Below are 110946 nucleotides of genomic sequence, written 5' to 3' on the forward strand. Positions count from 1 at the left end.
GCCCGCTCGAAGACGGACTGGAAGGAGTACGACAAGCCGCGGTACTTCCTCTTCCCGGCGACGAACAACGGCCGCGACCTCTCGGCACAGACGCAAGCCGAACTCGACTCCGGACTGGCGAGCGACTGTTCCGGCCTGACAATCACGGACGAACTCATCTCGAATCCCGTGAAGACCGGCGAACCCGGCGAGAAAATCGAGTTCGAGCGCATCCTCCACATGCAACGCCCGGACTTCTCCGGGTTCGAATACTCGACCATCCTCTGTATCGACAACCCCGACCGGGAGTTCCACCCGCAGGGCTGTTCGGTGATTCCCGGGAGTTTCGATCAGATGGCCCCCGACGCCGACCGGGAAGGCGAAGTCGTTTCGCACGACGCCGAACTTCCGGACGACTGGTTCCGCGTCGAGGTGTCCGAGTGGGACACCCTCGACACCGGCGTGGACCTGACCGACCGGGACGTCATCGTCGCGGTCGGCCGCGGTATCGGCGACGACCCCACGGAGGGGATCGAACTCGCGCTCGACCTCGTGGACGCGTTCGAGGACGCGGACCTCGGACTCTCGCGCGGCGTGGTCACGGCCTCCTACAGCGTGGAGGGACACGTCGAGCAGTACGTCTCCGAGGAGCGACAGATCGGCGAGACCGGACAGGTCGTCCAGCCACCGCTGTACATCGCGGCGGGTATCAGCGGCGCGATTCAGCACAAGGTCGGGATGGACGAATCCGAAACCATCATCGCCATCAATACCGACACTGACGCCGACATTCGGGACTTCAGCGATTTCTTCATCGAAGGGGACTTGTTCGAAGTGTTGCCCCGCCTGACGGACGCGGTAGAGGCGGGCGAACTGGACGCGGTCGCAGCGGAGGACGATGACTGAACGATGAGCGAGGAATACGAACACTACGAAGCCGTCGTGGTCGGTGCCGGTCCCGGTGGGGCCGCCGCCGCCGCGACGCTCGCACGCAACGGAATCGAAACGCTCGTCCTCGAACGCGGTGTCGAGGCCGGGTCGAAGAACGTCTCCGGTGGGTTGCTGTACGCCGAGGAGTCGGCTCCCTACACCATCGACTCGCTGTTCCCAGACTTCCGCGAGGAGGCGACCGAACGGCCGATCACGGACTACAACATCCACAACGTGGCCGGGAACAAGGTGAAGTCGTTCGACATCACCCGACTCCACGAACACGACACGGAGTGGTCGGACGCGGTCCTTCGGCGGAAGATGGACTCGTGGCTCGCCGACCAGGTTCACGAGATGACCCACGAGACGGGCGGCGGTCTGCTGACCGGCGTTCACGTCAACGGTCTCCTCCGGGAGAACGGGAAAATCGTGGGCGTCACCAGCGACGAACTCGACCCGATCAAGGCCGACTTCATCGTCGCGGCGGACGGCGTGAACAGCGAACTCGCCCGACAGGCGGGGCTGATGGACTGGGACGAACCGGAGGAGTGGTTCCAAGGCGTCAAAGCGGTCATCGAGATGCCCGAGGACGTCATCCAGGAGCGGTTCGACGTCGGCGAGGGAACGGGTGCGGCCCACCTCTTCTCGGGCAACCTCTTCGACGACGTTCGCGGCGGCGGCTTCCTCTACACGAACGAGGATTCGCTCTCCATCGGGTCGGTCTTCCACCTCGACAGCCTCGTCGAGGAGGAGGCGGAACCCCACGAACTGCTGAACAACCTGCTCACACACCCGCTGCTCGGACAGTGGCTCAACGGCCACTACAACGAGATAGAGTACTCGGCGAAACTCGTTCCCGACTCGAAGAAGGTCGCACACCCGGCACCGCACCGCGGACGCCTCGTCCTCGTCGGCGACGCGGGCGGGCAGATGCAGGCCCAAGGCCCCATCATCAAGGGCATGAACCACGCCGTGAGTGCGGGCGCGCTCGCGGCGGAAGCGTTCGCCGAGGCACGCATGCGCGGCGACCCCGAGGAGGCGGGCCGACTGTACGAAAAGAAGCTCAAGGACGAGGGCGTGATGGGCAAACTCCGCCCCCGTCAGTATCGGGCGACGCGCGGCGTCGCCGAGAACGACCGGATGAGCGAACTCGTAGATGGGGTTCTCTCGTCGTCGCTCGGCCGGGTCGCGCTCCGCTCCGGCCTCCTGTCGGGACAGCTCGAACGGCTGTACGGTTCTCCCCTCCTTTCCACGATGATTCCGGACACGCGGACGCCGTACGTCACGCTGCCGACGGTCATCGCGGAGGAACTCGGCACCGAAATCACGGACACGAACGAGGTCGAACCCAAGAGCCTCGCCGACCGCATCGGCGACCTGACCTACGACACCGACGTCGGCAACCCGCACATCGAACTGCGGGACAACTCCTACGAAGCCAGCGGGGCGGCCGTATCGGCCTGCCCGGTCAGCGCGGAGGGCTTCGGCGGTGGCTGTTATCGTGCGGAGACGGTACAGGAGAACAGCCACGAGGAGGAGATAGTCAGCCTCGACACGCAACCCTGCGTCGAGTGTGGGACGTGTGCTATCGTCGCCGACACGAAGTGGGAGCACCCCCGCGGTGGCAAGGGCGTCGAGTTCCGAGAAGGATAGCGAGCGCATGAGCGAATACCGCGACCGAATCACGTCCCTCGCGGAACGGGCACGGGACGACCGCGAATCGTTCGACCCGCCCGCCGACCCGCCGGACGAGGAACTGGCGGTGGCGTATTTACGAAACGGGGTCGGCGACGTCGTTTCGGTCTACATCGACGGCCGAACGGCCGAACTCGCCCGATTCGACGCGGACGAGATGGCGACGATGGAGCGAGCGCTCAACGAGTGGGTCGCGCTGTACGCCCGCTGTTACGGCTACGACATCGAGACGGAGTTCACGGTGCGGGAGGTCGCCGAGATGGTGTTGAAGACGTACGATCTGCGCGACACGGTGCAGTTGCTGACGCAAATCCCCGACCCGAAAGCGGAACGGGTACGGCGAGGCGAGAATGGAATCGGTGCGGCGAAAGCGGACCGTGCGTAGCTGAAAACGAGGTGGTCGGGGCCTCAGTTGAACGCCTCTTCGTTCCCCACCAATTCGAACAGCGGGTCGTACTCCTCGGGCAGTTGCCCGCGAATCTGTTCGAACTCCCCTTCCGGAACGACCTCCGCGACGAGCGACATCACGCCCTTCGCGTGAAAGAGCGCATCACCGTCGTCGATCCCCTCGCGCTCGGCGACGCGGGAGACGAACTCGTCGAAGTGAAACCGTTCCCCCGACTCGGCGTGGATGAGATACCAGTCGATTTCCATTGGGAGTGGCCCCGCGAGGTCTTTGGCCTCTCCCGCCTGTAAGCGCTCGCCGAGCGTCATCAACGTGGCCCGAATCGCGCGTACCGCTTGACCCTGTTTTCCCAATTTGAGACGATGCTGTACCTGTCCGATGAACTCGCTGTAGTCCATGATACCCCCACGCCCATCACGACGGGGTACTACAAGAATCGAGCGGCGGAGTTCGATGGGGGGATATCGACAGCTTCGAGACCTCTCACCATGGTTTCAGAACCATCGTTAATAATAAGTATAGATAGATGGTAACAGTGTACATGGAGTTCTCCGAGAAACTCGAATTCGGTCACGACGACCGCCGACGAATCTACGAGTACGTCGAACGCCACGGTACGGCGAACGTAAACGACGTACAGGATTCGCTCCGCATCGACCCCAGCGGGTTCCGTCATCACATCGCCATCCTTCGCCGCGACGGCTACCTCACGGAGGAAGACGATGCTCTCTCCGTCGCGCTCGAAACCGGCGCGGAGGAGGAGTTCAACGACGAGGACATCGAGTTCGTCATCCGCCCTGCCCGCCAGGAGGACCTCTCGGGAATCGTCGGCGCGATTCGACAAGTCGCCCAGGAAGGGTCGTACATCGTCGCCGAGACCGTCGCCGACGAGATCGACCATCAGGAAGCCCTGCTCCGGCACAACGACCTCGAATCACGGATGTTCTTCGTCGCGACCGTCGGCGACGAAGTCGTCGGCTGGGTTCACCTCCACGCCCCCGAACTGGACAAACTCAGTCACACCGCCGAACTGACCGTCGGCGTGCTGGACGAGTATCAGGGCCACGGCATCGGAAGCCACCTCCTCGAACGCGGACTGGAGTGGGCGGGTGCCAACGGCTACGAAAAGGTGTACCAGAGCGCCCCCTCGACCAACGAGAACGCCATCGACTTCCTCGAAGCCCACGGCTGGGAGACCGAAGCCGTGCGGAAGAACCACTACAAGATCGACGGCGAGTACGTCGACGAAGTGATGATGGCCGTGAAGTTGTAGGCGAGTCCGACCGGCAACGATCGATCCCGTTTTTGCACTTGCTTACTATTATCGAGCACTCGCGTACGTGTCGAAGCTTCTCACGAACCATGCCGATCAAAAAATCTGTTTCTGATACTCCGCCGACATCCTGACGACGAAAAATCTGAAGACTCATTTCGGTTCGGCCACGACAATTCCCTATGAGCGACGAAAGCCACGACAACGTCGTCCCCGGGAGCGAGGAGGAAATCGCTTCCCCCGACGTTGCAGGCTACGATTTCAAGGGCGAATTCGACTTCTTCGATATGCTGTCGTCGTACGAGACGACCGGATTCCAGGCGAGCCACCTCTACGAGGCGATCGAACTGATTCGAGCGATGCGCGAGGAGGGCGCGGAGATTTATCTCACCTTCACCTCGAACATCGTCTCGTCGGGGCTTCGGGAGGCCGTCGCCTACCTCGCCCGGGAGGACCTCATCGACGTGATGATCACCACTTCGGGGTCGATCACCGAGGACGTCATCAAGACCGAAAAGCCGTTCAAGATGGGCGAGTGGGACGTGGACGAGGCCGAAATGCGCGAGCGGGGTATCAACCGCCTCGGCAACATCTTCGTCCCCTCCGACCGCTACGTCTGGTTGGAGTCCTACCTCAACGACTTCTTCGAGGACTTCTTCGCCGAGGAGAAGGTCCGCACGCCGATGGAGTTCTCCCGCGAACTCGGCGAGACGCTGGACGACGAGGACTCCATCCTCTCGAACGCGGCGGACAACGACATCCCCATCTTCTGTCCCGCTCTGACCGACGCGGAGGTCGGTAACTTCCTCTACTACTACCGACAGGGCTACGACTCGGACGTCGGCATCGAGATTCTGGACGACTACGACAGCCTCATCGAGAAGGGCCTGCTCGCGGACAAGACCGGCCTCATCGTCCTCGGCGGCGGCGTCCCCAAACACCACGCCATCATGACCAACCTCTTCCGCGGCGGCGCGGATTACGCCGTGTACGTTTCGACCGGCATGGAAGGCGACGGGTCGCTCTCCGGTGCCCCACCGCACGAGGCCGTCTCGTGGGGGAAGATCAAGGAGGAAGCGACGAACTACGTGCAGGTCGAAGCCGAGGCGACGCTCGTGGTTCCGATGATGCTCGCTGGCGGGTTCAAAGTCGATTAGAAGGCGAGCAGGTTTTGGAGTCCGTTTTCTAGCGAGAGCGGCCGCGAGCGGGCGGGGGCTTTCGAGGACTGCTTCCCAGTAGTTGCAATCGAAAACCAGCCAAACACGACTCGTAGCGAGCGAACGGGGGATTTCAAGGACTGCGTCTTAGTCGCATTCGGCACAACTCACCCAAACAGCACAGCTTCAAGTTCTTGGCTTAGTATCCGATGAACAGTCACCCACGGCACTGCATGAGCAGACGGGATACAGCATGAGTCGCATCCACGAGGTTGTTGAAGAACTCCGTGAATTTCGAGAAATCGTGCTGAAATGGATCGCTTATAATATCAAACGAACTGTGGTACAGTGAAATCATATGCCGTATGGCGATTCACCACGCCAAAATGGTCTAAACCATATTTTATCTATCGAGTTGCTTAATCCGATGTGATTGGTATAGGATAGTCAGACCAAGAATAACTAACAGTAGTAATAGGAGGGGAATAGGCGATTCAAATCCTACCTCTCGATAGATATTAGACAATTCTGACGAGAACAAAAAAGATACAATTACAACCACTGCCACGATTATAATCGATGATTTGTTGTCCATATTTCTACGATTGACTTGGTCGGTAATAAGGATTTTACCATCGTGGATAGCTTTCTCGGGAACAGACATCAGAATAGAAAAATCACCGAACGCTGCTTCTCCCCACAAAAATCGAAAGACAGTTCCGACCCTCTGTGGTATCACCAAGCATGATTTCTATCGCGCTCGCGGGCAAACCGAACGCCGGGAAGTCCACCTTCTACAAGGCAGCCACGCTGGCCGACGTGGACGTGGCGAACTACCCGTTCACGACTATCGACGCGAATCGCGGGGTGAGCTACGTCCGAACCGACTGCCCCTGTCTCGAACGCGACGAGCGCTGTGGCAACGACAACTGTCACGACGGGAAGCGCTACGTTCCAATCGAACTGCTGGACGTGGCCGGATTGGTTCCGGGGGCACACGAGGGACGCGGACTGGGCAACCAGTTCCTCGACGCACTGACGAACGCTGACGCCATCGTCAACGTCGTGGACGCTTCCGGCGGGACGAACGAGGAGGGCGAACCCGTCGAGGTGGGGAGCTACGACCCCGTCGAGGAGGTCGATTTCATCGAGGAGGAGATGGACCAGTGGCTCACGGGCATCATCGACCGCAACTGGGAGGGCGTGGTGCGTCAATCGCGCTCGCCGGGATTCGACATCGACGAGGCGCTCGCGGACATGCTGACAGGGTTCGGGGCGACGGAACACGATGTGACGACGAGTCTCCGCGGCTTGGAGTATCCCGGCGACCCGCAGAAGTGGACGGACGAACACCGCGTGGCACTGGCCCGCGACATCCGCGCCCGGACGAAGCCCATCATCCTCGTGGCGAACAAGGCCGACATCGCCCCCGAGGAGAACATCGAGCGACTCCGCGAAACGGGCAAGATAGTCATCCCCGCGACCGCCGAGGGTGAACTCGCGCTCAGGCAGGGTGTCGAGGCAGGCGTGGTGGACTACGACCCCGGCGACGAGGATTTCGAGGTGGTCGGCGACCTGAGCGATCAACAGCAAGCCGGACTGGAACAGATTCGCGACGTCATGCACGAGTGGGGCGGGACGGGCGTCCAAGAGAGCCTCGACGCCGCCGTGTACGACCTGCTCGACCGGATCACGGCGTTTCCCGTGCAGAACGATTCGAAGTGGACGGACGGACAGGGTAACGTCCTCCCGGACGCCTTCCTGCTCCCGAGGGGGTCCACGCCGCCGGACCTCGCCTACGCCGTCCACAGCGACATCGGCGACGGCTACCTTCACGCCGTGAACGCCAAGACGAAACGCGACATCAGCGACTCCTACGAACTGGAAGAGGGAGACGTGATAAAAATCGTCAGCACGGCGAAGTAAGCCGCTCGTCCGGTCATCGTTTTCCCGCTCACCGTCTTTCCTGCACCCCGTTTTCCTGTAGCACGTTTCTACAGCAGCACGTTTCAATCACCTTATCGACCCATTGATTGATATTGATTCGACTTCTTTCATAAGACGATTATGGCACGTAATCGCACGAACAACGGAGAGTTCGATGTCTGAATCGGCGGGGGACGACCTCACATCCCTCCTCGACGAACTCCGGATCATGGCACAGGTGGGCCTCGAATACGCCGACGACCCGTACGACGAGGAGCGCTACGAGCGGATTTTGTCCCTCGTAAGCGAGTGGTACGGTCGGTCGTACGACCTGCCGTCGGAGGAAGTTCGACAGCGGTTCGCCGAGGAGGTCGGCTACGTCACGCCGAAGGTGTGTGCGGAGGCCGTCATCTTCGATTCGGACGGACGGCTTCTCCTCCAAAAGCGAACGGATGACGGTACGTGGTGCTTTCCGTGCGGGTACACCGACCCCGACGAATCACCGGCGGAAACCGCCGTGCGGGAAACGCGAGAGGAGACGGGTCTCACGGTCGAGGTGGACGAACTAGCCGGAATTCACACGAGAAAACCCGGAGAGCACGGCCCGCACTGTCTGGTTCGTCACTCCTACCTCTGTTCCGTCACGGGCGGCGAACTCCGGGTCTCCCACGAGGGCGAAGACGTACGGTACTGGCACATCAACGATGTACCGGTTTGGCACAAGGACCACGAGCCATCGGCACGCGCGGCGGCCAGGAAGCGACGGAATTCGGAGTAATCGTCGAAGGTCGGAGTCGAGTCGCCCTATCCGTCGTCCACCAATCTCGCGAAGTTTTCGAGCACCCGTTCCCCGCTCGCGTCCGCAAACGACAACTCGTTCTCCTGCCAGCCGAAGTCCTCCGCGATTCGCGGGAGCAACTCGTCCGTGAACTCCGGGTGGAACTGCGTCGTCCACAGCGGCACGTCCCGATGACGGCTGGCGAAGTACTCGTTGTGCGCCGTCGAGCCGATGGCTTTCATTCCAGCACCCAGTTCGACCACGTGGTCGCCGTGTACCGCCGGAACGACCGACGAAACGCCCTCGAACAGCGGGTCATCCGTCAACTCGGCCCGAACGAGTCGGTTCGTGAGGCCGCGATGTTCGACCGATCCACCGAGGGCGTCGTTCACCAACTGGTGGCCGAAACAGACACCCAGCGTCGGAATTTTCCGTTCGATCAGTTCGCGGACCAGTTCGGCTTCCTCCTCCATCCACGGATACTCGTCGCGCTCGTACACCCCCGCCGTGCTCCCGGCGACGATGACGCCGTCTACGCCCGACAGGGACGGTTGGCCGCCCGCCGCCACGTAGTCGTACACCTCGTGATCCGGCAGCAACGACTCCATCGCGCGGACGAAGTAACGATAGTCCGGGTTCACCTCGTTCTCCAGTACGAGCAGCATGGGTGAGAATCGGATTGAGAGTGATAAAAAGCTACGCGAGGACGATCTTCAGGCTCACTACGGATCGATGTCCATCCCGTCGTACCCGAACCGCAGATTCAGGTCGTCGTACTCGCTCCGGTGCACGATACTCGTCGTCGCTTCGCGAGTCCATCGAATCACTCGTCGGCGAAGTCGAGCGAGACGCTGTTGATGCAGTAGCGTTTGCCGGTCGGTTCCGGGCCGTCGTCGAAGACGTGGCCGAGGTGGCCGCCGCAGTTCGCACAGACGACTTCGGTACGGATCATTCCCTGGCTGGTGTCCTGTCGCGTCTCGACGTTGTCCTTGGGTACGTCGTAGAAACTCGGCCAACCGCAGTGTGAGTCGTACTTCGTGTCCGAATCGAACAACTCCGCGCCGCACCCGGCACAGACGTAGGTACCGTCGTCCGTTCTATCGAGGTGTTCGCCGGTATGGGGGCGTTCGGTACCCTGCTCGCGGAGGACACGGTACTCCTCGTCGGTCAGTCGTTCGCGCCACTCCTCGTCGCTCTCCGGTAGGTCGGTGGACGGTCGTTCGCTCATGCCGTCATCTAGTTCCTGCGGCGGGATAAACTGTCTGCACAGGGGGCCAGTAAATTCATGTTTTGGGCGATTAACAGTGTGGACGATATGAGTCTGACTACTGAGAAAGGCATCATCGGACATCTCGTGGGGGAAAAGTGTCAATGGTGCGACGACGGCACGCTCGTTCACGAGACGTACAAAGGAAACGAAGCGGCGATCTGCGACTGCTGCGAGACGCCTACCGCACAGCTCTGGTAGGGATCCGCGAGCGATCTATCTCCTACCGAATTCACTTTTTTCGTCCCGAACAAGAAGACGAAACTCCGTGAGCGGTGCCAGCGGAACCGTACGCGAACGAGGGCACGGTTTTCGTGCACGGGATTACGGTTTTCGTGGTGTTTTCAGCGAACTGCGTTCCGAAGGTCGTCGTACGACCCCGTCTCGGTCACGTGTTCGACGTTCTCGGCGAGGATGTCCGCGAGGCGGGCGAAGTATTCCGGCGTGTGGCCAGCCATGTGCGGCGTGATGAGCACGTTATCGAAGTTCCACAGCGAATGGTCTTCCGGTAACGGCTCCGGATCGGTGACGTCCAGCGCCGCGCCGCGAATCGCATTGCCGCGAAGCGCCGAAACGAGCGCGTCCGTTTCGACCACTTTTCCGCGTGCGATGTTCACCAGGACGGCGTTCGGCGGGAGGGTGCTGAACTCCGCGGTCCCGATCAACCCGCGCGTCTCGGGCGTCAGCGGACAGGCCAACACGAGATACTCCGTCCGGGCGAGCGCGTCGTGCAGACCGTCGAAGCCCACCACTTCGTCCGTCGGGCCGCCCTTCTCCGGCGAGTACCGAACGCCGATGGTCTCGACGCCGAACCCGTCCAACCGCTCGGCGATGGCCCGTCCGATGGCACCGAGTCCGATGATGGTTACGGTGCTCCCCTGCAGTTCGTGTGCCTGAAAGTGCCGCCATTCGCCGTGTTCCTGTTGCCGTTCCGCGCGGAGGAAGTTCCGGGTGAACGTGAGTATCGCGCCGATGACGTGCTCCGCGATGTTCGGTCCGTGAACACCGGAGGCGTTCGTCACCGCCACGCCCCGTGATTCGAGCGCGTCGAGCGGGAGGTGTCCCGTTCCAGCGGACGCGGCGGCGAACAATTGGAGGTTTTCGGCGCGGGAGATCAGGGCTTCGTCGATTTCGAGGCCGGTCACGATTTCCGCATCGACGATGTACTCGCGCTCCTCTTCCGGGGTTCTCGCGCGAACGATTTCGTGGTTCGGCAGTCGCTCACGAAGTTCGGCAACGTAGTCGGACATCGGCATGCCGTGCGTTCCTCGACTCAGTACGAGCACGGTCGGTTCCTCAGATCCGGTTTCGGCGTCAGTCATACACCCGGCTTCTCGCCGAAAGGAAATAGAAGTAGGTGTCCCGGAACATCCTACCACCGTCCTGTGGGCGTTCGAGCATCACACAACGGTCGAATCATGGATGGACGATCGAATCACGGGCGGACGGTCGAATCATGGATGGATGGTCGAGTTACGATGTGGTGGCGAGAGGTGGTCTGCCAGAAAGTCGTACACTCGCTGTCGGGAATCCCGGGCGAATCGTGATTCGTTGAGTTCGAAGTCGTGGCCGCCGGGAGCGTCGTCGTAACACTCGTATTCGAACTCCGCGCCGACGTCGCGCAGGGATTCGACGAGCGACTCGACTTCGGAGTGATGGACATCGCCGTCGTTGGTCGTCGCGTGGATCCGGAGCGGGGTTCCCGTGGCGATTGCTTGATGGGCGGGCGAGCGCTCGCGGTACCGGTCCGGGTCGGCGTCCGGCGTGGTACCGAGGTGATAGCTCGCCGTGTACAGGCGGTGATATCCCTCGTCCTTGTACTCCCAGCGCTCCAGCAGGTCGGAGACGGGTGCACCAGCGTAGGCGACGGCGTAGGAATCGGGATACCGAAACACGGACAACAGGGCGTGCAACCCGCCGTGGCTCCACCCTACGACCCCGATCCGTTCGTCGTCGACCTCCGCTCGGTCGGCGACCCAGTTGCGGGCGGCGAGCGTGTCGGCGATCTCGTGGCCGCCGTAGTCGATGGCCTCGTAGTGTTCGCGGCCGTATCCGGTGCTTCCACGATACTCGGGAGAAACGACGACGTACCCCTCGTCGAGCAGTTCCCGAACGACGCTCACGTACTTCGTCGAGAAGTTGTCGTGAATTCCACCGTGGACGAGGACGATTGCGGGGCGGGACGAAGCAGTATCGTCGTCCGAGGGGCCACTGACCGGGAAAAACGCGTACGTCGGAATTTCGAGTTCGACATCGGTGTTCGGAATCGAGGGACCGAGCAGGGTGAACTTCCGAACCCGAGCGTCGGGGAGTTCGTGATACCAGCGGTTGTCGTCCGCCTTCCGTTGGAGGATGTCGAGTCGATGGTCGAGTCGGTTATCGAACTCGTTGCCGTCGGTCCCGCCAAGCCATCGATGTACGTCATCGGCGTGGTCGTCCATTATCGATACGATGACCGCACGGATGATAAATACAGGGTAACGACAGGTAGAAATATATATGTTTTCCGGTTGAGGTAATTCATCCCACGAGACCGATCCCTGGTCGCCGCTCACGGGATCGCAGCCGGTTTTATTCTCGTTCGCTTCGCTGTCGCCGTACTTCCCGAGCCAACGCGCCGACCCCGATCGCGAGAACTCCGAGGGCCAACACCCACGGCCCAGTTTGTCGATCTCTCGCTCTCGATTTCTCGGACACGCTATTCTCTAATCGGGCTGTGGGATCCGTTGATGTCCCACTCGTGAATACAGAAGGGTCGTCCCTCATTCCCCGTGATCTTCCAGTTATGGTCTGATTCGTCCCACGAGTCCTCGCGTCCGCACGCCACGCACTGTCGTCGGTTGGGTCGGTTGAGTTCAGCCATCATACCCGAGAAACGACGTGCAGGCACTTAAACAGACGGCAACAGGGCATTTTACCGCGGGCGTCGAACGTCCCATCGATGCTCCGAAGACGAACCTTCCTCGTCGGCGTCGCTGAGGGAGGCGTGGCCCTGTCGGGGTGCACAGGCGTTCGCCACGATGGGAGCGACCGGACGACGCGAACGGAATCGAGGACGAACACCATGACGGAATTCAAAACGACCGCGTTCGAGGACGGCGGCCGCGTGCCGACCGAGTTCACCTGTAGCGGGAAGGACCGCTCGCCACCGCTCGAAATCTCGTCGGTCCCGAACGACACGGAATCGCTCGCCATCATCATCGACGACCCCGACGCACCGAGCAGAACCTTCACCCACTGGTTGCTGTGGAACCTCCCGCCGAACACCCACCGGATCGGGGGCGGCGTTCCGGGAGCGAAGACGGTCGATTCGCTCGGTGGGGCACGACAGGGGACGAACGGATTCGGCGAAATCGGCTATCGCGGTCCCTGCCCGCCGAAGGGCGACGGCCCGCACACCTACCGATTCACGCTGTACCTGCTCGACGAGAAACTCGGACTCGACGCGGGTGCGAAACGCGACGCCCTATTGAACGCGATGGACGGGAAACGACAGGGTAGCACCCGATTCACGGCGAAGTTCGGTCGGGGATAGCGAACTGATTTCGTCCCACGGCGACGACGACCGGTAATGAACGATTTCGACGTACGCCCCGAGAACGAAATCGAGACCGATGAAATCAGCGACGTCGTCGCCGCCGCGTTCGGTCGCCGCGACGAGGCGGACATCGTCGCGGCACTCCGGGAGTCGTCCGCATTTCGTCCTGCGTTGTCGCTCGTCGCCCACCGTGACGACGAAATCGTCGGTCACGTCATGTTCACGGACGCCACGCTCGACGACGACGAAGAACGAGGGGCGCTCGTGCTCGCGCCGCTCGCCGTCGCGCCCGACCACCAGCGTTCGGGCGTCGGGAGCCGACTCGTTCGAGTCGGCCTCGACGCCGCCCGGACGGCGGGTGACGACCTCGTCTTTCTCCACGGCGATCCAAACTACTACGGACGGTTCGGATTCACGGCGGCAATTGCCGCCGGGTTCGAGAATCCGATCGACTTGTCCGACGAAGCGTTTCAGGTGTTCGACCTGACGGGAGATGGGTCGGATGAAACCTCGGGAACGCTCACCTATCCGTCTCCGCTTCGGGAGTGAAATTTCATTTCTCTTCTCGCTTCCCCGTTCCCGGTTTCCGGTTCCCCATTCCCGATTTTCGGCCGCCAGTCGATACAGCGAAGTTACCGGGGAAACGATTTCACATTCCATGATAAAGATGGTCGATTTGCTGGTCCGCAAGGACGGCATGAGCCACGAGGAGTTCGAGGAGTACTGGCTGGACGAACACTCCGAACTGGCGAAGGAACTCCCCAACGTCAAGAAGTACGTTACCTCCGTCTCGAAGGACCCCGAGAAGGCGGGCTACGACGGCGTCCTCGAACTCTACTTCGACTCGACGGCGGACATGAAGGCCGCGTTCGACTCCGAGAAGGGGGAGGAGGTCATGGCCGACGCCGCGGAGTTCATCGACATGGAACAGGGTCCGACGCTCATCCTCGACGAGACGGTGCAGTTGGACGAACTAAACTAGTCGAACCGACGTAGTTCGGGAAAAGGAACACCCTTTTTCGTGTGGTACCGAACCTATGGAGATAGTCAGCCGTCAATCGTTCTCGTGGCGCGACGTGCCTGCCCTGCTCGTGAGCATCGTCGTCTGTGAACTGGCGGGAATCGTTCCGTCGATCCTGACCGCAACCTCGGTGGCGACGTGGTACACGACGCTTCAAAAACCCGGCTTCACGCCGCCGAGTTGGGTGTTCGGGCCGGTGTGGACGACGCTGTATTTCTTGATGGGAATCGCGCTCTATCTCGTCTGGCGACGGGGTGACAACCGATTCGCGCTGGGTATTTTCGCCGTTCAACTCGTCCTGAACGCGAGTTGGACGCTCGTCTTCTTCGGCATGCAGTGGCCAGCGGGCGGGTTGGCCGTCATCCTCGCCCTGCTCGTCGCCATCGTCGCGACGATGGTCGCGTTCGCTCGCATCGACCGGCGGGCGGCCGCACTGCTCGTCCCCTACCTCTGTTGGGTCAGCTTTGCCACCCTGTTGAACTACGAACTCTGGCGGCTGAACTGAGCGAGTAGGGAGAAAACCGGGAACGCCGGGGTTAAAAGTTCTCGGCCGCAAGGGAGGTATAATGAGCGAACAGAGCGGGTACAGCGAGGGAGACCTCCGAAACACCGGGATGGCTCTCAAACACGACCGGGAATGGGATTACGAACTCGAACGCATCATCGAAGCGGTCGACGAGCGCGACGCCGAAAAAGTTGGGCTGCAGTTCCCCGAGGGACTCAAACGCCGCGGCCCGCAGGTGGCCGACGACCTCCGCGAACTGCTCCCCGACGACGTGACGATTCTTCTCTCGGGGCAACCCTGTTACGGAGCCTGTGACCTGGACACCTACCTGATGAAGCGCACCGACGTGTTCGTCCACTTCGGTCACTCGCCGATGAAGAACACGGACAAGGTCATCTACGTCCCGCTGTTCTCGAACGTGGACGTCTTCCCCATCATGGAGGAGTCGCTGGAGGAACTCGAAGTCGGCGACATCGGCCTCGTCACGACCGCTCAGCACATGAACCACTTCGAGCGGATGCGCGAATGGCTCGAAGAGCGCGGCTTCGACGTGCACACCCGGCGCGGAGACGACCGACTCACCCACGAGGGACAGGTTCTCGGCTGCAACTACGCCTCAGCGGACATCGACGCCGACCAAGTGCTGTACGTCGGCGGCGGGAAGTTCCACCCGCTCGGACTGGCGATGGAGCACCCCGACAAGACGGTCGTCATCGCCGACCCCGTGAACAACGTCGTCACCGTGGCGGACACGGAAAAATTCCTCAAACAGCGCTACGGCGCGGTCCACCGCGCGATGGACGCCGAGAAGTGGGGCGTCATCTTCTGCACGAAAATCGGACAGGGTCGCTGGGACGTCGCACAGGACATCCTCGACGAGAACGAGAACGCCTACCTCATCACGATGGACGAGGTGACGCCCGACCGACTGAGAAACTTCGACATGGACGCCTTCGTCAACACCGGATGCCCGCGCATCACGACCGACGACGGCCCGCGGTTCCACAAGCCCATGCTCACGCCCGGCGAGTACGAAATCGCCGTCGGCAACGAACCATTGGATTCCCTCGAATTCGACACCTTCCACGGCACGTGGTAGGAAAATATTTGTAGCGCTTCTCTCTCATTCTCCCTTCTTGCCGTAACCGAATGACCCGTCCAGTGGTGTTTCTCTCTTCGCGTGGAGAGACCCATCAAATCGAAATCAGTCGAAGTCGGCCCCAGTTCGCTCCTTCGTCGCTCACGAGAACCGCGAGAGAGCGAAGCTCTGACTGGTTCTCGTTCGTTCCTTCGTCACTCACGAGAACTCCCCAACAACCGCAGGCATACACCCGTCGCCGGGTTCGTGATACGAGAAGTGGTCGGGGACGTAATCGACGTTGTGATCCTCGTAGTTCCCCGGCGGCGTCCCTTCACAGCCAGATTCTCCGACGGCGGAGTCGAACTCGGCTGTCGAGTACGCCCACGTGAGCACTTGATCGTCGGATTTCCAGAAGTTGTCGAACTCGCCGACGACGTTGGCGATTGCGGGACCGTACTCGCCATCGACGGCGACCGATTCGTTGTCGGCGGCACCGCCGAGCAGGGTCGCCGACTCGACGTAGTCGCTGTAGCCGAGCGAGTCGAGCGCCCCGATGGTCGCCGGAACGACCCGCCCGCCGAGCGAGTGGCCGATGAGGCGGACGCGAGCGCCGGTTCGGGCGCGGTAGTCGGTGATGAAGTTGGCGAGTTTCGCGCCGTTTCGCTCCGCGATGTCCGTCGCGGGCCACCACTGGTCGATGCGGGTGTCCGAGTCGTAACTGAACCCGATGACCGGATGGGTGTAGCCGTTGTTCCGGAGTGAGGTTTTGACCGTCTCGAAGTGGTCGGGTGCTTCGTCCGGCGCGACCAACCACCCGTGAACCGAGATGACGACTTCCTCCGGGTTCGCGCTCCCGTAGCCCGGTATGTCCCCGACGGTGCTGTAATCCCATTTCGTGTGCCCGTCGGTCAACTCCTCTTCGTACAGCCAATCGATGTCGAAATGACCGCGTGTCGTCGCGCGGGGGAAATCCGCGGGTCCGGTGATGTCCCCGTCGTCGCCTTCGAACCCGGCGGCGGTTCCGGTGACGCCGACCAGTCCGACCGCCGCCGCGGCCGTCCCTTTCAGCATGGTCCGACGGGTTATCTCGGTCGTTTCGGTCGCCTCTGAGTTTCTGTCGGTGTCTCGCGGCATGAATTCATAGAGCCCATTCCAGATATTAAATCTGTTGCAAAATTCGTTAGGGTTTCTGTTCGCGAGATCGAATACATCCATCCGCGCGATCTCACGCGTCCTTACGTTCGATTCGATACGTTCGTCCCTCGTATTCGATGACCCGCGACTCCGACACGGAAATCGCCGTTCGGTTCACGTCGAGGTTGACCCGGCGAACGCCCGTTTGACCAACCGAGATTACTACTAGACATACACAAACCTTTTTGTATTCCCAGTAGGTATTGTGTGGTAACCATGAGCGTAACTCGTCCATCCACGATCGAAACCGCGATCGAAGGCTGCCGACCCACCGACAAGACCCCAGTGACCCTCGATGCGGCCGCGCTACCGGCCTCGCGCGACGACCTGCGCGACCTGCAGACGGAACTCGCCGCGAACGATTTCGTCCCGGCCGGAGTGACGGTGCAAGCCTGCTTCGACGCCGACTGCTCCTTCGCCACGCAGGACGAGGCCGACCGGATTCGGGAGTACATCCGGACCGCCGCGTTCATCGGCGCGGGTATCGTCACAGTCGAATTCGATACCGTCGAAGACGAGTCGAAAGTCCGCCCGTCCCTCGCCGCGCTGAAGGAGCGTGCCCGCCGTGAAGGCGTCACGCTCGAACTGGACGGCCCGCTGACGCTGAACGCCTGATCCGATCTAAAACCTGTCTCTTACGTCGTCCCGCCGCGTCCACCCGATCATGGGAAAACGCGCGCTGGAACGACGTCTCTCTGCCGTCTCCACGTTCGACCAGCCACGCGTCGAGTTGGAGCAGTATCCGACACCCGCGGACCTCGCGGCCCACCTCGTCCATCTCGCGGACGTTCACCACGATATCGCGGGGAACATCGTCCTCGACCTCGGAACCGGAACCGGAATGCTCGCCATCGGCGCGGCGACTCGTTCGCCAGCGCGCGTCGTCGGTCTCGACTGTGATTCGGCCGCGTTGGCACAAGCGCGGGAGAACGAGCGTCGGGTCGAACCGTCCGCTTCTATCGACTGGCTACTGGGCGATGCGACCCGTGTACCGCTCTGCACAGTCGATTCGGACTCCCCCGTCACCGTCCTGATGAACCCGCCGTTCGGGGCACAGGAAGGCAACGAACACGCCGACCGGGCATTTCTCGAAGCGACCGCAGACATCGCGGACGTCTCCTATTCGATTCACAACGAGGGAAGTATGGGGTTCGTCGAATCCTTCGCCGACGACGCCGACGCCGAAGTGACACACGCGTTTCGTGCGGAACTGCCGCTCTCGCGGCAGTTCGAGTTCCAGCGCCGGGAGCGGACGGTTCTCGACGCCGAGGTTTTCAGAATCGAGTGGCGTTAGCCGCCGTACTGTTCTTTTTTGGCGACTTCGATACGCGAATCGTTGACGGCGGCGATGATATGGTTGTTCTTCTTCCGGGTGAACCTGATACCGTCGATGGTCACCGTCGAGTTTTTCCCCGGCATCGGCGCTGTGCCGACGGTGGACTTGTTCTTCGACAATCGCAGGACGAACCGTCCCTTTCGTGGGACGATCGACACGTTGTTCCCGGCGAGGACGGGACTCGCCGTCACCGAGTCGGACGAGAAGACGTGCTTCCACCGCCCCTTCGACGACCGAATCCACACCTGATACGCCGCACCGCCGCCGGTGACGGTCCACCCGGTGCGTCGCACCTTCACCGTTTTCGCCCACCCGACGCCGCCGACCCTGACCGTTGCTCCGCCAGCGTACGCGAGTTGCCCCTTCGACACCTCACGGGACCATATCTCCCGATCCGGGTTGATGACGATGACGCCGCTGGTGTTCACGTCGGTCGTCTCGCCGCCGACCGATACGTCGATGACGGACACCTTGCGGTTCGGCACGTTCTCGGCGTACGTCACGGTGTAATCCCCGACCGTCACACCCGTATCGAGGGCGTCCGCCCTGTTCCGATGGACCGTCGTGAGGTTCAACGGGGCGGCGACACCGGCCATGATGATGATCGGTATCAATAGCAGTACCGTTCCGACCTGTCGCGCGCTCGGCGAGAACGTCCGTTGGTCCGTCGTGCGGACCGCGACCGCGAGCAGCGTCGCCAGCGTGAGGACGAACAGGACGCCCAGCGCGCGAAAGAGGACGAACGTCTCCATGCCGCGATACCACCAGAGCGCCCACAGCGACGACGAGACGAGGACGACGAACCCACCCGCCCACACCCGAAGCGCGCTCGGTCGAACGCCGCGCGACCGGAGGAGATAGACGCCCGCGACCGCGCCGAGGAAGAAACCCATCGTGTGACCCTGGATGGCGATGCCGTACCACCACGGCCGGGAGAAACTCGTCGTCGCGTGTGCGATCGTTTGCGGGTCGTGAAACGCGGAGTAGAGGGTCGAAACGACGGTCTGCACCGAGAGTGCGATGACTGTTCCGAGCGGATAGCGAACCAGCGCGAATCCGACGAACGCGAAGAAAACGCCGGAGAAGCCGATGACGGGACCCCACGAGAAGATGCTGGTGAGGAGTCCGATGGCGACGACGCCGAGCGGGAACAGGACGAACGCCCGGACCCACGGGTTCGTCCGCCACGAGGAGAACGACGTTTCGCCGTCGTTCGGCGGATAGTGGCCGAAGTAGTACTCGGCCAGCGGCGCGACGGCCAGCGTGCTCGTCATGTTACCGAGCAGGTGGCTCGGCCCGACGTGTGAAAACGGTCCCGTCAGCATTCCGAGCGGGTAGAGATACGACCACGACGCGAACGCGACGGTTACGGGATTGTACCAGTGGTTCCAGCCGTCCTGTACGAACAGATACACCGCGATGACCCCCGAAACGCTGACGACCGTCCCCCACGGGATTCCGAAGAGAAACCGTTTCCGGAGCGTTCTCCCCCACCGTCCGCGCGGACGGTCCAATCCCCAGACGACGACCATGGAAACCAACAGGCCGAGCAACAGGCCGAGTTGCATCGGCCACCCAGCGAACGGCGACACCATGTTCGGACCGTGTAACCGCGATACCATAAAACGAACACGTCCGCGGTCGCCGCGACTACCGACCGGTCGTGTCCGCGGAAAACGTTAGGTCGGTTCGTGAGAACATCGAGGTATGACAACGACGCCGACGGAGGGCGAGACGAGGTCTTTCTCGCGGACGTTCACGAACGAAGAGGTCGCCGCGTTCGCCGACCTCTCGGGCGACCGGGGACAACATCACGTCGAAGGGGAGACGCCGATGGTTCACGGCCTGCTGACGGCGACGCTACCCACGAAAATCGGCGGCGACATGGACTTCATCGCGCGGGAGATGACGTTCCAGTTTCGACGGCCGGTGTACGTCGGCGAGGAAATCACCTGCGAGACGACGGTCGAAGATATCGTTTCGAGTCCGGAGCGTCACGAGATGGTCGTCTCGTTCGCCTGTGTGAACGAGGACGACGAGGTCGTCCTCGCGGGCGACATCGACGGCGTGATATTCAGGAATTAGAAGTCCGGCAAGTCGTCGGGCGCTTCGAACTCCGCTTCCCAGTCCACGTAGTTCTCCGCGAGGACGTCACAGACGACCTGTCCGAGTTCGGTCAGCGATGCGTTGATAGACGAGACGGCGTTCCACGAGTCGATGTCCGGGTGGATGTCCCTGACCTTCCAGTCCTCGGGGATGCCCGGCGCGTGGTAGCCAACGCGGTTCGCGAAGTCGTCCCAGAAGAAGTCGAACTCCGAAAAGAGGTCCAACTCCAGCGCGGTTTCGAACTCGCGTTCCTCCAGGTCAGTGTGTTCGGCCCACTGGTCGAACGATTCCTCCCACGCACCCTCGCGGAGGAAGTCTTCCAGTTCGTCGCGGTGGTAGTCCCGCTCGCCCGCGACCGACACGTCATCGTACTCCTGAACGTCCATCTCGGCCTGAAGCGTCGGCGGATCAGGGGCAGGTACGTCGAGTCCCATGAATCCGGATAGAACGGGTGCTCGGATAAGCGTTCCTTCAGGGACGGCACGGTAGGTATGGATTTCGACCGCGACGAATCGCCGGAAATCGAAGTTACGTCCCCGAAAACAGCCGTTACACGCGTGGACGGTCTGGGAGATTTATCCACGTTCCTGCCGACGAACGATCCGGAATGAGGGACACGACACGCACACTCGGAGTCACGCTCGTCGCAGCGCTACTCGCTGTCAGTGCCGGGTTCGCCGGTATCGGGGCGATGGCCAGCGGCGGCGGTACGACGACGAGCCAAACGACGATGGGGAATGGAACGACGTACGCGACACCGACAACCAATACGACGACTGCGATGGGCGGGACGGCCACTGCGGCACCGACGTCCACGACGACGGCGAACGAGACGATGACGACTGCCGCGAACCAAACCACGAGTCGGACGACGGCGAACCAAACGACCGCCACGAGTCGAACGACGACGTCGAACGGAACGGGGAACGCACAGGTTCGCGTCGCGCACATGTCGCCGGACGCACCGCCGGTCGATGTCCTCGTGGACAACGAGACGGCCGTCTCCAACCTGTCCTACGGGAACGTCTCGGACTACACGAGTCTCCCGGCAGGCGAGCACAACGTGACGATCACCGCCGCGGGCGACCCGAGCACCGTCGTTTCCTCGGACAACGTGACGTTCGACGCGGGCACGAACTACACCGTCGCGGCGACCGGGTTGCTCTCGGGAAGCGGTGATAACGCGTTCGAGCCGGTCGTGTACGAGGACAACTTCACCGCGCCCGGACAGGGGAACGCCTCCGTCCGCCTCGTCCACGAAGCCATCGGAGCGGGACCGGTGGACGTGACCGTCAAAGGGACCAACACCACGTTGTTCGACAACGTGTCGTTCCGCAACGCGACGGCGTACAAGGAAGTCCCGGCAGGTAACTACACGCTGGAGGTCCGTCCCGCGACCGCGAACGACGACGGAACGGTGCTCAAGACGTTCAACGTCACGCTGAACGAGAGTACCGCCTACTCCGCGTTCGCGGCGGGATACGTCGACCACGACCTCGTCCCGCAGGGGACGCCGGACAGGCCGTTCGACCTCATCCTCGTCACCGACTTTACGGCAGCGGGGAACGTGACGACCACGCCGACGACGGCTACAGCGACGACGACCGCAACGACCACAACAGCCACAACAGCCACATCCACGACGCCACAAACGACGAGTTCGACAGGCACGATGACGACCACGCCGGAAACCACGTCGATGAACACGACGAGTACGACACCGCCTACGAACACGACGACCGCCTCGACGACCACCTCGCAAACGACGACGATGGCGGAGAACACGACCACCACGACCACTACCACGACCACCAGCAAGTAGACCATCCGCCGTTTTTTCGGATTCGTGGGCGTCACACTCGTGGATAAGAATAAATGCGTTGAGTAAGATACTTGATAGATTAGCGGACGTCGAGCTATCGGATACGGCCCGTACGCTGTCGCGGCGGGTATCGCACTGACTGCCGCGCTCGTAACCGGGGTGTTCGACTTCGTTCCCGTCTCGGGACGATTCGTGCATTCGGTCGCATCGGTTCTCCCGCTTTCCGAACCGATCCTATCGCTGTCGTTGTTCGTCGGGCTTCCGCTACTGCTCGCGTTTTTGATCGTCATTCGAGCCGCGTACGTCACCACGCCCGTCAACGTGGTGCTCGCACTGTTCGCCGTCCCCTGTTTGCTCGTCTGCCTGTGGGCGTTCTACTCGGCCGTTTTCACCAGTTCTGGCGTCTATTTCGGAGGTCTCTTCGCCATGGTTGCGGGGACGTCGCTGGCCATCGTCGTACTCGCCGACGGACTCCTCTCACGCGTCGGTGCGTTCCGCTCGGCTCGTCGGCGAACCCAGTTCCCCGACTGAGTCGCCCGTTTCGTTCTCCAGGTTCCGATCACGGCGCTCGACCGAAACCACGCCTCAGTCGATTCGTTCGACGAGTCTTTGGAGTTGTTCGATACGCTCCTCGCGGGCGGTGTCACGAAGCGCCTGCTGGTTTTCGTCGGGGCATTCGAGTTCGGGGACGGGCGTCGGCTTGCCGTCGTCGTCCAGCGCGACGAAGGTGAAATACGACGTCGTCGTTTCGCGGTTGATCCCCTTGCGCGGGTCCTCCGCGTGCACGTCCACCTTCACGTCGATGCTCGTCCGGCCGGTATCGAAGACGAACGCCTCCACGACGGCGACCTCGCCGCGGTCGATGGGCGAGATGAAATCCACGTGGTCCATCGACGCCGTGACACACTGGTTCCCGCAGAATCGCATCGCCGAGATCGCGCCACAGATGTCCATCCAGTGGAGCACCGCTCCCCCGAGTGCCCGGTCGAGGTTGTTGGTATCGTTCGGCAGGAGCAGTTCGGTCATCTCGGTGTACGAATCCATCAACGTCGCCGTGTCTGCCATACGCCCACTTCTCGGGCGTCGTACTTAGTTCGTCCCAGTTTTGCGCGCCAGAGTTATGCGCGTCGCCGACCGCTAGTACCCCAATGAGCCGGGAGCGGACGAAGCCGGAATCGAAACTGTTGGCGACCGAAAAAGTCGTGTCAGCCATCGGCGATGGGATCTATCAACTCGACCCCGACGGTCGCTTCGTCGCGGTCAACGACGCAGTCACCGAAACGACCGGTTACGACCGCGAGGAACTGCTCGGGGAACACGTCTCACTTCTCGTGGACGATGCCGACGTGCGACGCCTCGAAGACGAAATCGCGGATCTGCTGTCGAGCGACCCGGATGGAGTTCGAACGACCGAGTTGTTGCTTCAGGGAGCGAGCGGGGAGGAAGTCCAGTGTGAAATCCGTTTTTCCGTGGTGCTGTCCGATGGGGAGTTCCTCGGCACGGTCGGCGTCACCCGCGACACCTCGTGGAAAAAGCGACGGGACGCCGCGCTGAAGGCACAGCGCGACGAACTGACACAACTCCGCCACATCAACGCCGTCGTTCGAAGCATCGACCGCGCCGTCGTCCGCGCGGACACGGTCGAAGGGATCGAACAAGCCGTGTGTGACCGCATCGCGGCCGCCGAACCGTATCGGTTTGCGCTCATTTCCCGTTTCGACCCCGAACTCGAAACCCTCACGCCCGAAGTATGGGCGGGTATCGACGGGGAGTACGCCGAGAACCTTCGAGAGACCGACTTCATCGATTCCGACAGTGAAGCCGTGGAAGCGACCAGAACGCGCTCGGTGCAGGTCGTACGAGACGCCACGACGGAAGTGCACGACTGGGAGGGTCCCGTTTCGGACACCGGTCGTTGGTCGATGGCGTTCGTTCCGCTGGTCCACGACCGGACCGTTTACGGCGTCCTCGGCGTGTACTCCGACCGCCCGTTCGCGTTCGAGGGTCCGGAGCGTGACGTGTTGGAAGAACTCGGTGAGATGGTCGGCTACGCGCTCTCGGCGGTCAAAACCCGGTTGGCGCTCGTGGGCGACCGAACCATCGAACTGACGTTCCAGTTCTCGGATGACGAATACCTCTTCACCGTTATTTCGGAGGAGTTGGACTGTGTCGCTCGGTTCGAGGACGCGATATTGCATCCCGACGGAGCCATGCTGTTGTACGCCTCGATAGAGGGAGCCGATCCCGAGCGTGTCCTCGACTTCTGTCGGGAGTTCGGCGTCACGCATCTTCGAGGGATCAGCGAGCGGGAGGACGAATGCCTGCTGGAGATACGCTACGACGAGCCGATGGCATTTTCAGTGCTGACGAACCACGGCGGTATCATCCGGTCGGCAACTGCGGAGGACGGGGTCGCACGCGTTACCGTCGACATGCCGGAGACGGGCAACGTCCGCGAAGTCGTCAAAGCCATGACTAGTGTGTTCGAGGATTCCGAACTCATCTCCCGACAGACGATCGAACAGCCGACGGAAACGCGCGCCCGGTTCCGCGACACGCTCGAAGACCGACTCACCGAGCGTCAACGAACGGTCCTCACGACGGCGTATCGAGCCGGGTACTACGACTGGCCACGCGGGAGCACCGGGGAGGAACTCGCAGAATCGCTCGACATCGCTCCGCCCACCTTACACAAACACCTCAGACTCGCCGAGCGAAAGGTACTCTCGGGAATCTTCGACGAGCGGGATCGGGACTAATCGTTTAGCCTTCCCACTCAATGCCGTTCGGTGGTTGATCTCTGGTATGACAATCGATACTCTGCCGAGGAAAAACGACGGTGTACGATTGGACGAGACGTCCCCTTCCTCTCTCGACACGCTCTTCAAGGTGTTCTCGGAACCGACTCGGCGCGAAGCGGTCGTTCTCCTGCGACGTGAAGACGACCCTCTTTCCGTGATGGACCTCGCCGACCGCCTCGACGGCGATGCCGACCACATACACATCGCACTCGTTCACGTTCATCTCCCGTTGCTGGATCGTGTCGGAATCGTCGACTGGGACCAAGTGAGGGAGTCAGTCGAATTCGCGGACTTCCCCGACGAGTACGACGAACTGTTGAACGTCGTCGAACGAGATGTCCAGCAGTAATCTCAATATCAGACCCCTTTTAAAAACTCAACTATTGAACGCATAATCGCATGCGAGTCGATATAATATGTCCATGAGTGAATCAATCCGTGTTGAAAGGAACATCCGATCCAGTCGCGTCGGCCCAGTACTCGTGGGGTGGCGAAATGACACTCGTTCAGACTATCGTCGAGACGATGTCGTCGGTGAGTGGTCGATCACCTGAAGAGCTACCACCGCTTCACCACGTCGTTGATGTCGATGCCCTCGAATCCGTCTTCGGTCCCCGTGGTAACGGCCAGCTTCGGTCCGTCACAGGTGAAATCTCGTTTATGTACGAGGAGTACGAAGTCGTGGTCGAGAGCCAGGGCCGCGTCCTCGTCCACGTCGCCGATTAGTTCGATTCGCCGCCGAGCGCGTAGAAAAATTGCCTTGTCATCGATACTGGTAAAAATAGCGAGAGAGTACGGAGAGTGATGACCGACCAGCGCCCGCCGTCATCCGGAGGCGGCGAGGGAAACATACGAGTAGTCGGAACGGCCCACGTCTCTGAAAAAAGCGTCGAACGAGTCGAAGAAGCCATCGAGGTGGATCAACCGGAGATAGTCGCCGTCGAACTCGACGAGGGACGATACCGGCAGATGCAGGGCGAGGTCGCGGAGGACCTCGACCCATCGGATTTACTCCACGGAAACACCGTCTTTCAGTTTTTGGCGTACTGGATGCTGTCCTACGTGCAGGCGCGGATGGGTGAGGAGTTCGACATCCAACCCGGTGCGGACATGAAGGCCGCTATCGAGGCCGCGGAACGGCACGGTAGCGGCGTTGCACTCGTGGACCGCGACATTCAGATGACGATTCAGCGCTTCTGGGCGCGGATGAGCGTCCGCGAAAAGCTACGAATGGTGGGCAGTCTCGCCCTCGGCGTGACCGACCCGCTCACTATTGGCCTCGTCGGTGGTGCCGTCTTCGGCGTCTTCTTCGCCATGATCTTCGGCGTCTTCCTCTCGCCGCTTCTCGGGTTGAACGGAGCACTGACCTTCGGCGCGGGAACCGGCGCATTCCAACTCGTCGGTGGCCTCGCGGGTGGCGCGTTCGCCGGACTAGTGCTCGGAAGTCTCGCGCTCTCCATGGGGATGACGCGACGAATCGACCTCGCGCTCGGCGGCGGATTGGTGCTCGGAATCGTCGCCGGTGCGGCGGCGGGCGTCGGCGCGATCAGTCTCGTCGGTGCGGGCACGCTCGCCGGAATCGGCGCGGTCGTGCTCCGAATCCTGACGTCGCTCGTCATCGGCGTCGGTATCGGCATGGTCCTCGGGATGCTTGGCGGGTTCTTCCTCGGAAGCGCCCCCGTCGAAGAGGAGGAACTCGACGAGGAGTTCGATATCGAGGATCTGACCGACGGCGACGTGATCACGGCGATGATGGAGGAGTTCCGTCGGTTCTCACCCGGTGGCGCGGAAGCCCTCATCGACGAGCGTGACGCGTTCATCGCACACAAACTCGTCACGCTTCGGGAGGCGGGCCACGACGTCATCGCCGTCGTCGGCGCGGGTCACCGCGCCGGGATTCAGGGATATCTGGACAACCCGAGTACCCTTCCACCGATGGAGTCACTGGTCGGCACCGAGAAAGGCAATCGATTCTCGCTGTTCAAACTGCTCGGCTACTTCATCACGGTCGCGTTCTTCGCCTTCTTCATCCTGCTGGCGATGGCGGGCGTGCGACACACGTTCCTCATCGAGGTGTTCGCGGCGTGGTTCCTGTTCAACGGCATCTTCGCCTTCGGACTGGCGAAACTCGCCGGTGCACACTGGGTCAGCGCACTCGTCGGCGGCGCGATTGCGTGGTTGACCAGCATCAACCCGCTCCTCGCGCCCGGTTGGTTCTCGGGCTACATGGAGCTGAAATACACGCAAGTCAACATCGCCGACATCGCCACACTCAACGAGATCATGAGCGACGAGGAGTTGCCCCTCGGGGACATCATGAACCAGATGCTCGAGGTACCGCTGTTCCGACTCATCGCCATCGTGGCGATGACGAACATCGGGAGTATGATCGCGACGTTCCTCTTCCCGTTCGTCGTCCTGCCGTTCCTCGGGCCGCAAGTCGGTGGCGTCGCGGAAATCACGCGACTGATGGTCCAGGGCGCGCACAACAGCGCCGACATCATCTGGGGTGTGCTGTCGTGAGCAGCGGTGTGAACAGTACCGGCGGGGGCGTCCGGTTCAGCCCGATAGAAATCCGCGACCTGCTGGTCGCGTGGGTTGCGCTCGGCGTCGCGTTCACGCTGTTTCTCGACCCCGAATTCGGGCAGTCGCTGTTGCGTCCCGGCGTGTCCTTTTCGACGTCGGTGTTCGTGAAGGCGTTCGGCGTCTCGCTGCTCACCGCGGGGGTCGGGTTCCTGCTCCACGAGTTGGCACACAAGGTGGTGGCGATTCGATTCGGTCAGTTGGCCGAGTTCCGCGCCGACTACCGAATGTTGGCGTTCGCCATCGTCGGTGCGCTCGCAGGCTTCCTGTTCGCCGCACCCGGCGCGGTGTACCACACCGGCGGGGTCACGGAGCGCGAAAACGGCCTCATCGCGCTGGCCGGACCGATGACGAACATCGTCCTCGGCGTGTGTTTCTTCCCGCTCATCTTCGTCGGGCCGGACATCGTAACGCGCATCGGCTACCGCGGCGCACAGATCAACTTCATCCTCGCGGGCTTCAACATGCTCCCGTGGGGACCGTTGGACGGAAATCAGGTGAAGCGGTGGAGTACGGTCGTCTTCATCGCGGCGCTGATTCCGAGCGTGTTGCTGGCGCTGTTCGGCTTGTTCGTGATGTGACGCGGTTCGTTATGACGGGATGGGCTTGGCGGGTTTGCAATTAGCGAGAATACGACCTTGAACCCCCCCACACACTCACAACGACGTGACTATTCTGGTTTTGCGACCGCAGCGACTACGAAGAAGGCCCAGAAAGCCCCCGCCCGCTCGCAGGGGCTTTCCGGGCGGTCTGTTTTCCAGTAGTTGCCGTAGAAGTAGTTGCAATGTTTTCTCGTAGCGAACGAGCAGGAACGTTCGAAGCGGTGTACCTCTCAGCAACTGCACTCACAAATTATCTGAACACCGCTGTTCGTAGCGACTGGACAGGGGCTTTCGGGATCTGCTTCTCAGTAACTGTACTCACAAAATCATCAAATCCATCTCAAAATGACTAGCTTCATCGAAACCGTCCGTGTGAGCGAACCCGCGAACAGCAAACCTTTACTCACCCGGGACACGCGTTCCACCATGAGCGAGGACGAGGAACTCACCTATTCTGACGCGGGGGTAGACATCGACGCGAGCGAGGCGGCGACGGCGGCCCTCGTCGGCGCGGTTTCGGACATCGACAACACGACCGACTACGCTGGACTGCTCGACATCGGCGACCAGTATCTCGCGCTGGCGACCGACGGCGTCGGGACGAAACTGCTCGTCGCGGAGGCGCTGGGCGACTACTCCACGGTCGGCATCGACTGCATCGCCATGAACGCGAACGACCTCGTGGCCAGCGGCGTCGAACCCGTCGCGTTCGTGGACTACCTCGCCGTGGACGAACCCACGGAGGAGTTCTCCGAACAGGTCGGCAAAGGACTCGCGGCGGGTGCCGAAGAGGCGGGCGTCGCCCTCGTCGGCGGCGAAACCGCCGTCATGCCCGAGGTCATCTCCGGCCTCGATTTGGCGGGTGCCTGTGCCGGACTCGCGCCGAAGGACGCCATCTTCCCCGGCGAGGCCGAGGTCGGCGACGTCGTCGTCGGCTTCGAATCCGACGGCATCCACTCGAACGGCCTGACCTTGGCCCGCAAAGCCGCGACGAAGAATCACGACTACGACGACGAATTCCCGGACGGCGAGGGTACCGTCGGCGAACAGCTTCTCACCCCGACGCGGCTATACACCTACCTGCTTCCCGCACTCCGCGAACGTGACGTGCACGCCGCCGCTCACGTCACCGGCGGCGGATGGACGAACCTCCTGCGGATGGGCGAGCACGAGTACGAAATCACCGATCCGTTCCCGGTCCAGCCGGTTTTCGACTTCGTACAGGAGGAGGGCAACGTCTCCGACGAGGAGATGCACCGCACCTTCAACATGGGAACCGGCTTCGTCGTCGCGCTTCCCGAGGACGACGCCGAATCGCTGGTCGAGGAGACGGACGGCCGGATCATCGGCACCGTCGAAGAGGGCGAGAGCGTCGAGATTCGTGGCCTGAGCCTGAACTGACGTCCGGACGGGTTTCGTTCTGAGGGGATTCGGTCGGGGCAAACTTGCAGGTGGGAGAACCGACACCAGCTGAATCGCTGCCAAGTCGTATCCTCACGGCGTGAAACTGCTACGTCTCCGAAGCGGTATTACCAGAATCTTTATTTAATTTGAGTGTGGGTTTTTGTCATGCCCAACCTGACCCGTCGCGCTCTGCTCGGTTCCGCCGGTATGTTCGCTATTTCGGGGTGTGTGATGGGGTCAGGGGTACAATCGTTCGATTCGGATCACACTATTTGGCTCGAAAACAGGTACGACGAGGAGCGGACGATTCACGTCTGGATCGTCCGGAAGGCGGCCGACGAAACCGTCTTCTCGACCACTCGACAGATCGGGCCGGGGGACACGGCCGCGCTGTACAATCTCGAACAGGCAGAGACGACGAACGTAGAGACGTTCCGCGTCTGTGCCCAAATCCTCGATACCAGTTCGAGCGACACGGGGTACGAACAGTGTACGACGGCCAAGACGAACGCGTGCTACGGGAACGTCGATATACAGGTACAGAAGGACGGGTCGGTCGGAATCACCTACGCCATCTGTTGATTCCGCCGCTCATTGCACTCTCACAACTCCTTCACGTACACGTACCCCGACGTGTCAATGCGCTCGTCGTAGAACTTCTCGTCGCGGCGGTAGCCTGCCGACTCGTAGAACTCGATGGCACGCTCGTTTTCGGCCATGACGCCGAGTTGGATTCGCTCGCCGCCGCACTCCGCGACCATCCGCTCGGCGTGTGAAAGCAGTCGGCCGCCGATTCCCTCGCGCCATCTTCCCGGGAGCACGTAGATGCGCCCCAGATCGAACGTCGCGGAATCGCCGTCGGTTGGACTTGCGCCGACGAACCCGACGACGTCTGCCTCCGTTTTCTCGTCCCCCGTTTTCCCGTCGTCCGCTGCAACGCCGAGGATGGAATCGTCGTCCTCGACCAACGAGCGGAACGTCGCGGCGTCGTAGTAGCGTTCGAGGAACTCGTCGGTCGTCTCGGTCCCGATTATCGGGGCGTGTGCCGAATGCCACGCCTGCTCCGCGACGTGCTGAATTCCGTCGGTGTCCTCCCGCGTCGCCGGACGGACGTCGATGCCCATGCGAAAACGTCAGCGAGACCGATGAAAAAACTGTCGCGGAGTCGGAGTCTCAGTTCGTGCGAAGCCGTCGTTCAACGTGAACGAAGCCGTCGTCGGTCCTCCGAGCGAATCGTCTCGTAGGCGGCGAGGACGACGAGCAGCGCGGTGAGCAGGCCGAGACCGACGAAGGAGGGTACCACCATCATCACCGGAATCAACAGCACCGCGACGATTGCCACGATGGCCCGCGCGACGCTGATGGTGCCGTGGTCGCGGAACCGGTACGCGTTGTGACCACAGAGATAGAGCGTTCCGCCGCCACAGAGCGCGACGGCAGGGATGGCGGAGAGCGGTTGGTTCAGGTGTGCCAGCGTCTGTTCGATGCCGAGCGCGACGAAGATGATGCCGCCCATCATCATGAGGTGGATGTAGCTGTATGAATCGCGCGCCAGTATCGCCCGCTCGCGGTCGGACGCCCGGGCGAATCGCCGTTCGGCGGCGAGCGTGATGTAATCGAAGTAGAGCCACCACAGCGTCGCGATGAGCACGAACCCGAAGAGGACGGCGAGCAGGAGTCGCCGGGTGATCGTCAACCCGGCCATGCCGACGCCGATGGCGACGATGGATTCGCCGAGCGCGATGATGATGATGAGTCGATGGCGTTCGACGAAGTGACTCGCTTGGACGTGAAACCCTTCGACGCCCCGAAATCGTGCGATTCCGTAATCGGCGACGATTGCGGTCGTCCACAGCGCCGCCTGTAGCGTCGTCCCGACGAACCCGGAGACGATGAGCAGGACGGGCGCTCCCAAAAATCCCGGTGCGAGTCGGAGTATCGCCTTCCGGGTCTCCGGCGGCGTCGTCAGTCCGTAGAGGACGACGTGCAACGCGCGAACGACGAAGTACGCGACGGCGAAAAATACCGCGTCCGTGCCGAACGCACGCGGAATCGTCAGCGCGACGACGAGCATGGCCGCCATCGCCAACAGGATGACCAACCGCTCGGGGAGGATCTCCTCGGCCGGGATGGCGTTCGTCAACCACGAATAGCCGACCCACGCCCACCAGACCACGGCGAGTAGGGCGATTCCGCGAACGACGCCCGGCCACGACAGGTGATTCGTCAGAAAGCCCGTGATTTGCGTGACGGCGAACACGAACACCAAATCGAAGAACAACTCCAGTGGCGTGACGTCCCCGTCGTGCTGTACCTCGTCCACGGACTCGACATCACTTGTGCTCATCGTTGACATACTTTTTTTCGTCCCGAACGAGAACCTGCGGGGGCATAATTGCGATGGGAGAAGTGGCAGTTTCGAACTATCGAACCGCGCGACGGACCGTCACGACTAGCTCGCGCAAGACTGGAAAGCCGTCGTACGCCCAGAGCAGCAACGTGCACGCCGAAATCGCTCCGACGAGGACGAAGTACGACGTGAAGTCGTGATGGACGAGGTGGGCCCGATACTCGGCGAGGAGTTGCCCGACCGTCCCGGTGAACCCCGCGTCGTGGTCGGGTGGGAGCACGACTACAGGCCAGAGCATGTGTTCGATACCGTACCGGATTCCCTCGTTCATGTGTTCGAGCGCGTCACCGACGTTGTGCGAGAGGAACCCGATACCGAACGCGAGTCCCAGTCGGGGACGGGTCGTTCGCCGCGCGAGCGCGTGAGCGACGGCGATCACGAGGATGCTGGTGAACAGCGAGTGACCGAACGCATACCCGTTTTGAAAGACGCCGTACTGCCAACTCAACGGCTTGTCGATGAGGTCGGGGACGACCGAGGCGACAGCGGCGACGACGATCGCGGTACCGCCCGGTGGTTCGTGATGACGAACGTGAACGAACGCGGAATAACAGAGATAGGCGAAAATCGCGGATTCCCACGGCCACATGGTTCGCCGTACGTCCGCTTCGAAGATACGTCTATGGTGAGAAACGGTATCGCTCGACACGACCGAAAAAGCGACTGCGACCGGAAGACACCCCAATTCGCGTTAGGACAGTCGAGCCGCGATATCGGCTTCGGTGACGATGCCGATGGTTTCGCCCTCTTCGGTCACCATGACTGCTTTGTAGTGGTCGAGGAGGTTGCTGATTTCGTTGAGCGTGGCCGACTTCGAGACGGTCGGGAAGCTTTCGTCCATGAACTCACGGACGGCCTCGTCGCGGGCGTCCTCGTTGACGTGGACGAGGCTGCTTTCGCTGATCGAACCGACCGGAACGCCCTCCTTGATGACGGGGAGTTGGGAGTAGCCAGCATCCTGCATCTTCTGTACTGCCTCGCTCACCGTGTCGGACGGGCCGACGTTGACGACGGATTTGTGGAGCAGGTCGTTCGCACGAACGATGTCGCCCTCGGATTCCTCCAAAGCGTTGACGATTCGTCGGAGCGTCGAGAGTCGCGGGTCCACGTCGTCGCCCTCGATCCGGGCGATGAGCGGTTGTGAGACACCGGCCCGCTTTGCGAGTTCACTCTGCGTGAGTCCCAAATCGGTTCGGTGTTCCCGAAGATCTTGGGGTGTCGGGAGTTCCATGCCTAGAAATTACCAATGGTTATGGTATAAATCGTTCGGACCGTTTATTCGTCGCCGAAGTCGATATCCTCGTCCTCGCCGAATTCGATGGTTTCGACCACCGACAGCGGGACGTCGCGGAGCGCGCCGCCGACTTCGCTCTTCGCGATTCGCTGGGCGTGTTCCTCGCCTTCGGCGTTGAACACTTTCATTTCGAGGACGAGACCGACGAGCGAGGTGTGGGCCGCGATGAACGCCGAATCGAACGGTTCGCCGCAGGCAGGACACCCCGTCGCGCCGACTTCGACTTCGACGTAGTCCATGTTCTTCTGATTTAGCCGCTTTCCTGCTTCGCTGACGGCGACGCCGATGGCGTCGTCGATGTCGTTGACATCGCGTACCAACCAAGCCGCCTCCATCGCAACGAGGTAATTGCTCATACTCGAACCAAACACCGGAGGGTTTCGTGTCTTTTGGTTTGGCGGTCGGAACCGGGCAGTTCGATGACCAATCGTTTCACAGGTCCCGCCACATCTCGACGCACGCGAGTTCGACGCCACCGAACACCTCGTGTTCGACCGTCTCGATCCGTTCGTACCCGTTCGCCTCGTAGAAGTCGGCCGCGTTCAGCGACGCGTGCAGGGAGAGCGAATCCAACCCCACGTTTCGCGCCACGGATTCGAGATGCGAGAGCAGCGACGACCCGAGACCGTTCCGCGCGTACTCCGGGTGGACGTACACCGCCGAGAGAACGCCGGTATCGAGTTCGAGACGACCGAACCCGGCAACCTCACCGTCCTCCTCCGCGACGATAACGTACTTCGATTCGTCACGGATCGACTCCAGATACGGTGCCACTCCGAGCGGTTGGGCGGCCCACGCGTCCACCTGTTCGTCGTGGTAGCCCTCCGGTCCGAAGGCCCGAATGGACGCCTTCCGGAGGTCGAGAATCGATTTCGCGTCGGCCTCCGTCGCGGAGCGAATCGAAAGCATAGAACAGGTGACAACGGATGGGACCCTAACAGTTCGGATGCAGGCGATAGCCTACTATTCGGAAGCGGGATACGGTCGGTCTCGAATCTCCATCCATCGTCCCCTCGTTCGACTACGACAGGCCGACGATGGCGTAGATGAACAGGAAGCCGAAGTACAGCAGGACGAGCACGCCGAGCGCCTTGAGACGGAAGTGTTTGAGTTCCTCCGTCTCCTCCTCGTAGGTGTCGTAGAATTCCTCGACTTCGCCCTCGGTGAGTTCGTCCCCGTGTTGCAACCCGCGGTGGAGCACCAGATACTCCTCCCTCCGAAACGGGCAACCACAGTAGGCACACTCGTAGGCCGATTCGCCGGACGGAACGTGGTAGTCTGTCGCTATCGTCATGGTCATGGTGGTGTGATCGTCGGTTGCGAAACGACCCACATGCTCGTCATCGTGTACAGGATCATCACGGCGACGAGCGGGTACTGGCTCCGTATCGCCTGCATCCTGCTCGGAAACACGTCGTACGCCGTGGCGTGGGCCACCCACACCGCGAGCAGGTGGCCGATCAGGATGAACGCCATGTTGACCGCACTCCACCACGGCGGAAGGACGATGATGATCGGTTGGGGCGGGTTGATCGGGTTCGACAACATTCCCAAGAGGGTGGGAGAGAGCGAGAGGAAGTAACCCACGTAGTGGGCGAGGTGATACCCGACGGCTATCGGCAGGAGCGACGGCGCGAACTTCCGGGTGATCGCCGAGGTGGTGAGGTAGGTGTCCGCCGTGTTATGGGCCAATCGCGCGGCCAGTCGATACGCGCCGAGGAAGAGCAGGAACCCACCGAGCAGCGCCGCGAGATAGGTGACGTGTCGTGGCACTCCGGCACCGGTCACCGCGCCTTCGATGTCCGCCCAGAGCGGCGTCGAAACGAACCCGTCGTAGGTCGTCACCCACAGGATAGAAATGATGAACGCGACTTCGTCGATCCCCGTCACGTACTTCGTCTCGGTCAACCGCGCACCCGGTAGTTGGAACTCGAACCCTGACTCGGTTCGGCGGAACGGGGCGACCCGCCCGTAGTAGCGAAAGACGCGGGCCACGGGATCGACAGTGCTGAACCACCTTTCGGTGTTAAATACGACGGTTCCCGCGAGCGTGATGAGCGAGTACGCGACGATGATATCGGCCAACATCTTGGGTTCGCTGGCGAGGGGGCTGAGCACTTCGAGCCAGATGAGCGCGAGCAGTCCGACGACGCTCGGCCACGCGCCCAATCGCTCGGGGTAGTGAACGTCGAGGGAGGGGAGGAGGTTTCCGATGGTTCGCCACGGGTTCAGCGCGGGCCACGTGTTGCCGAAGATGTACACCGTCGTGGTGTACGCGGCCCACCACCCGACCCAGACGAAGATGATGGCGATGTTTTCGCGCGACGTGGGCGGACCGTACCATCCGGCGGCGATGATTCCGAGCAGAACGAGGACGCCGATGGCTTTCGTCGCGTGAATGACCGTGTCTGCCGACCACGACGTGAATCGTTGCCAGTCGTGAATCTCACGGATGAAGCTTCTGTCGGTGATGAAACTGGCGAGGAGGAACGACGCGCTCACCACGCCGCCGCTCGTGAGGATGAACAACCAGAGGGGGACGGACAGGGATTTCGATGAACCCTCGATACTCGCCCCGTGTGCCAGCGCGTGACCGGAGAGGGCAATGAAGAGCCACAGCGCGGCGACCGCGCGAGTCGTGTACCGAATCGGTGTTCGGCGATGCATCGATTGAACTAGAGTGCGTCGGTCGATAATAGTTTCCGAAAGCGGACCGCAGGCGTCAAAGAAATGAAAAACGTGTGAGATTCAAACGTGTGAGATACGAACCCGTTCGAATCGCTCCCGAACTCAGTGGTTCGGTTCTTCCGTCGGCGCTTCCATCCCCTCGATCTTCAGGATGAGGATGTTCCGGGTGTCGTCCTTGCCGTCGACGCGTCCCTCCACGACGAGCTTCGAGAGCGGCGTCGGGCCGACCTTCACCGCGTCGCCTTCGTGGAAATCACGGACGGAGCCACGGAGGTGGATCTCCGCGCGGCAGAGTTCGGGGTGGTGCACGCTCGTGAGGTCGATCTCCTCGATGTTGCTCTGCTCGACTTCCTCGCCGTTGTGGGTAAGTGGCACCTCGGCGGCGGAGTCGAGTTCTTGCGTGTCGAGTGCCTCGAAGGCCGTCGCGGTCGGCTTGTAGCCGCCCTTCGGGCCGGGAACACCTTCGACGAGTTGGAGCGCTTTCAGACTCTGCATCTGATTGCGAATCGTTCCTGGGTTGCGGTCGACTTCTTCGGCGATGTCCTCGCCCTTGACCGCATCTTCTGTCTCACGGTGGAGATTTACGAGTGCCGTCAGTATCGTCTCCTGACTAGGCGTCAACTCAATACTAGACATTAGAGGAAACTTGGTAATTGATTTCCTTAAATCCGCCGAATATGCCGGGAGAATCGCTGTCTGTTATCTGTCGAAACTCCAGGTATAAATACCAATCCATCCGCCCGAAATGTTGCCTTTGAAACCCCCCCACCTCGTCCATTCTAGTATGACGAAACCCGTCCAAATCATCGGGGCACCGGTCGACTACGGCGCGAACCGACGTGGCGTGGACATGGGGCCGTCCGCGATTCGCTACGCCGGACTGGCCGAGGAACTCGCCGACGCTGGCGTGACCGCCATCGACACCGGCGACCTGAGCGTCCCGCGCGCGGAGGAGCGCGATCCGGAAACGCACGAGCCGAACGAAGGAAAGGCCAAATTCCTCCGCGAGACGGCGGACGCGTGCGAAGGCCTCGCCGACAGGGTGGCAGGCGCGATCGAAGACGACGCCTTCCCGCTCGTCCTCGGCGGCGACCACTCCATCGCCATGGGAACCCTCGGCGGGTCGGCCCGCGACGCCGAAATCGGTGCCATCTGGTTCGACGCGCACAGCGACTTCAACACCCCGAAGACCTCCCCGAGCGGGAACGTCCACGGCATGCCGCTCGCTGGCGCGCTCGCGGTGGACGACTTCGCGGACACTGACTGGGCGAACGCGCCCGGCCTGCGCGCCGAAAACGTCGTCCTCGTCGGGCTTCGAAGCGTGGACAACACCGAAGTCGATGCAATCCGCGAGAGCGGCGTCACGACCTTCACGATGTCCGACATCGACGAGCACGGAATCACCGAAATCGTGGAGGAAGCAATCGACATCGCCACCGACGGCGTGGACGGCATCCACGTCAGTTTCGACATGGACTGGCTCGACCCCAAGGAAGCCCCCGGCGTCGGGACGCCCGTTCGCGGCGGCGTCAGCTACCGTGAAGCCCATTCCGCCCTCGAAATCGTGGCGACGCGCAACAGGGAGGATGGTATCCTCCGCTCGCTCGAATTCGTGGAAGTGAACCCGATTCTCGACGAGCACAACGAAACCGCCGCGCTCTGCACCGAACTGGCGGCGAGCGCGCTCGGGAAGCGCATTCTCTAGAACCCACCTTTTTATTGCGAGGGTCGCTCCGCGACCCTCGATAAAAATCTGGACCAAAAGCAACGGAAGACGTTCCTGCTCGCTTACGCTGTGCGGGCATGCGACTTCCTGGCCTTCCTTCACTACGTTCAGGAAGACACTCCTCATCCTACTTCGGGGTCGTCGGCCCGGAAAATCGAAGATTTTCCGGTATCTCAAAATCGCGTCGCGATTTTGATGGCTCGAAAGACCGGAGGTCTTTCGGTGGAGTTGCTAGCGACTGGCGGATGTGTCACCGGCTGTTGTCTGTGGATGTGTCAATTTTACAACACAGTGGACTGTGTCGCTTGCTGATCTCGGGCGGTTGTGAAAATTCGAGTTACTGGCAGTCGTGCAGATTTCGTCGCTCCGGTAGTTGTATTGATTGACGGGCGCGATTCGAACGCTCGCGGCGGACGCGTCCGCCGCGAGCGAATGCCAAGAACTGGGTAAACTCCCGGGAATCTACGATTCTTCCAACATTTCGGCGATAAAACGCGCTAATTTATTATCCACCGGAAAAATCGGAAGTCATGCGAGAACGAGTGAATCGATTGGCCGACGAGCTAAAAACCGAACTCGGCGACGACATTCACGGTGTGTTTTACGGCGATTTCGTCCACGCTGACTACTCGGTATCGTATCTTCACGAAGGAGTCCAAGAGAGTTTCACACCGGCGGAAATCCGAACGCTCGTGGACGTCGTCGTGGACGAACAGATCGTTCCCCACGACCACGACGAACTCACACACCTCCTCGGCGACCTCGATTTCACGATTCGCAGTTTCGAGAACTCGACCCACTTTCTGGTGTGGAACTCGATGGAGAACGAGGGCGTCTTCGTCGGGACGAGTTCCGACCCGACGTGTTTCACGCCGACCGTCGCCGCGCTTCACTCGCTGGTTCTGCACGACTGATCCCGAGTCGAAAAATCGTCGTTTCGACTGAAAACGTACCGACCGTTATTCGTCGGCCGCGTCGTCTTCTATCGGTTCCGCGTCGTCCGGAACCGCCGTCGCCGCTTCCGCGGGGATCACGTCCACGCTCGCTACGCGGTCGTCCTCGTCCACGTCCATCACGGTGACGCCCATCGTGTTCCGACCGACTTCCGAGATGTCGGCCGCGCGAATGCGCATGATCTGACCGCGCTCGCTCATCATTACGAGGTGGTCGTCCTCGATGACGGTCTTGATTTCGGTGACCGGCCCGTTTCGCTCGCCGGTCTTGATGTCGATGAGGCCCTTGCCGTTGCGCGACTGGGAGCGGTACTCGTCGAGTTTCGTCCGCTTCCCGTAGCCGCGACGGGTGACGGTGAGCAGGTCGTCCACGTCGCCGTTCGCGGCGACCATCCCGACGACTTCGTCGTCGTCGTCGAGTTTGATGCCGTGAACACCGCGGGCGCTGCGACCCATCTCGCGGGCTTCCGTCTCGTCGAAGCGAATGGTCATCCCGTTCTTCGTGGAAATGAGCAGGTCCTTCGTGCCATCCGTGACTTTCACGTCCATGAGTTTGTCGCCGTCTTCGAGCCGTGCAGCGATTTTTCCGGTCGAGCGGATGTTCTCGAACTCCTTCGCGGTGGTACGTTTGACGTAGCCCTGTTCGGTGACCATACTCAACGACTCGTTCTCCTCGAACTCGTCCGTCGTGATGACGGCGGTGATGTCCTCGTCCCGTCCCAAGTCGAGGATGTTGACGGCGGATTTGCCGCGCGCCGTGCGCGACATCTCCGGTATCTCGTAGGTCTTCAGGCGATAGACCTGCCCGTGATTCGTGAAGCAGAGCAGGTAGTCGTGGGTGTTCGCGCGGAACACCTTCGAAATCTTGTCGTCCTCTTTGAGGTCCGCACCGATGATACCCTTGCCGCCGCGGCCCTGCGCGTCGAACCGCTCGATGGGCATTCGTTTGACGTAATCCTGCTCGGTGACGACGACGAACACGTCCTCCTCGGCGATGAGGTCCTCGCGGGTGACCTCCGACGTGTCCTCCACGATTTTCGTCCGCCGGTCGTCGGCGTACTTCTCCTTCATCTCCAGCAGTTCGTCCTTGATGACGGCGAGTAGCTCCGACTCGTCGCCGAGGATGGTTTCGAGGCGCTCGATGCGCGCCGTCACGTCCTCGTATTCGGCCTCGATCTCCTCGGATTCGAGCGAGGTGAGGCTGCCGAGTTGCATCCGGACGATGTGTTCGGCCTGCTTCTCGGAGAAGTCGAACGTCTCCTGCAAGCCCGACCGCGCGCCGTCGCGGTCCTCGGCGTTGCGGATGAGGTCGACCACATCGTCGATACTTTCGAGCGCTCGAAGCCGACCTTTGAGGATGTGAGCGCGTTCCTCGGCTTCGCCGAGTTCGTGCTTGCTCCGCCGTCGAACCACGTCGCGCCGGTGGTCGAGGTAGTGTTCGAGCAGTTCCTTCAGCGTCAGCACTTTCGGCTGGCCGTCGACCAGCGCCAACGAGATGATGCTGAACGTGCGTTCGAGGCGGTGGTTCAGCAGTTGGTTCTCGACGACCTCCGGGATCGCGTTCTGCTTGAGTTCGACCACGACGCGGATGCCGTCGCGGTCGGACTCGTCGCGCAGGTCGCGGATTCCCTCGATAGTGCCGTCGTTGACGTGGTCGGCGATTCGCTGGATGAGTCGCGCCTTGTTCGTCTGGAACGGCAGTTCCGTGATAACGATTCGGTCGTCCTGTACCTCGTACTCGGCGCGGACGCGGAGGCGTCCCCGTCCGGTCGTGTAGGCCTGGTGGATGTCGTTACGCCCGACGATGTTCGCGCCGGTCGGGAAGTCCGGTCCCTTGACGTGCTCCATCAGGTCCTCTATCGTCGCGTCGGGGTTGTCGATGAGTTCGATCGTCGCGTCGATAACTTCTCCCAGGTTGTGCGGCGGGATGTTCGTGGACATCCCGACCGCGATGCCGGACGAACCGTTGATGAGGAGGTTCGGGACGGCCGACGGGAGGACTTCCGGTTCCTGCAAGCGCCCGTCGTAGTTCGGCTTGAACTCCACCGTGTCCATCTCGATGTCGGCGAGCATCTCCTCAGACAGCGAGTCCATCCGAGCCTCGGTGTACCGCATCGCCGCTGGCGGGTCGCCGTCCACGCTACCGAAGTTCCCCTGCCCGTCGATGAGCGGGTAGCGCATGGAGAACTCCTGTGCCATCCGGGCGAGTGCGTCGTAGATCGACTGGTCGCCGTGCGGGTGGAAGTCACCCATCGTGTCCCCGACGATGTTCGAGCATTTACGGTGACTCGCGCTGCTCGTCACGCCCGACCGGTGCATCGCGTAGAGAATGCGCTTGTGGACGGGCTTCAGCCCGTCACGAACGTCGGGGAGCGCACGACCCGCGATGACGGACATCGCGTAGTCGATGTAGCTCTGTTCCATCTCGTCCTCGACGCGGACGCTCTTTACTTTCTCCGCGACTTCGTCCGGCAGGTCCGGTGTGTCGGAGCTCATATATCCACCCACTCCGCTTCGGTCGCGTGGTCCTGAATGAACTGTTTCCGTGGGCCGACGGAATCACCCATCAGCACCGAGAACATCTTGTCCGCCGCGGCGGCGTCCTCGATGGTTATCTGCTTGAGGATTCGGTTCTCGGGGTTCATCGTGGTCTCCCACAACTGTTCGGGGTTCATCTCGCCCAGTCCCTTGAACCGCTGGACCTGCGACGGGTTCCCGTCGCATTTCTCCTCGATGATGCGGTCGCGTTCCTCCTCGGTCATCGCGTCGTACGTGTTTCCGCGATATCGAACCCGGTACAGCGGCGGTTGGGCGGCGTAGACGTAGCCCGCTTCGAGCAACGGTTGCATGTAGCGGTAGAGGAGCGTCAGGTACAGCGTCCTGATGTGCGCCCCGTCCACGTCCGCGTCCGTCATGATGATGATCTTGTGGTAGCGCGTCTCCTCGATGTCGAACTCCTCGCCGACGCCGGAGCCGATGGCCGTGATGAAGTTCCGGATCTTCTCGTTTTCGAGCACGCGGTCGAGACGGTGTTTCTCGACGTTGAGAACCTTGCCGAACAGCGGCAGGATGGCTTGGAACTCCCGGTCGCGGGCCTGTTTTGCCGACCCGCCCGCGGAGTCACCCTCCACGACGAACAGTTCGGACTTCTTCGGGTCGCGCGACTGGCAGTCCGCGAGTTTGCCGGGGAGCGCGCTCGATTCGAGCGCGCTCTTGCGGCGCGTGAGTTCCTCGGCCTTCTTCGCGGCTTTGCGGGCCTTCGCGGCCTCGACCGCCTTGCGGATGATTGCCTGTGCAGTGTCCGGATGTTCCTCGAAGTAGACCGACAGTCCCTCGTGGACGGCACTCTCGACGATACCGCGGACTTCGCTGTTGCCGAGTTTCGTTTTGGTCTGCCCCTCGAACTGCGGGTCGGGGTGTTTGACGGAGATGACGGCGGTCAACCCTTCGCGGATGTCCTCGCCGCGGAGGTTCTCGTCGATGTCGCCCAGCATGTCGTTATCGTTGGCGTAATCGTTGACGACGCGCGTGAGGGCGGTCTTGAATCCGGTCAGGTGCGAGCCACCTTCGCGGGTGTTGATGTTGTTCGCGAACGCGTGAATCGACCCCTGCAACTCGTCGGTGGCCTGCATCGCCACTTCGACTTGGATGTTGTCCGCTTCGTCCTCGAAGTAGATGACGTCGTTGTGGAGGGCGGTTTTCGTCTCGTTCAGGTACTCAACGAACTCGCGGATACCGCCGTCGTAGCGGAACGTGTCGCGTTTCTCCCCGTCTCGTTCGTCGTCGAGGACGATTTCGACGCCGGAGTTGAGGAACGCGAGTTCTCGCAGGCGGTTTTCGAGCGTCGAGTAGGTGAAATCGGTCGTTTCGAAGATGTCTCGGTCGGGCCAGAACCGCTGGTACGTGCCCGTCTCCTCGTCGTCACGCATGTCGCGGACGCGTTCCATCTCTCCCGCCGGGTCGCCACGCTTGAACGTCTGTCGCCAGACGGCACCGTCGCGCTTCACTTCGACTTCGAACTTCTCCGAGAGGGCGTTCACCACGGAGATGCCGACGCCGTGGAGACCGCCGGACACCTGGTAGGATTTGTTGTCGAACTTCCCGCCAGCGTGGAGGACCGTCAGGATGACCTCCAATGCGGGCATGTCGTACTCCTCGTGGCGGTCCACGGGGATTCCACGTCCGTCGTCCGCGATACTCACCGAATCGTCTTCGTGGATCGTTACGTCGATACTGTCACAGTATCCGGCTAACGCCTCGTCGATGGAGTTGTCCACCACTTCGTAGACGAGGTGATGTAACCCACGGGAGTCGGTAGAACCGATATACATCGCTGGGCGTTTTCGAACGGCTTCGAGCCCTTCGAGAACTTGAATCTGCCCAGCACTATACTCATTTCCGTCGCTCATAAATTCTGATTTTTAGTAGGCAGGCACCACTGATAAAGTTCACGCACGCGCGCGTAGAGCAGAGTAAAATTATCCGACACACCGAATTTATCCCACGCCACTCAGGAGAGAGAAAGTGAGAACCGCCACGTCGATTTAGCGTCGTTTCGCCGGAAGACACGAGCAAACTCGTATGTACCCCGAGGGAGACAGGACGTGTTTTCGGGATGGTTCCACAGATGACACGTTTTGTTCCACGTCTCCCCACCTAGAATCGTGATCGACCGTTCCTGATCGGGAACACCTCGTTCGAGCACGCGTGCGTCGGGTTGCCAACAGCCATCTGTCCGCGTCCACTTCGTCCCCCCGCCGACCAGCAACACCCGAGCAGTTCCCGACGATTTCGTTCCGATAATGAGGTCCAACCCACGCGGCCGATTGTACGAAAGGGTCACGGATTCCGACGACCGATTCCGGAGCGAGAGAACCAGTTCGGCGGTATGCGCGTCGGTGATTTTCGACTTCCGGAGCGAGAGCGACCCGGTGATACCTCCGGTTTCGAACGAACCGGCGTCAGCCACCGCGACGACGCGATCCGTTCCCGATGTGGACGATGTCGTGGTCACACCCTGGTTTCGGGTCGTTTCGGTAGTCGAGTTTGCCGCCGTCGTTCGCGTCCCATCGGTCGCACCAGCGGCGGTCGAACCCGACATGGTCGACGAAGTCGACGTGTCGGGTGACTGGCCGAGACACCCCGCAAACGCACCGGTGTAAGCCACCCCCGCGAGGATGAATCGTCGGCGATGCATACGGAACGTCTCGCATTCCACCGACAAAATCACGGTGATGACTCAAATGCCCCTTTGACCGATGGTCCCCACAATCGAACGACGAAAACCGCATCCGGGCGACTCGAAACATCCCCGTTTCGCACCCGCTGAAATCCCCAACCGTCGAAAATCACGGCGTAACCGCCTCTCCGCGGTCACTTTCACTTTCACTCCGCACCATCGGCGCAGTTTTAACGTTCCCGCGGATAAATACTGGCGAAGAATGCCTTCGATGCAGTCTACGCTCGGCGACGAGGGGATCGCCGAAGAGTTGGCCGAAAGCCAGCGACAGATCTCCATCGCCGAGTTCTTTGAGAAGAACAAGCATATGCTCGGCTTCGACAGCGGTGCCCGGGGGATGGTCACCGCCGTCAAAGAGGCGGTCGACAACGCCCTCGACGCCTCCGAAGAAGCCCGATTGAAGCCGTTCGTCCGCGTGAAAATCGAGGAGGTCGGCGACTACTATCGTCTCATCGTCGAGGATGAGGGTCCGGGGATCACCCGCGAGCAGATCCCGAAAGTGTTCGGGAAACTGCTCTACGGGTCGCGCTTCCACAAGCGCGAGCAGTCCCGTGGCCAGCAGGGTATCGGTATCTCCGCCGCCGTCCTCTACTCCCAATTGACCAGCGGGAAACCCGCGAAGATCACGAGTAAGCCGAAAGGGAGCGACCGACAGCGCTACTTCGAACTCATCATCGACACCGACGAGAACGAACCCGAGATCCAGACCGAATCCGACACGCCGCCGGTCGGCCGCGAACTCGTCGGAACGCACGGCACACGTATCGAACTGGAGATGGAAGCGAACATGCGCGCCCGCCAGCAACTCCTCCGATACATCAAACACACCGCCGTCGTCAACCCGCACGCGAAGATCGTCTTCGAGGAACCCGGGATGGAGAACGGGGAGGAGATGGTGTTCGAACGTGCCGAGGGGGCCAGCCTCCCCACCGAAACCGAGGAGATCCGCCCGCATCCACACGGCGTCGAACTCGGGACGCTCCTGAAGATGCTCAGCGCGACCGACTCCCACAGCATCTCGGGCTTCCTCCAGGAGGAGTTCACCCGTGTCGGAAAGAAGACGGCCGAGAACGTCATCGAGAACTTCCGCGACCTCCACTTTGGCCGCGAGGCGGCATGGCGACCCCCGCAGGCACACGAGGAAGTCGACCTCGAATCGGCCATCGAGGAGGCCGTCGCGAACAAGGGTGCCGACGCCACCGCTTCCTTCGCGGAGAACGTGGTGACGCGAGTCGACGAAAACGACCGTATCTCGCATCACGAACTCCGTGCGGTCATCGCCCTCGTCGCCGACGAAACCGAGGAGGAGTTCGGAACGTCGTTCGGCAAGACGGTCCAGGAAAACGCGCTCGATGCGGCGTGGGACGCGATTTCCGACGACCGCGTCACCGACCTGTACGAACTCGCCGACGACGCGACGAGCGTTCGAAAGGACGACGAGACGGTTCGCGCCCTCGCGGAGCGAATCGCCGCGAAGTTCGAGAGCGAGGACGGTCACGACCGAGCGACGGAAAGCCGCCTCGTCGAATACGTCGGCCGTGCGGCCGACATGACCGAGGAACGTGAAGAGGTGACCATTGGCGAGACGGCCCGCGAGAACGTCGTCGAAGCCATTTGGAACTCGATGGTGACCGTCCCCGACGAGGTACCGAAGGTTCGGACGGTCGCCGACAGCCGCGACACTGCGAGCGAACTCCTCGACGCGATGAAGGAGACGGACATCATCTCGCCGCCGACCAACTGCCTGTCGCCGATCACGGCGGAACTCGTGGAGGCCGGACTCCGCAAGGAGTACGACGCGGACTTCTACGCGGCCGCGACCCGTGACGCCGACGTTCACGGCGGCGACCCGTTCATCGTGGAGGCCGGTATCGCCTACGGTGGCGAACTACAAGCCGAAGGGTCGGCCGAACTGCTCCGCTTCGCGAACCGCGTGCCGCTGGTGTACCAGCGCGGTGCGTGTGCCACGACGGACGTGGTGAAATCCATCGGTTGGCGCAACTACAATCTCGATCAACCCGGCGGCAGCGGCATCCCGAACGGACCGGTCGTCATCATGGTGCACGTGGCGTCCACGAACGTCCCGTTCACGAGCGAGTCGAAGGACGCGATCGCGAACGTCCCCGCCATCGAGGACGAGATCGAGTTGGCGATTCGGGAGGCGGCCCGCGAACTCAAATCGTACCTCAACAAGCGCCAGTCGCTCAAGAAGCGCCAGAAGAAACAGAACGTCATCGCCACCATCCTGCCGGAGATGGCCGAAAAGCTCTCGACCATGACCGGCCAGGAACGGCTCGAAATCGGCGATTCGCTGGCGCGTATCATGAACAACGTGCTGGTCGAACGCGAGGTCGAGGACGACCTCGTCAAACTCGTCGTGGAGAACCACGGTTCGACCAACGAGTCGCCGAAGCTGACCGAAATCGTGGCTGCCGAACCCCAAAACCTCTCGGACGGCGCGACCGCCGTCGAGATGGATGGCGAGTGGTTCGTGACGTGGGAACCCACCGTCGAAAGCGGTGAGGAATCCGTTCTCGAATACAACGTCGCCGATGACGTATCGTTCGACGCCGTCAGGGTCGAAGGAATCGAAGACGAACGATTGACCAACAACACATGAGCACGGACACCAACGAAGAAGCCCAGCAGAAACTCATCGACCTCGCCGCGGAGTTCTACGACCAGTTCGCGGGGGGGAAGATCCCGGAGATGTCCATCCCGACCCGGACGAAGAGCAACATCGAATACGACGAGGACGACCGCGTCTGGGTGTACGGCGACCGGAAGAGCACCCGGAGCGCGAACAGCGTCCGCGGGGCTAGAAAGCTCCTGAAAGCGGTGTACACTATCGACTTCCTCGCGAACCAGTTGGAGGAAGACCGCTCGTCCACCCTCCGTGAGTTGTACTACCTCTCCGAGTCGTGGGACGCCGACGAGGCGCAGTTTTCCAACCAGGACGAGTCGAACCAACTCATCGAGGACCTGGAGATCGTCTCGAACGTCACCCGCGAGGACTTCCACATGCGACCCGAGGAGTCCGGCGCGAAGGTGATGGGACCGCTGCTCCTCCGGGAGCAGACGAATCGAGGCGACCGCGATATTCACTGTCAAGAGGACGTGGGACAGGGCGGCTACCAGATTCCGAACAATCCCGACACCATCGAGTTCCTCGACCACGATGCCGATTTCGTCCTCTGTGTCGAGACCGGTGGGATGCGCGACCGACTCGTCGAGAACGGGTTCGACGAGGAGTACAACACGATAATCGTCCACCTCGGCGGTCAGCCCGCACGGGCGACCCGCCGCCTGACCAAGCGACTTCACCAGGAACTCGATCTACCGGTCACCGTATTTACAGACGGTGACCCGTGGAGTTACCGTATCTACGGTTCGGTCGCCTACGGTTCCATCAAGAGTGCACACCTGAGCGACTACCTCGCCACGCCCGAGGCGAAGTTCATCGGCATCCAACCGAAGGACATCGTGGAGTACGACCTGCCGACCGACCCCTTGAGCGATTCGGACAAGAACGCGCTCGAAAGCGAACTCGAAGACCCGCGCTATCAGACCGACTACTGGCGGGAACAGATCGAACTCCAACTCGACATCGAAAAGAAGTCCGAACAGCAGGCACTCGCCTCCCACGGGCTTGACTTCGTGACCGACACCTATCTCCCGGAACGCCTTTCGGACATGGGAATCATCTGATCGGGACGATTCGCTTTTTCGGACCTCGTTTCCCCAGCGACACGGTCAACCATTCTTGAACGACGGTTGGTTTCATAGGTGGCCGGTACGTACGAATGAGACGATGGGGAACTGGCTCAACCTGAAGCTCACCGGTATCGGCGCGATGATTTTCGCGTTAGTCTGGGCGCTGACCAACTACTCGATACACGTCTCGAACCCGTTTCTGACACAGTTCGCCGGAGTTGCGGCCATCGGTCTCGCCGTGTTCGCAGTGGCCGATGCACTGCACGGCGGATTGTCCGACTGAGCCGAACGAAATCAGACGAACTCTCTCTCTCTCTCTCTCGGTCGTCTCGCCGAATCCGGTTTCGGTGCGATGGTCCACGTCACCGCGAGCGCACGACCGACAGTAGTGGTTTTCTCCCTCGTTCACCGTTTTCACGGGGACGCCTGCGACGTACTTCCGTTCGTGATACTTCCGCTCGACGCCGTTTCCGACCGGTTTGGCGCACACCGAGCATGGCGTGGCCGGTTCGTAGACCGTCTTCTCGTCCGTCGAACGAACCCGACCGAACGTCGTCGGCGACCTGAGTCCGGGAACGTGTTGCGGTGTGAGAACGAGCAAGAACAAGCCGAGCAGGAGGGAAAGAGTGCCGAAGACCAATCCCGCTCCGGCCCAGTTGGTCAGGAGGAGAAACAACCCGAACAGGACGCCGAGGGAACCGAAGACGAGGCTCACGGCGAACGCGAGGGCGCGTTTGACCGTCCAGTCGGTGGAGAATCCCTCGTCCTCGAAGTACTCCTCGGAGCCATCCTCGCGCAGTTCGATTCGCTCCGCGCCCGGCGAGTAGCAGTACCACGCATACAGCAAGTTGCCGATGCCACTGGTGGACATGAGGAGGAGGATGTGGAGCGGAATCGACCCGAACCCGCGATTTATCATCACGACGCGGTCGCCGTAATCCTGTTTTACGTCCCAGCCTTCGACCGTGAGGTCCTCGATTCGGCGGCGAAAACCGTCGTCTCGCGGGTATCGTGAGTTCTGGGTGTGCCGTGAATGCTGTGAGCGAAAGCTATCGCTCCCACCCGAATCGACTGCACTCCCGCACTGGGAGCAGAACGAATCGCTCGAGGAGAGCGACGAACCGCACTGCGAACAGAAGTTGGAGGGACTTCGGGAACGCATGTGTGAACCAACCCCGTCTCGACTCAAGAAGATTGTGTTGTGATGAACGGTTCGGACTGGTGAACGGAACGGGGATCGTTCCGGACGATTCCCTATTCCTCGTCGAGCGCAACCGCGATACCGCGTCCTTCGACGTCCTCGGCGAACGCCGCCGAGTCGGCTTCGAGCGCGGCGAACGTGTTGTAGTGAATCGGGACGACGAGGTCGGGGTCGAGGTCGGCGGCCAACGCGGCCGCCGCGTGTCGGTTCATCGTGAAACTCCTGCCAATGGGCGGCAAGAACAGCGACACGTCGAGTTCACGGTGGCCGTCCAACACGTCGGAGTCCCCGGGCCAGAAGACGGTCGTTCCGGCGAGCGACAGCAGGTAGCCGACGCCGAACCCTTTCGGATGCACTGGCTCACCGTTGTGTTGGACGTGTGGGCCGCCTTCCTCGTTGTACGCCGGAACCGACCACGCACCACAGGGACCGACCGTTACGTGGTCCTCCTCGCCGATTCGAACGACGTCGTAGGGCAGTTCGGAGAGCGGTTTCACGTCACGGTCGATCCCGTCCGGGTTCACGCCGTCGTAGACGACGAGCGTGGCGTCGTCCGCCGCGACGCGCTCGATGCCGTCCGAATCGTAGTGGTGATCGTGCGTGACGAAGACGACGTCCCCGTCCTTCGCTCGATAATCCACCGGTTCAGGGTGGGCGGCGTCGGGGCTGTCCGGTTCCCATTCACCGGTCAGAACCCCGTACCGTCCGGGGTCGATATACGCGACGAACCCGTCGTCGGTTTCGAGACGCACGGTCGCGTAGCCGAACCAGTCCACCGTCAGTCCGTCATGTCGTACAGTCATGGGATTCGGTAGGCGGGGTTCCGAAAAAAGGATTCGGATGGCGGAGATCGTCGGTGGCGGTCCGATCGGCCGAGGGATGCCAGTTAGGCGAGGAAATACCAGAGTAGAACTCCGACGACGACCCAAAACAGCAGGATCGACACGGCAGTGATCCATCCAACCACGCCGTCTTCCGTCTCCCGATCCTTCGATTGCTGGCGCGCGTCGGCCATCACGTCGTCGGGGATGCCCCGCCGAGCGAGGTACACGCCAAGGGGGATGAACACCACGTCGTCCGCGTAGCCGAGGACGGGAATGAAGTCCGGAATCGGGTCGATGGGGCTGACGGCAAGTCCGACCGTCACGAGAACGATAACCTTCGAGTACCACGGCGTCCTGGGGTCACGGCCAGCAATCGCCAGCGCCGTGACTTCGCGTCGGAGGTCACGGGCCCGGTCGCGCCAGTTCGGCATCGTTTGGGTGGTCGTGAGTGACGAAAGTAATCGTTCCGCTCGGGGACGGTGCGCAGGTCGAGCGAAACGTCGCGTCCTCGGAACGCGAGTTCGGCCGTTACTGCATCTCAGCCAGCCGCTCGATTCGTTCCAACGAATCGGCGGACTCGGGCGTCTTGTCGTCACGCACGCCGAGGAACCGCGGGAACCGAAGCGCGAACCCGGACGAGTAGGTCGGAGACTGCTGGATTTCCTCGTAACCCACCTCGAAGACGACTTCCGGGGAGAGGTCAACGACCTGCCCGTCCTGCGTGGCGATGTGCGGTTCGAGCAGTTCGGTCAGTTCGGCTAGTTCCTCGTCCGTGATTCCGGTGGCGACTTTGCCGAGGGTTTCGAATTCATCGTTTTCGGTTCGTGCCGAGAGCAGGAACGTCCCGAGGAAACTCGCCCGGCGACCCTCGCCCCACTCCGCGCCGGTGACGACGAGGTCCACCGTCTCCACGTCGGGCTTTCGTTTCCGCCAGTTCTTCCCGCGACGACCCGGCGAGTACGTCGAATCGGGGTTCTTGAGCATGATGCCCTCGTGACCCGCATCGAGCGCGTTCTCCTCGATGGCCACGATTTCGTCCTCGTCGCCCGTGACGGTGAGCGAAGACACCCCGCCGGAGAGAATCACTTGAAGCCGGTCGTGGCGCTCGGTGAGCGGCGCGGTCAACAGGTCCTCGCCGTCGGCGTGGAGGCAGTCGAACGCCCGGAGTTCGACGGCGACCTCCTCGCGGGCACGCGCCACGTCGTGCTTGCGTCGGAACCGCCGGAGGACCTCCTGAAACGGCAGCGGTTCGCCGTCCGCCATCGCCACGACTTCGCCGTCCACGATGGCCGGAGCGGTGAGGTTCTCCTCCGCGTACTCCACGATTTCGGGCAACGGGTTCGTCACCTCCTCCATGTTTCGAGAGAAGATCCGAACCTCCTCGCCGTCGTAGTGCAGTTGCACCCGCGCGCCGTCGAACTTCCACTCGACGCCCGCCCGCTCCCAATCCTCCAGTGCGTCCGTGACGGTGCCCGCCTGCGCGAGCATCGCCTGCACCGGTCGCCCGACTTCGAGTTGTAGCTCATCGAGCCCGGATTCGCCCTCGTCGCGGGCGACTCGGGCCACTCGTCCGTAGTCGTTCGACACCTGAAGGGCGCGTTGAACCGACTCGACCGGCACGTCGAATGCCGCCGCGATGGCGTCCCGAACCGTCCCCTGGCCGACGCCGATCCGCATCTCCGAGAGGACGAGGCGGGCCAGATATCGGGCTTCGTCGGAATCGGTGCGGTTGAACAGCCCGAACAGGATGTCGATTTTCGTGTCCTGACTGCCCGACCCCTCGGTCGTGGCGAGCGCGTCGAGTTCGTTCGCCACCTCCGCGACGGTCAGTTCGTCCTGCCCGGCACCGAACGCCGCGAGTCCCCGTTGCCCCCCAAAATCGTAACTCGCCGCAACCGCGCCGATGTCCCCCAACTCGGCGAGTCGGTCCTCGACGTCGTCCGCCGAGACGTTCTGTCCGGCGGCACGGGCGATAGCCGTGTAACACAGGTTCGGGCCGATGTCCAGCGTCGTCGAATCCCACGCCGGAAACACCCGCCCCTGTACGAACCGCGCCAGCATGTCCAGGTCGTCGTTCGCCGACGAGAGGAGGTCGGTCACCGCGTCGATGATGTCGGTATCCGCACTCAACTCCTCGATCTCCCCGGCCACCTCGGCGAATGCCGCGAACTCCATTATCGGGCGTTATTCTCGGTCGGAGTTAAGCACACGGCTTTCGATTTCGGGGGACGACGGCGGCTAGAATGGTTCTGACTGACCTCGTCTTCTTTCGTGATGGGTGCGTTCGAGAGAATTAGGAGTGAATCGAAATCACGGCGGAAGTACCACTTCACCGTAGCGTTATCTCCCCCGACACTTGCACGCACAGCAGAACCAAATCAACACGATAGTTCACTCACCATCACGACGAGAAAGCCCGTGGATTGAAGCGTCTGGACCGCACACCCCCTCGCATGACTTCGGACCTTGCGTCGCAGGTGAAAGACGTGTTGACGGTAGACAGGGAGGAGTTTCAGGCTCGTGTCGAGGAGGACGCAGAGGTCATCAAACGGGAACTGGAGGACGGCACGTTCGACAACCCGCAGGCCATCGTCGGGTTCGAGTACGAGTTCTACGCCGTGGACGGTGAGACGAAGGCGCTCTCGCGGGTTCCGCGCAGGCTCCTGTCGCTCATCGGCTTCGAGAAGGAACTCGGCCTGCACAACGCCGAGATGTCTACGAGTCCTCAGCCGCTGAACGAGTACGGGCTGGCGGCACAGGAATCCGAGGTGAAAGCCCGCCTCTCCGCGGCCGAAGACCGGGCTGGAGCCGAAGGGATGCGCCTCGTGAGCGATGGTCTCTGGACGATTCCGCCGACCGGCGAGACGGCGAGACGGTATCTCACCGACGGCGTCGAGGACGACGGGGTTCAAATAGCGGCGAACATGAGCAACTCGGTGCGGTATCACGCGATGGCGAACACGGGGGAGGCCGTCGGGATGGAACTCGACGCGCCGCACGTCTCGTTGACCTCGAAGACGGTGATGCCCGAGAGCCTCATCACGTCCATCCAGCCCCACTACCAGGTGCCACACGCCCGCGACCTGCCGACGTACTTCGAGTACGCGACCCGTATCGCGGCCCCGCTGTTGGCCCTCAGCGTCAACTCGCCCTTCTTCCCGCCGGATCTGTACGAAGACGCGCCAGCCGAGGAGATCGTGGACGAGGCGTGGATGGAAAACCGCATCCACGTCTTCGAGTCGGTGTTGAACGCCGACGACCCCGGCAAAGTTCGATTCCCGGACGACCTCGAATCGGCGGCGGACGCTATCGACGACGTGGTCGACGACCGCACCATCGTGCCGATGCCCGTCTCCCGCTCGGACCGCTTCGACGACGAGTTCGCGCATTTCCGGTTGAAACACGGCACTTACTGGCGGTGGGTTCGTCCGGTGTTCGGCGGGTCCACGCGCGCCGACGCGAACGCGCGCATCGAGTTTCGCCCCATCGCCGCGCAACCGACGGTCCGCGACTCCATCGCGTTTCAGGCGGCGTTCGCGGGCCTGTTGGAGAGCACGTTCCGCCGGGAGCATCCGGTACACCACCTGGATTGGGTCGTCGCACGGGACAACTTCTACGCCGCCATGCGCGACGGACTCGACGCCGACCTCTATTGGATCACGAATTCCGGCGAGGAGACGACGGAGACGGACGAGTTGTTCAGCGACTTGTTCGCCCACGCGAAGGACGGTCTGCAAGCGCGGGGATTGTCGGACGAACAGGCGGCGAAATACCTCTACCCGCTCCGACAGCGCGCGCGCCACCGTGTGACGCCCGCGGACTGGAAGAAACGGGAGGTAAAAGAACGGCTGGAGGATGGCGAGTCGCTGGAGGATGCTATCTCGGGTATGCAACGCGCCTACATCGACCAACAGAAAGAGACGTTACTCGACGGTAGCTTTACCGACTGGAATTAGAGGACCTCGTCGAAGTCCTTGTGCCCGGTGATATCGACGCCTTCCTCGGTGATCTCGGCGAGGAAGACACCGTTGCCGCTGCCGGTGTCGCGCTCGACGGCGCTCTTGATACCGCGTGCGGCGACGGCCTTCGCTTCCTCGTTCGAGAGACCTTCCTCGTAATCCTGTTCGAGGACACCGTAGGCGAGTTGCATCCCGCTACCCGTGACGGTGTAGTCGTCGGCCATGACGCCACCGGCGGGGTCGAGGCTGTAGATGTGTGCGCCTTCCTCGTCGATACCGCCGAGGATGGGCGAAACCATGAAGAACGGGCCGCTACGGAGCATGTTGCCCGCGAGCGTCGAGAGGGCCTGCATGCTCATCTGCTCGCCGCGTCGGGACTCGTAGAGGTTGGATTCGATGCGCATCGTTCGGATGAACGACTGTGCACCACCGACCGACCCGGCCATCGTCAGTGCGGCCGTCGGGTGGATCTGTTCGACCTTCTGGACGTTCTTGTTGGAGACGAAGCGACCGCCGAGGCTGGCGCGCATGTCCGTCGCCATGACGACGCCCTCGCCGGTCGTGAGACCGATGGTGGTCGTCCCGGTTTTGTTGACGTTTTTCATATCGTCCTTCGAGAAGTTGTTCTCGGGGAGCGAACCGATTTCCGGCTCGTACGGGCTGGTGTCGTTGCCGCCGAAACGCTCCAGATTACGCGAGAAGTCGGAACCGTGCATTGGAGTACGCATTACCCGACCGTAGTCCGTCAGCACTGATAAAACCAACCCTTCCGGGGTGTGACTGCCGGAGAAAAACGAACCGCCGGTTTCGATTATGCGCGCTTGGTGTTCTCGTAGGTCTTTTCGAGGGAGGCCATTATTCGGTGCATCGGGAACGGAACACCTGCACGTCGAGCGACGAGGGCGACCGGAAGCAGACAGATTCCGGCGAATACGCTCATCTGGTACAGGGCAAACAGTGTCGCGCGTCGTATCGGTGCGAACATTGCAACTTCACCCGTCCCTGAGCCGCACCCCTATAAATTCGTTATTGCTCTGGAAGATTCATAACGATTTATACACCCCGATCAGGGCTCCGCCGTCTATCGATTCAAACGCACTTGTGTAGTGCACAATTATAGACGAATTCGTTCCGGGGGACCACGATGGCCACGCCATTCCAACGTCGTCAATATGCGTAAGTTATGAGGATCATTATCGTCTCATGCGCGATATCGTTCCGATTTTGCCCCCACGCTGCGCGTGAACACCGTGCACACCACCTCCTGAAACCACACACCACCCCATGAAACCAGCGCTCATACTGTCATCCAGCTAGCCGAAAGGATTGACGCGTATGCCCACCAATAGCTATCCGTGAACGTCGTCGTCGACCTTCGACTCCCACGCGAGGAATTCGCACTTCACGAGTTGTTCCAGTATCGTTCCGACGTTCGAATCGAACTGGAACAAATCGTTCCGACACGGGAGTACTCGATTCCCTTCGTCTGGGTCGCGACCGCCGAGCCGGCGTTTCTCGATACCGTCGCGTTCGATCAGTCACCCATCGATTCCATGGAGGTTCTCAGCAGAACCGAGAACGGTGCCCTCTGTCGAGTCGTTTGGGCGAGCGCAACGGACGGAATTCACGGAATCCTGACCGAAGGGGATTTGACGCTGCTCGATGCCGTCGGGAACGACGATGGCTGGCTGTTCCGAATCCGATTCCCGGATCACGAATCGACGACGAAGTTTCGGGAGGCTTGCGACGACCGCTCGATAACGTACGAAGTTCGCCGGATCTACACCGTGGACGAGTTCCCGGCAAAACAGTACGGATTGACCGACGAGCAACGCGAAGCGCTCGCAACGGCGTTCGCGTCCGGTTACTTCCGCGTCCCGCGGGAAACGTCGCTCTCGGAACTCGCCGAGACGCTCGACATCTCCCCGCAGGCCGCCTCGGGACGCCTCAGGCGTGGCTTGGAGCGAATGCTCGGTGCGACGCTGTTCCCCCGGACCGGTCCGAGCGATATTTCCGAGGGGTAATAAAAGTGAGAACCACTAAACCCCAAGAATTCCCTTACTACTTCACCTTCAACCAGAGGATGTGGGCCATATCGTTTTGTGTACGGATGCCGGGAGGTATCTGACATGTGTCGGGATTCGGACGGCCACGGACCGATTCTCAACGAAGCGAACCACGGTGATGGACGGATCGCGGAAACCGTTATCGACGCGATCTCCGAAGTCGTCGGGGACAGTTCGACGGAGATAAAACCGCTGTACGAGAGTATCGATCCCGATGCGCTGGAGGATTTGTTCGACCGACGATCCGGGAAGGACGTTCCGACACGGGTGGAGTTCCGCCACAGGGAATTCTCCATCGCCGTCGAAGAGAACGGTCGCGTCGTCATCTACGACGCTCGATAGTGTGCCAGTACGCTTTTGCTGCTATCCGTTGTCAGCCCCCTCATGCCTGACAACGAGTACGACGTGTACCTCGTGCCGACTGGCAAACGGGGTGGGGAACAGAACATAGTGTCACCCGTCGCAGCGACGGACGTAGATTTCTACGAGACGGGTATCTGGATTCGGCGGAAAGGTGGACGGAACTTCTTCCCGTACGAACAGATTCGAACCATCAGGGAGCACCACTCGGGCCAGTAAAACGAAACGGGAACCGACACCGGAACGCCTAGTTCGGCGTCAAGCCGACGATTTCGCGCGAGAAGATGTCGGCATAGCCCGAGAAGGACATCTTGAGGGAGGGCACGCCGGGGAACGTGAGCGTCTGGATTCCGATCATCGGACGCTCGACGTCCGTGCCCAGACTCCGTAGCGCGCTCTCGATTGCGGTGTACAGTTTTGCGGTTTCCTCGACTTCGAGGTCCGAGCACACCCCGGCCACTCGCGTCGGGAGTTCGGCGATCACGTCGCCGTCCCTGACGACCGCCCAGCCACCGCCCATCTCGTTGACGTGCGAAACTGCACGACGGAGGTCTTCACCGCTACCGACGGCGATGACGCCGGGCGTCTCCCACGTGAGACTGGTTGCAATCGCACCCTCGATCGGTCCCAATCCGGTAACGAAGCCGGTGAAACCGGTTCCGTCCCCGTCCGGATGCCGGTCGAGGAGCGTGACTTTCAACAGGCCGTCCTCCGGCGCAGCGACGAGTTCGCCGTCCTCCTCCGGTGGGACGACGTTCGTCTCTCCCGAGAGCAGTCCTTCGCGATATTCGATGGCGCGAACCTCCCCGTCGACGGCCACGTCCGCGGGAACGCGGAACTCGTCGGGATCGGTGCTGACGTTCACGCTGTCGTAGAAGTGGTCGGGATACTCGTAGGAACGCGGCGCGACGGCCATCTCGTGGTTGTTGTAGACGACCTCGCCGCCGTTGATCACGGTGGTGACGTTGACGGTTTCCAAGTCGTCGATGAGCAGGATATCGGCGATGTTGCCCGGAGCGAGCGACCCGAGGTTCGACAGGCCGAAGTGGCGGGCAGGGTTGAGCGTCGCCATGCGAATTGCGTCCGCAGGCGAGACGCCCTCCTCGATCGCCCGGCGGACCACCACGTCCATGTATCCCTCCCGGACGAGTTCCCGGGGCCACATTCCGTCCGTCGAGAGCGAGATTTCGGCCGCGCCGATTTCCTCGTACGCCTCGCCGACTGCCGACATGTCGTCACGAATCGAGCCACAACGGCCGACGGCGTGGATACCGTTCTCGATGCGCTCGATGATGTCCTCGCCCGTGATCGACTCGTGGTCGTCGTCGACGACGGTCGCGAACGCTTGGAGTTTCTCTCCCGAACAGCCAGCACCGTGGCCGCTGACGGTTTTGCCCTCGATGTGGGCGCGCTCGTACAGGTCCTCGGTCGGGGAGTCCCGACCGACGGCGTGAATCCAGTCGGTCTCGCCGACGCCGACGATGCGAGCGTCACCGAGGAGGTTGGTGAGCGATTCCGCGTTCCCGCGTGCGGGTTCGAACGTGTCGATGAGAGGTTGCGGCGGAACCGTTGCGTACACCCGAATCGGGAGGTACGACGTCGCGGCGAGCAACTGTTCGACGCCTTCCGCGCCGAACGACAACCCGAAACCCGAAACCTCCGATATGACGGTCGTCGTTCCACTTTCGAGGGCGTAGTGATAGGCGTTCTCGAACGTCTGATGCAAATCGATATGCGTGTGAGCGTCGATGAATCCCGGCGTCACGACGCGGTCACTGGCGTTGATGACTCGGGTTTCGTCGCCGATAGCGTCGGTTCCATCCTCCGGCAGCGCAGCGACGCGGTTGTTCTTCACGACCACATCGCGGGCCTGAAACTCGCACAACTCCGGCAAGAGAACGCGACCGTTCCGAATCACGAGGTCGGCAGGTTCGTCGCCGAGGGTGACGGGTTGCAGTTCGTTCATTTAGTTACTCCCTCGTACACCACGACGCCACCTTGTTCGTGTCGGTTCACTTCCCCGCGCTCTTCGAGCACGTCGAGGTGGCCGACCGCCTCGCTCATCCCGGGGAAGTACTCCGTCGCGGGCAGATCGTCGAACAACCCTTCCATCACGCCGAACGCCGTCGTCGGGTCGTCCACGAGCGTGCGAACGTTTCGGGTTCGCTCCTCGTGGGAGTCGAGGATTTCGCCGATCCGCTCGGAGGGGTCATCGATCTCTTCACGGTGGCCGGGAAAGATGTGGTCGAGGTCGCGCTCGCGGAGGTTCGAGAGGGAGCGGTTGAACGACGGAAGCATACGCGGGCGCTTTCCACCGCTCTCCATCGGCGGTTGAAGGAACGGGTTGGGGGTGATATCACCGAGCACGTGGTCACCGACGACCGCCATCGATTCGCCCTCGTATTCGAACGTGAAGATGGTCTCCCCGGCGGAGTGTCCCTGAACGAACTCGGCAGTCAACTCGATACCCTCGACCGTGACCGATTCGCCGTCGTCGAGTGCGAGGTCGGTTTCGACGCTCGGGGCGGCCGAGAGATACGCCTCCGGAAGGTTGGTCACGGTTTGGGCGGTCGTCGCCGCCATCCCGTTCCGGTCGAAGAAATCCGAGAAGTACTCCTGTTCGTACCGCAATCTGTCGTCGAAATTCCCCAAAATGTCCGCTGCCGCGGTGCTGGCGACGACCCGTGCGCCCGATTCACGAAGCCGCTTTGCCAAGCCGAAATGGTCCGGATGCGGGTGCGTGATGAGCACCTGCTCCACGTCGCTCGGACTGAGGTCGTGGTCCTCCAACCCGTCGAGCAGTGCAGTCCATGCCTCTTCGCTTCCCGGACCGGGGTCCACCAGCGTCCGCCCCGTCAAGTAGGCGTTCACTGGTCCGATTTGGAACGGCGTCGGAATCGAAAGCCGCGTAAACATACGTATCTCCTTTCTTTGCCCGTGGTAAAACCGTTTTTGAACCGGGGTCCCCGCCGAATTCCGACGGAACGATTATATCTGACCCAAGCGTAAGGACATAATTGGGAGAGCCATGAACACACACTTCAAAGACGCGTGGTACCACCTCCGACTTGCCGGGAGTCATATCGGGCGTGGTCTCCGTGAGGAACTGCAACCCGCCGAGCGAAAAGCCCGCGAACTGACCGGACGGGAACGACCGCCGGAGCCGAACCGACGGGAGAAGATGCGACGAAACCTCCGTGGCGTGGAGCACGAAGCGAAACGACGCTCCCGCGACGCCGTCCGGGACGCGAGAAAGCGGATGAGTTAGACCTCGAATCCGATACACTCACAGTCCGCGAAGTCGCCGCCCTCGACGTGCGGGGGCGACGCGTTTTTTCGATCCACATCGACACGGCCACGGAACGTCGAGTTCCTGAACGCCACGTCGTCGGCCTTGACGAGCATGGTCGCGTTCCCGTCCGCGTCGTGGGTGGCCGTCACGCCATCGAAGACGATTCCCTCGCCGAGGACGTTGATACCGTGTCGATTTTCCGTACCGTTTCGGAAGGCAAACCGGCAGTCGCGGAGTTCGGTTCCGTCGCGCCATAGCTCCACGCAGTAGCCGTGAATCGCGCCGTCGCCCGAGTCCACCAGTTCCACGTTCTCCAAGACGACCGGACCGTCCCCGTCGTTGACCTTGATGGCACGCGCCGAGGACTCACACTCGATCTTTAGGTCGCGCACGCGGGCGGAGCGACTCGAAATCCGGAGCCCGTCGTTGTCGCAGTCCGGCAGGCGAATCTCGGCGTTCGAGACGCGTGCGTCGCCCTCCTGTAACCAGAGTCCACAGCCAGTGTATTCGGTCTCGTCCACCTCGATTTCAACGCCGCTGGCTTCGTCGCCATCACCCAACCGGAGGTTCGCGTTCCCGTTGCCCTTCCACAGGCCTCCCTCCACGAAACACGGTCCCGTCCCGCCCGCGAGGTAGCCGCCGTTGTTCACCCACCCCTCGACGTGGCAGTCGCGGAACGTCAGTTCGCCGCGGTGGTCGTCGGTAACGCTGATACCGATCGGATGGCTGGTCTGTGACTCCGCGGGTGACTGGTTCGGATACGCGTCGGGCCGGAACGCACATCCGTCCGGTAGCGAGACGTTCACCTCGCCCACCCCATCCGGGTGCGTGACCGCCGCGTAAATCGCCCCGAGGGCCTTCTTGCCCGCCGATGCACACTCACCCTCGACCGCCACGTTCTCGATTCGCAGGTCGTCGCTCGCCCGCGCCGAGATGGCCTGCGCCCCGACGTCCTCCGCGGTCATATCGAACGTCAGGTTTCTAATCTCGACCGTCGTGGCCGACGACTCGGCGGATACGCCCCAATCGCCCCCGACGTCCAGCCCGTACTGCTGGTCGGGGTCGGTCACGACCAGCGTGGCGTGCGGGTCGCCCACCACCGCGACCGCTTCGGCGTCGTTGTGGTAGAACCGCCCGTCGAGGTGGTAGCGTCCCTCCGGAAGCACGAACTTCGTCCGCGGACCGGTGTGCGCGGAAAGCACTTCGTTCAGGGGTTTCCCGCCGTCCCGAACGCCCGGCTCCGCATCGGCCACGTTCACCACGTTCCAGTCGGTCATGTTCGGGGGTCGGAATCGCTGGCCCTTGGTCGTACCGGCCGCCCTCGAAAGCAAGCCTTAAGTCCGGTGCAGGAAAACGAAAAAGTGAGCGGGTCGGTAGTCTAGTCCGGTTATGACAGCTCCTTCACACGGAGCAGATCGGCAGTTCGAATCTGCCCCGACCCATCAATTTCTGCCACGAGTAACCGATGAGCGGCGCGTCTACGCCGCTCGTCACAGACGAGTGGCAAATCGATTCGGTAATTACCGCGCTGTCTACAGGGTGGGTCGTTGAACACAAACGAGTTGGTTTGTTGATGGGTGCTCTCTCTCTCTCTCGACTTTGGACTCATTTCGGAGTCTCATAAATAATAAATATGTTGGCGTTCTTGTTTTACAATACTAGAAAAACACCTTTGTCAATTCTACAATAATATACCTCCGTATCGCCCTGTGAAATGCTACCATCATCCAAAGAAATGTCAGGATACAATCGTAGGATGAACAACGGAACGGCGCATTGGAGAAAAACGGATTCCGAGCCACGACTGGATCTCGACACGATCTTACGGGCAGTGAATCATTCATATCGTCGCCACACACTCCTGTATCTCAACGTTACGAATGAACCACAACCAGTTGCCGATGTAGCTGCGGCAGTTTGTGAAGAGTTAGAGCAGTATTCCGACTCCGATCGTCAGCGGATTGCGCTGGCCCTCAGACATCAACATCTACCTCTTCTCGGGGATGCTGGATTAGTCGAATGGACGCCTCGTGGTCTCATCGAGTCAACCGGCATAACATCCGACGCTGTACGCCTGATCCAAAATGTACCGAAGTATTTCGAATGAATACCGTATCCAATTTTTTCTAAACAACTCGAAGAACGATTGTTGGCTATGATCAAACATGGCAGTTTCGAACCCGATTATTTTAAGGATGCGTGCCCGGTAGCAGCATACTCAGCAAAGTAAGTGCTACAAAATATCACGATATCGACTGATTCGATTAGAGAATCCAAAACCATGACTGATTCAACTAATCCACTGTCAGACACTACCCAGCCAATTCAGCCGAAACTCACCGACGGCGGTGAAATAGATTCACTCCCAGTAGCGATCGTTCGCGAGGTTGCTGCAGAGAAAGAGGTTGAAACATCGTCGCTCCCACCAATCTACGAGACGATTAACCCAGACGCTCTTGAGGAACTCTTCGACTCACCGTTGGATGATACGTCCCAAACGACTGGACGTATCGTTTTCGAGTACAGCGGGTGCCAAGTCGTAGTTACGAGTGCTGGTGATGTACAGGCAACACTGCTCGACGACGGCCAAGAAATCTGAGTACGAGAGCGGCAACTGATCGCCCCGCTCGTGAACACGAAGAACAGTGTCTTCGCTTCCGTCTCGCCGAACGACTTGTGTGTTCCCCTCGTACTCCCTGTTCTCAGGAGCCCGTTTTCAACCACTCAGACAGTGGTTTTCGCCACAAAAGTGGCACCAAAACTACCAAAAATTAGTTCAGGAAATCATTTTCAGACTATGCGACGACATTGGAAGCGTGATGTCCGGAAAATCGGACACAGAACTGCCACCGCTCCGGCACGACTACGACGCGCCTGAACCGCACGTGGTTGAGTGAAGTAGACCGGACCCGGCAACTAAAGCAACTACAATCACATGACAACCCGAATTTACGCCGCGTTGGACTACGCATTGCTCGTAATCGAAGGACGAGGTGGGAACTGGGACGCCAATCGATACTTCGATGGCAATGAACGGCCGTACGCTGTTGCCGTTGATCCATACGCCCCCGAGCGTGCGTACCTCGGGACATTCAACGATGGACTGTGGCGAACAGTAGACGGTGGCAATTCCTGGTCACAGATCGGCTCCGATTTCTCGTCGTCGCGAGTCATGGCGATCGCCGTCGCTGGAGAGGATCGACCAGGGGAGTACGGAACGGTCTATGCAGGAACGGAACCGAGTGCGGTATACCGGTCAGATGACGGTGGGGACACGTGGAACGAGTGTCACGGCCTCACGGATCTCGATTCAGCGACGGAATGGTCGTTCCCCGGCCGTCCGGACACCCATCACGTCCGCTGGATCGAACCGGATCCAAACGTTCCTGAGCGACTCCACGTCAGTATCGAAGCTGGAGCGGTTGTGAGGACCAGCGACCGAGGTGAGACATGGGTTGATCGAGTACCCGATGGACCATTCGATGCACATACGCTCGCAACTCACCCAGATGCACCGAATCGGGTGTACGCCACTGCGGGAGACGGTTTGCTAGAGGAGGGCCATGAATACGTGGAGAGTACCGATGGCGGTGACTCGTGGGTCTACTCACCCGAAGGCCTCGAACAGCACTACGGATGGGCCGTTGCGGTCGACCCCGGCGACCCGGACACCCGTGTCATAACGACCTCGCCGGGGGCGGGTAGAGCGCATGACATCGAAGACGAAGCGGTTCGCACGCACGACGAACCCAACGACCCATACTCGGTCGTCTATCGACGACAAGGCGAGGAACTCTGGCAGCAATGTACGGATGGCTTTCCGGATCCGGCCGGTCTCTTCGTGCCTGTTCTCGCAACGATACCCGATGAATCAGGTACGTTTTACGCCCTGACGAACCGTGGCCTCTATCGATCGACGGATTCCGGGGAAACGTGGGACGAAATCGACCTGTCATGGAAGGATAGATACCGTGAACAGCAACCTCGTTCGGTCGCTGCGACCAGTATTCGAGACGAGTGATCGGTCCGAAAAGCATTGTTCCACGGATTACGTTCCCGCCGAATAACTCACAACGGACGACAATCACAGTAACATGACAGCGTTAATCGGAACATCAGATGGAGTCTATCGGGCTAGTACCATCCCGTTCGAGACTGTAGAACAGGTTCTCGATGCGGGTTTCGTAACAGAGATACGGACCTTCGATACTGCGGAGGGAATATTCGCGGCGACGACGTCAGGGCTGTACCACTCACCCGATAATGGCGAATCGTGGAATGATCTAGGAGTACCGACTGATTCAGTGTGGTCGGTGTGTGCAACAGCAACGGAGGTGTATGCAGGGACAGCGCCAGCACACCTGTACCGCTCCACTGATCGTGGACAAACGTGGTCCGAAGTTAAAACGCTCCAAGAACAACCGTCACGGCCGAAGTGGACAGCCCCCGGTGATATCCCCCCTCGACTCCGTGCCCTCGGAATTCACCCGACCGCCCCCGAGAGGCTGGTGGTCGGCATCGAGGCTGGCAAGCTTCATCTAACCGAAGACAGTGGCGAGAGTTGGGTTGAGCGGGACGATCCGGTTCCGGACGACATCCACCACGTTCACATGCTATCTCCAGATGAGTTCGTCGTCTCTACCGGATATCTGGGTACAGACGGAATACAATCAGGTGGCCTCTATCGCACGGAAGATTGGGGTGAGGAGTGGTCTCGTCTCGATACGGGTGACCGACCGTATTTCCGGAAATCGATCACCCACGACGGCAATCTATACGCGTCTGCAGCACGCGATGCGCCACCGTCCTGGAGTGGCGGTGCGGACGCGGTACTGTACGAATCGACTGACGACGAATCGCTTACAGAGGTACCGTATCCTGGTGGGCCGAAGGAAGTAATAGACGCGTGGGCCGTCATCGATGGACAGGTGGTCGCAGGGACGGTGTTCAGCTCTGAGGAGACTGATCGAACGATCAACATGAGTACGGCCGCTGGATCGAGCGGGAGCGTCTTGCAACGAACGACGAACGGCGAATGGCAGCGAGTCGGAAGCGTTCCCGCTGGAATCCACTCACTTGCCTCTCTCTGAGCCCTCGAAAGATGCGACTTTTCGGGGGTCGTCCTACAGTCCCTCTGAATTCTGCATTCGCAGATAGCCATCACTTTCGAGTATTAGCGGATGTTCACTTGAGAGGATTGGCGAACCGACGCGCACGTGGCCGTTGTTGGTCGCTGTGACGGGTGGGTGTGGTGTAGTATCTCTATGAGCGGTTACAGAAGACATAGGCCGTCTCTTTCTTAGTATGTTCAGTTAAGCAGGGGCTGTGTACGGCGAGCAGTGTAGATAAACCATCTCGACTCCGACTACTCCCTATGGCAATCGTCGCAGAGATTCTCCTCGCGGATCGAGCGCTCCCGTTGGTTGATCTCGCATGCTCGATCCCGAGTAACGAAATATCCATCTCCAACATCGTCCCGCTCGAAGATGAACGGCTTCTCGTCGCGGTGACCATGACCGACGACTCGCGAGAGGCGTTCGAGCGGGAAGTAGACGCACAGCCAGAGGTCGTTGACACGGAAAAACTCGGACGGACGGCCGAGGGGTGGTTTTATCGATTGACCATCGACGATGAATCCGGCCTCGCTGCTTCACACGATCACGAGGCGTTCAAGGGCGTACTGATGAACGCGGCGGTTACCCCCGAAGGGGTGAGACATCAGAAGGTGTTCTCCGACTACGAAGCGTTCAAAACCCACCGAGATCTGTGTGCGGCCCAAAACATCCCATTCAAATTGTTGAACATCGCAGCGGATCCCGAAAATCCCGGAGAACGGGATCAGTTTGGACTCACGGAGAAACAGCATCAGGCAATCTCGCTCGCGTTCGCCCGTGGATATTACGACTCTCCGCGCACCCTGTCGACGAAGGAACTCGCTAACGAACTCGGAATTTCCGGCCCGTCCGCGTCCGACCTTCTCCGCCGGGCCGAGAATCAACTCATCAGTCAGACGCTCGGACCGGAGCAATCGGTAACCCAACACACTCGGTAGCTATGCGGGCTGTGGTTCCTCGAACTCGAACGTGACTCCGGTCAACTCTTCAGAAACCTCCCAAAGGCGGCGTGCAGTAGCGTGGTCGTACGACGTCGCGTTCGAGACGACGTGGGTCGGGTTCCCTCGCATCTCCAAGAGCCCGCCCGGGCCGATGTAGTGACCGCCGTCGACGTTCGCCGCTGTCGCCGCATAGAGCGCTGGAAGTGCACCGGCGACGGCGGATTGCGTCATGAAGGTGTTCACGAATTTCCGGACGATTTGTTGAATGACGGATGTATCCATCTCCGTGTCGCCGCTTGCAAGTTCGGTCGCCGACGAGCCTGGATGGGCGGCGACAGCAATCGTGTCGGCCCCAACCGCGCGAAGTCGGCGGTCCAGTTCGTAGGTGAACAGCAGATTTGCGAGTTTGCTCTGCGCGTACGCTTCGAATCGGCTGTAGGACTGTTTTCCATTGAGGTCGTCGAAGTGGATTTCGCCAGACCCGGACTTATGGGCGATACTACTCTGCGTGACGACACGGGTCTCTCCGTCGGTCTCCACGAGGTGGTCGAGGAGGAGTCCAGTGAGCGCAAAGTGTCCGAGGTGGTTAACGCCGAGTTGTCGTTCGAACCCATCTTCTGTCATCGAATACGGCGTCATCATTATACCTGCGTTGTTGAGGAGCACATCGAGGCGGTCGAACTCGGACTCGAACTCGGTACCGAACTGTCGGATGGATGCTTGGCTTGCAAGGTCGAGTTCGAGCACCGTCAACGACGCATCGCTGACCATCGACTCGATCTTTCGACGTGCACGATTTGCCCGGTCGAGGCTCCGGCACGCCATGACGACGTGCCCACCTTTCCGCGCGAATGCTTTGGTCGCTTCAAGCCCAAGCCCGCTGTTCGCACCAGTGATGATGACTGTACGACCGGATTGGTCGGGCATATTCGTTGCAGTCCAGTTCGATTCTGTTGTCGCTTCCATACGATGATCGAAGTTCGTCTACTGGCCTGAGTCCTGTGCTAATATACAAGTTTGTTTAAATAGTATCTCGTATAGTATCAGTGTGAATTTGGATGGACATCGGCGTCTCCCACTGTTGAGCCGTACTCGTGACCAGGAGCCGAATTTCCGGGTCTTCTCCGGTTACAGAACCGTCGGTTGCTGACAAACGAGGTGTGAGAAGCGATGGGCCTCGATTACCGGACTGGGAGTATTCTATCTCCCGTACTATTTGAAGACGTAGACACATCCATCACAATCGTTAATGAAATTCCGGCCGTTACCGATGTGTGGTAGAAATGGTCGAAACAACACTCTACGGCTCACAAACGGGAATGGCACCATGACCGAGTCGAACCGCTACACCGGTCCGGAGGCGTTCGTAACTGCGTCGGAAGACGCGCCCGATTTCTGGCGGAACGGAATACTATGGAGCATTCTTATCTCGGCTGACGAAACGATGGGTATGTTCACGATGATTGAACAACTGATGCCGGAAGGAGGTGGACCGCCACCACATATTCACGAACGCTCGCACGAATGTTTCTACATTCAAGAAGGTGAGATAACGTTTCAGGTCGATACCGAGCTGATTTCCGCGAGCGAAGGTGATGCGGTCTGGATCCCTCCAAATACACCTCACGCCTTCCGCATCGAGTCTCCTTCGGCACGTGCGCTGAACATGTATACTCCAGGTGGCTTCGATGACAACATCAGGATGCTTGGCACACCAGCGACAGAACGTCGTCTTCCGCCCCCGGACGCCGTACGAGAAGCGGATTCGGAACGAGAAGAGGAGTTTCGACAACGAATTCGTGACCTACACACGCAGTCTCAGGTGAATGTTCCGAATTTGCTAGCTACGGAGGATGAGGAGGAAGAAAGCCACGAATGAGGCACCGAGGTCGAAAGCTACAATCCGGCGGTTGAGTCGTAACGATATCTCTCGTACCAACCAAATCACTAATACGCTATACATAGTGAATGACTGCATGGCGGTTATTGTTGCGTTGTCTCTCCCTCCGGAGAGCTTCCCGTTAGGAACGATGCTCACTGCCGACAGCGACCTTCATATCGAGTTCGAACGCATCGTTCCTGTCGGGGGCGAAGTCGTGCCTATCTTTTGGGCGTGGGACGGTGACTTAGATGCCTTCGAACAGCGCGTTCGAGACGACACCAACGTCCAGCAATTCGTTGCAATCGACCAAGTGAAGGACCGTCGCTTGTATCTCCTCAATTGGGATATCCCAAGTGGAGCATTCTTGGAAGGACTCACCATCACGGAGGGCATTATTCGGAGCGCGCACGGATATGGAAACGAAAACTGGGAGTTCGAATTGCTGTTCCCCTCTCAAGACCAGTTGACGAAGTTCCATAACATCAGCCGTGAGAACGAGATCCAGTACACACTTGGCAAAATGCATTCATTGAGCGAGGCTGGAGCATCTGAACTCGAAACCATCGTCACGAACAAACAACGAGAAGCCATCGTGCTCGCATTCCAACGCGGGTATTTCAAGACGCCTCGGCAGGTCACACTCTCGGAACTGGCGGCCGAACTCGATATCACCCAACAGTCGCTATCCGACCGAATCCGACACGGAGTCGAAGCAATCGTGGAACACGTGCTGTTTGGTACGTCCGAATCCTGAATTTCGGATCCCCTTTCACTTCCTTCGTTCTATTTAGTGAGTCCTGTTCGAACAGACCAAGACCTTATACATCCTGTTCCAGTAGTCCTGATCAAGATGGACACGTCGCCAAACGACGAAAGCGAACAACGTTCGCTGGACGTCTTATTTAAACTCCTCGCGGACGAACAACGTCGTCAAATCCTGTCCTATCTCATTTCGAACGCTGATCAACCCGTTCCACTCGAAACCATCGTAGAACATCTACAGACACACACTGGCACGAATCGAGAGCGACTGAAGATCCATCTTCATCACATCTCCTTCCCCAAACTGGCAGATCATGGTGTGATCGAGTATAATCCTTCACTGCAACTCATCTCGTATACTGAACGCCCACGTCTCGAAGCGTTGCTGCAGCAAGAGCAGATTCCCGTCGATGAGGAGGGCGAGTCTGACATTGATTGACGAATCGGGGGGCGGCGAACTGGAGTCGCTACGCGAAACAGCGAAGAGGAACGTGATAGAAAAGCGTCTCACGCAATATCGGTGTAACAAGCGGTAGTGGCGTACGAGTTCGTTCCGGGCATTCTACCGCAGAGGGATTATTCTCGACTGTACAGACCATACATGACCGCGCTAGCTCCCACACTCACTGGACTTACCACGATCGTGGAGACCACACTGCCAATACGTAATAACTCCTGATACGTGCTAAAGCTCACCGAACCGCTCGGAACTCCCACGACGAGTACTGCCCCGACAGCACCGAGGAGAATCGACGCGATCCCAATCAGAACTGTCACACCAAAAATGGTCCACGCGTGTCCCTTCGTGAGAGAAAAACTGCGCTGTAGTGCTTCTATCGGGCCGCAGTCTTCCAGCATGATCGTCGCTGTGACTAACTGGAAACGCACGGAGAGATAGATACCGGGAATAACGAGAAACAGTGCCCCGATGAAGACGAGTATTCCCGCAACGATTCCAGCAATCAGCACAAAGAAAACACGGACGGGGAAGGAACGCTGGCTTTCGACGTCTCCACCCAGGGTGTTAAACGCCATAATTATCCCGAGTGCCCCGGCAACGAGCGAGAAGAAATTAGAGAACGTCTGAGAAAGAAGTCCGGAAAGACCGGTGATCAAGAACAACCCGAAGATGAGGGGCGTGTGAATTACCGTCGAAACTGCTTCGGAGGTAATATCGATGAAGCCGCTTGAAGCGTTTAGATCCGTTTCGATAGCTGATGATGTTCTACTCATCTTGATATGAGTTGACCGTTGAATCGAGGGAGTAAATAGTTTCAGTTAGATCACAACTCATCGTAGACGATTTACGATCATAGCTTTCATCCGGTTCGTCGAGGACACGGGGCACGATAGGCTGCTTCGACGAATCAGGGGATCTACACTCCGAATTTATTTCACAACTGATCGTGCTAACTCACATATGACGTCGCCGCCTTCGATACACGGAACGGTTGCTCCGGGATTCGAACCGGTTGCCGAAACGTTCGTGGAAAACTTCCGGCGTCGAGACGAACTCGGTGCCGCCTGTGCAGCGTATCTCGAGGGGGAGAAGGTGGTGGATCTCTGGGGGGGATTTCGCACCGTCGCCTGCTCGGGGCCGTGGACCGAGGACACGCTCGTTCTCGTTTTCTCGACGACGAAAGGAATGGCGGCGACGGCCGTCGCGCATGCACGGTCGAACGGGTTGTTCGAGTACGACGATACGGTTGCCACCCACTGGCCTGCATTCGGTCAGAACGGAAAGGACGAAATCACGATCCGTGAACTACTCGCCCATCAGGGGGGAGTTGCGGCACCACGACGGAAGCTGAATCCCGAACGCATCGCGGATACCGAGACCCTTTCGTCGATGCTCGCATCGAAGCGTCCCGAATGGACGCCGGGACGCCGTCACGGCTACCACTCGTTCACCCTTGGGTGGTACGAGAGCGAACTCATCAGAAGGACGGATCCTGCGGGACGAACCCTCGGTCAGTACTTCGCCGACGAGATCGCCGCGCCGCTCGACGCCGAGTTTTACGTCGGACTTCCCGACGATGTCTCCCGGAATCGAATCGCCGAAATCGACGGCTACAGCGTCGCCGAGATCGTGACACACATACGGCAGTTCCCGTGGCGGATGGTTCTCTCGCTACTATCGCCACGGTCGCTGTCGAGTCGTGCGTTGGATTGTTTCGAGATCGACTCGCCCGCCGATCTCGATCGGCCGTCGTACCGCTCGGTCGAGATTCCATCGGGTAACGGCATCGGTCGCGTGAGAGATATCGCTGAGATATACGGGATGCTCGCCACCGATGGCGGAAATCTGGACATCGGGACCGACACGTTAGACGAGTTGAGACGGCCGGCGAACCCGCCGCGACAGGGACCGGAGGATCTCGTGTTGAAAACCGAATCCGCCTATTCGCTCGGCTATTCGAAGCCGTCATCCAATTTTCGGTTCGGACGTTCCACGGCCGCGTTCGGCACCCCCGGAGCGGGGGGATCGTTCGCCTTCGCCGACCCCGACGAAGGGCTTGGGTTCGCGTACGCCCCGAACCGAATGAAGCCGCGACTGTGGGACGACCCCCGAGAGAGGGCCCTTCGGAATGCGCTATACGACTGCCTCGACTGATTGGACTGGCGGTCCCGACGGAGGTGATACGGATTACACGACCTCCCGATACCGTTCGCGCGGAATCGATGCAGTTCGACCGTCAACACGATAGTTCAGTCAGTCCAGGTATCGACACTGTTCGGGAGTATTTACAACTCACCCCACCGATAAATTTTGTATTATATTCGAGAACGGGAAATTATTTTTAAATAAGTTTTCGAAATGTAGACGCGACCATGAAGGATTTGTCCCTTCATTGTCTCTGGGAACATGTGCTCACTGCTGAACTCTCACTTCAAACATCTATTCTCGAAGCGACACTGACGGCGTGTCCCCACACGACCATCGAAGTGGAACGTGGGCGAAGCATCGACGACGGGAAGACTATTCAGCTGTTGCTCTGGGTGAAAGAGGGCGAAGACGACGAATTCGAAGTGGCTGTGGGAAACGACTCGTCGATTACGGAGGTCAAACAATTCTCTGAGGACACCCCCCGTGAGGACGACGTTCGTCGTCTCTATCGTGTGGAGTTCGCCGAAGCGGCGATCACCGTCGCTCCGGGTTCGGCGTGGATCGAACGCGGCGTCATTCTACTGGACGCAGTCGGGACGTTCGAGGGGTGGGAAGTCAGGCTCCTCGTGCCGGATCGGGAGGCATTCACGTCGTCCATCGACTGGTGGCAGGCGAACTTCGGGAGCGTCTCGGTCGATGCGCTGTACAGCAGTGCGGACGATTCGGGAGGGACGGGGCTGACCTCACTCCAATACGACGCGTTGCACCGAGCGCTGGAAACGGGCTACTTCGACGTGCCACGGCGAACGACCCTCGAAGAACTCGCCGACGAGTTCGACATCAGCGCACAAGCGTTGTCGGTCCGTCTGCGCAAAGGAACCGCCACACTGGTCGGGAACTCCGTCACGGAGGACCCGATATAAAGATTTGAGTCGTCAACCCACGGGCACACCCATCGGCGAGCGGTATATTTCCGCACGATGGACCCTGGATCCCCATTGAGTCGTTCGTTCGATGTGTTGTCGCACTATCGCCGTCGTCTCGTTCTCTACCACCTCCTCGAAACGTTCGACGGGGATGCCTCCCTCGACGCACTCACCGACATCATCGTCGCCGAATCGGAGGAACTGGACATGACACCCGAGACCCACCGGCGCACGATGGTGAGCCTTCAACACGTTCACCTTCCCAAACTGGTCGCCATGGGAGTCATCGAACACGACGAAGAGGAGAACGTGGTCCGTTTGCGAACGCCTTCACCGATGGTCGATCGACTGCTGGATCTCTGTCTCGACTACGAGACGTACGATCACTGCCGGAATTGACGCCGAGCATCAGTCTCATCAAACGAGGTTGTCGGCGGCGAGATACTGGTTTTTTACTGATCCCACCACGCCATCGTCACACCGACGACGACAGCCAACAGACCTACTCCGAGAAATCCAGCGGGGGAAATTGACCACATGCAATCACCGTACGCAACGCCGACTTGCTGCCAACTTAGGACGATGTGGTCGGTGGCTCCGCCGCTTCCGAAACAGATAGACCCGGCGCTCGGGTGTGTCAACATGAGAACGGCCGATCCGAGGAGGGCGACCACGAAGCCGACGATTCGACGGTTGGAGGACTCGATTCGAGACATCGCGTTCCGAATTATGGCGGTCGAATAAACGCTTTGTGGCGAGCAAGAACGGCGGTTCCAACGTTACGAAACAGTTGACCTATTCGTCGACCGGTTCGACCTGCTTGCCGGTCGCTTTCGGAATCACGCGCTGTTGGGCGTCCTCCCACTCGCGGTCGAGTTCGCGGCCGTCGAACAGTCGGTCGAGGAAGACGGCCAGTCCGGCGACTTCCGAGTGCGGTTGGTTCGTCACGCCGACGTTCCAGTCGGCGGCCTCGTACACGTCGAACGAGACCTTTTCCGCACCGACGACGACGAGAAGCGGTTCCTCGTCTCCCGTATGGGCGTCCCGAATCTCATCCTCCACGTCCTGCACGCGCTCGCCGTACATCGTGAGGTGGACGACCTTCCCCTCCCAATTCCGGATGAGCGCCTTCTGGCTGCCCGAGCACTCGACATCGAAGGGTCCGCCGAAGCGGTCGGTGATGTCGCGGATGGTGTCCCGTGACTGTCCCGCGTTGTCGGGGAGGACGACCTCGTCCGCCCCGAGCGCGCGGGCCGTGAGTCCGACGTGGGTGGTCATTCGCTCGTCGCGTCCGGGCCGGTGGCCGAGGCGAACGACCGTGACCGACGGTTCGTCGTGCATGCGCCGAAAAAGGAACCGGTTCGGTTAGGGGGTTTCGAATCTCACTCGAAAGCCTGTGCGACGCCGATTTCGTCGGTGACGCCGACGTACTCGGAGAGGAAGTAGGTCATGCCAATCAACAGCGCGACACCGAGGAGGAGTGTGGCGCTCACCGGAATTCCGGTGTAGCCGCTGATGAGGAACGCTCCAGTCGCGATGGCCGCCGCGAGTATCGCGTACGGAATCTGCGTGTTGACGTGGTCCACGTGGTCGCTGGCGGCGAACATGCTCGACATGACGGTCGTGTCGCTGATGGGCGAGCAGTGGTCACCGAAGAGCGACCCCGTGAGGATGGCACCGATGGCCATCACGAGCGGTGACCCGAGCGAGTGCGCCAAGGGAACGGCGACCGGGAACAGGATGGCCATCGTCCCCCACGAGGTGCCGATACAGAAGCTGATGATCGCGGCACTCAGGAAGATAACGGCCGGGAGCAGTTCGGGCGTGATGATACCCTGCGAGATACTGACGACGTAGTCGCCGACGCCCAGTTTCTGGCTGACCGAGCCGATGCTCCACGCCAGCGAGAGGATGGCGACGGGGAACATCACCATCTTGAATCCCTCGAAGATGGAGTCGCTCACCGCGTCGAGTTCGATGCGGGCGTGACCGACGAGGATGGCGAGGATCGTCCCGCACCCCGCGAACGCCGCCCACAGGATGGCGCTCGCCGTGTCGGCGTCTTCGAGCGCGTTGCTGAACGAACCGCCTTCCATTCCTCCCCCGGTGAACCAGAGGCTGAACACGGTAACGAAGATGAGGACGAGGATGGGGGAGACGAAATACCACCAGCGTGGATCGACGTGGTCGGGCGTCTCGATGTCGCTCGCTTGTGTCTCCATCAACGGATTGGCGTCGTCGCCGAGGACTTTCCCTTTCTCTCGAGCGCGGCGTTCGGCGGCCTGCATCGGGCCGAAGTCCCAATCGGTGAGGACGATGATGAACACCAACACGATGGCGAAGAGGCTGTAGAAGCGGAACGGGATGGACTGGACGAACACGATGAACGGTTCCTTATCGATTCCCAGCGCGTCGAACTGTTGTTTGATAAGGCCGACCTCGTAACCGAGCCACGTCGAGACCACCGCGATGCTCGCGGTCGGCGCGGTGGTCGAATCGAGGATGTACGCCAGTTTCTCCCGACTCACGTCAAATCGGTCCGTAACGGGGCGCATCACGGACCCGGAAATCATCGTGCTGGCGTACGAGTCGAAGAAGATGAGCATTCCCAGGATGGACGTCCCCAACCGGGCTTGCCGACTCGAACCCACCCGCTTGACGATGGCGTCCGCCACCGAACTCATGCCCCCCGAGAGGAATATCATCCCCAGCATCGCGCCGATGAGGAACGTAAACAACAGCAGTTTGACGTTGAACGTCGAGGTGACGTTCGCCACCACGAACTGTAACCCTCGGGCGGCACCGGCGATGGGATTCCACCCGACGAGAATCGTCGCACCGAGCCAAATCCCGGCGAACAAGGAGAGGAGCGCTTGTCGCGTGGTGAGGGTCAACACGATGGCGATCAACGCCGGGAGTAAGCTGATCAATCCGTATGTCTCAGCAGTCATACCGAAAACCATTTCGATATTTATGTATAAGCGTTATTGGCGTTCAGTGAAAAATTAGATAATATTACACGACGTCGTTTCCGATCCGAAACCTCGTTTCGGGGGGGGCGGACGATGGACCGGAACACACTTGCCGGAAACAATCACACAAGCGAGCATGCAGCTTACAGGAAAGCGGATCCTCGTAACCGGCGGTGCCGGTCTGGTTGGTTCTCAGATGGTCGATGACCTCGTTGCGGACAACGACGTCGTCGTCGCGGACGACCTCTCTAACGGAATCGAATCGTCGATTCCCAGCGATGCCGAGTTCGTGCAAGCGGATCTGACCGACGAGTCGGCGGTCGCCGAAGTCATCGACAGCGGCTTCGACGCCGTCTTCCACTTCGCGGCGGCGGACAAGTACGTCAACACGGACGACCCGCGCCCGCAGTTCGAGGACAACGGCGAGATGACGTACAACATCCTCGAACGGATGGACGAGGTCGGCGTGAGTAACTTCGTCTTCACCTCCTCCTCGACCGTCTACGGCGAGGCACCGAGGCCGACGCCGGAGGATTACGCGCCGCTCGAACCCATCAGCATCTACGGGTCCGCGAAACTCTCCGAGGAGGCCCTCCTCTCGACGTTCGCCCACTCGTACGACTTCACCGTCTGGAATTTCCGCTTCGCGAACATCGTCGGCCCGCGGTTCGGCGCTGGCGTCGTCCCGGACTTCGTGGAGAAACTGGACGACAACCCGGATGTTCTCACAATCCTCGGCAACGGCCTACAGGAGAAGTCCTACATGCACGTCACCGAGTGTACCGAGGCCATCCGCTACGTCGTCGAGAACGCCGACGAGGCGATGAACACGTACAACCTCGGGACGCGGACGACCACCTCGGTGAACACCATCGCGGACATCGTGGCCGACGTGATGGGACTCGACCCCGAGTACGAGTACACCGGCGGCGACCGTGGATGGACGGGCGACGTACCCAAGATGCGCCTCTCCATCGAGAAACTGTCGGCGCTCGGCTGGAAGCCCTCCCAGAGCAGCGACGAGGCGGTTCGACGCGCGGCAGAACAGTTGTACGACGAACTGAGGAACTGAGTGGAAAGTCGGTTAGACCCTGAAATCGGTCCGTGCTTCCACGTCCTCCTCCATGATTTCGAGCGTCGCAACGACGGTGTACTGGCCCGGTTTCGCGTCGGGCCATCCGCCGGAGTAGGTCTTCTCGACGTCCGGGTCGAACGCTACGTTCTGGAGCGCCTGCGTGTACATCTGCCCGTCGCTCGCGCGCCAGATCTCTGCGCCGTCGTCGAGAACGGCGAAATCGGCCTTGAGGCCGCTCCGGAACGTCACGTTCGTGGGGTCAGTGTCGGTATTTTTCACCCGCAGTTCGAATTCGACGGTTCCGTCCGTCGGCGTCGCCGTTACTTCGCTTTCGAGCGTCATTATTTCCGGTTCGTTTCGCTAGTTCGAAAAGGTTGTCCCCTTCGCCCCAATTCTTTCCCTCTCTTTCTCTCTTCGGACTCGCTGATTCGGAACCTCCGATGAAAAATGCCGCCGGTAATATGGATGGAGATACGGCCGTCAGCTGAGGATATGGCCGTCATCTGAGGATATGGCCGTCAGCTGATGAGAACGGCGTGTTGGTGATGATGCGGTCGTCGAAATTAGACCGCCGAGTACACGTCGAGGAGGCCGTAGCCCTGCTCGTTGCTGGACAGGCCGAGGTCCTCCGCGGTGTTCTGGAGGCGGCTTCGGGCACCCGTGTTGGAGTAGCCGAGTTGGCCCATCAGGATGCCTGCAGCACCGGCGACGTGCGGGGTCGCCATCGACGTTCCCGAGAGCGTCTCGTAGGAGTCCTGATAGTAGGTCGAGTAGATGCTGCTGCCGGGTGCGGCGATCTCGACTTCCGATCCGGTGCTGGAGAAGTACGAGAGACCGTCCGAGGAGTTGGTCGAACTGATGGCGACACATTCGCTGTACTTCGCCGGGTAGCCGACACAGTCCGTACACGGTCCGGAGTTCCCGGCCGCCGTGGCGAGGAAGACGCCATTGTCGTACGCGTACGAGACCGCGTCCTGCAGCGCGGAGGAACCGGACGAACCGCCGAGGCTCAGACTCCCGACGTCCCATCCCTGATTCGCGACGTATTCGATACCCGCCGCGATGTCGGAGTACGATCCGCGCCCGTTGCTGTTCAGTACCTTCACGGCGTGGAGCGTGGCCTCGGGTGCGACGCCGACGACACCTTGGCTGTTGTCCTCCGCGGCCGCGATACCGGCACAGTGCGTCCCGTGGCCGTTGTTGTCCTCCCAGCTCGAACTGGTGTACGAGGTCCCGCTGCCGATGTTGTTGTCCAGGTCGGGATGCGAGGAGTCGATCCCCGTGTCGATGATGGCGATGTCAGCGCCCGCGCCCGTGTATCCGGCGCTGTGTGCTTCATCGGCGTCCACGCGGTCCACGCCCCACGGAAGGGTCTGGCTGAGTGCGTGCATCGTCCCGTCCTCCTCAACGTAGCGTACCTCGCTCCGTCGTTGGAGCGCTTTGACGGCCTTCTTCGGTACTTCGAGCGTCACCGCGTCGAACGAGAAATCGTGGTGAACTTTCGACGATGCGTCCATCGCCGCCCGCTTTCCTGCTTTCCCACGATACCCGACGTTGACCCGTACCTTGTCCGTCGGTTTCGCGTTTGCGAATCCCGTGACAGCCAATCCTGCCGTCGCTCCACCGGTCGCCCTGAGTACGTTACGTCGTGAAACCGCCTTTTCATTGCGTGGCATTGCGACTGAAATCATGTAGCACGCTCTCTTAAATTTTTTTCTTGGATTACTAGATTAATAAAAAATATCCTCTTCTGGAATAATCCGTCTCGACGTCGTTCGTCGCTCAATTCTCGCTCGAATCAAGTCCCAAGGTGGCCGCGACGTCCACGAGTCCGTAGCCCTGTTCGTCGCTCGACAGACCGATGTCCTCCGCCGTCTCACGGAGTCGCTGGCGTGCGCCCGTGTTCGTGTACCCCGTGGCCATCATCTGTGCCGCCGCGCCGGAGACGTGCGCCGTCGACATCGACGTCCCCGAGAGGGTTCGGTAGGTGTCGTCCCAGTACGTCGAGTTGACGCTTTTACCGGGCGCGATGAGTTCGATTTCCGGGCCTCGACTCGAAAAGCTGGCAATGTCGTCTTCGGTGTTCGATGCGCTCACCGCGATGACCTCCGACGACGAGGCCGGGTAGCCGACACAGGACGTGCACGGACCGGACCCACCCGATGCACCGACGAGCAGGCAACCGTTGCTGTAGGCGTACTGTACCGCGGAGTCGACCGTCGAGGACCCGGACCCGCCGCCGAGGCTCAGGTTGATGACGTCGTAACCCTGGTCCGCCGCCCACTCGATTCCCGCCGCGATGTCGGAATACGATCCGCTGCCGTTGCTATCCAGCACCTTCACCGCGTGGAGCGTCGCTTCCGGTGCGACGCCGACGACGCCCTGACCGTCGTTCGCGGCACCGATGATTCCCGCGACGTGTGTCCCGTGGCCGTTGTCGTCGCTCCACGAACTCCCGACGACGGCTTTCCCCGTCCCGAGGTTCGCCTGCAGGTCCGGATGGTTCGAGTCGATGCCGGTATCCACGACGGCCACATCCGCACCCGCACCGGTGTAGCCGCTCTCGATGGCGATGTCGGCGTCGATACGGTCCACGCCGTGTGGAAGGTCCTGAAGGAGCGCGTGCATCGCCCCGTTTTCCTCGACGTACGCCACGCCGGGCGCGGATTCGAGCGCCGATATCGCGTTCGCCGGAACGCGAACCGTCATCGCGTCGATGGAGTCGAACTCTCGCACCACGTCGCTCGCCGCTTCACGGGCCATCCGTCGTCCGGCGTGTGTCTCGAAGCCGACGTTTACCTCCCGAAGCCCATCCGCTCCGGCGGCGACGCCGCTCGCACCAACGGCAACCATCGATGCACCGGTCGCTTTCAATACGGTCCGACGAGTCGTAACTCGTGTTTCGTCCGTCATCAAAACAAATAGAGACCAACCCTGTATAATATTTATTTCTAGTATTTAGTACTAGTATTTATTAACTGACTTGGTGTGAAAATGTTCCACGCGTCCAGAGCCGTAGCTCGTCGGTTTGGAAAACGAAAGTTGGTGTGATGAGCCGTCGACCGGGTCGCTGTCTCAGTTGTCGCTGGAGTCGAGACCGAGCGCGGCGGCAACGTCGAGGAGACCGCTCCCCTGCACGTTGCTGGACAGGCCGAGGTCTTCGGTCGTGCTCAGGATCTGGTCTTCCGCGTCGCGCGCCGAGTAGCCCTGTGCGATGAGCTGACCGACCGCACCGGCGACGTGCGGGGTCGCCATCGACGTTCCGGAGTAGGTGTCGTAGCCACCGGGGACGGTCGAGTAGATATCGGTACCGGGGGCGATGATGTTGACTTCCGGACCTTGGCTGGAGAACGAGGACTGTTCGTCGCTGTCGTTCGAGGACGCGACGGTGATCGTCTCGGGGTAGGCACCGGGGTACTCGACACAATCCGTACACTGGCCGTCGTTCCCTGCCGCCGCCACGAGAACGACGCCGTTGTCGTACGCATACTCGATTGCGTCCTTGAGCGTCTGCGAACTGGAGGAGCCACCGAGACTCATGCTGGCGACGTCCCAACCCTGATCCGCGACGTACTCGACACCGGCCGCGATGTCGGAGAACGACCCGCTTCCGGAACAGTCGAGCACTTTGACGGCGTGAAGCGTCGCCTGCGTCGAGACGCCGACGACGCCCTGGCTGTTATCCACGGCGTTCGCGATACCGGCACAGTGCGTCCCGTGGTTGTTGTCGTCGGACCACGAGTCGTTACAGGAGTTGCTGTTCCCGTAGAGGATACAGCTACCCGTGTATCCGCCGCTGCCACAGGTGACGAACGACTTGCCCGAGCCGACGTTCGCCTGCAGGTCCGGGTGGTCGTCGTCGATTCCCGTGTCGACGATGGCGATGTCGGCACCGGAACCCGTGTCACCGTTGTCGTGCGCGACGTCGGCATCCACGCGGTCCACACCCCACGGGGTCGTCTGAGCGAGGGCTTCCATCGTGCCGTTCTCCTCGACGTAGCGGATGTGGGGGTTCTTTTCGAGCGCGGTCGCCGCCCGTTTCGGCACACGAATCGTCATCGCCTCGATGGAGTTGAACTCCCGGACGACTTCGTCCGCACTGCTTCGGGTCATCGCCCGTCCGCGTGCGCTCTTGAACCCGACGTTCACTTCCACCTTGTCCGTCGGCTCGGCCGATGCCAAGCCAGTCGCACCGGCCGCTGCGATGGAGCCACCGGTCAGTTTGAGAATATTACGTCGTGATACGCCATTGGCTTTCCTTACCATACCATATGGTAGAATGAAACATGAGTTTAAAAAATTAACTATTTTACTTAGTATAAGTAGAATCAAAGAGATATTAACTTTCTATCGGATAATGGCTTTTGTATAAATCGGAGACGATGGTCGGCTACCGAACTGACCGGTTAGTTGTCGCTGGAGTCGAGGCCGAGTGCGGCCGCCGTGTCGAGGAGCCCTGCGCCGCTCTCGTTGCTCGAAAGGCCGATGTCTTCCGCGGTTTGCTTGATCGTGTCCCGCGCCTGTGTGTTCGACGCCCCGTTGGCCATCAACTGACCGGCGGTCCCCGCGACGTGCGGGGTCGCCATCGACGTTCCCGAGAGGGTGTCGTAGCCGCCGGGGACGGTCGAGTAGATGCTGCTGCCGGGTGCGGCGATCTCGACTTCCGATCCGGTGCTGGAGAAGTACGAGAGACCATCCGAGGAGTTGGTCGAACCGACTGCCATGACTTCTGGGTAGGCTGCAGGGTAGCCGACGCAGTCGGTGCACGGACCGCTGTTGCCCGCCGCGGCGACGAGGAAGACGCCGTTGTCCACCGCGTACTGGCACGCATCACGGAGCGTCTGCGAACCGGACGAACCGCCGAGGCTCATGCTCCCGACGTCCCAGCCCTGATCCGCGACGTACTCGATACCCGCCGCGATGTCCGAGTACGACCCGCTACCCTGGTTGTTGAGCACTTTGACGGCGTGGAGCGTCGCCTGCGTCGAGACGCCGACGACACCTTGGCTGTTGTCGATGGCGTCCGCGATGCCGGAACAGTGCGTACCGTGTTCGTTGTCGTCGTCCCAGTCGTTCCGGCACGTACTCTTGCCGCCGCGACACTTGACGAACGCCTTTCCAGAGCCGATGTTGGCTTGCAGGTCGGGATGATCCGAATCGATTCCCGTGTCGATGATGGCGATGTCGGCACCGGAACCCGTGTCGCCGTTGTCGTGTGCGACGTCAGCGTCCACGCGGTCCACGCCCCACGGAAGCGTTTGGCCGAGTGCATGCATCGTGCCGTTCTCCTCGACGTAGCGGACGTGAGGATTCTTTTCGAGCGCGGTCGCCGCCCGTTTCGGCACGCGAATCGTCATCGCCTCGATGGAGTTGAACTCCCGGACGACTTCGTCCGCACTGCTTCGGGTCATCGCCCGTCCGCGTGCGCTCTTGAACCCAACGTTCACCTCCACCGTGTCCGTCGGCTTCGCCGCTGCGAATCCGGTTGCACCCGCTGCTGCAAGCGAACCGCCAGTTAGTTTGAGAATTTTACGCCGTGATACGCCATTGGCATTCCTTACCATGCAACTGTAACAATAGACTATGTGTTAATATAATTTCTTGCCCATATTGTGAAATTAAACTGCAGTTTCATCTTCACTGACCGTTTGACCATCACCGAAGTGACACCGTCACGCCCCGGATTGTGCGTTTTCCTCGACGTAGCGTATTTCCGGATGCTCGTCCAGTTCCTCCCAGTTTGTGCGCGGAATCGTCACCGTCACCACGTCGAGCGACGCGAACTCCCGAACGACGGTCACTGCGGCGTCCAACGCCGCTCGTTTGCCTCCCTCACCGTCGTACCCGATGTTCACTTCGACGGTGTCCCGCTCGGAATCTCCCGATTCATGGCCTGACACGACATACCATTGCCAAGGACGTTATTAAACTATTTTCATAGTTGTACTTTCTATTGAAATAATAAAAAATTAACAGATCAGAATGGGAGAACCCGTAGATATCGAGCGGAACGATACGCCTTTTATCCGGTGAAACCCAACGTGCGTTGTGCAGATCGTCGGCTACGAGACAGGCGCATCCGGTGACGAACCACCAGCACTGCTGGTGAGCGACGGCGATTCCCTTTCGCGTGAGACGCTCGAACGGGGGACCGAACTCGAATATACGCTCGGGGAACGACACTGTGCGGGAACGTTCGACGGGTCGACGCACATCCCCTGTTCTCGTCCCGACGCCCCTTACTGTGATGTCCACACCAGCACGTGGGTCTGTGCTCGCTGTACCGGTACCTGTCTCAAGGACGAGATGGACTGTTTCGAGGACCACGCCATCTATCTCGCCGCGTTCGCACCCGCGATATTCAAGGTCGGCGTTACCCGTGAGTGGAGACTCGAAACGCGGCTTCGGGAACAGGGTGCGGACTGCGCCGCCCACCTCGCGACCGTGAAGGACGGTCGAATCGCCCGCGAGCGCGAGGCCGAAATCGCCGAAACGTTCACCGACCGTGTCCGCGTCCCGGCGAAGATCCGTACCCTCAACCGAACCGTCGACGGGACCGCGTGGCAGGACGCGTTATCCCGGTTCGACCCGCTCGAAACGTTCGAGTTCGATTACGGCTTCGAACTGGAATCCGCACCCGTCCACGAGACGCTCGCCAGCGGCACCGTCCTCGGAACGCAAGGCCGTGTTCTCGTCCTCGAACGCGCCGGGACGGCCTACGCGACGGACATGCGCGACCTCGTCGGCTACGAACTCGAAGCCGGTACGACCGACCGAAGCCTGCAGGCCAGCCTCGGCACCTTTTAGATTCCGTACTCCCCACATTCGGTGTGGCAGACGTGACCCTCTCCTTCGAGAACGGGACGCTTCGGGTCGAAACCGAGGGCGAAATTCCCCACATCGAATCCGACCCGCGCTCGAAGACGCGCCGCGCCCCCGCCTTCCGCTACGCGGCCATCCGCAAGTACTGCGAGGAGGATGGACTCTCCCTCTCGGACACCGTCCTCGACCTCGCCGAACTCCCGCCGCTCCACTCCGCCTACGAACTGCGGGACTATCAGGAAGCCGCGCTCGATTCGTGGGAGGACGCGGGACGGCGGGGGGTTCTCGAACTCCCGACGGGGAGCGGAAAGACCGTCATCGGCGTGAAGGCCATCGAACGCTGTCAAACCCCGACGCTCGTCGTCGTCCCGACCATCGACTTGCTCACGCAGTGGCGGCGTATCCTCGAAACCGAGTTCGACGTTCCCATCGGCCAACTCGGCGGCGGCGAACAGAACGTGGAGGGACTCACCGTCTCGACCTACGATTCGGCGTACCTCCGGGCCGACGACATCGGCGACCGGTTCGGTCTCGTCATCTTCGACGAAGTCCACCACCTCGGCGGCGAAGGCTACCGCGAAATCGCCCGCCTGCTGGCCACCCCCGCCAGAATGGGGTTGACCGCGACGTTCGAACGACCGGACGGCGCACACGAGGTCGTGAGCGACCTCGTCGGACAGAAAATTTTCGACATCGACGTGGACGAACTCGCCGGAACGCACCTCGCGCCGTACGACGTGAAACGCATGACCGTCGAACTCACGCCCGAGGAGCGCGAGCGATACGAGGCGGCACAGGGCGTCTTCACCGACTACCTCGCCAGTTCGTCCATTCAGATGCGAAGCGGGAGCGACTATCAGGAACTCGTCAAGCGGTCAGGAAGCGACCCGAAAGCCCGCAAGGCGCTCCTCGCCAAGCAACGCGCGCGTGACATCATGATGAACAGCGAGGGGAAGGTCACCACGCTCGGTGAAATCCTCGGTAACCACCGGGACGACCGGATCATCGTTTTCACCGCCCACAACGACCTCGTGTACCGCCTCTCGGAGCGATTTCTCATCCCAGCGATCACACATCAGACGTCGGCCCCCGAACGTCGGGAGATCCTCGACCGCTTTCGGCGGGGTGATTACTCGCGCGTCATCACGTCGAACGTGCTGGACGAAGGGGTAGACGTTCCGGATGCCAACGTCGCAGTCGTTCTCTCCGGGAGCGGAAGCGAACGCGAGTTCACCCAGCGTCTCGGCCGAATCCTCCGCGCGAAGGACGACGGAGGGCGTGCGCTCCTGTACGAAGTCGTCACCGAGGAGACGGCCGAAGTTCGCGTCGCGAACCGCCGCCGATAGATTTTCGTCCATCCGTTCAGATAGTATAGATTGTTTTCATACTATCTTCTACGTCTATAGTTTTGATAGTATTTTAATAGTACTCAATATTTGTGTCGCCTTTGTCTCGAATGGGGGCGACCTCTCCCTCTGACATGGCTCCCGGGGTCGTCCCCGACTACTCTTCGAATCGGAGACTGACGATGACCGACGTATCCACCCCATCGACGACCGGTGAATACGAACTACTGACTGCGAAACAGAAAGAACAGGTCGGGAACACCGAGACGGCAACCGTTCGGCGCGTGCACGTGAGTGAGACGCACGTCTGTCTTTTACTCGAGTTCGGGTGGACGGCCGACCCGGCACGGGTCAGTTACGATTTGGACGACGACGGTGACGTGCGTAACCTCGAAGCCGTGACCGCCGAACACGGTTTCGAGTTCGTGCAGGTCGGGTACTTGGAAGAACTTCCGCTGGCAGTTCGATACACGGATGACGAATGGGTTCCGACCGCCCACACCGTGTCGTCGAGCGGGTACGGTTCCCTCCTCGAAGTCGTTAGCGTGGAGCGCGTTCGAACGGCCGTCCGTCGATTTGTCGTTCGGGTACGGTCGATAACCATGGAGGAGTTCATCGTCGGCGTGATACTCACCAAAAAAATGCTCGTGGTCGCGATTCTGATCTGGTGGCTGCTGTAGTTACTTCAGATTGATGGATATCGGCCGGTTCGTTGCGTTCTCGTATCTGTCGTACGTCATGTCGAAGGGAACACTGATCTCTTTCGTCTTTCCTGCGGGAACCGTTATAGTCGGTGTTTCCTCGTGAACAGTACCGTCCGTTTTTACTGTCACCTTGAGGTCCGCGGATTCCGTTTCCTTCCCGGTGTTTTTCACCGTAACGACGACCACGAGGTGGCCGTTTTCCCCCTTCTTCGGCTTGATTCCGCGACTTTCTAAGTCTCCGGATCGACTATTATCCCCGTCATCCTTTTGATTTCCACGGCCACCGAGAATAGCGGCACAACCGCTTATCGAGGTAAGAGAGACAACGAGACCGAGTTTCTGGAGGGATTCCCGTCTTCGCATACTCCATACCCATTGGAGCAGTTGGAATGAATCTTCTCATTCCGACTGCTTTTGTATTCGAACTACGTACCCCACGCCGTGCTTACGAAAGACCTGCTCCGGGTTTCCCGCGCCGGGGGAGGCTACCATCCGCAGTTCGCCGACCGAGAACACCGACCGCTCGCAGCACGCGTGCTCGGCACGTATCAGGGCCACGTCGGCGAACCGCACGCTCGGCTCCAGTCCGCACTGTCCGACCTCGAAGCTGACGCATCGGATTTCAAACTCGTTCGCGGGTTCGCCAAACTCCTCGAACGCGAAGCGACGTTCGAACCTCGTGCCCCCATCCGACCCGAACGCGCTCGAACCGTCGCGTTCGAAACCGCGGAGACGGTCGGTGTCGCCACCGAAGAGGAGCGAAAGACGGCGCTCGACCGCGCCGCGGAGCGCCTCGACGCGACTTCGGACGACGTCGCCACATCGCTGTACGCCGACCTCGAAGAGCGTCAACCGCTCGTCGCGTTCGATTCGCGATGGGACCCCGACGAACTCGTTGCCCAGTACAACCTCTCGCTCGCCCAAACCGCGCTGTTCGACGCGACGGAACTCCGGGTTCGAACCTCGGACCCGCGAGCGCTCGTCTCGGCCGTCAAACGACTCCGGTTGATGTACGAAATCCACAAGACGGACGCCGGACGGGAGGTCGTCGTCACCGGCCCGGACGCGCTCTTCCGTTCGACGCGGCGATACGGAACGCGGTTCGCCCGCCTGCTTCGAACCGTCGTCAAGGCCGATTCGTGGCGACTCGTGGCGACCATCGACGACTACGGAACCGAGCGCGAACTCGTGCTCTCCGATGCGGACCCCGTACGCCCACCCGGAACGGAACCCATCGCCGACGTGACGTTCGACAGCGACGTCGAGCGGGAGTTCGCGACCCGATTCGAAGCGCTCGAACTGGACTGGGACCTCGTCCGCGAACCGGAACCGCTCGCGGCGGGTGCCCGAGTGATGATTCCCGACTTCGCCTTCGACTATCGACACGCCGACTTCCGCATGTTCTTCGAGATCATGGGGTTCTGGACCCCCGAATACGTCGAAAAGAAGCTCTCTCAGTTGGACGCCGTGGATGACGTCCAACTGCTCGTCGCAGTGGACGAAACGCTCGGCGTCGGCGAGGAGATTTCCGCCCGGGACCACCGCGCGATTCCGTACTCGGGGTCGATTCGACTGAAGGACGTCCGTGACGCCCTCCGGCGGTACGAGGACGAACTCGTCGCCGCGAGCGTCGATGCGCTCCCCGACGAACTCGTGCCGGACGCGGACGTGGTTTCCATCGCAGACCTCGCCGAGGAACACGGCGTCAGCGAAGACGCGCTGGAAGGCAAGTCGTTCCCCGGGCATCGACAGGTCGGCAGAACACTGATTCGACCCGCCATCCTCACGGATATCGGGGACGAAATCGAGGACGGCATGGCCTACTCGGACGCGAAATCGACGTTCTCCGAGCGGGGTATCGAGGACGACAGCGCGCTCCTCTCGGAACTCGGCTACGTCGTCGAGTGGGAGGGACTGGGCGGCGGCGTCGTGCGACGCCACGAGTAAGATAGGTGGTGTGAAACCCTCAGAGGTCCCGCTGTCGCCCCTGCGGCACGAGCGACTGGAGTTCGCCGTGAAGGAACAGGCCGACGCCGAGCGGTTCGATTTTTCCCGCGATTTCGTGCGCGGCGATGAGATAGCCCCAATCGCCGTCCCAATCGACTTCCTGATCCTCGCCACGGGCGAACCGACTCGCTCGCTCGGCGTCGAGTTCGATGACGTTTTTCGTCGCGTGCCGACCGAACCGCTGGGCCGCGTTCGTCGTCGGCTTCCAGTGGCGCTGTCGCGTGCGGAGGAACGTCATCCCGAGCGCTTCGATGTGAACGGGCGATTCCAAATCGCCGTCGAGTATCCAGATCTTTCCTTTCCCCTTCTCCCAGAAGGAAGCGTGCTCGAACGTCTCCGGCGGGATGCCGAACCGTTCTTCCCACCAGTCGAGGACTTCGGCCCTGCTCACGCGCCCCGACACCTCGCGGCCGTCTTCCGTCTCCGGCAGGCGGTCGAATCGCTGGCCGTCGTTCGACGCGAGTTCCTCATCCCTATCGCTCATCGGCCCACCTCCAACTTCGCACAGAAGAACCCGCCCGTGTCGTTGTGGTGCGGGTAGAACCGTTTCGCCTTCCGAATGCTGTCGTCGAACTCGTCATCCTTCCACTCCGTGAGTCCCGGTTCGGATCGCAGGCCGATGTCGTACTCGACCAGTCGGCAGTCCTCGCGGGAGAGGACGTAATCGAGGACGGCCTCGTTCTCCTCCGGGGCGAACGTGCAGGTGGAGTACACCACTTTGCCCCCCTCGCGCGTGGCCTGTATCGCCCGGCGGAGAATTCCCTTCTGCACGCCAGCAACGCCTTCGATGTGGTCGAGTCCCCAGTCGTCCAGCGCGGTCGGGTTCTTTCGAATCGTCCCCTCGCAGGAACACGGAACGTCCACGAGCGACACATCGAAGGTCTCGATGCCGAACGGTTTGAGCGAGAAGTTCCTGGCGTCCTGATTCGTCACGGCCGCGCAGGTGACGCCGAGTCGTTCGGTGTTGAACCGGAGCGCCGACAGTCGGCCGAGGTTGCTGTCGTTTGCCACGACCAACCCTTCGTCGTCCATCAGCGCGGCGAGTTGGGTCGTCTTGCTCCCCGGCGCGGCACAGGCGTCCAACACCCGCTCGCCCGGTTCGGGGTCGAGGACGAACGCCGGAATCGAGGAGACCTCTTCCTGTCCGTGCGTCCAGCCGTGAAACGAGGGCCACGTGTTGCCGGGTTTGCCCTCGATTTCCAGTACGTTCTCGTTCCAATCGCGCGGCGACCACTCGACGCCGCCCTCGTCGAACGCCCGCGTTACCTGCTCGCGGGTCGCTTTGATGCGGTTGACCCTGACGACAGAGGGCAGCGGGCGCTCACACGCCGCGAGAAACGCCTCGAAATCGTCGAGTATGGGTTCGTAGCGCTCCAGTGCGTCCATTGCTCGGCTATGCGGGCGAGAGGTGTTTGTGGGTTTCGAAGTCGTCGGTGGCCGACCCGCCCGTCTCACCGTTTTCCCTCGCCCTCGTTATTAAGATGAGTCGGTCCGAATTTACGGGTATGACGAATATCGCCGTCGTCGCGGACGATATCGAACTCGACGAACCGACGTTGGTCGAAGGGCTCCCCGGACTCGGACTGGTCGGCAAAATCGCCACGGACCATCTCATCGAACAGTTCGATATGACCTACTACGCCGCGGTGGACTGCGATGGAATCCCCCAAATCGCAATCTACGAGGACGGAAAACCAGACCTCCTCCCGCCGGTTCGCATCTACGCCGACGAGGAACGCGACTTGCTCGCGCTGCGAAGCGACGTTCCCATCTCGGCGGACGCCGCCCCGGAGTTCGCGGACTGTGTCACGGGTTGGATGGAATCGAACGACGTGACGCCGCTCTACCTGAGCGGCCTGCCCCAGCAGAAACAACCCGGAAAAGTGCCCGAACTGTACGGGACCGCGACCGGCGACATGGCCCAACTGCTCGAAGAGTACGACATCGGGTTCCCGACCGAGATGGGAGCCATTAGCGGCCCGACCGGCGCGCTCCTCCACCGCGCAAGCCGACGCGGCGTCGACGCAATCGGCCTGATCGTCGAATCCGACCCGCAGTTCCCCGACCCCGAAGCGGCCCGCGTCCTCCTCGAAAAGGGCGTCGACCCCATCGCCGGTACCGAAGTGAACACCGAAGAACTGGTCGAGAGCGCCGAGGAGATTCGCGAGCAGAAAGAGCAGTTCGCACAGCGCATGCAGCAGACCGAAGAGGCGGAGAGTTCGCAGGCCCAACCGCTCAGAATGTTCCAATAGAACGTTTTACGACGGTCAGAAGTCAGCGGTCGCGTGCCGTAGCGCGCGACCGCTGACGGCTTCCCTGTAAAACGTTCATCAAAAGCGCTCCTCCCTCACTTCGTTTCAGATACCTCGCGGAGCGAGGTATCTGAACTCCGTTCAGTCGTCGGCCCGGAAAATCTCCGATTTTCCGGGAGTGTTGCTGGTCCCCGTGACTGTGTCGGTTGCTGATTTCTGGCGGTTGTGAAAATGCACGTTTTCGACGCCCCTATCGATTGGTGCTAGCGAACTCGATGGAGGACGAGTGGTAAAGAGATGTTCAAAGTTGACACTCGCGTCCGATTTCGTTCTCGTACTCCGTCTTGATCCGTTCGAACAGTTCCTCCCCCAACTGCGTTTGAAAACGCGGAGCGGCGGTGGCGAAGAACTCGTCCAAGTTCTCGAACTCGTCGAAGTGGTCGTTCGATTTGGCTTCGTCGTACCGGTTCTGGGACTCGTACTTGAGCGCCTGAAGGCAGTTATCGACCAAGTCCATGTCCTTGACGAACCGTGCGGTCCGCGTCTCCCGCGCCTCGTACTCCTCCCACAACGACACCAACTCGCCGTCCTCGAAGGGACTGACGAGGTCGGTTACCGCGCTCCGTTCGGCGGCTTCCTTCTCCGCCGCCGAGATGGTCTCCCGTCCGTCTTCCGCGCGGGTGGCGATATCCCCTGTTCGCGCTTCCCCGAGGTCGTGGATGAGGGCCATCGTAACCACTCGTTCGCGGTCGACGTCGGCCCGTCCGGCGTAGAGGAGACACAGCGATGCCGTCCCCCACGTATGTGCCGCGACCGACTCAGGAGCCTCGATGTTCCGCAGAACCCACCCGGTGCGGAGTTCGTCCTTCAAATCGAACCATTCCAGCAAGGAGTGTAGTTCGTCGCTCATCGTCCCGAGAACGGACGAGACGACTATTTAGAATGTCGGTTAATCGTGCAGTTACGCTTCGACCACGAGTTCGAACTTCCACTGTATCATAATCGCCGGGTTCGTTTCGTCAACGAAGTAATCGTCGGCGAGCGAGTCGTCCAGTTGAAACTCGAACTCGTCGTCAGGTGCTGGCGTTCGTCCGGCCTTCAGTTCCGTCTCGCCGACTCGAACGGTGGGAAAGGTATCTGGCATGGTGGTCGTGGGGGTGGGGGTTGTTGGGTTAGCAACTAGTTTTACAGGAAGGATCATCATACTTCTCCGAAGCCATCGCCTTTTTCCATCCCAACCGCTTTCCCCCACTCATGAGCGATACTGAGGACGTGGATTTGAACCAGTTCTTCCGCGACGTGGACAAGGTGTACAGCGAGTACGACAACGGCTACATGGACGCCGACGCGGCCCTCTCGGTCATCGACGACCATCTCGAAGCGCTTCGCGCACAGGTCGAGTAATCGAAGCGAAGAATTATCGGGTTCCGTTTCGTCGCTTTCGGTGTATGACCGGCTTTTCGGACAGGGTCGAACACGTATCGATAAGTGGCATTCGGAAAGTGTTCGAGGCCGCAGGTGAGGACGCCATCAATCTCGGACTCGGACAACCGGACTTCCCGACGCCGGAGCACGCCCGGGAGGCCGCGCTGGAGGCCATCGAATCGGGCGCGACGGACGCCTACACGTCGAACAAAGGGATTCCCCAGCTTCGGGAAGCCATCAGCGCGAAGCACGAACGCGACAACGACATCGACGTGCCGCCGGGGAACATCATCGCCACGGCGGGTGGCAGCGAAGCGCTCCACATCGCCCTCGAAGCGCACGTCAACGCGGGCGAGGAAGTCATCTTCCCCGACCCCGGGTTCGTCGCGTACGATGCGCTGACCCACCTCGCAGGCGGAACGCCGAAACCCGTTCCCGTGCGCGAGGATTTGACCATCGACCCCGCGGTTATCGAGGAACACATCACGGACGACACCGCCGCGTTCGTCGTCAACAGCCCCGGCAACCCGACCGGTGCAGTGTCGAGCGAGGAGGACATGCGCGAGTTCGCCCGCATTGCGGACGAACACGACGTCCTCTGCATCTCCGACGAGGTGTACGAACACATCGTCTTCGAGGGCGAACACTACTCGCCGATGCAGTTCGCGGAGACGGACAACGTCGTCGTCGTCAACGCCTGCTCGAAGACGTACTCGATGACCGGATGGCGACTCGGTTGGGTTGCGGGAAGCGAGCGCAGGATCGAGCGCATGCTCCGCGTTCACCAGTACGTTCAAGCCTGCGCGAGCGCTCCGGCGCAGTTCGCCGCGCTCGGCGCGCTGACCGGCCCGCAGGACACCGTCGAGGAGATGGCCGCCTCGTTCGAGGAACGCCGCGATATTCTCCTTTCGGGGCTGAACGACATCGGACTCGAAACGCCGACGCCGCAGGGTGCATTCTACGCCATGCCGAAAGTTCCGGACGGCTTCGTGGACGAAGTCCTCGAACGCGGCGTCGTCGTCGTCCCCGGCGAGGCGTTCGGCGAGCACGGTGCGGGCTACGCTCGCATCTCCTACGCGACGAGCGTCGAGGAAATCGAGGCGGCACTGGAAATCATGGGTGAAGCGGCGGACGCAGTTCGCTGAATTTTCCGCCCTCTTTCGGCCTGAGACTTTATCAGCGATGGCGTTGTCGGTCGATGCGATGCCCATCTCACGCCGCGGTTCCGGCGTGGTTCCTGCCGCACGCGCAGTCGCTTCGCAAGTCCACCCCGTGTTCATGCTTCCGCCCGTCGCAGCCTCGTGGTTCGGGAGCATGCTGGCCGGGGAATTTTCGCTCGCGACCGGCGGACTCCACATGGTCGCCATCTTCGCGGCCGTCTACACGGCCCACGTCAAGGACGGCTACGTCGATTTTTACATCCGGGGCGAGGACGAGGACCACCCGCTCACGGCGAACGGCTGTAAGCTCCTGCTCGTCGCCGCCGCGACCCTCTTCCTGGTTTGCCTCGGCGGACTCTGGGTGACCGTCGGCGTCGGCGCGGTGCTCATCACGCTCCCGACGTGGTTCATCGGCTATCTCCACGCGCCGCAACTCGACACGAACCCCATCACGACGACGACCGGTTATCCGCTCGGTATCGCGCTGTCGATCCTCGGCGGTTACTACGTCCAGACGGGGACGCTCTCGCCCGTCGCCATCGCGTTCGCGCTCGTCTTCCTCGTTCTGCTCTCGGGCGTGAAGGTCATCGACGACGCGCAGGATTACGAGTACGACCGCTCCATCTCGAAGCGAACCGTGGCCGTCGTCCTCGGGCAGAACCGCGCTCGAACGACCGCCTACGGACTCATTCTGTTCGCGTTGCTCTGTGTCCTCGGACTTTCGGTGTCGGGGGTGTTCCCGCCGAGTTCCGTTCTCGCAGTGGTGGCGTTCGGTGCCGTAGCCGTCGTCGCCTACCGGAGCGGCCCGGAACTCGCCACGATGTTGCTCATCCGCGGGTCGTACGTCTTCCTCGCGCTGTTGCTGACGGCGGTGTGGTTTCGTCCGCTCTCGTAAGCAGGGATACCTCGTCAAGTCGAGAGGAATTCCTTTCGTTCGGCCAATTCTCGTCCGGTCAGAACGGTCGTAGAGAGCTATATTTGATTGCGTGTCATACAGTTATTCGGGGGGAAACGATGACATCGACACGACAGAGCAACGTCGAAACGGTACAGCAAGTGTACGACGGCTTCAATGAGGGAGATCTTGACTCCGTGCTGGCCACGATGGCCGACGACATCGAATGGGTCGAACCGGAGGGGTCCCATTTTAGCGGAGTCTACCACGGTCCTGATACCATTCGAACGAACGTCTTCGAACCGGCCAGAGATGATTTCGAGGCATTTGATGTCGAACCCGACCGGTTCGTAGACGCTGGCGACACGGTCGTCGCGCTGGGGGCGTTCCACGCCACGACCAACGCGGGAGAACGATTCGAGAGTCCGTTCGCTCACGTCCATGAGTTACAGGACGGCAATATCACTCGCTTCGAGAATTATACCGACACAGCGCTGTGGCAGTAGGCCGCGGGCGCGTCTTTTTTGAGATACCCGTGCATCGAGCAACCGGAGTACGATGGGTGCGATAACACATTCCGCCAGCGTGCAATTATCTTCTATCCGGTTCTACACGTCTCTGACATCGAAACAGACATTTGACTGAAATAACGCTTACGCCCCCGCCCCCCGTTTTGTAATCGTATCCGTGATCGATCGACCAATAACCGAAGAAAAAGCCTACGCGTACATCACGCGTAAGGCCGCGCAGCCCCGCCAACTGCTCGTCTTCGAGCACGCCAACGAGGACGTTGGCGTGCAGGTCCCGAAAGGGACAATTGAGGACGGGGAAGCCCCCCACGAGGCAGTCGTCCGCGAAGTGCGAGAGGAGAGCGGTTTGACCGACTTCGATTCCGTCCGCCCGCTCTCCACGGACGTGTGGAACCATCACGAGAAGCCGAAAGCCTACCGGCGGCACTTCTTCCACCTCGTCGCCGACGAACCGCGCGACGAGTGGCGACACAAGGTCACCGGGAGCGGGGAGGACAACGGCGTCGTCTACAGCTACTTTTGGATTCAGCCCGGCACGTGTTCGCTCGCCCGCGACATGGACGACTACATCGAGCGAATTCTGGAGTGAGTTCGGGTCGCGTTTGACTACGGTTCGAGCGACCGACAGCGGTCGATCCATTGCATTTCGAAGGTCTCGTTCGTGACGACTCGTCCAGTAAGGTCCCCGATCTCCGTGACGCCTTCATCCTCACACCACGAGACGCACTGTTCGTACATCGCCATCGGAATCTCGTCCGTGTCCCGAACGACGCGAAGTTCGTCAGCACCCGAGAGATGAGCGACGAACGCGCGGGTGTGTCCGTCCGTGAGCGTCCACTCGCCGTGGATTTTTCGCACCGGAAGCGGGTCGTACTCCGGCGCATCGAAGTCGAGCCACTGTGTCACGAGAGATAGTTTTAGTCCGTTTATGTACAACTGACTGGGTCGAACTTCGGACAGCGGCAGGGCGAACGGTTCGGCCACGAGCATACGTCAACGTTTATCGGCGAAAATGCCGTCGGTAGACGTATGTCCGACATGACTCACGACGAGGCCATCGTCAACGGCGTCCGTCTCCACTACGTCGAAGCGGGTGATGGCCCACTCGTCCTCCTCCTGCACGGCTTCCCCGAATTCTGGTACTCGTGGCGCGACCAGATTCCGGCCCTCGCCGAGGCAGGGTACCACGTCGTCGCGCCCGACATGCGGGGATACAATGTCTCGGAGAAACCCCACGACGTCGAATCGTATCGAGTTGAGGAGTTGGTCGGCGACGTGGTCGGCCTCATGGATCACTTCGGCAGGGACGAGGCGTACGTCGTCGGCCACGACTGGGGTGGTGCCGTCGCATGGGAGGTCGGAATCCGCCACCCCGAGCGCGTCGCCAAACTCGCCGTCCTGAACGCACCGCACCCGGGACGGTTCCGCGAAGTCCTGCGGACGCCCGCACAGCTCCGACGTTCGTGGTACATGTTCTTCTTCCAGTTGCCGTGGCTTCCGGAGGCGTATCTCTCCGCCCGAAACTACGGCTCCATCGAGGGAATCTTCCGGGACACCCCGGTGAACTCGGATGCGTTCAGCGAGGCGGACGTCCAGCGTTACGTCGAGGCCGCTTCTCAGCCCGGCGCGTTGACGGGGTCCATCAACTACTACCGCGCGCTGTTCCGCGACGCCGTTCCGACGGGACTTCGGTCCCTCGTCGGCGGGTCGAGCCACTCCCTCGACGTGTCGGTACCGACCCTGCTGATTTGGGGCATGGAGGACTTCGCGCTCGGCAACGAGTTGACCGAAGGGCTGGACCGTTGGATTCCCGACTTGCGAATCGAGCGCCTATCCGACGCCAGTCACTGGGTCCAAAACGACCGGCCTGAAGCGGTGAACGACTCGTTGATCGAATTTCTGTCCGAGTAATCGGTTCGAGTGGCAACCGGCCCCTTCCCACACGCTTGCGATGACGTGGGTGCTCAGGTGCTCACCGGAGTTCTCGTCCCCGAACGAATCGCAACACGCCCGTTCCGATGCCGTAGCCGAGGAACGATCCGACGATACCGATGATTCCGAAACCGACAGCCAGTGTCCACAGCGGTGCTTGGGCGGTCGTTGGTTGACCGACGAGCACATGCGCCCCGACGACGATGGCGTACAGGACGCCGGGAGCGAGACCGACGGCGAGGCTGGCGAGGTAGCCGCCGCCGCGGAACGCGCTCGCGCCGGAGACGAACGGTGGGGCGTAGAAGAGCGCCACGGGAAGGAGCGTGTCAGCCAGTGTCGAACCGCTGCCAAGCGTCACGACGAGGAGGAGCGCGAGGACGATTCCCGCGTACCCCCCGACGAAGACCCACCAGTGTCGATTGCGACCCTCCGACCGCCCCCAGAGTTCCGAGACTGTTGCCATCCCGTCGGGGTGCAACGGCAAAGAAAATAAACTTTCATCCGAAGTAGCACGTTTCGACACCGGTCGAGTAACAGTTTTCCCGTGCCCCTTCCAATCATGAACAAGCATGACATACAGTGACACCGAGGTGTCATCTCGGGCGGAGCTGCGTGCGATTCAGGACGAACGACTGGCGGAGACGGTCGCACACGCCTACGAAAACGTCCCTCACTATCGTGACGCGTTGGACGAAGAGAACATCTCGCCCGACGACATCGGGGGCGTCGAGGACGTCTCGAAACTCCCGTTCACGACGAAGGAGGACTTCCGCGACAACTACCCGGACGGGATGTTCGCGGTACCGCGCGCGAAGTTGGCCCGTATTCACGCCTCGTCGGGGACCACCGGGAAGCCGAAAATCGTCGGCTACACGGACTCGGACCTCGGTATCTGGCGCGAGGTGATGGCCCGGTCGCTCCGTGCGGCAGGCGTCGAACCGGAGCACGTCGTTCAGAACGCCTACGGCTACGGTCTGTTCACGGGCGGCCTCGGGTTCCACGATGGCGTCGAGGAACTCGGCGCGTGTGTCATTCCAGTGGGTGGTGGCAACACCGCCCGACAGATCGACATGTTACTGGACATGGAAAGCGAGGTGCTCTCGTGTACCCCGTCGTACTGTCTCTACCTCGCCGAAGCGATGGAGGACCGCGGCATCGACCCACACGACCTCGCGCTCGAAACCGTCATCATCGGCGCGGAACCGTTCACGGACCCGATGCGCGAGGAGATCGAGGAAGCGCTCGACGTGACCGCCGTGGACGTGTACGGTCTTTCGGAAATCATCGGACCGGGCGTTTCCATCGAATGTGCCGAAGCACAGGATGGCCAGCACATCTGGGAGGACCACTTCTATCCCGAAGTCATCGACCCGGAGACGGGCGAATCGCTTCCCGAAGGAGAGGAAGGGGAACTCGTCATCACCAGTCTGACGAAGGAAGCCCTCCCCGTGTTGCGCTACCGAACCGGCGACATGACGACGCTGAACTACGAGGAGTGTGCGTGCGGACGGACGATGGTTCGCATGGGCAACGTCACCGGCCGCGCCGACGACCTGCTCATCGTTCGCGGCGTGAACGTCTACCCGAGCCAAATCGAGGAAGTGATGATCGATCTGGACGCCGTCGCGCCACACTATCGCATCGATCTAACGCGGGACGGCCAACTCGACAGGATGAAGATTTCCGTCGAATACCACGAAAACTTCGAGGACTCACCCGCGGAACTCCGTGATCGGATCGATGCCTGCCTGCGCGAGATTCTCGACGTGAAGCCCGACGAACTCGAAGTGGTCGAACCCGGCACCCTCGAACGAACCGAGGTCGGCAAAGTCAAACGCGTGTTCGACCACCGCTGACGCGGCCACGACACGGTTCGATGTCTTCCAACGGTTCGCCGGCGCAACCGCGGGCGAGAAGACCGAAGCGACGTTGTAATCGGAATCCAGCGACGTTCGTCCGAAGTCGGTCAATCGATCCGGTTCGGAATCAGTTATTTGGAATCAGTTATTCGGTCCGGAGCCAGTTACTCAACAGCGACTCGCGCCCGTTCCGTCGTTCGACGCTGATGACGGTGCTGTGCGCCGAGGAGCGAACGTCCTCGGTCGTAGAACCGAAGACGAACTCACGAAGTCGGTGTTTCTGCGGTGCACCGATAACGGTCACGTCGTAGTATTGGGATTGGTCGATGATTGCCTCGGCAGCGTCGTCGGCCTCCAAAATCCACTCGTCCACCCCTTCGAACTCGTCCAGCCGTTCGTTCGCCGCAGTGACGTATCTCTCCGCGTCCGCGAGGAGTCGTTCGTCCCCTGATTCGGGAACGACGTGGAGCAGTTCGACCCACGCACCGTGCTTTTCGGCCAAACAACGCGCCGTGTCGACGGCCCGTCCGGAGTGTGGGCCCCCAGCGACCGGAACGAGGATCGAAGACACGTCGCGTGACGTGTGTGTCCCACCGACCGAGACGACGTCACAATCCACACTGCCACCGACGCGTGTCGAAACGCTTCGGCCGAGGGAGGTCGGCAACAGGGATTCGGATTCGGCGACGACGACGACATCGGCCGAGAACTCCTCACACACGTTCCGTGCGATGGCCGAGACCGTCCGCCCGACGCGAGCCGCCGCCCGAGTCCGTATTCCGGACGACGAATCCACCACCGTTCGAAGCCTGTTTTGGGCCACCTTTCGCCGCTCTTCGAGCACCTTTTCCTCGAGGCCGAGCGGGGTTCCGGACGACCGGATGGCAACGTTGACGAAGACCAGCGTCCCACCGCGAGCGTCGGCGAGCGCCGCCGCGAACGAAATCGCCCGTTCGTCGTCCGCTCCGTCGGACAACACGACGACGTTCCGCCGCGATGGCCGCCCGCCGGTCGTCGCGTACAGTAACGATGGAGCCCACGGCATGGGACTCGTGTTCATATCCCACGCGATTTGCTGAAACCGTATAAATCACACTATTATCTCCGTGAGTTATGAATTTAAGAATAGATCGGCGATTAAATCTTCATTTTCGTCAGATGAACGTTTCGAATTGGGTCACATCCAACGGTTTTCGAACAAAATGTACTCTCGATTGTATTCTTAGCGGAGTGGTGAAAATTCAAACGAATTTTCCAATAAGCACGATCCATTGACGGGTTAGCGGGGGCTGCGGTACGGGAAACGGTCAGGGTTTGTACACTCGGCCACGGAATATCGCGACTTCCGCCAGACCGTCGTCGTCCGCCGTGACGTCGTCCACCGTTTCCGTGTCCTCCCCGTTCCCGTCCGATCCGTCTTTCTCTACACAGACATCGACTCTGTACGTCCCCGTGCGCCGCGTCTCGTCCTCGCGCTCGGCGATTGCGACGAGCGTATCACCGACGTCCGCCGCCGCGAGATACGAGATGTTCGTCTCCAGTGCGAGCGCAGTCTCACCGTCGGAATTGGACGCGGCGGCGAACGCCGCGTCCGCGAGCGAGTACACCAGACCGCCGTGGGGCGTCCCGTGGAAGTTGAGCAGTTCGTCTCGAATTCTGAGCTCGGTTCGGGCGTGGCCCGATTCCAACACCGTGAGCTCGATTCCGAGGGTTTCACAGAACGGGTCGCTCGCGATTCTCTCGCGCCTGTCGTCCGGAACGTTCGCCATACATCGATTCAGTGCAATAATTACTTATATTCTTGCCGAGTGGATTTCGACATGCCTTACAGCTACGAACCGCACCACTTCGAGGACTTCGAAGAGGGCCAAACGTTCGAGAGCGTCGGCCGAACCGTCACCGAGTACGACTTCGTCCAGCACTCGGCGTTCACGGGCGACTGGACGGAACTCCACACCAACAAGGAGTACGCCGAGGACGAGTACTTCGGCGAGCGCGTCGCCCACGGCCCGATGACGTTTTCGCTGGCCACCGGGTTCGTCTACCGCTGTGGCTTTCTGGAGCGGACGGTTCTCGCGTTCCTCGGCATGAACTACATGGACATCCCCGCCCCGGTCAAGATGGACGACACCATCTCGCTCGACATGGAAGTCACCGGAACCAAGAAGCTGTCGAGCCGCGACGACGCCGGTCTTGTCACCATCGACACCACGATGACGAACCAGGAGGACACCGTCGTCTTCGAGGGAGACATGAAGTTCCTCATCAAGACGCGGGACTGACTCGGATCGCTGCGAATCGACGAAAGTCACACTGTAAATTTCGCTCGGTGGTTGCGTTTCGACCCCCGACCTGTCCGAACATCCTTTATTTCCCCGAGTGAACAACCGGACATGGCTTCCGACGCGCTCGTGATCGCCGTCGTCCTCGTGACGTTCGGCCTGCTGTTCTTCAACCAGATCCGCGTCTACCCCCTCAGCCGGTCGTTGACGAGCGCGACGGGTGCGGTCGTCGTCCTCGCCATCGGGGCCATTTCCCCCGACGAGGCACTAGCGAGCGTGGACACGAGCACCCTGCTCCTGCTGTTCGGCATGCTCGCGCACGTCGAAGCGCTCTCGTTGAGCGGCTTCTACGGGTGGGCGGGATCGTACCTCGTTGATTACACCGGCACGGCCCGACGGTTAACCGTCGGGACGCTCGTGCTCGCGGCCGTCCTCAGCACGTTCGCGCTCAACGACGCGACAGTTCTCCTGCTGACGCCGATTCTCGTGAAGGTGGTCCGGAACGCCGACGTCGACCCGATTCCGCCGCTCATCGCCGTCGTCCTCGGCGCGAACATCGGAAGCGTGGCGACGCCGCTCGGCAACCCACAGAACGCCTACATCCTGAATAAGAGCGGTCTGACGTCGGTCGAGTTCGTCACCCATCTCGCACCCGTCGCGTTCGTCTGCCTGCTCGTCGCGGCGCTCGTCCTCGTTCCAATCACGACGTCCGGAGTTCCGCTTCCCGAGGTTCCCGTCCCGGATATCGACGAGGAGTGGGCACTGTCGAGTCTCGCCTTCCTCCTCGCCACGTTCGTGCTTCTCATCCTGTTTCCCGACGCTGACCCAGGGATCATCGCGGCATCGTTGGGTATCCTCCACATCTCGTGGCTTCAGTTGTTTCGGCGGGTTCCCGGCGAGGACGTGCTCCACGGGATGGACTGGAGCATCATCGTCCTGTTCGTCGGCATCTTCATCCTCGTCGGCAGTCTGGAGCAAACCTCACTCATGAGCGTCGTCGGCGGGTTCGGTGATAGTTGGCGATTCGCCGGACTCACGTTCGTCCTCTCGAACCTCATCAGCAACGTCCCGGCCGTCGTCCTGCTCTCGTCGGGCGTGTCGGGAGACGCGGGGTGGCTGGTCCTTTCGGCGGTCAGCACCCTCGCCGGAAACGCGACGCCCATCGCCAGCGCGGCCACGCTCATCGTCCTCCAGCAGGCCGCCCGACGCGGCGTGGACATCTCCATCGTTCGACTGTTGTCGGTCGGACTCCCGGTTTCCATTCTCACGAGCGCAATTGCGGTCTTCCTGCTGCACGCCGGAGTATGAGACGGCGGGCGAAGAAGTCGATCAGCTTTCGTACGTTCGGTCGATACCGTGACGACCCAACAGATGGTGGACGATGTTGAGCTCCCAGTTCCTGCGGGTTGCGAGGGAAGTTTCGTATCGGGTGCTCTCGACGATGAATCCGGGCACGCCGAGATCCGCATCGGTCTTATGAACGAGGTACGGTCGCGTCCCGTCGATGGTGTTCCCGCGCTGGAACCGGTAGTAGTCAGGGAACGAGTCGTCGAGATGATAGCGATTCATGTACTCCGCCGTTTCGACCGCGTCCTCGCTCGCCCCCGGGGCGGTCGTCGGATAGATGGCTTGCCCGACGCCATCGGGGCCAACGTCCTCGCGATAGATCCCCTGTGAGCTGTGGAGGTTGATCACGATGTCGGGATCGTACGACGCGATGACGCCCCAAATCGCCCGTGCGAGCGGCGTCGTCGGTGTTTCACCTGGTGGGAACTTCCGGTTTAAGTTCCCGTTGTCGTTGAAATAGGTCCCACGTTCGATGGCGACCGGGTTCGCTCGTGGAATCGTAACGAGCGTTCCACGGTTGATCGACCACGTTTTGATGCCGCCCGCCGCTTGATAGCCAGCGGGTTCGTTACCTTGAATCCCACCGACGACTACGGCGACCGGTCCTTCTGTTTGAGTATCAGTGATGTACACATCGGTTTCGTCCGGCGTCCCCTCGCGGATAGTATACGTCGTACGAATCGCCTCACGAGCCGCACTTTCAGTAGCGAGTACAGTGGAAGTCCCTGCGACGACAAGACCGGTACGGCGTAAAAACGAGCGGCGCGTTCGAGATGGTGCGGCGACATCATTCGACTCTTTTCCAACCATAGGAAAGGATATTAATTTCCCTGTTAAAACTTATTCGATTAAGTTAAAAGAATTTTAATATAGATATATGTTTAAATGGTGTACATCTGGTTTGTGGGTAATGGAGATTGTGAGAACATAGTTCGACTCGTTCGGAAACGGCCCTCGTGGCCGGGACACCTGTCGTTCCCCGTTTACCGCAACGCCACGTCGTCGAAGACGGCCCGCTGGCCGCAGTCGAGATACGCGTCGTAGCCGATGCCGCCGGAGGACCACGTCGCGTCGCTTCCCCCGACGTGCGCGATGCGGTTGCCGTCGGCGTCCCGAAGCGTCGCCATGTGGTTTCCGTCCTCGCTCCAGTCCACGACGAGTTCGTACCATGTCTTCTGCGCGAGGGTGTAGCCCGTCGAATTCGACCCGAGTCGGTGGGCCGTCCCGTTCTCGTATCGGAAGAGGATGAGGTCGGCGTTGGCGATGTCCACGCGGACGAAATACCGACTCGAATCGTTTTGGACGCCGTACGAGAGGTTTACGTCCGCTGCGCCGCCGTCGCCGCGAAGCCAGTAACTGACGGTGTCGCCCGCCGCGGGATACGCCGGAAGACCGTCCATGCTCGTCATCTCCGTGACCGTGTCCCCGACCGAGAGCGCGCCGCCCCTGCTTCGAGTCGGCGAGGAAACGACGCTCGCCCCGGATTCGCCCCGGTCGAACGAATACGCAGAGAGGGTGTCGTCGTCGAACCGATCGATCGCCGTGTTCAGGTCGTCCGGACACGATGGGTGGGCACATCGAGTGGTGCCGACCGAGTTGTTCTTTCGTATCACGTCGCTGGAGTGATCGAGGACGATGGCGTCCCCGGTCACGTCGAACGAACTCCCCTTCACTTTGCTTCCGTCACAGTACTGCAGGAGAACGCCGTCCCGGTCGTTGCCGGTTTGTTTCACACAGCAGGACCAGAAGACGGAGTTCGGTCGCCCGAAGGCACGAAGTGCGGCGCTGCCTGGATTCCCGCTTCCCGTGTGATCGGCATCGCCCTTTACCTCGACGCCGGAACAGACGACCGGCGCGGGCGTGGATTCCGGCTTCACGGCGTACATCGCCGCCGTGTCGTCCGTGCGGATTCGAATCCTCGTGTCCCGAATCTCGGTCGTTCCGCTTCCGGCGACGACGATACCACCGTCGCTCGCCGCGTCGGCGACCTGCACCACGTCGCAGTTCTCGACCGTCGCGTCGTCGGCGAACAGCCAGATGCCGCGCATGTTCGTCGGGAAATCCGGGTCCGAATGGGGTTCTTTGACGACGACGCAGCAATCCCGAACCGTGCCGCCCGACCCGGCGAGGCGGACGTTCGCGATGTTGTTGTTCTTGTACAGTCCGCCGTTCACCGTCACCGTCCCGGTGCTCTTTTTCGACTCGTAGAGGCCGTTGTTCGGGAACCCCTCGATCCAACAGTCCCTGCATTCGAGGCTCCCTTTCGTGTATTGGTGGACGAAGAGGCCGACCGCACCGCTGCCGTCGGGTGCGCCGTCGGGAGCGTGGAGTCCGTCGATGAGTCCCGATCCGTCCTCGGTGAAGATGCCGAAGATGAACGGGCCTTTCGAGCCGTCGTGGACGCCGCGATGGCGCAGGTCCCGCACCAACAGGCCGTCGTCCACGTTGATCTGCATCCTCGGCGCTTCGGGCGCGTTTCCGACCTCGTGACGGAGGCCTTCGTACTGGATGTTGGACGACCCGCTCCCGCCGAGCGAGAGCCACGACGCACCGGAACTCGACGTGACGTCGTCCGGCGTGTCGAGGACGATAGTCGCGCCGGATTCGACGCCGACCATCCCGAAGTCGTGGAGTCCGTTTCCGTAGTCGAACGTATACTCGGTGACGCGGAAGGTCCCCTGCGGGAACTCCAACTTCGTGTTGCTCTCCAAGTGATTTCCGAGGATGTCGTCGATCGGTTCCTCGCCGGTGGGGTCCATCCCGAGGTCGTCCACCACGTCGTAGGTGGTATCGTACTGGAACTCGTCGGCGGTCACGGTCTGGTCGGTTAGGTCGGATGAATCCGTGTCCGCGTCGTCCGGCGTGGTAATCGGGGTGGCTAGCCCGGTGAACGTACCAGCCGCGGCCAGCGAGCCGGTCGCGGCTTTGAGGTACGTCCGCCGGTGGAGCGTCGCGGTTCGTTCGCTGGGTGTGTCAGGTGTGTCGGGAGTCTCGGGCATCTTCAACAGAGAGGGAAGAATAATCCATAAAATCAATTCGTGATTTTATTACTAAAAATAGTAATCATTGTCAGTAGTGATATAGCTACATCCATCGATCTTCGGTTCCATCCGACGGTTAGCTCCGTGTCGTCCATCTTTTTCACCTCTCCTGCGAACTCTCAGGTATGACGCTCGACGTACTCGCCGAGGAGGACGAGCCACGAATCATCGACACGCACGCCCACCAACCGACGAAGGAGTTTCTGGAGGACGCGGGCGGGAAGATGATGGAGGACGCGGCGAACAAGTTCGGCGCGAAGATGGAGACGGACACCTACGACTCGCTGGTCGAGGAGTACCACGAGGCGGGCATCGGGAGAACGATCCTGCTCGGGTGGGACGCCGAGACGAACACCGGCAACCCGCCGGTGCCGAACGACTACGTCGCCGAAATCCGCGACGAGTACGACGACTTCTTCATCGGCTTCGGCAGCGTGGACCCGCTGAAGGACGACTGTGTGGAAGAAGCCCACCGGGTCGTCGAGGACCTCGACCTCTCGGGGTTCAAGTTCCAGCAGATCGCACAGGGCTTCGACCCGAGCGCCCCCGAACACGAGGAACTGTTCTCGACCATCGAGGACCTCGGCGTGCCCTGCGTCTTCCACGGCGGTAACTCGACGCTCGGCGCGGGCGCACCCGGTGGCCGTGGACTCAAGATCAAGTACGGGAACCCGATGATGATAGACGACCTCGCCGCGGAACACCCCGACTTGCAAATCCTGCTCGCCCACCCTGCCTTCCCGTGGGAGAAAGAGCAACTCGCCATCTGCCAGCAGAAGGGCAACGTCTACATGGACCTGTCGGGGTGGCTCCCGAAGTACATCGACGACCAGGTTCTCCACTACGCGAAGACGCTGTTGCAGGACAAGGTTATGTTCGGGACCGATTACCCGATGATTCGACCGCAGAAGTGGCTGGACCAGTTCGAGGAGTTGGATTTCCCTGATGACGTACAGCGCAAAATCCTCTGGGAGAACGCGGAGGAATTCCTGGACCTCTGAGCGGGGAGCGTCATACTCTCCGCAAGCCGCCGATTTCAGGCGACGTATAACAAAGGCGGTTCGACCGTGACGTGCCGTAATGATCGAAGACCGTGCGGTATTCGAATTGGAGGCCCCTCCCCTGACCGAACTTCCTTCGCCGCGGACGAAACTGGTGTACCTCTATCTGTCCGTCGTCGGCCGCGCGACGGTCGAGACGATACACGATACGCTGGGGATCGGATATTTGGAACTCTACAGTTCCCTGCGTATCCTCCGGGAGCGTGATTTGGTTCGAAACGGGCGGAACGGATTTTCCCCCCGAAACCGAGCCGATTTCGATGGCAGTTCCATCGGCGAGCAAATCCTGTGATGGACAGTAACGGAACCCAGTCGAACGTTCTTCCTCCACATAACTATGTACGGAACGAGGGAACCCAGTTCGTAAGCCGATGTCCGTACTAAACCGAGTCGAAGACGAGTACGTCGTTCGCTGGTACAAGCCGAGCGACCTGTCCGGGTTCCTCTCGCTCGACCGGGCCGTCTTCCACCGACGCCGGAACGAGGCGTGGTTCCGGTGGAAATACGTGGACAATCCGTACGTCGATCACGTTCCGGTGTTGGTCGTGGAGAAGGACGGCGAAATCGTCGGTGCCCGACCGTTTCTCGCGTTTCGCATGCGCGTCGGTTCCGGGACCGTTCTCGCGCTGCAACCGGCGGATACGATGGTCCACCCGGACCACCGGCGGCAGGGGCTGTTCACGCGGATGACCAGCCACGCCATCGACCACTACGGCGACGGCGAACCGGCGTTCTTCTTCAACTTCCCGAACCAGCGTTCCCGACCCGGGTACCTCAAACTCGGGTGGCAAATCGTCGGCGACCGCGAGACCTACCACCGGATTCAGAACCCGACTGCGTTTTTGGGCGACGAGGACGGGGTCGGATCGGGGTTTCTCGACTACGTTCTCCCGCTCACGAACGACGTTCACGGCCTGTATCGCTCCGCGGTGGGAGATTCCGAGGCGTTTTCCATCGCCCGTCGTTCGGGGGTCGAAGCCGGAGTCCTCGCCGACTTGTACGCGACGAACCCGCCCGAGGCGATTCACGCCCTCCGCGACGAGACGTTCTACCGGTGGCGATTTTCGAGCCCCGAATGGGAACGGACCACGTACGTCGCGTCCGATTCCGGCGACTCGGTCGCCGGAATCGTGGTACGAAAGCGGACGACGTCGGACGGCGTAACGGTGGTTCAACTCGCGGACGCCGTCCCGATGGTCGGCGGCGACTCGCGGGATAACGCGTTCGTGGCGCTACTCGCCCGAATCGTCCGCGACTACGCCGACGCGGACCTCGTGTCGGTCACGAACGGGACGATTCCCCCGGAGGTACTGATTCGGTTCGGGTTCGTCGGCGACGCGGGACCGCCCCTCTCGTGGCTCTCCGACTTCGACTGCCGCCTCGTCGCGCTCCCGCTCGATGACGATGGCTGGAGTGTGGGGGGAACCCGTCTCGGACTGCGGTCGAACTGGCACATCTCGTTCGCCGAGCGGGATACCGCGTAGGAACCCCTTACCGATGGCTCGGAAGGACCATAACAAAACTCGGCTGTCGAGAACGTTGGCGACACATGAAGCAAACCGCTCGAGCCGCGATTGCTGCGATCTCCCGACTGTACCGATTCGCCCTCTTGGTGGCGAGCATGCCGGTCGTCCTCGCCGAATTCTTTCGACCCGAAACCGGAGCGGAGTACGGGGTCGGATTCTTGGACAAGGTCGTCTTGGCCGCGAGGATGGCACGGAACAACGTCGAGATACAAACCGGTTCGACGTTTCTGGAACACCTCGTTATCGCCACGAAAGTACTGACGATACCGCCCGACGTGGAGGGGAGTCTGGTCGAATGTGGCTGCTACAAAGGTGGTAGCACGGCCAACCTTTCGCTCGTCGCCGGACTCTGTGACCGGCCGCTGGAGGTGTTCGACTCCTTCGAGGGAATGCCGGAACCGAACGAAAACGACCGGGAGCACACACTGATCAAATCCGAGCAGGTCCACACGTACGACGAGGACTCGTGGGGCGCTCCGATAGAGGAGGTACAGGAGAACATCGCCCGCTACGGGGATATCTCCGTCTGTCGGTTCCACCCCGGATACTTCGACCGTTCGATGCCCTCCTTCGAGGAACCGTGTGCGCTCGTCTTTCTCGACGTCGGACTGCGGGAATCGGCCGAGACTTGTCTCGAACACCTCTGGCCGCTGTTGGTGTCGGGCGGCTACTGTTTTACACACGACGTGAAACACATGGAGATATCGACGCTGTTCTTCGACGCGGACTGGTGGCGGGAAACGCTCGACAGGGAACCGCCGGGACTGGTCGGTGCGGGAAGCGGTCTCGGACTGCATCCCGAACACAACGGGTTCGGAAGCTTGCTCGGATATATAGTCAAGGACCCGACAGCCTCGATGTACGAACTGGTCGCTGAAGACGGAGAAGACGAAAATTGTGTCGAAATAATCCGAAAACGGGACGGGGAGACCGGGCCACAACAATGATTCTCGTTCGACTTGACCGAGTAATAGAGAGTGAATGCGAGACAGAAATGAACGGGAGTGGGAGTACCACACCATCAGGCCGCCGCGGGGGAGTACGAAGAAGGAATCCATCGACCCCATCAACGACCTGAACGAACTCGGTGAAGACGGCTGGGAGTTGGTGACGACGATCGAGTACGTCGGTGGGGGGACGAAATACCTCGTCTTCAAGCGACCGGCGTGGAGGGGTGACGACGACGAAGATGAATGAGAAAGACGACAATGACAACGAGATCAGCACCGCGAACACGATGCGCGAGCGGGCGGGCGAGAGTCGAATCAAACTCTGGCTCGTCCTCGGGGCACGACGGCTCGTCATCACGGGGTCGATGGCGGTGCTCTTTTTCATCGCGTTCGTCCTCGCCGGGACGTTTCTGTATCCGCCGCTGAAATCCGCAATCGCGACGTCGGACACCATCGAGACGATGTTCTCGACCCTGCTCGGTGCAAACATCACCGCGACGACGCTCGTCGTGACCATCACCCAGTTGGTCATCTCACAGGAGAACGGCCCGCTCGGCGATCAACGGGGACGGATGAGCGACGCCATGGACTTCCGAGGCTTCGTCAGCGAGATGATCGGCCACACGACGCCCTCGGACCCGTCGAAGTTCCTCCAGGAGATACTGGACACGACCGAACTTCGGGCGAACGAACTTCGGGACGCAGTCAGCGAGGACGGGAACAGCGACCTGCTCGACGAACTCGACGAGTTCATCGACAGCCTCACGGGGAACGCCGACACGGTCAAAGAGCAACTCGACGGCGCGAAGTTCGGCACTTTCGACGTGCTGTTCGCGGCACTCGATTTCAACTACTCGTGGAAAATCTTCCACGTCGAGCGGATGCGCGACGAGTACGGGGACGACCTCTCCGACGACCAACACCGGAAGTTCGAGCAGTTGAAGACCTCGTTGTCGATGTTCGGCCCGGCGCGCGAGCACATCAAGACGCTCTACTTTCAGTGGGCGCTCATCGACCTCTCGCAGTTGATTCTGTACGCCGCGGTTCCCGCACTGTTCGTTGCGGGGTCGATGCTCGCCTTCGTCGGAAGCGGGACGTTCACCGGCACGACCCTCGGATTTTCGGATATCCTGTTGGTCGTCGCCGGGGCGTTCACTGTGTCGCTCATCCCGTTCATGCTGTTGGTCTCCTACATCCTCCGCATCGCGACGGTCGCAAAACGGACGCTTGCCATCGGGCCGCTCATCCTGAGGGATTCACAGCGATGACGGGGAACGACGCGGGCGAATCGAAAAATCGGCGTTCACGTCGAACGTTCCTCGGTGCCGTCGCCGCGGCCGGACTCGTCGGGACGAGCGGTTGCGTGACGCTCGACCCGAAGGCACGTGTTTCGGGGACGGACGAATCGAAGATTTTCGAGAAGGTCTCGGTCAGCGAACCGTGGGCCAGCGGCCGGGTGAGCGCGAGCGTGAGTCTCACCCCTGCGGCGACGACGGAGTACGGCGTTCGGGAACTCACGGTCATCAGTTCGAGCGGGAGCGAGTTCGACACCGGCACCGTCCAGAGCGGACAAACCTCGAAGACGGTGTTCGTCCCGGTCGGGAAATCCACCCTCTCGGCCGTCGATTACGACGGGAAAACGGTCGATTCGGTGACGGTGACCGTCGGCGGGAACAAGATTCTGTAGCGTTTCGTCGGTGCGGAAGTTCTTGATCACCCCCGCCGTAAGGGGTTCGAGGTGAACGAAATGGATGACTACGACATCGTTGTCATCGGCGGGGGAACCGGAAACAAAGTCGCGCTCGCCGCCGCGGACCGGGGGGAAAGCGTGGCACTGATAGAACGCGGCCCGCTCGGCGGGACGTGTGTCAATCGTGGCTGTAACCCGTCGAAGACGCTTATCCACCGCGCGGACGTGGCGGAGACGGTCAGACACGCCGGAGAGTTCGGTATCGATGCCGACCTCGACCGTATCGACTTCCCACGAATCGTCCACGAAGTGACGGAGATGACCGACGGAAAATCGGACGAACTGAGACACGCCATCGAGGAGCGCGAGACCATCACGCTGTATCGGGACGAGGCCAGATTCGTCGGTGAGCGTACCCTCCGCGTCGGTGACGAGGAAATCCGGGGGGAGAAAGTCGTGGTCGCCGTCGGAGCGCGTCCCGCGATTCCACCCATCGACGGACTGGACGACGTGGATTACCTCACGAGTACGGATGCACTCCGTCTCGACAGGCGGCCCGACCGATTGGTCGTCATCGGCGGCGGCTACATCGCCGCCGAACTCGGCTACTTCTACGAAGCCCTCGGAACGGCCGTCACCATCATCGGTCGGAGCGACGTGCTCGTTCCGTCCGAAGACCGTGAGGTTGCCGAGACGTTCACCGAAATCGCCCGCCGCCGGCACACGGTCCACGTCGGCTACGAGGCGACAGCGGTCACGCAGGCGGACGGACAGGTGACGGTCACCGCGACGTCGGACGACGGGGAACCCATCGCGGTCACCGCCGACGAGTTGCTCGTCGCGACCGGTCGCCGACCCAACACCGACCGACTCGACCCGGACGCGGCCGATATCGACCTCGACGAACGAGGGTACGTCGAGACGGACGAGTATCTGGAGACCAGCGCCGAAAACGTCTGGGCACACGGGGACTGCATCCGACCCTACCACTTCAAACACGCCGCCGACCACGAGGCCAAGTACGTCGTCAAAAACGCTCTCGATGGGAAGGGCGAGGCGGTCGATTACACGGGCATCGGTCACGCCATCTTCACCTCGCCGCAGGTGGCGGGCACGGGAGAAACGGAAGAGGAGTTGGAGGAGGCTGGACAAGAGTACGCCGTCGGGCGCTGTGACTACCGCGACACGGTGATGGGGAACGCGCTCAGGGACCGAGACGGGTTCGTCAAGGTACTCGCCGCACCGGACGGGGAGATTCTGGGCTGTCACATCGTCGGGCCGGACGCTTCGACGCTGATTCACGAAGTCCTCCTCGCGTTGGCGAGCGGTTCGGGAACCGTGGACGACGTGACCGGGACGATTCACATCCATCCGGCACTGAGCAAGGTCGTGCTGAAAGCGTTCGAAGACGTCGAATACCGGTGAAACGCGATACCCGAACCGTTCGGTCGAACATGTTCGCGTGAACTGGGACGGTGGTCGACACCCTCCGTTTCGACATGGAACGACCCCGCGTCACTGCCGTTTTTGCACCCGTAATTGTGGGCGGCAACACCTTCCTGCTGGCGGCCGTCACTCACCTCGGCGGACCGCTTGCACCGTGGTCGTCCACGATACGTCAGGGCACGAACGACGTATCCACTCGTGAAACGTAGGGAATCCACGCGCCAGTACCGCAGATGCGACTAAATCAGCAGTAACCGAGACCTAACCATGCCCAAAGCCCGCGTAAAGTTCAAACCGCCCGGAACCCGGCCGTTCGACCTGTTCGGGTTCACGGCCGACCACCCGGACGACGAGTTCCGAATCCTGAGTAACTACCCGACGGAGGAGGGGTTGTACGTGATTTTGGAGGCGACGATGGCGAATCCGGAAGCCGTCGTCGACCTCTTCGAACGCAGTCCCATGTCCTACGAGGTGCTCCACGCCGACGAGCACACGGCGCTGATTCAGTACCTCTTGCCGTTCGTCCCGCCGCCGCTCCGTGCGGTCTTTTCGTCGGGGAACCTACCGCAGTTCCCGCTCCTCGTGCAGGACGGGTGGATACTCACGGACTTGACGACGACACAGGGTCGGTTGTCGGACTTCAGGGACGAGTTGGAAGCCACCGGCTTCGCCTTCGAAGTCGTCTCGGTCACACAATCGACGGACTCGACCGAACTGCTGACGGACCGGCAACGGCGGTTCATGGCCGAAGCGCTCGAACGAGGGTACTACGACACCCCACGTGACTGTTCGCTCACTGACCTCGCCACCGCGCTGGACGTGAGCAAATCGACGGCGAGCGTCGTGCTTCACCGTGCGGAGGAGACGGTCGTCAAGGAGTTCTTCGCCGAATCGGCCGACTGAACGGGGTCACGAGGTATCCCGCTGGGCGATGGTTCGTGTCTGCCCGGCGGGTTCGGCCACCGTCTTCTGGGGCGTTGGTTGCGTGCACTCTTCCTCGCTACCGAATCGGATCGATGTTCCGAGAACGTTCGACGACTCCCGTTCCTCGATATCTATCGAATCGAGGACTCGGTCGCCGAGCGTCTCTGGGAGGGCAGATACGTCGTACGCCTCGTTGATCGACTGGGCGTCGAGGGTACGGCGGACCACACTTCCATCTCGGAACTTGTATGAGACCAGCCAGATGGACATGTGAGTTCGATACTCTCTTCCACAACCTTTGGTGAAAGCTTTGTGGTGAAAATCCGCGAATAATGTG

Annotated in this window: 123 protein-coding genes and 1 tRNA gene (1 of these 124 only partly in view); 69 read left to right on the forward strand and 55 right to left on the reverse strand. The window is 60.9% G+C overall.

Annotated elements, in window-relative coordinates:
- The 3 genes in view from NKF26_RS18830 to NKF26_RS18840 are tightly spaced (at most 7 nt apart) and all read left to right on the forward strand, a layout consistent with a single transcriptional unit that may run on beyond the window.
- Nucleotides 1–885, forward strand: partial view of an electron transfer flavoprotein subunit alpha/FixB family protein gene (locus NKF26_RS18830; protein ID WP_253234734.1) — the 3' portion only. The gene continues 693 nt to the left of window position 1, outside the view; 885 of the gene's 1578 nt are visible here — the last part of the coding sequence; its start codon lies beyond the left edge, outside the window; its stop codon occupies nt 883–885.
- Nucleotides 886–888: 3 nt separating this feature from the next.
- Nucleotides 889–2562, forward strand: coding sequence for an FAD-dependent monooxygenase (locus NKF26_RS18835; protein ID WP_253226222.1), 1674 nt, complete (start codon nt 889–891; stop codon nt 2560–2562).
- Nucleotides 2563–2569: 7 nt separating this feature from the next.
- The gene (locus tag NKF26_RS18840; RefSeq protein WP_253226223.1) at nt 2570–2989 is read left to right on the forward strand and encodes a hypothetical protein; all 420 of its coding nucleotides are present in this window, start codon (nt 2570–2572) and stop codon (nt 2987–2989) included.
- A gap of 23 nt (nt 2990–3012) precedes the next feature.
- Here the strand turns inward: NKF26_RS18840 and NKF26_RS18845 are convergent, their stop codons facing one another.
- Nucleotides 3013–3408, reverse strand: coding sequence for a DUF2267 domain-containing protein (locus NKF26_RS18845; RefSeq protein WP_253226224.1), 396 nt, complete (start codon nt 3406–3408; stop codon nt 3013–3015).
- A gap of 143 nt (nt 3409–3551) precedes the next feature.
- Here NKF26_RS18845 and NKF26_RS18850 point away from each other — a divergent pair, with 143 nt between their 5' ends.
- Nucleotides 3552–4283 (forward strand): GNAT family N-acetyltransferase, encoded by a 732-nt coding sequence (locus NKF26_RS18850; protein WP_253226401.1) that lies wholly within the window; start codon nt 3552–3554, stop codon nt 4281–4283.
- Between the two features lie 182 nt (nt 4284–4465).
- Nucleotides 4466–5440, forward strand: a complete 975-nt coding sequence (locus tag NKF26_RS18855; protein WP_253226225.1) for a deoxyhypusine synthase — start codon at nt 4466–4468, stop codon at nt 5438–5440.
- A gap of 403 nt (nt 5441–5843) precedes the next feature.
- Here NKF26_RS18855 and NKF26_RS24475 read toward each other — a convergent pair whose 3' ends face one another.
- Entirely contained in the window at nt 5844–6104 is a 261-nt protein-coding gene (locus NKF26_RS24475) for a DUF2304 family protein (RefSeq protein WP_369682170.1), read from the reverse strand.
- Between the two features lie 80 nt (nt 6105–6184).
- On the opposite strand from NKF26_RS24475, the gene NKF26_RS18860 reads away from it, so the two are divergent.
- Together NKF26_RS18860 and NKF26_RS18865 are read left to right on the forward strand one after the other, a co-directional pair.
- Complete coding sequence (locus tag NKF26_RS18860) at nt 6185–7366, forward strand: redox-regulated ATPase YchF (protein ID WP_253226226.1); 1182 nt, start codon at nt 6185–6187, stop codon at nt 7364–7366.
- Between the two features lie 175 nt (nt 7367–7541).
- A complete protein-coding gene (locus NKF26_RS18865) occupies nt 7542–8144 on the forward strand; it encodes an NUDIX hydrolase N-terminal domain-containing protein (RefSeq protein ID WP_253226227.1) in 603 nt (200 codons plus the stop codon).
- A 26-nt stretch (nt 8145–8170) separates the two neighbouring features.
- Here the strand turns inward: NKF26_RS18865 and NKF26_RS18870 are convergent, their stop codons facing one another.
- Both NKF26_RS18870 and msrB read right to left on the reverse strand, forming a co-directional pair.
- Entirely contained in the window at nt 8171–8809 is a 639-nt protein-coding gene (locus NKF26_RS18870; RefSeq protein ID WP_253226228.1) for a type 1 glutamine amidotransferase, read from the reverse strand.
- Between the two features lie 158 nt (nt 8810–8967).
- Complete coding sequence (msrB, locus tag NKF26_RS18875; protein ID WP_253234735.1) at nt 8968–9372, reverse strand: peptide-methionine (R)-S-oxide reductase MsrB; 405 nt, start codon at nt 9370–9372, stop codon at nt 8968–8970.
- 87 nt (nt 9373–9459) lie between these two features.
- Between msrB and NKF26_RS18880 the strand changes: the two genes are divergently transcribed.
- Entirely contained in the window at nt 9460–9612 is a 153-nt protein-coding gene (locus NKF26_RS18880; RefSeq protein WP_253226230.1) for an HVO_A0556 family zinc finger protein, read from the forward strand.
- A 143-nt stretch (nt 9613–9755) separates the two neighbouring features.
- Here NKF26_RS18880 and NKF26_RS18885 read toward each other — a convergent pair whose 3' ends face one another.
- The 3 genes from NKF26_RS18885 to NKF26_RS24480 all read right to left on the reverse strand — a co-directional run bounded on the left by NKF26_RS18885 (nt 9756) and on the right by NKF26_RS24480 (nt 12274).
- The gene (locus NKF26_RS18885) at nt 9756–10733 is read right to left on the reverse strand and encodes a D-2-hydroxyacid dehydrogenase (RefSeq protein WP_253226231.1); all 978 of its coding nucleotides are present in this window, start codon (nt 10731–10733) and stop codon (nt 9756–9758) included.
- Between the two features lie 132 nt (nt 10734–10865).
- Nucleotides 10866–11852 carry a S9 family peptidase gene (locus NKF26_RS18890; RefSeq protein WP_253226232.1) on the reverse strand — a complete coding sequence of 329 codons (987 nt, stop codon included), beginning with the start codon at nt 11850–11852 and terminating at the stop codon, nt 10866–10868.
- Between the two features lie 257 nt (nt 11853–12109).
- A complete protein-coding gene (locus NKF26_RS24480) occupies nt 12110–12274 on the reverse strand; it encodes an HEWD family protein (RefSeq protein ID WP_342764502.1) in 165 nt (54 codons plus the stop codon).
- Nucleotides 12275–12352: 78 nt separating this feature from the next.
- On the opposite strand from NKF26_RS24480, the gene NKF26_RS18895 reads away from it, so the two are divergent.
- The 5 genes from NKF26_RS18895 (at nt 12353) to dph2 (ending at nt 15574) form a co-directional block, all read left to right on the forward strand.
- The gene (locus NKF26_RS18895; protein WP_253226233.1) at nt 12353–12946 is read left to right on the forward strand and encodes a YbhB/YbcL family Raf kinase inhibitor-like protein; all 594 of its coding nucleotides are present in this window, start codon (nt 12353–12355) and stop codon (nt 12944–12946) included.
- A gap of 36 nt (nt 12947–12982) precedes the next feature.
- Nucleotides 12983–13498, forward strand: a complete 516-nt coding sequence (locus tag NKF26_RS18900; protein WP_253226234.1) for a GNAT family N-acetyltransferase — start codon at nt 12983–12985, stop codon at nt 13496–13498.
- A 109-nt stretch (nt 13499–13607) separates the two neighbouring features.
- Complete coding sequence (locus NKF26_RS18905) at nt 13608–13931, forward strand: EthD family reductase (RefSeq protein ID WP_253226235.1); 324 nt, start codon at nt 13608–13610, stop codon at nt 13929–13931.
- A gap of 55 nt (nt 13932–13986) precedes the next feature.
- A complete protein-coding gene (locus NKF26_RS18910; RefSeq protein ID WP_253226236.1) occupies nt 13987–14475 on the forward strand; it encodes a TspO/MBR family protein in 489 nt (162 codons plus the stop codon).
- A gap of 61 nt (nt 14476–14536) precedes the next feature.
- Nucleotides 14537–15574 carry a diphthamide biosynthesis enzyme Dph2 gene (gene dph2 / locus NKF26_RS18915; protein ID WP_253226237.1) on the forward strand — a complete coding sequence of 346 codons (1038 nt, stop codon included), beginning with the start codon at nt 14537–14539 and terminating at the stop codon, nt 15572–15574.
- 198 nt (nt 15575–15772) lie between these two features.
- On the opposite strand, the gene NKF26_RS18920 is transcribed toward dph2, so the two are convergent.
- Complete coding sequence (locus tag NKF26_RS18920; protein ID WP_253226238.1) at nt 15773–16690, reverse strand: triacylglycerol lipase; 918 nt, start codon at nt 16688–16690, stop codon at nt 15773–15775.
- A 276-nt stretch (nt 16691–16966) separates the two neighbouring features.
- Here NKF26_RS18920 and NKF26_RS18925 point away from each other — a divergent pair, with 276 nt between their 5' ends.
- Complete coding sequence (locus NKF26_RS18925; RefSeq protein WP_253226239.1) at nt 16967–17365, forward strand: hypothetical protein; 399 nt, start codon at nt 16967–16969, stop codon at nt 17363–17365.
- Nucleotides 17366–17411: 46 nt separating this feature from the next.
- Nucleotides 17412–18044, forward strand: a complete 633-nt coding sequence (locus NKF26_RS18930) for an METTL5 family protein (protein ID WP_369682171.1) — start codon at nt 17412–17414, stop codon at nt 18042–18044.
- Here the strand turns inward: NKF26_RS18930 and NKF26_RS18935 are convergent.
- Nucleotides 18041–19708: a rhomboid family intramembrane serine protease gene (locus NKF26_RS18935; RefSeq protein ID WP_253226241.1), complete on the reverse strand. Its 1668-nt coding sequence runs from the start codon at nt 19706–19708 to the stop codon at nt 18041–18043. The two genes, NKF26_RS18930 and NKF26_RS18935, sit on opposite strands and share 4 nt — an antisense overlap.
- A gap of 85 nt (nt 19709–19793) precedes the next feature.
- On the opposite strand from NKF26_RS18935, the gene NKF26_RS18940 reads away from it, so the two are divergent.
- The gene (locus NKF26_RS18940; protein ID WP_253226242.1) at nt 19794–20171 is read left to right on the forward strand and encodes a MaoC family dehydratase N-terminal domain-containing protein; all 378 of its coding nucleotides are present in this window, start codon (nt 19794–19796) and stop codon (nt 20169–20171) included.
- Here NKF26_RS18940 and NKF26_RS18945 read toward each other — a convergent pair.
- Complete coding sequence (locus NKF26_RS18945) at nt 20168–20626, reverse strand: hypothetical protein (RefSeq protein ID WP_253226243.1); 459 nt, start codon at nt 20624–20626, stop codon at nt 20168–20170. The genes NKF26_RS18940 and NKF26_RS18945 overlap by 4 nt on opposite strands.
- 173 nt (nt 20627–20799) lie before the next feature.
- Here NKF26_RS18945 and NKF26_RS18950 point away from each other — a divergent pair, with 173 nt between their 5' ends.
- Both NKF26_RS18950 and NKF26_RS18955 read left to right on the forward strand, forming a co-directional pair.
- Entirely contained in the window at nt 20800–22014 is a 1215-nt protein-coding gene (locus tag NKF26_RS18950; protein ID WP_253226244.1) for a DUF4397 domain-containing protein, read from the forward strand.
- Between the two features lie 192 nt (nt 22015–22206).
- Nucleotides 22207–22545, forward strand: a complete 339-nt coding sequence (locus NKF26_RS18955) for a hypothetical protein (RefSeq protein WP_253226245.1) — start codon at nt 22207–22209, stop codon at nt 22543–22545.
- Nucleotides 22546–22599: 54 nt separating this feature from the next.
- Here the strand turns inward: NKF26_RS18955 and NKF26_RS18960 are convergent, their stop codons facing one another.
- Nucleotides 22600–23079 carry an acyl-CoA thioesterase gene (locus NKF26_RS18960; protein WP_066146472.1) on the reverse strand — a complete coding sequence of 160 codons (480 nt, stop codon included), beginning with the start codon at nt 23077–23079 and terminating at the stop codon, nt 22600–22602.
- An 83-nt stretch (nt 23080–23162) separates the two neighbouring features.
- Between NKF26_RS18960 and NKF26_RS18965 the strand changes: the two genes are divergently transcribed.
- The 7 genes from NKF26_RS18965 (at nt 23163) to NKF26_RS18995 (ending at nt 29986) form a co-directional block, all read left to right on the forward strand.
- Nucleotides 23163–24773, forward strand: a complete 1611-nt coding sequence (locus NKF26_RS18965; protein ID WP_253226246.1) for a bacterio-opsin activator domain-containing protein — start codon at nt 23163–23165, stop codon at nt 24771–24773.
- A gap of 46 nt (nt 24774–24819) precedes the next feature.
- Entirely contained in the window at nt 24820–25164 is a 345-nt protein-coding gene (locus tag NKF26_RS18970; protein ID WP_253234736.1) for an ArsR family transcriptional regulator, read from the forward strand.
- Between the two features lie 146 nt (nt 25165–25310).
- Nucleotides 25311–25541 (forward strand): HalOD1 output domain-containing protein, encoded by a 231-nt coding sequence (locus NKF26_RS18975; protein ID WP_253226248.1) that lies wholly within the window; start codon nt 25311–25313, stop codon nt 25539–25541.
- Between the two features lie 78 nt (nt 25542–25619).
- Nucleotides 25620–27338 (forward strand): TraB/GumN family protein, encoded by a 1719-nt coding sequence (locus tag NKF26_RS18980; protein WP_253226249.1) that lies wholly within the window; start codon nt 25620–25622, stop codon nt 27336–27338.
- The gene (locus NKF26_RS18985) at nt 27335–27979 is read left to right on the forward strand and encodes a metalloprotease (RefSeq protein WP_253234737.1); all 645 of its coding nucleotides are present in this window, start codon (nt 27335–27337) and stop codon (nt 27977–27979) included. Before NKF26_RS18980 ends, NKF26_RS18985 begins: the two co-directional genes overlap by 4 nt.
- 447 nt (nt 27980–28426) lie before the next feature.
- Nucleotides 28427–29401, forward strand: coding sequence for a phosphoribosylformylglycinamidine cyclo-ligase (gene purM / locus NKF26_RS18990; RefSeq protein WP_253226251.1), 975 nt, complete (start codon nt 28427–28429; stop codon nt 29399–29401).
- Between the two features lie 168 nt (nt 29402–29569).
- Nucleotides 29570–29986 carry a hypothetical protein gene (locus tag NKF26_RS18995; protein WP_253226252.1) on the forward strand — a complete coding sequence of 139 codons (417 nt, stop codon included), beginning with the start codon at nt 29570–29572 and terminating at the stop codon, nt 29984–29986.
- A 20-nt stretch (nt 29987–30006) separates the two neighbouring features.
- On the opposite strand, the gene NKF26_RS19000 is transcribed toward NKF26_RS18995, so the two are convergent.
- The 9 genes from NKF26_RS19000 to NKF26_RS19040 all read right to left on the reverse strand — a co-directional run bounded on the left by NKF26_RS19000 (nt 30007) and on the right by NKF26_RS19040 (nt 36432).
- Nucleotides 30007–30528, reverse strand: a complete 522-nt coding sequence (locus NKF26_RS19000; RefSeq protein ID WP_253226253.1) for an N-acetyltransferase — start codon at nt 30526–30528, stop codon at nt 30007–30009.
- Nucleotides 30529–30599: 71 nt separating this feature from the next.
- Nucleotides 30600–31751, reverse strand: a complete 1152-nt coding sequence (locus NKF26_RS19005; protein ID WP_253234738.1) for a low temperature requirement protein A — start codon at nt 31749–31751, stop codon at nt 30600–30602.
- 76 nt (nt 31752–31827) lie between these two features.
- Nucleotides 31828–32403 carry a metal-dependent hydrolase gene (locus tag NKF26_RS19010; protein ID WP_253226255.1) on the reverse strand — a complete coding sequence of 192 codons (576 nt, stop codon included), beginning with the start codon at nt 32401–32403 and terminating at the stop codon, nt 31828–31830.
- Between the two features lie 102 nt (nt 32404–32505).
- Entirely contained in the window at nt 32506–33045 is a 540-nt protein-coding gene (locus tag NKF26_RS19015) for a CBS domain-containing protein (protein ID WP_253226256.1), read from the reverse strand.
- Between the two features lie 44 nt (nt 33046–33089).
- On the reverse strand, nt 33090–33464 hold the full coding sequence (locus NKF26_RS19020) for a DUF555 domain-containing protein (RefSeq protein WP_253226257.1): 375 nt from the start codon (nt 33462–33464) through the stop codon (nt 33090–33092).
- Nucleotides 33465–33540: 76 nt separating this feature from the next.
- A complete protein-coding gene (locus tag NKF26_RS19025) occupies nt 33541–34017 on the reverse strand; it encodes a GNAT family N-acetyltransferase (RefSeq protein WP_253226258.1) in 477 nt (158 codons plus the stop codon).
- A gap of 112 nt (nt 34018–34129) precedes the next feature.
- Nucleotides 34130–34402: a C2H2-type zinc finger protein gene (locus tag NKF26_RS19030; protein ID WP_253226402.1), complete on the reverse strand. Its 273-nt coding sequence runs from the start codon at nt 34400–34402 to the stop codon at nt 34130–34132.
- A gap of 2 nt (nt 34403–34404) precedes the next feature.
- Complete coding sequence (locus NKF26_RS19035; RefSeq protein WP_253234739.1) at nt 34405–35775, reverse strand: hypothetical protein; 1371 nt, start codon at nt 35773–35775, stop codon at nt 34405–34407.
- 123 nt (nt 35776–35898) lie between these two features.
- Nucleotides 35899–36432 carry an Rrf2 family transcriptional regulator gene (locus NKF26_RS19040; protein ID WP_066146514.1) on the reverse strand — a complete coding sequence of 178 codons (534 nt, stop codon included), beginning with the start codon at nt 36430–36432 and terminating at the stop codon, nt 35899–35901.
- A gap of 148 nt (nt 36433–36580) precedes the next feature.
- Here NKF26_RS19040 and rocF point away from each other — a divergent pair, with 148 nt between their 5' ends.
- Together rocF and NKF26_RS19050 are read left to right on the forward strand one after the other, a co-directional pair.
- On the forward strand, nt 36581–37501 hold the full coding sequence (gene rocF / locus NKF26_RS19045; protein WP_253226260.1) for an arginase: 921 nt from the start codon (nt 36581–36583) through the stop codon (nt 37499–37501).
- A 551-nt stretch (nt 37502–38052) separates the two neighbouring features.
- Entirely contained in the window at nt 38053–38436 is a 384-nt protein-coding gene (locus NKF26_RS19050) for a hypothetical protein (RefSeq protein ID WP_253234740.1), read from the forward strand.
- Nucleotides 38437–38481: 45 nt separating this feature from the next.
- Here the strand turns inward: NKF26_RS19050 and gyrA are convergent, their stop codons facing one another.
- From gyrA to NKF26_RS19065, 3 genes are all read right to left on the reverse strand, one after another.
- Nucleotides 38482–40971 carry a DNA gyrase subunit A gene (gyrA, locus tag NKF26_RS19055; RefSeq protein ID WP_253226262.1) on the reverse strand — a complete coding sequence of 830 codons (2490 nt, stop codon included), beginning with the start codon at nt 40969–40971 and terminating at the stop codon, nt 38482–38484.
- The gene (gene gyrB / locus NKF26_RS19060; protein WP_253234741.1) at nt 40968–42884 is read right to left on the reverse strand and encodes a DNA topoisomerase (ATP-hydrolyzing) subunit B; all 1917 of its coding nucleotides are present in this window, start codon (nt 42882–42884) and stop codon (nt 40968–40970) included. Before gyrB ends, gyrA begins: the two co-directional genes overlap by 4 nt.
- 101 nt (nt 42885–42985) lie before the next feature.
- The gene (locus NKF26_RS19065) at nt 42986–43672 is read right to left on the reverse strand and encodes a hypothetical protein (RefSeq protein WP_253226264.1); all 687 of its coding nucleotides are present in this window, start codon (nt 43670–43672) and stop codon (nt 42986–42988) included.
- 244 nt (nt 43673–43916) lie between these two features.
- On the opposite strand from NKF26_RS19065, the gene NKF26_RS19070 reads away from it, so the two are divergent.
- Together NKF26_RS19070 and NKF26_RS19075 are read left to right on the forward strand one after the other, a co-directional pair.
- Nucleotides 43917–46334, forward strand: a complete 2418-nt coding sequence (locus tag NKF26_RS19070; RefSeq protein ID WP_253226265.1) for a DNA topoisomerase VI subunit B — start codon at nt 43917–43919, stop codon at nt 46332–46334.
- A complete protein-coding gene (locus tag NKF26_RS19075) occupies nt 46331–47422 on the forward strand; it encodes a DNA topoisomerase IV subunit A (RefSeq protein WP_253226266.1) in 1092 nt (363 codons plus the stop codon). The genes NKF26_RS19070 and NKF26_RS19075 overlap by 4 nt, the downstream gene beginning before the upstream one ends.
- A gap of 157 nt (nt 47423–47579) precedes the next feature.
- Here the strand turns inward: NKF26_RS19075 and NKF26_RS19080 are convergent, their stop codons facing one another.
- From NKF26_RS19080 to ligA, 4 genes are all read right to left on the reverse strand, one after another.
- On the reverse strand, nt 47580–48590 hold the full coding sequence (locus NKF26_RS19080) for a zinc-ribbon domain-containing protein (protein WP_253234742.1): 1011 nt from the start codon (nt 48588–48590) through the stop codon (nt 47580–47582).
- 92 nt (nt 48591–48682) lie between these two features.
- Complete coding sequence (locus tag NKF26_RS19085; RefSeq protein WP_253226269.1) at nt 48683–49432, reverse strand: MBL fold metallo-hydrolase; 750 nt, start codon at nt 49430–49432, stop codon at nt 48683–48685.
- 83 nt (nt 49433–49515) lie between these two features.
- The gene (locus NKF26_RS19090; RefSeq protein ID WP_253226270.1) at nt 49516–49884 is read right to left on the reverse strand and encodes a YkvA family protein; all 369 of its coding nucleotides are present in this window, start codon (nt 49882–49884) and stop codon (nt 49516–49518) included.
- Nucleotides 49885–49981: 97 nt separating this feature from the next.
- The gene (gene ligA / locus NKF26_RS19095) at nt 49982–51628 is read right to left on the reverse strand and encodes an ATP-dependent DNA ligase LigA (RefSeq protein WP_253226271.1); all 1647 of its coding nucleotides are present in this window, start codon (nt 51626–51628) and stop codon (nt 49982–49984) included.
- Between the two features lie 278 nt (nt 51629–51906).
- Between ligA and NKF26_RS19100 the strand changes: the two genes are divergently transcribed.
- On the forward strand, nt 51907–53409 hold the full coding sequence (locus tag NKF26_RS19100; protein WP_253226272.1) for a hypothetical protein: 1503 nt from the start codon (nt 51907–51909) through the stop codon (nt 53407–53409).
- Here NKF26_RS19100 and psmB read toward each other — a convergent pair.
- Together psmB and NKF26_RS19110 are read right to left on the reverse strand one after the other, a co-directional pair.
- Nucleotides 53406–54140, reverse strand: a complete 735-nt coding sequence (gene psmB / locus NKF26_RS19105) for an archaeal proteasome endopeptidase complex subunit beta (RefSeq protein WP_066146544.1) — start codon at nt 54138–54140, stop codon at nt 53406–53408. The two genes, NKF26_RS19100 and psmB, sit on opposite strands and share 4 nt — an antisense overlap.
- 83 nt (nt 54141–54223) lie before the next feature.
- Complete coding sequence (locus tag NKF26_RS19110; protein WP_253226273.1) at nt 54224–54397, reverse strand: hypothetical protein; 174 nt, start codon at nt 54395–54397, stop codon at nt 54224–54226.
- 370 nt (nt 54398–54767) lie between these two features.
- Between NKF26_RS19110 and NKF26_RS24485 the strand changes: the two genes are divergently transcribed.
- The 3 genes from NKF26_RS24485 (at nt 54768) to NKF26_RS19125 (ending at nt 56057) form a co-directional block, all read left to right on the forward strand.
- Complete coding sequence (locus NKF26_RS24485; RefSeq protein ID WP_253226274.1) at nt 54768–55436, forward strand: helix-turn-helix domain-containing protein; 669 nt, start codon at nt 54768–54770, stop codon at nt 55434–55436.
- Nucleotides 55437–55541: 105 nt separating this feature from the next.
- Nucleotides 55542–55820: a HalOD1 output domain-containing protein gene (locus NKF26_RS19120; RefSeq protein WP_253226275.1), complete on the forward strand. Its 279-nt coding sequence runs from the start codon at nt 55542–55544 to the stop codon at nt 55818–55820.
- Nucleotides 55821–55862: 42 nt separating this feature from the next.
- A complete protein-coding gene (locus tag NKF26_RS19125; RefSeq protein ID WP_253226276.1) occupies nt 55863–56057 on the forward strand; it encodes a hypothetical protein in 195 nt (64 codons plus the stop codon).
- 28 nt (nt 56058–56085) lie between these two features.
- On the opposite strand, the gene NKF26_RS19130 is transcribed toward NKF26_RS19125, so the two are convergent.
- Together NKF26_RS19130 and NKF26_RS19135 are read right to left on the reverse strand one after the other, a co-directional pair.
- Nucleotides 56086–57804 (reverse strand): adenine deaminase C-terminal domain-containing protein, encoded by a 1719-nt coding sequence (locus NKF26_RS19130; RefSeq protein WP_253234743.1) that lies wholly within the window; start codon nt 57802–57804, stop codon nt 56086–56088.
- Nucleotides 57801–58754: an MBL fold metallo-hydrolase gene (locus tag NKF26_RS19135; protein WP_253226278.1), complete on the reverse strand. Its 954-nt coding sequence runs from the start codon at nt 58752–58754 to the stop codon at nt 57801–57803. The genes NKF26_RS19130 and NKF26_RS19135 overlap by 4 nt, the downstream gene beginning before the upstream one ends.
- A 112-nt stretch (nt 58755–58866) precedes the next feature.
- Here NKF26_RS19135 and NKF26_RS19140 point away from each other — a divergent pair, with 112 nt between their 5' ends.
- Nucleotides 58867–59106, forward strand: coding sequence for a hypothetical protein (locus tag NKF26_RS19140; protein WP_253226279.1), 240 nt, complete (start codon nt 58867–58869; stop codon nt 59104–59106).
- Here the strand turns inward: NKF26_RS19140 and NKF26_RS19145 are convergent.
- On the reverse strand, nt 59103–60407 hold the full coding sequence (locus NKF26_RS19145) for a hypothetical protein (protein ID WP_253226280.1): 1305 nt from the start codon (nt 60405–60407) through the stop codon (nt 59103–59105). The genes NKF26_RS19140 and NKF26_RS19145 overlap by 4 nt on opposite strands.
- A 90-nt stretch (nt 60408–60497) precedes the next feature.
- Between NKF26_RS19145 and NKF26_RS19150 the strand changes: the two genes are divergently transcribed.
- From NKF26_RS19150 to NKF26_RS19170, 5 genes are all read left to right on the forward strand, one after another.
- A tRNA-Val gene (locus NKF26_RS19150) sits at nt 60498–60572 on the forward strand.
- A gap of 839 nt (nt 60573–61411) precedes the next feature.
- On the forward strand, nt 61412–61729 hold the full coding sequence (locus NKF26_RS19155; protein WP_253226281.1) for a HalOD1 output domain-containing protein: 318 nt from the start codon (nt 61412–61414) through the stop codon (nt 61727–61729).
- A gap of 336 nt (nt 61730–62065) precedes the next feature.
- The gene (locus NKF26_RS19160; RefSeq protein ID WP_253234744.1) at nt 62066–63151 is read left to right on the forward strand and encodes a hypothetical protein; all 1086 of its coding nucleotides are present in this window, start codon (nt 62066–62068) and stop codon (nt 63149–63151) included.
- 487 nt (nt 63152–63638) lie between these two features.
- Entirely contained in the window at nt 63639–64220 is a 582-nt protein-coding gene (locus NKF26_RS19165) for a hypothetical protein (protein ID WP_253226283.1), read from the forward strand.
- 284 nt (nt 64221–64504) lie between these two features.
- On the forward strand, nt 64505–65182 hold the full coding sequence (locus NKF26_RS19170; RefSeq protein WP_253234745.1) for a helix-turn-helix domain-containing protein: 678 nt from the start codon (nt 64505–64507) through the stop codon (nt 65180–65182).
- On the opposite strand, the gene NKF26_RS19175 is transcribed toward NKF26_RS19170, so the two are convergent.
- Nucleotides 65183–66151: an oxidoreductase gene (locus tag NKF26_RS19175; RefSeq protein WP_256487757.1), complete on the reverse strand. Its 969-nt coding sequence runs from the start codon at nt 66149–66151 to the stop codon at nt 65183–65185.
- Nucleotides 66152–66512: 361 nt separating this feature from the next.
- Here NKF26_RS19175 and NKF26_RS19180 point away from each other — a divergent pair, with 361 nt between their 5' ends.
- The 3 genes from NKF26_RS19180 to NKF26_RS19190 all read left to right on the forward strand — a co-directional run bounded on the left by NKF26_RS19180 (nt 66513) and on the right by NKF26_RS19190 (nt 68268).
- Nucleotides 66513–67064 carry a quercetin 2,3-dioxygenase gene (locus NKF26_RS19180; RefSeq protein WP_253234747.1) on the forward strand — a complete coding sequence of 184 codons (552 nt, stop codon included), beginning with the start codon at nt 66513–66515 and terminating at the stop codon, nt 67062–67064.
- A 31-nt stretch (nt 67065–67095) separates the two neighbouring features.
- Nucleotides 67096–67821: a helix-turn-helix domain-containing protein gene (locus NKF26_RS19185; protein ID WP_253234748.1), complete on the forward strand. Its 726-nt coding sequence runs from the start codon at nt 67096–67098 to the stop codon at nt 67819–67821.
- 96 nt (nt 67822–67917) lie between these two features.
- Entirely contained in the window at nt 67918–68268 is a 351-nt protein-coding gene (locus NKF26_RS19190) for a hypothetical protein (RefSeq protein WP_253234749.1), read from the forward strand.
- A 137-nt stretch (nt 68269–68405) separates the two neighbouring features.
- Here the strand turns inward: NKF26_RS19190 and NKF26_RS19195 are convergent, their stop codons facing one another.
- Nucleotides 68406–69062, reverse strand: a complete 657-nt coding sequence (locus NKF26_RS19195) for a hypothetical protein (RefSeq protein ID WP_253226289.1) — start codon at nt 69060–69062, stop codon at nt 68406–68408.
- A gap of 187 nt (nt 69063–69249) precedes the next feature.
- On the opposite strand from NKF26_RS19195, the gene NKF26_RS19200 reads away from it, so the two are divergent.
- The 3 genes from NKF26_RS19200 (at nt 69250) to NKF26_RS19210 (ending at nt 71762) form a co-directional block, all read left to right on the forward strand.
- Nucleotides 69250–70443 (forward strand): serine hydrolase, encoded by a 1194-nt coding sequence (locus NKF26_RS19200; RefSeq protein ID WP_253234750.1) that lies wholly within the window; start codon nt 69250–69252, stop codon nt 70441–70443.
- Nucleotides 70444–70697: 254 nt separating this feature from the next.
- Nucleotides 70698–71360 (forward strand): helix-turn-helix domain-containing protein, encoded by a 663-nt coding sequence (locus tag NKF26_RS19205; RefSeq protein ID WP_253226291.1) that lies wholly within the window; start codon nt 70698–70700, stop codon nt 71358–71360.
- Between the two features lie 75 nt (nt 71361–71435).
- Nucleotides 71436–71762, forward strand: coding sequence for a hypothetical protein (locus tag NKF26_RS19210; RefSeq protein ID WP_253234751.1), 327 nt, complete (start codon nt 71436–71438; stop codon nt 71760–71762).
- Between the two features lie 53 nt (nt 71763–71815).
- Here the strand turns inward: NKF26_RS19210 and NKF26_RS19215 are convergent, their stop codons facing one another.
- The 3 genes from NKF26_RS19215 to NKF26_RS19225 all read right to left on the reverse strand — a co-directional run bounded on the left by NKF26_RS19215 (nt 71816) and on the right by NKF26_RS19225 (nt 74314).
- Nucleotides 71816–72079 (reverse strand): hypothetical protein, encoded by a 264-nt coding sequence (locus NKF26_RS19215; RefSeq protein ID WP_253226293.1) that lies wholly within the window; start codon nt 72077–72079, stop codon nt 71816–71818.
- Nucleotides 72080–72158: 79 nt separating this feature from the next.
- Nucleotides 72159–72704: a tRNA (cytidine(56)-2'-O)-methyltransferase gene (locus NKF26_RS19220; RefSeq protein ID WP_253234752.1), complete on the reverse strand. Its 546-nt coding sequence runs from the start codon at nt 72702–72704 to the stop codon at nt 72159–72161.
- A 41-nt stretch (nt 72705–72745) separates the two neighbouring features.
- Nucleotides 72746–74314, reverse strand: a complete 1569-nt coding sequence (locus tag NKF26_RS19225; RefSeq protein ID WP_253226295.1) for a Na+/H+ antiporter NhaC family protein — start codon at nt 74312–74314, stop codon at nt 72746–72748.
- Nucleotides 74315–74471: 157 nt separating this feature from the next.
- On the opposite strand from NKF26_RS19225, the gene NKF26_RS19230 reads away from it, so the two are divergent.
- On the forward strand, nt 74472–75407 hold the full coding sequence (locus NKF26_RS19230) for an NAD-dependent epimerase/dehydratase family protein (protein ID WP_253226296.1): 936 nt from the start codon (nt 74472–74474) through the stop codon (nt 75405–75407).
- Nucleotides 75408–75419: 12 nt separating this feature from the next.
- On the opposite strand, the gene NKF26_RS19235 is transcribed toward NKF26_RS19230, so the two are convergent.
- The 6 genes from NKF26_RS19235 to NKF26_RS19260 all read right to left on the reverse strand — a co-directional run bounded on the left by NKF26_RS19235 (nt 75420) and on the right by NKF26_RS19260 (nt 81310).
- Entirely contained in the window at nt 75420–75752 is a 333-nt protein-coding gene (locus tag NKF26_RS19235) for a BsuPI-related putative proteinase inhibitor (protein WP_253234753.1), read from the reverse strand.
- 221 nt (nt 75753–75973) lie between these two features.
- Nucleotides 75974–77086: a S8 family peptidase gene (locus tag NKF26_RS19240; RefSeq protein ID WP_253226298.1), complete on the reverse strand. Its 1113-nt coding sequence runs from the start codon at nt 77084–77086 to the stop codon at nt 75974–75976.
- Between the two features lie 106 nt (nt 77087–77192).
- On the reverse strand, nt 77193–78323 hold the full coding sequence (locus NKF26_RS19245; RefSeq protein ID WP_253234754.1) for a S8 family peptidase: 1131 nt from the start codon (nt 78321–78323) through the stop codon (nt 77193–77195).
- 162 nt (nt 78324–78485) lie between these two features.
- Complete coding sequence (locus NKF26_RS19250) at nt 78486–79565, reverse strand: S8 family serine peptidase (protein ID WP_369682172.1); 1080 nt, start codon at nt 79563–79565, stop codon at nt 78486–78488.
- A 251-nt stretch (nt 79566–79816) separates the two neighbouring features.
- Nucleotides 79817–80863, reverse strand: a complete 1047-nt coding sequence (locus tag NKF26_RS19255; protein WP_369682173.1) for a S8 family peptidase — start codon at nt 80861–80863, stop codon at nt 79817–79819.
- A gap of 219 nt (nt 80864–81082) precedes the next feature.
- Nucleotides 81083–81310, reverse strand: coding sequence for a hypothetical protein (locus tag NKF26_RS19260; RefSeq protein ID WP_253226302.1), 228 nt, complete (start codon nt 81308–81310; stop codon nt 81083–81085).
- A gap of 148 nt (nt 81311–81458) precedes the next feature.
- Between NKF26_RS19260 and NKF26_RS19265 the strand changes: the two genes are divergently transcribed.
- From NKF26_RS19265 to NKF26_RS19275, 3 genes are all read left to right on the forward strand, one after another.
- Nucleotides 81459–82217: a DUF2797 domain-containing protein gene (locus NKF26_RS19265; protein WP_253234755.1), complete on the forward strand. Its 759-nt coding sequence runs from the start codon at nt 81459–81461 to the stop codon at nt 82215–82217.
- A gap of 23 nt (nt 82218–82240) precedes the next feature.
- Nucleotides 82241–83578 carry a DEAD/DEAH box helicase family protein gene (locus NKF26_RS19270; protein WP_253234756.1) on the forward strand — a complete coding sequence of 446 codons (1338 nt, stop codon included), beginning with the start codon at nt 82241–82243 and terminating at the stop codon, nt 83576–83578.
- Nucleotides 83579–83760: 182 nt separating this feature from the next.
- Complete coding sequence (locus NKF26_RS19275; RefSeq protein ID WP_253234757.1) at nt 83761–84258, forward strand: hypothetical protein; 498 nt, start codon at nt 83761–83763, stop codon at nt 84256–84258.
- Here the strand turns inward: NKF26_RS19275 and NKF26_RS19280 are convergent, their stop codons facing one another.
- Nucleotides 84259–84645 (reverse strand): hypothetical protein, encoded by a 387-nt coding sequence (locus NKF26_RS19280; RefSeq protein ID WP_253226306.1) that lies wholly within the window; start codon nt 84643–84645, stop codon nt 84259–84261. It lies immediately after the preceding gene.
- Between the two features lie 78 nt (nt 84646–84723).
- Between NKF26_RS19280 and NKF26_RS19285 the strand changes: the two genes are divergently transcribed.
- Nucleotides 84724–86229, forward strand: a complete 1506-nt coding sequence (locus NKF26_RS19285; RefSeq protein ID WP_253234758.1) for a DUF790 family protein — start codon at nt 84724–84726, stop codon at nt 86227–86229.
- A gap of 19 nt (nt 86230–86248) precedes the next feature.
- Here NKF26_RS19285 and NKF26_RS19290 read toward each other — a convergent pair whose 3' ends face one another.
- Together NKF26_RS19290 and NKF26_RS19295 are read right to left on the reverse strand one after the other, a co-directional pair.
- A complete protein-coding gene (locus tag NKF26_RS19290; protein ID WP_253226308.1) occupies nt 86249–86773 on the reverse strand; it encodes a hypothetical protein in 525 nt (174 codons plus the stop codon).
- Complete coding sequence (locus tag NKF26_RS19295; protein ID WP_253234759.1) at nt 86770–87675, reverse strand: RsmB/NOP family class I SAM-dependent RNA methyltransferase; 906 nt, start codon at nt 87673–87675, stop codon at nt 86770–86772. The genes NKF26_RS19290 and NKF26_RS19295 overlap by 4 nt, the downstream gene beginning before the upstream one ends.
- Before the next feature lie 119 nt (nt 87676–87794).
- Here NKF26_RS19295 and NKF26_RS19300 point away from each other — a divergent pair, with 119 nt between their 5' ends.
- Nucleotides 87795–88541 (forward strand): proteasome assembly chaperone family protein, encoded by a 747-nt coding sequence (locus tag NKF26_RS19300; RefSeq protein WP_253234760.1) that lies wholly within the window; start codon nt 87795–87797, stop codon nt 88539–88541.
- A 301-nt stretch (nt 88542–88842) separates the two neighbouring features.
- Here NKF26_RS19300 and NKF26_RS19305 read toward each other — a convergent pair whose 3' ends face one another.
- Both NKF26_RS19305 and NKF26_RS19310 read right to left on the reverse strand, forming a co-directional pair.
- Entirely contained in the window at nt 88843–89451 is a 609-nt protein-coding gene (locus tag NKF26_RS19305) for an HD domain-containing protein (protein WP_253234761.1), read from the reverse strand.
- 51 nt (nt 89452–89502) lie between these two features.
- Nucleotides 89503–89685: a hypothetical protein gene (locus NKF26_RS19310; RefSeq protein WP_253226312.1), complete on the reverse strand. Its 183-nt coding sequence runs from the start codon at nt 89683–89685 to the stop codon at nt 89503–89505.
- 110 nt (nt 89686–89795) lie between these two features.
- Here NKF26_RS19310 and NKF26_RS19315 point away from each other — a divergent pair, with 110 nt between their 5' ends.
- From NKF26_RS19315 to NKF26_RS19335, 5 genes are all read left to right on the forward strand, one after another.
- Nucleotides 89796–89945: a hypothetical protein gene (locus NKF26_RS19315; protein WP_253234762.1), complete on the forward strand. Its 150-nt coding sequence runs from the start codon at nt 89796–89798 to the stop codon at nt 89943–89945.
- A 44-nt stretch (nt 89946–89989) separates the two neighbouring features.
- Nucleotides 89990–91111, forward strand: coding sequence for a pyridoxal phosphate-dependent aminotransferase (locus NKF26_RS19320; protein WP_253226314.1), 1122 nt, complete (start codon nt 89990–89992; stop codon nt 91109–91111).
- A gap of 58 nt (nt 91112–91169) precedes the next feature.
- Complete coding sequence (locus tag NKF26_RS19325; protein WP_253226315.1) at nt 91170–92021, forward strand: UbiA family prenyltransferase; 852 nt, start codon at nt 91170–91172, stop codon at nt 92019–92021.
- Between the two features lie 119 nt (nt 92022–92140).
- The gene (locus NKF26_RS19330; protein ID WP_253226316.1) at nt 92141–92527 is read left to right on the forward strand and encodes a nuclear transport factor 2 family protein; all 387 of its coding nucleotides are present in this window, start codon (nt 92141–92143) and stop codon (nt 92525–92527) included.
- A 181-nt stretch (nt 92528–92708) separates the two neighbouring features.
- Nucleotides 92709–93140, forward strand: coding sequence for an NUDIX domain-containing protein (locus NKF26_RS19335; RefSeq protein WP_253226317.1), 432 nt, complete (start codon nt 92709–92711; stop codon nt 93138–93140).
- 17 nt (nt 93141–93157) lie between these two features.
- On the opposite strand, the gene NKF26_RS19340 is transcribed toward NKF26_RS19335, so the two are convergent.
- The gene (locus NKF26_RS19340; RefSeq protein WP_253226318.1) at nt 93158–93541 is read right to left on the reverse strand and encodes a hypothetical protein; all 384 of its coding nucleotides are present in this window, start codon (nt 93539–93541) and stop codon (nt 93158–93160) included.
- A 39-nt stretch (nt 93542–93580) separates the two neighbouring features.
- Here NKF26_RS19340 and NKF26_RS19345 point away from each other — a divergent pair, with 39 nt between their 5' ends.
- Nucleotides 93581–94462, forward strand: a complete 882-nt coding sequence (locus NKF26_RS19345) for an alpha/beta fold hydrolase (RefSeq protein ID WP_253226319.1) — start codon at nt 93581–93583, stop codon at nt 94460–94462.
- Nucleotides 94463–94523: 61 nt separating this feature from the next.
- Here NKF26_RS19345 and NKF26_RS19350 read toward each other — a convergent pair whose 3' ends face one another.
- Nucleotides 94524–94946 carry a hypothetical protein gene (locus NKF26_RS19350; RefSeq protein ID WP_253226320.1) on the reverse strand — a complete coding sequence of 141 codons (423 nt, stop codon included), beginning with the start codon at nt 94944–94946 and terminating at the stop codon, nt 94524–94526.
- A 106-nt stretch (nt 94947–95052) separates the two neighbouring features.
- On the opposite strand from NKF26_RS19350, the gene paaK reads away from it, so the two are divergent.
- Entirely contained in the window at nt 95053–96339 is a 1287-nt protein-coding gene (paaK, locus tag NKF26_RS19355; protein WP_253226321.1) for a phenylacetate--CoA ligase PaaK, read from the forward strand.
- A 148-nt stretch (nt 96340–96487) separates the two neighbouring features.
- Here paaK and NKF26_RS19360 read toward each other — a convergent pair whose 3' ends face one another.
- Both NKF26_RS19360 and NKF26_RS19365 read right to left on the reverse strand, forming a co-directional pair.
- Nucleotides 96488–97402 (reverse strand): universal stress protein, encoded by a 915-nt coding sequence (locus NKF26_RS19360; RefSeq protein ID WP_253234763.1) that lies wholly within the window; start codon nt 97400–97402, stop codon nt 96488–96490.
- Nucleotides 97403–97649: 247 nt separating this feature from the next.
- Nucleotides 97650–98111, reverse strand: coding sequence for a PaaI family thioesterase (locus tag NKF26_RS19365; protein WP_253226323.1), 462 nt, complete (start codon nt 98109–98111; stop codon nt 97650–97652).
- A gap of 51 nt (nt 98112–98162) precedes the next feature.
- Between NKF26_RS19365 and NKF26_RS19370 the strand changes: the two genes are divergently transcribed.
- Nucleotides 98163–98624: a MaoC/PaaZ C-terminal domain-containing protein gene (locus NKF26_RS19370; RefSeq protein ID WP_253226324.1), complete on the forward strand. Its 462-nt coding sequence runs from the start codon at nt 98163–98165 to the stop codon at nt 98622–98624.
- A gap of 111 nt (nt 98625–98735) precedes the next feature.
- Nucleotides 98736–99932, forward strand: a complete 1197-nt coding sequence (locus NKF26_RS19375; RefSeq protein WP_253226325.1) for an SLC13 family permease — start codon at nt 98736–98738, stop codon at nt 99930–99932.
- Between the two features lie 21 nt (nt 99933–99953).
- Here the strand turns inward: NKF26_RS19375 and NKF26_RS19380 are convergent, their stop codons facing one another.
- Together NKF26_RS19380 and NKF26_RS19385 are read right to left on the reverse strand one after the other, a co-directional pair.
- Entirely contained in the window at nt 99954–100604 is a 651-nt protein-coding gene (locus NKF26_RS19380) for a M99 family carboxypeptidase catalytic domain-containing protein (RefSeq protein ID WP_253226326.1), read from the reverse strand.
- A 350-nt stretch (nt 100605–100954) separates the two neighbouring features.
- Nucleotides 100955–102970: a right-handed parallel beta-helix repeat-containing protein gene (locus NKF26_RS19385; RefSeq protein WP_253226327.1), complete on the reverse strand. Its 2016-nt coding sequence runs from the start codon at nt 102968–102970 to the stop codon at nt 100955–100957.
- 167 nt (nt 102971–103137) lie between these two features.
- On the opposite strand from NKF26_RS19385, the gene NKF26_RS19390 reads away from it, so the two are divergent.
- From NKF26_RS19390 to NKF26_RS24205, 9 genes are all read left to right on the forward strand, one after another.
- On the forward strand, nt 103138–104013 hold the full coding sequence (locus tag NKF26_RS19390; protein ID WP_253226328.1) for an amidohydrolase family protein: 876 nt from the start codon (nt 103138–103140) through the stop codon (nt 104011–104013).
- 79 nt (nt 104014–104092) lie between these two features.
- Nucleotides 104093–104365 carry a helix-turn-helix domain-containing protein gene (locus NKF26_RS19395; RefSeq protein ID WP_253226329.1) on the forward strand — a complete coding sequence of 91 codons (273 nt, stop codon included), beginning with the start codon at nt 104093–104095 and terminating at the stop codon, nt 104363–104365.
- Between the two features lie 79 nt (nt 104366–104444).
- The gene (locus tag NKF26_RS19400; protein ID WP_253234764.1) at nt 104445–105557 is read left to right on the forward strand and encodes a GNAT family N-acetyltransferase; all 1113 of its coding nucleotides are present in this window, start codon (nt 104445–104447) and stop codon (nt 105555–105557) included.
- A 65-nt stretch (nt 105558–105622) separates the two neighbouring features.
- Entirely contained in the window at nt 105623–106546 is a 924-nt protein-coding gene (locus NKF26_RS19405) for a TylF/MycF/NovP-related O-methyltransferase (protein ID WP_253226331.1), read from the forward strand.
- A 34-nt stretch (nt 106547–106580) separates the two neighbouring features.
- Nucleotides 106581–106796: a DUF4177 domain-containing protein gene (locus NKF26_RS19410; RefSeq protein WP_253226332.1), complete on the forward strand. Its 216-nt coding sequence runs from the start codon at nt 106581–106583 to the stop codon at nt 106794–106796.
- Entirely contained in the window at nt 106789–107817 is a 1029-nt protein-coding gene (locus NKF26_RS19415; RefSeq protein WP_253226333.1) for a hypothetical protein, read from the forward strand. The genes NKF26_RS19410 and NKF26_RS19415 overlap by 8 nt, the downstream gene beginning before the upstream one ends.
- Nucleotides 107814–108236 (forward strand): twin-arginine translocation signal domain-containing protein, encoded by a 423-nt coding sequence (locus NKF26_RS19420; protein WP_253226334.1) that lies wholly within the window; start codon nt 107814–107816, stop codon nt 108234–108236. Before NKF26_RS19415 ends, NKF26_RS19420 begins: the two co-directional genes overlap by 4 nt.
- 60 nt (nt 108237–108296) lie before the next feature.
- Nucleotides 108297–109664: an NAD(P)/FAD-dependent oxidoreductase gene (locus tag NKF26_RS19425; protein WP_253226335.1), complete on the forward strand. Its 1368-nt coding sequence runs from the start codon at nt 108297–108299 to the stop codon at nt 109662–109664.
- A 288-nt stretch (nt 109665–109952) separates the two neighbouring features.
- A complete protein-coding gene (locus tag NKF26_RS24205) occupies nt 109953–110588 on the forward strand; it encodes a helix-turn-helix domain-containing protein (RefSeq protein WP_303647126.1) in 636 nt (211 codons plus the stop codon).
- Between the two features lie 6 nt (nt 110589–110594).
- Here the strand turns inward: NKF26_RS24205 and NKF26_RS19435 are convergent, their stop codons facing one another.
- Complete coding sequence (locus NKF26_RS19435) at nt 110595–110837, reverse strand: hypothetical protein (protein ID WP_223301512.1); 243 nt, start codon at nt 110835–110837, stop codon at nt 110595–110597.
- Nucleotides 110838–110946: the final 109 nt, after the last annotated feature.

This window comes from Haladaptatus sp. AB618 (genome assembly GCF_024136965.1).
Taxonomy (GTDB): Archaea; Halobacteriota; Halobacteria; order Halobacteriales; family Haladaptataceae; genus Haladaptatus.

Excerpts from the sequence above, each read along its gene's own strand:
- NKF26_RS19215 (WP_253226293.1), bottom strand. The coding sequence starts at position 72,079 with ATGTCTCGAATCGAGTCCTCCAACCGTCGAATCGTCGGCTTCGTGGTC.
- NKF26_RS19415 (WP_253226333.1), top strand. The coding sequence starts at position 106,789 with ATGAATGAGAAAGACGACAATGACAACGAGATCAGCACCGCGAACACG.
- NKF26_RS19070 (WP_253226265.1), top strand. The coding sequence starts at position 43,917 with ATGCCTTCGATGCAGTCTACGCTCGGCGACGAGGGGATCGCCGAAGAG.
- NKF26_RS19235 (WP_253234753.1), bottom strand. The coding sequence starts at position 75,752 with ATGACGCTCGAAAGCGAAGTAACGGCGACGCCGACGGACGGAACCGTC.
- NKF26_RS19280 (WP_253226306.1), bottom strand. The coding sequence starts at position 84,645 with ATGCGAAGACGGGAATCCCTCCAGAAACTCGGTCTCGTTGTCTCTCTT.
- NKF26_RS18945 (WP_253226243.1), bottom strand. The coding sequence starts at position 20,626 with ATGGGACTCGACGTACCTGCCCCTGATCCGCCGACGCTTCAGGCCGAG.
- purM (WP_253226251.1), top strand. The coding sequence starts at position 28,427 with ATGAGCGAGGACGAGGAACTCACCTATTCTGACGCGGGGGTAGACATC.
- NKF26_RS19030 (WP_253226402.1), bottom strand. The coding sequence starts at position 34,402 with ATGACGATAGCGACAGACTACCACGTTCCGTCCGGCGAATCGGCCTAC.
- NKF26_RS19390 (WP_253226328.1), top strand. The coding sequence starts at position 103,138 with ATGACGCTCGACGTACTCGCCGAGGAGGACGAGCCACGAATCATCGAC.
- NKF26_RS19410 (WP_253226332.1), top strand. The coding sequence starts at position 106,581 with ATGCGAGACAGAAATGAACGGGAGTGGGAGTACCACACCATCAGGCCG.
- NKF26_RS19375 (WP_253226325.1), top strand. The coding sequence starts at position 98,736 with ATGGCTTCCGACGCGCTCGTGATCGCCGTCGTCCTCGTGACGTTCGGC.
- NKF26_RS19005 (WP_253234738.1), bottom strand. The coding sequence starts at position 31,751 with ATGAGCACAAGTGATGTCGAGTCCGTGGACGAGGTACAGCACGACGGG.
- NKF26_RS19100 (WP_253226272.1), top strand. The coding sequence starts at position 51,907 with ATGACTTCGGACCTTGCGTCGCAGGTGAAAGACGTGTTGACGGTAGAC.
- NKF26_RS19135 (WP_253226278.1), bottom strand. The coding sequence starts at position 58,754 with ATGTTTACGCGGCTTTCGATTCCGACGCCGTTCCAAATCGGACCAGTG.
- NKF26_RS19170 (WP_253234745.1), top strand. The coding sequence starts at position 64,505 with ATGGCAATCGTCGCAGAGATTCTCCTCGCGGATCGAGCGCTCCCGTTG.
- NKF26_RS19320 (WP_253226314.1), top strand. The coding sequence starts at position 89,990 with ATGACCGGCTTTTCGGACAGGGTCGAACACGTATCGATAAGTGGCATT.
- NKF26_RS18880 (WP_253226230.1), top strand. The coding sequence starts at position 9,460 with ATGAGTCTGACTACTGAGAAAGGCATCATCGGACATCTCGTGGGGGAA.
- NKF26_RS18925 (WP_253226239.1), top strand. The coding sequence starts at position 16,967 with ATGAGCGTAACTCGTCCATCCACGATCGAAACCGCGATCGAAGGCTGC.
- NKF26_RS18980 (WP_253226249.1), top strand. The coding sequence starts at position 25,620 with ATGACCGACCAGCGCCCGCCGTCATCCGGAGGCGGCGAGGGAAACATA.
- NKF26_RS19275 (WP_253234757.1), top strand. The coding sequence starts at position 83,761 with ATGACCGACGTATCCACCCCATCGACGACCGGTGAATACGAACTACTG.
- paaK (WP_253226321.1), top strand. The coding sequence starts at position 95,053 with ATGACATACAGTGACACCGAGGTGTCATCTCGGGCGGAGCTGCGTGCG.
- NKF26_RS19420 (WP_253226334.1), top strand. The coding sequence starts at position 107,814 with ATGACGGGGAACGACGCGGGCGAATCGAAAAATCGGCGTTCACGTCGA.
- NKF26_RS19080 (WP_253234742.1), bottom strand. The coding sequence starts at position 48,590 with ATGCGTTCCCGAAGTCCCTCCAACTTCTGTTCGCAGTGCGGTTCGTCG.
- NKF26_RS18850 (WP_253226401.1), top strand. The coding sequence starts at position 3,552 with ATGGAGTTCTCCGAGAAACTCGAATTCGGTCACGACGACCGCCGACGA.
- psmB (WP_066146544.1), bottom strand. The coding sequence starts at position 54,140 with ATGCGTACTCCAATGCACGGTTCCGACTTCTCGCGTAATCTGGAGCGT.
- msrB (WP_253234735.1), bottom strand. The coding sequence starts at position 9,372 with ATGAGCGAACGACCGTCCACCGACCTACCGGAGAGCGACGAGGAGTGG.
- NKF26_RS19315 (WP_253234762.1), top strand. The coding sequence starts at position 89,796 with ATGAGCGATACTGAGGACGTGGATTTGAACCAGTTCTTCCGCGACGTG.
- NKF26_RS19230 (WP_253226296.1), top strand. The coding sequence starts at position 74,472 with ATGCAGCTTACAGGAAAGCGGATCCTCGTAACCGGCGGTGCCGGTCTG.
- NKF26_RS19245 (WP_253234754.1), bottom strand. The coding sequence starts at position 78,323 with ATGACGGACGAAACACGAGTTACGACTCGTCGGACCGTATTGAAAGCG.
- NKF26_RS18965 (WP_253226246.1), top strand. The coding sequence starts at position 23,163 with ATGAGCCGGGAGCGGACGAAGCCGGAATCGAAACTGTTGGCGACCGAA.
- NKF26_RS24475 (WP_369682170.1), bottom strand. The coding sequence starts at position 6,104 with ATGTCTGTTCCCGAGAAAGCTATCCACGATGGTAAAATCCTTATTACC.
- NKF26_RS18910 (WP_253226236.1), top strand. The coding sequence starts at position 13,987 with ATGGAGATAGTCAGCCGTCAATCGTTCTCGTGGCGCGACGTGCCTGCC.
- ligA (WP_253226271.1), bottom strand. The coding sequence starts at position 51,628 with ATGGAGTTCGCGGCATTCGCCGAGGTGGCCGGGGAGATCGAGGAGTTG.
- NKF26_RS18840 (WP_253226223.1), top strand. The coding sequence starts at position 2,570 with ATGAGCGAATACCGCGACCGAATCACGTCCCTCGCGGAACGGGCACGG.
- NKF26_RS18890 (WP_253226232.1), bottom strand. The coding sequence starts at position 11,852 with ATGGACGACCACGCCGATGACGTACATCGATGGCTTGGCGGGACCGAC.
- NKF26_RS18845 (WP_253226224.1), bottom strand. The coding sequence starts at position 3,408 with ATGGACTACAGCGAGTTCATCGGACAGGTACAGCATCGTCTCAAATTG.
- NKF26_RS19035 (WP_253234739.1), bottom strand. The coding sequence starts at position 35,775 with ATGCATCGCCGAACACCGATTCGGTACACGACTCGCGCGGTCGCCGCG.
- NKF26_RS19385 (WP_253226327.1), bottom strand. The coding sequence starts at position 102,970 with ATGCCCGAGACTCCCGACACACCTGACACACCCAGCGAACGAACCGCG.
- NKF26_RS19305 (WP_253234761.1), bottom strand. The coding sequence starts at position 89,451 with ATGAGCGACGAACTACACTCCTTGCTGGAATGGTTCGATTTGAAGGAC.
- NKF26_RS19330 (WP_253226316.1), top strand. The coding sequence starts at position 92,141 with ATGACATCGACACGACAGAGCAACGTCGAAACGGTACAGCAAGTGTAC.
- NKF26_RS19350 (WP_253226320.1), bottom strand. The coding sequence starts at position 94,946 with ATGGCAACAGTCTCGGAACTCTGGGGGCGGTCGGAGGGTCGCAATCGA.
- NKF26_RS18940 (WP_253226242.1), top strand. The coding sequence starts at position 19,794 with ATGACAACGACGCCGACGGAGGGCGAGACGAGGTCTTTCTCGCGGACG.
- NKF26_RS18835 (WP_253226222.1), top strand. The coding sequence starts at position 889 with ATGAGCGAGGAATACGAACACTACGAAGCCGTCGTGGTCGGTGCCGGT.
- NKF26_RS19020 (WP_253226257.1), bottom strand. The coding sequence starts at position 33,464 with ATGAGCAATTACCTCGTTGCGATGGAGGCGGCTTGGTTGGTACGCGAT.
- NKF26_RS19085 (WP_253226269.1), bottom strand. The coding sequence starts at position 49,432 with ATGACTGTACGACATGACGGACTGACGGTGGACTGGTTCGGCTACGCG.
- NKF26_RS18895 (WP_253226233.1), top strand. The coding sequence starts at position 12,353 with ATGCTCCGAAGACGAACCTTCCTCGTCGGCGTCGCTGAGGGAGGCGTG.
- NKF26_RS19345 (WP_253226319.1), top strand. The coding sequence starts at position 93,581 with ATGTCCGACATGACTCACGACGAGGCCATCGTCAACGGCGTCCGTCTC.
- dph2 (WP_253226237.1), top strand. The coding sequence starts at position 14,537 with ATGAGCGAACAGAGCGGGTACAGCGAGGGAGACCTCCGAAACACCGGG.
- NKF26_RS19015 (WP_253226256.1), bottom strand. The coding sequence starts at position 33,045 with ATGGAACTCCCGACACCCCAAGATCTTCGGGAACACCGAACCGATTTG.
- NKF26_RS19010 (WP_253226255.1), bottom strand. The coding sequence starts at position 32,403 with ATGTGGCCGTGGGAATCCGCGATTTTCGCCTATCTCTGTTATTCCGCG.
- NKF26_RS19400 (WP_253234764.1), top strand. The coding sequence starts at position 104,445 with ATGTCCGTACTAAACCGAGTCGAAGACGAGTACGTCGTTCGCTGGTAC.
- NKF26_RS18885 (WP_253226231.1), bottom strand. The coding sequence starts at position 10,733 with ATGACTGACGCCGAAACCGGATCTGAGGAACCGACCGTGCTCGTACTG.
- rocF (WP_253226260.1), top strand. The coding sequence starts at position 36,581 with ATGACGAAACCCGTCCAAATCATCGGGGCACCGGTCGACTACGGCGCG.
- NKF26_RS19130 (WP_253234743.1), bottom strand. The coding sequence starts at position 57,804 with ATGAACGAACTGCAACCCGTCACCCTCGGCGACGAACCTGCCGACCTC.
- NKF26_RS19145 (WP_253226280.1), bottom strand. The coding sequence starts at position 60,407 with ATGACCGACTGGAACGTGGTGAACGTGGCCGATGCGGAGCCGGGCGTT.
- NKF26_RS19405 (WP_253226331.1), top strand. The coding sequence starts at position 105,623 with ATGAAGCAAACCGCTCGAGCCGCGATTGCTGCGATCTCCCGACTGTAC.
- NKF26_RS19325 (WP_253226315.1), top strand. The coding sequence starts at position 91,170 with ATGCCCATCTCACGCCGCGGTTCCGGCGTGGTTCCTGCCGCACGCGCA.
- NKF26_RS19295 (WP_253234759.1), bottom strand. The coding sequence starts at position 87,675 with ATGGACGCACTGGAGCGCTACGAACCCATACTCGACGATTTCGAGGCG.
- NKF26_RS19365 (WP_253226323.1), bottom strand. The coding sequence starts at position 98,111 with ATGGCGAACGTTCCGGACGACAGGCGCGAGAGAATCGCGAGCGACCCG.
- NKF26_RS19000 (WP_253226253.1), bottom strand. The coding sequence starts at position 30,528 with ATGGGCATCGACGTCCGTCCGGCGACGCGGGAGGACACCGACGGAATT.
- NKF26_RS18900 (WP_253226234.1), top strand. The coding sequence starts at position 12,983 with ATGAACGATTTCGACGTACGCCCCGAGAACGAAATCGAGACCGATGAA.
- NKF26_RS18855 (WP_253226225.1), top strand. The coding sequence starts at position 4,466 with ATGAGCGACGAAAGCCACGACAACGTCGTCCCCGGGAGCGAGGAGGAA.
- NKF26_RS19340 (WP_253226318.1), bottom strand. The coding sequence starts at position 93,541 with ATGCTCGTGGCCGAACCGTTCGCCCTGCCGCTGTCCGAAGTTCGACCC.
- NKF26_RS18865 (WP_253226227.1), top strand. The coding sequence starts at position 7,542 with ATGTCTGAATCGGCGGGGGACGACCTCACATCCCTCCTCGACGAACTC.
- NKF26_RS19040 (WP_066146514.1), bottom strand. The coding sequence starts at position 36,432 with ATGTCTAGTATTGAGTTGACGCCTAGTCAGGAGACGATACTGACGGCA.
- NKF26_RS18975 (WP_253226248.1), top strand. The coding sequence starts at position 25,311 with ATGACACTCGTTCAGACTATCGTCGAGACGATGTCGTCGGTGAGTGGT.
- NKF26_RS19395 (WP_253226329.1), top strand. The coding sequence starts at position 104,093 with ATGATCGAAGACCGTGCGGTATTCGAATTGGAGGCCCCTCCCCTGACC.
- NKF26_RS18950 (WP_253226244.1), top strand. The coding sequence starts at position 20,800 with ATGAGGGACACGACACGCACACTCGGAGTCACGCTCGTCGCAGCGCTA.
- NKF26_RS19090 (WP_253226270.1), bottom strand. The coding sequence starts at position 49,884 with ATGCCGAACTGGCGCGACCGGGCCCGTGACCTCCGACGCGAAGTCACG.
- NKF26_RS19025 (WP_253226258.1), bottom strand. The coding sequence starts at position 34,017 with ATGCTTTCGATTCGCTCCGCGACGGAGGCCGACGCGAAATCGATTCTC.
- NKF26_RS19050 (WP_253234740.1), top strand. The coding sequence starts at position 38,053 with ATGCGAGAACGAGTGAATCGATTGGCCGACGAGCTAAAAACCGAACTC.
- NKF26_RS24205 (WP_303647126.1), top strand. The coding sequence starts at position 109,953 with ATGCCCAAAGCCCGCGTAAAGTTCAAACCGCCCGGAACCCGGCCGTTC.
- NKF26_RS19195 (WP_253226289.1), bottom strand. The coding sequence starts at position 69,062 with ATGAGTAGAACATCATCAGCTATCGAAACGGATCTAAACGCTTCAAGC.
- NKF26_RS19160 (WP_253234744.1), top strand. The coding sequence starts at position 62,066 with ATGACAACCCGAATTTACGCCGCGTTGGACTACGCATTGCTCGTAATC.
- gyrA (WP_253226262.1), bottom strand. The coding sequence starts at position 40,971 with ATGAGCTCCGACACACCGGACCTGCCGGACGAAGTCGCGGAGAAAGTA.
- NKF26_RS19065 (WP_253226264.1), bottom strand. The coding sequence starts at position 43,672 with ATGCATCGCCGACGATTCATCCTCGCGGGGGTGGCTTACACCGGTGCG.
- NKF26_RS19125 (WP_253226276.1), top strand. The coding sequence starts at position 55,863 with ATGCCTGACAACGAGTACGACGTGTACCTCGTGCCGACTGGCAAACGG.
- NKF26_RS19425 (WP_253226335.1), top strand. The coding sequence starts at position 108,297 with ATGGATGACTACGACATCGTTGTCATCGGCGGGGGAACCGGAAACAAA.
- NKF26_RS19190 (WP_253234749.1), top strand. The coding sequence starts at position 67,918 with ATGGACACGTCGCCAAACGACGAAAGCGAACAACGTTCGCTGGACGTC.
- NKF26_RS19240 (WP_253226298.1), bottom strand. The coding sequence starts at position 77,086 with ATGCCACGCAATGAAAAGGCGGTTTCACGACGTAACGTACTCAGGGCG.
- NKF26_RS18870 (WP_253226228.1), bottom strand. The coding sequence starts at position 8,809 with ATGCTGCTCGTACTGGAGAACGAGGTGAACCCGGACTATCGTTACTTC.
- NKF26_RS18920 (WP_253226238.1), bottom strand. The coding sequence starts at position 16,690 with ATGCCGCGAGACACCGACAGAAACTCAGAGGCGACCGAAACGACCGAG.
- NKF26_RS19200 (WP_253234750.1), top strand. The coding sequence starts at position 69,250 with ATGACGTCGCCGCCTTCGATACACGGAACGGTTGCTCCGGGATTCGAA.
- NKF26_RS18970 (WP_253234736.1), top strand. The coding sequence starts at position 24,820 with ATGACAATCGATACTCTGCCGAGGAAAAACGACGGTGTACGATTGGAC.
- NKF26_RS19370 (WP_253226324.1), top strand. The coding sequence starts at position 98,163 with ATGCCTTACAGCTACGAACCGCACCACTTCGAGGACTTCGAAGAGGGC.
- NKF26_RS19140 (WP_253226279.1), top strand. The coding sequence starts at position 58,867 with ATGAACACACACTTCAAAGACGCGTGGTACCACCTCCGACTTGCCGGG.
- NKF26_RS19180 (WP_253234747.1), top strand. The coding sequence starts at position 66,513 with ATGACCGAGTCGAACCGCTACACCGGTCCGGAGGCGTTCGTAACTGCG.
- gyrB (WP_253234741.1), bottom strand. The coding sequence starts at position 42,884 with ATGAGCGACGGAAATGAGTATAGTGCTGGGCAGATTCAAGTTCTCGAA.
- NKF26_RS18860 (WP_253226226.1), top strand. The coding sequence starts at position 6,185 with ATGATTTCTATCGCGCTCGCGGGCAAACCGAACGCCGGGAAGTCCACC.
- NKF26_RS19220 (WP_253234752.1), bottom strand. The coding sequence starts at position 72,704 with ATGCACGACGAACCGTCGGTCACGGTCGTTCGCCTCGGCCACCGGCCC.
- NKF26_RS18960 (WP_066146472.1), bottom strand. The coding sequence starts at position 23,079 with ATGGCAGACACGGCGACGTTGATGGATTCGTACACCGAGATGACCGAA.
- NKF26_RS19225 (WP_253226295.1), bottom strand. The coding sequence starts at position 74,314 with ATGACTGCTGAGACATACGGATTGATCAGCTTACTCCCGGCGTTGATC.
- NKF26_RS18905 (WP_253226235.1), top strand. The coding sequence starts at position 13,608 with ATGATAAAGATGGTCGATTTGCTGGTCCGCAAGGACGGCATGAGCCAC.
- NKF26_RS19120 (WP_253226275.1), top strand. The coding sequence starts at position 55,542 with ATGTGTCGGGATTCGGACGGCCACGGACCGATTCTCAACGAAGCGAAC.
- NKF26_RS19110 (WP_253226273.1), bottom strand. The coding sequence starts at position 54,397 with ATGTTCGCACCGATACGACGCGCGACACTGTTTGCCCTGTACCAGATG.
- NKF26_RS19290 (WP_253226308.1), bottom strand. The coding sequence starts at position 86,773 with ATGAGCGATAGGGATGAGGAACTCGCGTCGAACGACGGCCAGCGATTC.
- NKF26_RS19155 (WP_253226281.1), top strand. The coding sequence starts at position 61,412 with ATGACTGATTCAACTAATCCACTGTCAGACACTACCCAGCCAATTCAG.
- NKF26_RS19360 (WP_253234763.1), bottom strand. The coding sequence starts at position 97,402 with ATGAACACGAGTCCCATGCCGTGGGCTCCATCGTTACTGTACGCGACG.
- NKF26_RS19075 (WP_253226266.1), top strand. The coding sequence starts at position 46,331 with ATGAGCACGGACACCAACGAAGAAGCCCAGCAGAAACTCATCGACCTC.
- NKF26_RS18935 (WP_253226241.1), bottom strand. The coding sequence starts at position 19,708 with ATGGTATCGCGGTTACACGGTCCGAACATGGTGTCGCCGTTCGCTGGG.
- NKF26_RS18995 (WP_253226252.1), top strand. The coding sequence starts at position 29,570 with ATGCCCAACCTGACCCGTCGCGCTCTGCTCGGTTCCGCCGGTATGTTC.
- NKF26_RS19310 (WP_253226312.1), bottom strand. The coding sequence starts at position 89,685 with ATGCCAGATACCTTTCCCACCGTTCGAGTCGGCGAGACGGAACTGAAG.
- NKF26_RS19300 (WP_253234760.1), top strand. The coding sequence starts at position 87,795 with ATGACGAATATCGCCGTCGTCGCGGACGATATCGAACTCGACGAACCG.
- NKF26_RS19175 (WP_256487757.1), bottom strand. The coding sequence starts at position 66,151 with ATGGAAGCGACAACAGAATCGAACTGGACTGCAACGAATATGCCCGAC.
- NKF26_RS24480 (WP_342764502.1), bottom strand. The coding sequence starts at position 12,274 with ATGGCTGAACTCAACCGACCCAACCGACGACAGTGCGTGGCGTGCGGA.